This is a genomic window from Sulfitobacter sp. D7 (assembly GCF_003611275.1).
GTDB lineage: Bacteria > Pseudomonadota > Alphaproteobacteria > Rhodobacterales > Rhodobacteraceae > Sulfitobacter > Sulfitobacter profundi.
This window is the reverse complement of record NZ_CP020694.1, coordinates 963,314-1,072,565: the sequence shown is the minus strand read 5'-3', so window position 1 is coordinate 1,072,565 and position 109,252 is coordinate 963,314. Positions and strand designations below refer to the sequence as shown.

Sequence of the window (109,252 nt, the reverse complement as noted above, 5' to 3'; positions counted from 1 at the left end):
AGTACCTGCCCCAATTTGCGCAAACCGTCACAGCCCCGCCATGGTGCGCCGCACGATATCGATCCGCGAACTGTTGGGCGGATGCGTGCCAAGGAAACGGTCGCCGGGATCGGGAATGCGGGTAAAGAATTCCGCCCCCCGCAACGGATTATAGCCCGCCCGCGCGGTGATGATCGTGCCAAGCGCATCGGCCTCAAGCTCGAAGTCCTTAGAGTACCGCCGCGCGCCGACCTCAGCACCCAGTTCCTGCGCCGTGCGCACAGCGGTCGCGTCCCCACCGCTGAGCGTGGCGATCCCGGCAAAGATCACCGCGCCCGCCATGGCGTTTTGCTGCTGGCGGCCAATATGGCCCGCGATGTGATGCGCGGCCTCATGGCCCAGCACGAAGGCCAGTTCGTCTTCGTTGCGGGCATCGGCAATCAACGCCAAGGTAAAGGCGACAATCGGGCGGCCGTTTTTATCTAACGTTTGAAAGGCGTTGGCAGGCTGGCCGGGGCGATCATCGACCACGATATTGAAGTCGCAATTCATCCCCGTGGTGCGGTTGCGGCACTCCCGCTCGGCCACGGGCTCAAGCGTGCGAACCACCTGCACGAAGCTCCGCGCGGCGGCGTTCGCGCTTAGCCGTGGGCCCGACTGCCCAGTGGTCTGCTGCCCGGTGGTCTGCGGCCGGTCGACCTGGATCGGCCCTGTCTGAACCGGTGCCACCTCGCAGGCCGAAAGCAGGGCGATGACGGCAAATGCGCCAAGGGCATTCAACAATTTCACGGCAAGTCCTCGCTCGGTTTTTCCTCGCCCACCTGTCTATCATGACGCCCCGGCGCTGCCACCCCCGTTCACAGAGCTTTGACGTCCCAACGGCGGTCTTGCGCTTGGCCGCACAAAGCCTGTCTTGCGCTCGCGAGCACAAAGCCTAATGTGCCCTCATGTTTACCATCGAGCACGAATTCGACGCCACCGTCATCACCCTGATCGACGAATCCGACGCCCCCCTGCGCGAGGACGTGACCGTCTCTGCCTTTGCAGGACAGATCACGATCGAGCAATGGGACGCGCGCACTGACCGTGTGGTTAAGATCACCCTGTCCCCCGCGCAGCTGAGCGATCTGACGGCGGCATTGAACCTGCCCGAGGGCATCTACCGCAGCAATTCCTAAGGATCGTCACATGGCCACCGGCACAGACATCAAGACCTATTTCAACGGCGCATGGCACGACGGCGATCTGCCCACCATCAAGGCTGCCGATCACGGCGCATGGCTCGGCACCACCGTCTTTGACGGGGCGCGGCTGTTTGACGGGCTGGCCCCCGATCTTGAGGCGCATTGCGCGCGGATCAACCGCTCTGCCCGGGCCCTCATGATCACCCCCACGGTCGAGACCGAGGACATGATCGAGATGTGCCGCGAGGGTCTGAAAAGCTATTCGCGCGATCAGGCGGTCTATATCCGTCCGATGTATTGGGCGCTGGCGGGCGACGAGTTGGGCATCGTGCCGCGCGAAGGCGCCACCGGTTTCGCCATCAGTCTAGAGGCCATCCCCATGGCCCCGCCAGAGGCCGCAACCACCCTCACCCGCACCCGCTTCCGCCGCCCGGTGCTGGAGGATAACGTGGTCAATGCCAAAGCAGGCTGTCTCTATCCCAACAACGCCCGGATGATGGTCGAGGCGCGGTCCAAAGGTTTCGGCAACGCGCTGGTGGCCGATGCCATGGGCAATGTCGCCGAAAGCGCCAGTGCGAACGTGTTCATGGTCAAGGATGGCGAGGTCTTCACCCCCATTCCCAATGGCACGTTCCTTGCCGGGATCACCCGCGCACGGCATATGTCGAACATGCGCGACGCGGGCATGAAGGTGCATGAGACCGTCCTCAGCTTTGACGATTTCCATGCCGCCGATGAGGTCTTCCTGTCGGGCAATATGATGAAGGTCACCCCCGTCCGCGCCTTTGACGACACGCAATATGGCACCGGGGACAACCAGAACCCGGTGACCCGCCGCGTGCGCGAAATGTATTGGGATTGGGCCGCAAGTCAGCGCGGCTGAAGGTCCGGGCGGCAGCGGCGCGCAAAAGCAATTGCCAGCGCCGCCCGCCCGCGCCATGATCACACCGCACCGGGAGGAGGTGCGGAGAGAGGGTTTGATGCGGAAATTCCTAGTGGTGCTGGACGATAGCACCGAATGTTTGAATGCCATGCGCTTTGCCGCTCTGCGCGCGGCGCGCACCGGGGGCGGCGTGGCCGTCCTGTCGGTGATCCCGCCCGAAGAGTTCAACCATTGGATCGGCGTCGGCGACCTGATGCGCGAAGAGGCCCGCGAGCGGATCGAGGTGCATTTCGAGGTCTTCGCCAAATGGATGCGCGACAAACAAGGCGTCGATCCTGAGTTGATCATCCGCGAAGGTGAGCCCACGGATGAGATCATCCAACAGCTTTCAGATGACCCAGACATCGGCGTGCTGGTGCTCGGCGCCAGCGGCGACCGCAAGAAAGGCCCCGGCCCGCTTGTTACGCAATTGTCGCGCTCTGCCGGGGCTCTGCCTGTGCCGATCACCATCGTGCCCGGCGATCTCAGCAAGGAACGGCTCGAAGCGATCACTTGACCGCAGCCTGCGCCTGACCCAGCCCTGCATCCCGCCCCTCCGTGTGGGCCACACACAATTTAGAACGGTTCTAAACCTTGACTTGCCGCCCGCGCGGGCGCATATCAGAACCCACGCCGAAAGCGAGGTACACCCCATGTTCATCCAGACCGAATCCACTCCGAACCCCGCAACGCTCAAGTTCCTGCCGGGTCAGACCGTGCTGGAGATGGGCACCGCCGATTTCCCGACCCCCGATGCCGGGGCGACATCGCCGCTGGCCCAACGGCTCTTTTCCGTTGAGGGTGTGACGGGCGTGTTCTTCGGCACCGATTTCGTCACCGTGACAAAGCAAGACGCGGTGGAATGGGACCATGTGAAACCCGCCCTGCTGGGCGCGATCATGGAACATTTCCAATCCGGTGAGCCGGTCATGGCCTCTGACCACCAGCCCACATCGGGCCACGCCGCCCATGATGGCGAAGACGGTGAAATCGTCGGTCAGATCAAAGAGTTGCTCGACAGCCGCGTGCGCCCTGCCGTGGCCCAAGATGGCGGCGACATCACCTTTCACGGGTTTGAGCGTGGCGTTGTCTATCTGCACATGCAAGGCGCCTGCGCGGGCTGCCCCTCGTCCACTTTGACGCTGAAAATGGGCATCGAAAACCTGCTGCGCCACTACATCCCCGAGGTGACAGAGGTTCGTCCGGTTGCCTGACCATCGCGCAAGCGGGCCGCTCATTCTGGCCTTCGACACATCGGCCGCGCATTGCGCGGCCGCTTTGCTGTCGGGCGACCGGGTATTGGCGGCGCGCGTGGAGCCGATGACCAAGGGCCAAGCCGAACGGCTGTTGGTGCTTTGCGAGGAACTGCTGAGTGACGCGGGGGTGGCCTACGCCGATCTTGACGCGCTTGGCGTTGGCATCGGACCGGGCAATTTCACCGGCATCCGCATCGCCGTTTCCGCCGCGCGTGGGTTGGCGCTTGGCCTTGGCATTCCGGCAGTCGGGGTCGATGCCTTTGACGCATTGCACGAGGGTCACGATGGCCCCTGCGCCTGCGCCGTGGATGCACGGCGCGATCAGGTCTTCCTCCAAGGCTTTGACAACGCAGGCATTTCCACCCCCGCCCTTTACGACGCATCCGGTCTTCCGGCCTTCACCGGCCCCCTCATCGGCGCGGGCGGAGAGCCCCCCGCCATGCCGGTGGCCGAAGCCATCGCCCGCATAACGGCCCGCCGTTTCGCCGACAGTCCAGCCCGCCCCGCGCCGCTTTACCTGCGCCCCGCCGATGCCGCCCCGGCGCGCGACGCGGCCCCGGTGCTGCTGCCGTGACACCAGCCGCGCTTGCGGCCCTCCACGCCGCTGCCTTTACCCAAGACAGACCGTGGCAGGAGGCAGAGTTTGCCAGCCTGCTGGACAGCCCCTTCGTGGAGCTTTTCACCCGCCCCGGTGGCTTTGCCCTGACCCGCACCATCGCGGGCGAATCTGAACTGCTCACCCTCGCCGTCGACCCTGCCCGGCAGCGCCAAGGGCTGGGCCGCGCCCTTCTGCACGACTGGTTGGCGGCCCTGCCGGCCGACTGTGACAGCGCCTTTCTTGAGGTTGCCGCCGACAATCTGCCCGCCCGCGCACTCTATGCGAATGAAGGCTTTGCCCAAATTGCCACCCGCCGTGCCTATTATGCGCGCAGGGGTGTGGCGGCGGTCGATGCCTGCATTCTGCGGCGCATGTTGACCCGTGGTCACTGTGGCGATCCCGCCGCCCTGCCCGCAAAAAGCGGTTGACCCTACCCCCTGCCTGCGCCCTAAATTACACCTGATCATATGATCCACAAACGCCGTGGCGGCAGCACCTGCCCGACCGCCCGGCACCACAAACCGGGAGACGATAAATGACCCTCATGACGAAATTCCTCGGCGCAGCCGCAGGCTTGGCCCTGACATCGGGCGCCGCGCTGGCCGAACCCGCGCTGATCTTTGACCTCGGCGGCAAGTTCGACAAAAGCTTCAACGAAGCGGCCTTCAACGGCGCGACCCGCTGGGCCGAAGAAACCGGTGGCAAATTCGCCGAGATCGAAATGCAGTCCGAAGCGCAGCGTGAGCAGGCTCTGCGCCGCTTCGCCGAATCCGGTGCCAACCCGATCATCACCATGGGTTTCGCCATGGCCGATCCGCTCTCGACAGTGGCCCCTGATTATCCCGACACGAAATTCGCCGTGGTCGACGTGAACTGGCTCGACCTGCCCAACGTGCGTCAGGTCAGCTTTGCCGAGCATGAGGGGTCCTACCTTGTCGGCGTGATGGCCGCGATGGCATCTGAGTCGAATACCGTCGGCTTTGTCGGTGGCATGGACGTGCCGCTGATCCGCCACTTTGGCTGCGGCTATGCCCAAGGCGTCATGGCGACCAACCCCGATGCCAAAGTCATCGCCAACATGACGGGCACAACCCCCGCCGCTTGGAACGACCCGGTGAAGGGGTCTGAGATCACCAAAGCCCAGATCAACCAAGGCGCTGACGTGGTCTACGCCGCAGCAGGCGGCACCGGCGTGGGCGTGCTGCAAACCGCCGCCGACGAAGGCATCCTGTCGATCGGCGTGGACAGCAACCAAAACCACCTGCACCCGGGCAAAGTCCTGACCTCGATGCTGAAACGTGTCGATGTCGCGGTCTATGACGCGATGATGGCGGGCGAAGACCTCGAAGTTGGCGAAGTTGTGACCCTCGGCCTTGCCGAAGAAGGTGTCGGCGTCGCCATGGACGAGCATAACGCCGATCTCGTGACCGAAGAAATGAAGGCCGCCGTAGACGAAGCGCGCCAGAAGATCATCGACGGCGAGATCAAAGTGGTTTCTTACTACGAGAATGACAGCTGCCCGGCGCTGGACTTCTGAACTTAGATTAACCAAAATGACCACAAGGGCCGCGCCGTTCCACCGGCGCGGCCCTTTCCGAACATGACAGCGTGACACGGACAAAGATGGCTCATTTCCAGATCAAGGGCCGCCACGCCCGCAGGACCTTTTGATATGACCGATACCGCCCCCGCTACCGGCACCGCGCCAGCGATCGAACTCAAAGGCATCTCCAAAGCCTTCGGCCCTGTGCAGGCCAACAAAGACATCTCGATCCGCGTGATGCCCGGCACGATCCACGGGATTATCGGCGAAAACGGCGCGGGCAAATCGACGCTGATGTCGATCCTTTATGGTTTCTACAAAGCCGACGCGGGTGAGATTTTCATCAGTGGCAAAAAGACCGAGATTCCCGACAGCCAAGCCGCCATCTCGGCGGGCATCGGCATGGTGTTCCAGCATTTCAAGCTGGTCGAGAACTTCACCGTGCTGGAAAATATCATTCTGGGCGCCGAAGATGGCCGCCTGCTGAAGCCCTCGCTCTCCAAAGCCCGCAAAACACTGATCAGCCTGTCTGAGGACTACGGCCTCAACGTCGATCCCGACGCGCTGGTGCAGGACATCGGCGTCGGCATGCAGCAGCGGGTGGAGATCCTCAAGGCGCTCTACCGGCAGGCCGACATTCTGATCTTGGACGAGCCGACCGGCGTGTTGACCCCTGCCGAGGCCGACCAGCTATTCCGCATCCTCGGGCGCCTGCGATCTGAGGGCAAAACCATCATCCTCATCACCCACAAGCTGCGCGAGATCATGGAGATCACCGACACCGTGTCGGTCATGCGCCGGGGCAAGATGACCGCGACCGTGAAAACCGCCGAGACCTCGCCGCCGGAACTGGCCGAGCTGATGGTCGGGCGTAAGGTATTGCTCCGCGTGAATAAAAAGCCTGCCACACCGGGCGATGTGATCCTTGATGTCAAAGGTCTGCGCGTGGTTGACGACAAGGGCGTCGAGCGTCTGCGCGGCATCGACCTGCAGATCCGCGCGGGCGAAGTGCTGGGCCTTGCGGGTGTTGCGGGCAACGGCCAATCCGAACTTCTCGAAGTGCTGGGCGGCTATGCCGATGGCACCGGCAGCGTCACGCTAAACGGCACGCCGCTGGACCTTTCGGGCAAGAAATCCGACGGCCAATCGCGCCGCGCCCGCGGCGTGGCCCATGTGCCCGAAGACCGCCAGCGCGAGGGTCTGATCATGGATTTTCAGGCGTGGGAAAACAACGTCTTCGGCTACCACCACGACGACCGCTTCAACAGCGGAATGTTGATGGACCACGCGGCCATCCGTGCCGATGCCGAAGACAAGATGGAACGCTTTGACGTGCGCCCGCCCGACCCGACGCTGGCGGCCAAGAACTTCTCGGGCGGGAACCAGCAAAAGATCGTTCTGGCCCGGGAGATCGAGCGCAACCCCGACCTGTTGCTGATCGGCCAGCCCACACGCGGCGTCGACATTGGCGCGATTGAGTTCATCCACGAGCAGATCATCGCCCTGCGCGATCAAGGCAAGGCGATCTTGCTGGTCTCGGTCGAACTCGAAGAAATCCTTGCCCTGTCGGACCGCATTGCAGTGATGTTCGACGGACAGATCATGGGCGAACGCGCCGCCGACCAGACCGACGAGAAAGAACTGGGGCTGCTCATGGCTGGCATCACCGACACCGAAAACGAACACAGCGTGGCCGAGGTCGAAGCCAATCTCGCCCGCGCCGGCGGCGACGCCAGCAAGGAGATCTGAAATGGACGTGATGCCAAAATGGGCCGAGGTGATCCTCGTGCCGCTGATCTCTTTGTTGCTGGCCGCCCTGCTCTCGGCGCTGGTGATCCTTGCCATCGGTGAAGACCCGATTGCCGCCGTGACACTGATGGTCAAAGGCGCGCTCGGCTCGACCTATGGCTGGGGCTACACACTTTATTACGCGACCAACTTCATCTTCACCGGGCTTGCCGTTGCCGTGGCCTTTCACGCGCGGCTGTTCAACATCGGGGGCGAAGGTCAGGCAATGCTGGGCGGTTTGGGCGTCGCCATTGCCGCGCTCTATATCCCTTGGCCGCATTGGACGCTGGCGCTGATCGGCTGCGGTGTGATGGCCGGGCTTTTGGGCGCGATCTGGGCCGCGATCCCCGGCTGGTTGCAAGCCAAACGCGGCAGCCACGTCGTGATCACCACGATCATGTTCAACTTTATCGCCGCCGCCTTGCTGAACTATGTGTTGGTCAACGTCATGCGCCCGCCCGGCAGCATGGACCCGGCCAGCGCGCGCTTTCCCGAGGCCGTGCATCTGCCCACGTTGCATGAATTGCTGGCCCCGCTTGGCATTGCCTTTTCCAAGTCCGCCCCCGCCAACGTCTCACTGCTCGTCGCCACCGCGGCCTGTATCGTGGTCTGGCTGCTGATCTGGCGCACCCGTCTGGGCTATGAAATCCGCGCCTATGGCCATTCTCAACCTGCCGCCAAATACGCGGGCATCTCGCCCGTGCGCATCACCATGGTCACGATGATCATCTCGGGCGCGCTGGCGGGGCTGATGGCGATCAACAACGTCATGGGCGAAAGCGAACGTCTGGTGCTGAACGCCACCGAGGGCGCAGGCTTTATCGGCATCGCCGTGGCGCTGATGGGCCGCAGCCACCCGGTTGGCGTCTTCTTTGCAGCGCTGCTCTTTGGTTTCCTCTATCAAGGTGGTGCCGAACTGGCCCTCTGGACCTCGATCCCGCGCGAATTGATCGTCGTGATCCAAGCGCTGGTGATCCTCTTCACCGGCGCGCTCGACAATATGGTGCGGATGCCGCTGGAGCGTCTTTTCCTGATGTTCCGCCGCCCCGGCCCCCCTGCCAATTCCGCTGACAGCGAGCCCAAACCCGGCCCCCGCAGCGCCCAGTCGGAGAGCGCGGAATGAGCCCCTATACCCCCCTGAGAAAGCGGGTCTGACCTATGGACTATATCACGCTCATCCAATTGCTCGACAGCACCGTTCGGCTGGCCACGCCGCTGCTTTTGGCCTGTCTTGCCGGTCTTTTCTCCGAACGCGCGGGCGTCTTTGACATCGGGCTTGAGGGCAAGATGCTGGCGGCGGCGTTCTTTTCCGCCGCGGTGGCATCGCTCACCGGGTCGGTCTGGCTTGGCCTTGCGGCGGGCATCGCCTCTTCGCTGGCACTCAGCGCTGTCCACGGGCTGGCCTCGATCACCTTCCGTGGCAACCAGCTCATTTCTGGCGTGGCGATCAACTTTCTCGCCGCGGGCATGACGGTGCTGATTGCCCAAGACTGGTTCGCCCAAGGCGGCCGCACACCCTCGCTCTTTGGCGGCGCACGGTTCGAGCCGATCACCCTGCCCTTTGCCGAGGCCGTGGCCGACGTGCCCTTCATCGGCCCCTTCTACGAAGAGCTGATCTCGGGCCATTCGATCCTTGTCTATGCCGCCTTCCTCGCCGTGCCGCTGACATGGTGGATCCTGTTCCGCACCCGCTTTGGCCTGCGCCTCCGGGCGGTGGGTGAAAACCCTGCCGCCGTGGACACCGCTGGCGTCTCGGTCGTCGGTCTGCGCTATGCCGCCGTGGCCATTGCCGGGCTGCTCTGTGGCGTGGCTGGGGCCTACCTCAGCACCGCGCTGCAGGCGGGCTTCGTCAAAGACATGTCGGCGGGCCGTGGCTTTATCGCGCTGGCCGCGCTGATCTTTGCCAAGTGGCGCCCTTGGTACGCGCTCTGGGCCACGCTGCTCTTTGGCCTTTTCGGCGCGCTGGAAACCCGGCCTGACGTGATTCAGTCGGTCATCGGCATCAAGGTGCAGGGCCAGCTTCTGGGCGCACTACCCTATCTGATGACGGTGGTGATCCTCGCAGGCTTCGTCGGCAAGGCGATCCCGCCCCGCGCGGGCGGCGAACCCTATGTGAAAGAACGCTGACATCCCCCTCCGGCCCTTGCACCCGAGGGCCGGATCGGCGCAACCTATCTCAGTGGTCGCCTCATCGCGGCAAGCTATGTTGAAAAGCGCGGCCGTTCGGGGCTAGGAAACGTCATGCAAATCTACCTGCCCATCGCCGAAGTTTCGGTTAACGCCTTTCTCCTTCTGGGATTGGGCGGCATTGTGGGCATCCTGTCGGGCATGTTCGGCGTCGGCGGCGGGTTTCTGATCACGCCGCTTTTGTTCTTTGTGGGCATCCCCCCTGCCGTGGCCGTGGCCACCTCGACCAACCAGATCGTCGCGTCGTCTTTTTCGGCCCTGCTGGCGCATCTCAAACGGCGCACGGTGGATTTCCGAATGGGCTGGGTCCTGCTGGCCGGGGGTCTTGTCGGCTCGGGCATCGGCATGTTCATCTTTAACTACCTGAAATCGCTGGGTCAGGTCGATCTGCTGGTGACCCTTTGCTACGTGATCTTTCTGGGCATCATCGGCGGGCTGATGTTCTTTGAATCGCTCCGCGCGATCCGCCGCACCCGCAAGGGCGGGCGCGTGCAGCGCAAGAAACACTACTGGGTCCACGGCCTGCCAATCAAAATGCGGTTTCGGGTATCGGGGCTTTATATCTCGGTGATCCCCCCGGTGCTTGTCGGCGCGGCGGTTGGGATGCTCTCGGCCATCATGGGCGTCGGTGGCGGCTTCATTATGGTGCCCGCGATGATCTACCTGCTTGGCATGCCCACCAAAGTGGTGATCGGCACCTCGCTGTTGCAGATCATTTTCGTGACCGGTTTCACCACCATGCTGCACGCCACCACCAACCAGACGGTCGACATCGTGCTGGCGGTGCTCTTGCTGGTCGGCGGGGTGCTGGGCGCGCAGGTTGGCACACGGATCGGCGTGCGGATGCAGGCCGAACAGTTGCGCATCTTGCTGGCGGTGCTGGTCCTCGCGGTCTGCGGCAAGCTGGCGCTTGATCTGCTGCTGGAACCGTCCGAGCTTTATTCCCTCAGCCCGGTGGCGGCAGAATGATCCGCGCAGTTCTCGCATTCGCTGGCCTGATGTTCACCGCGCTCACCGCCGCGGCGGAAGAGGAGATCGTGCTGGGCCTCAGCCAAGCCGAAGTCTCCATCACCACCAATTTCGACGGGTCTGAGATCCTCGTCTACGGCGCTGTCAAACGTGAAACCCCGATCCCCGAAGGCGCGCCGCTTGAGGTGGTCGTCACCGTCTCTGGCCCCTCGACCCCGATCATGGTGCGGCGCAAGGAACGGCGCTTTGGCATCTGGGTCAACACCGACGCAGTTGAGGTCGACCGCGCGCCGAGTTTCTATGCCGTGGTCACCTCTGGTCCGCTGTCCGAAGTGCTCAAACGCATCGAAGACCTGCGCCACCGCATTTCCATCCCCCGCGCCATCCGCTCTGTCGGCGCCCCGATGGAGATCGCGGACCCGACCCAGTTCACCGATGCGCTGATCCGCGTGCGCAAGGATGCCAACCTCTACCAAGTCATCGAAGACGGCGTGAAGGTCGATGAACAGACCCTCTTTCGCGCCGCCGTGGCCCTGCCTGCCTCGCTCACCGAGGGCGCCTATGACACGCGGATTTTCCTGACCCGTGGCGGCGATGTGGTGGCGCAATATGAGACGGTGATCGACGTGCGCAAAGTCGGGATGGAACGGTGGCTGTTCAACCTCGCCCATGAGCAGGCGTTTATCTACGGGCTGCTGTCGCTCTTTATCGCCATTTCTGCGGGCTGGGGCGCCTCTGCCGTCTTCGGGTTGCTGCGCCGCTAAGCCGCGCCATCCTCGGTCGCCTCAAGCGTCAGCGCGGCTGCCGGGGCGGCACGCAGATCGTCGACGCGCAGCGGGCCGGATGGTTTGCTTAGGCGGTTGCGCACCACCCAAATCAACCGCTCCTGCGCGCGGGTGATGGCGACATAGGCAAGCCGTTTCCACAGCGGTTGCCCGGCCTCAGAGCGCCCCATCCGCGCGGCCGCATAAAGATCGGGCGCAAAGACCTGCACGTTCTCCCACTGGCTTCCCTGCGCCTTGTGGATCGTCACAGCAGCGCCGTGCAGAAACGTGGCCCCCATACGCGCGGCGAAGGGAATAAAGGGCTCTTCCTCATCCGGTTTTTCGATTTTCACGATCGACGCGGCACTTACCTGCGGGTCTTCGGCACCGATGACGTGCAACCTGCTGAACCCCGGCTTACGCCCCTCGCCCAGATAGACCACCTGCGCGCCCTTGATCAGGCCGCGCGCTTCTAGGTCGAGGCGTTTCTTGCGGTGCTTCAACGGCAGTTCGATCCCGTCGCAGATCAGCGGCTCGCCTGCCAACAGCGCATCTTCGGGGGCGCCATGCACGGCGCGGAAGGCGTTGATCAACCGAATGCGCGTGGCGTTGCGCCAGACCAGCACGGGGCTGCGCGCCATCAGATCAACCTCAACCCGCTGGCCCCAAACCACGCGATCATCCTTGCGTGCCGCGTCTTCGATCATCCGCTCGAAGTCATGAAACTCCAGCTGCGGGTCGGCCAGCGCATGGGCCAGATCAAGGATCGGATTGTCAGCTTGCTGTCGGTGGATACGGTTGAGGTTCAACACCCGCTTTTCGGGCAGTTTTTCAAACACCATCGTGCCGGATTGCCCCACCGGGGCCAACTGCGCCGGATCGCCGAACAGAAGCAGCGTCGGGAAAATCTCTTTCAGGTCCTCGAACTGTTTGTCATCCAGCATCGAGCTTTCGTCGACAAAACCGATATCCAGCGGGTCTTCGCGCCGCTTCCAGCCGGTGATGAAATCACTGCCCCGCAAGCCTGCCGCCGCCAGCGCACCGGGCACGGATTTGTTGTTCGCGAAAAACGCCGCTGCCCGGTCGAGCGCGACTTCGCTTAGTCCTTCGATGTCCGGCTTTTCGCCGTTCCCGGTCAGCCATTCCGCGATGCGCTCGTATTCAGGGTGGTAAACCGGCGTGTAAAGAATACGGTGGATCGTCGTCGCGGGCACGCCGCGCAGACGCAAAACGCTGGCCGCTTTATTGGTCGGCGCAAGGATCGCCAGCGTGCGTTTCTCGCGTTTCTTGCGCGATTCGTAATCGCCGGAGACGATATCGACACCCGCCGCTTCCAAGGCACGATAAAGCTCGGCCAGCAGCAGCGTTTTGCCCGATCCGGCCTTGCCGGTCACCGCCATCACCTGATCCGGCCCGCCCGCAGGCGGCATCAGCAATGAATCGTCCAGATCAATGCCCGCAGAGCGCAGCATCTCGGCCACCTTGTCATGGGCAGCGGCTTGGTCTTCGGAGTAGGTGAGCGCGGTAGATGTCATTGGGCGACCCTAATTGAGCCCCGCGCCGGGGGCCAGATCGCTTTGCCCTGCCCGCCCGCGATTCACGCGAATTATCCACCTCAGACGACGATCAGCCCCCGGCTGAGCGCGCGTGCGACGGCATGGGTCGTGTTCGATGCGCCCAGTTTGAACCGCGCGCTTTCCACATAGGCCCGCAGCGTGTGTTCCGAGATCGACAACCGGTCGGCCACCTGCGCGCGGCTATAGCCCACCGCCAACAGCGTCATCGCATCGACCTCACGGGGGGACAGCGCCTGCACTGCGCAGGGCGCACGGTCCGGGGCCAGTGCCAATGCCTTCTCGTTGAAACAATGCGCCGCCCAGATCAGATCGCGCCGGTGCCGCGCGGTGAAGGCGGCCCAGACCCCATCTGTGCAACTATGGTTCGTGGTAAACAGCGCAAATTGCCCATGCGGCCCCCGGATCGGGACCGAGAAACCCTGATTGCCGACCCCGTGGTCCAAGGCATCCCGGTGGAACTGCCGCGCCGCGCGAGAGGACCAATCGAGGTCTTTCCAGTCCACCGGTTCAAACCGGCGATAGCAGCCCGCGACAACCGGATCGATGCGGAGGTAGTTGTGCGCCTGATAGCGCTCGGACCAGAGCGGCCCGTAGGTGCCGCAGCCATATTGCACGCCCGCCGTGTCGACCCAGTGATAGACCACATGCAAAATGCCGTAGTGATCGCGCAGGTCTTCGCAGGCTTGGCCAAGTTCGGGCTGGCCGTCAGCCTGTGCCAGCCTTTCCCAAATGCGTTCCAGATGCGGCTCTATCCTCATGCGTCCGGCCTATGGCCCTTTCGCGTTGCAAGGACATCTCGGCCAGAGCGATAAGCGCCGCGTCGTCCAACTGTTCCGCCGTGCGCGGCAGTTGGTTCGCCATGGCAAAAGCCCTGAGATCGGCCAATACGTCCAATATCCAATCATCTTGCATGAGGGTCGCCCAGCTTTGGTTAATGGCAGATTAATACAACCATAGCATGTGCACGATTTCGCACCATCCGCGCTTTTCGTCCCCCCAGAAATGGCGGGGTTGGCTGCGGTAAGTCTTTGTTCTGGTTGCGGACAAACGAAAAACCCCCGCGGCCGGGGCCACGGGGGGGATCTTGTCTCAGACTATCGGTATCGCTCAGTCGCGCGCCATCACCGTGTCTTCGAGTGTGCGCAGTCCGGTCGTGGGGGCCTGCACCAGCACCGACATATTGCCCGGCTTATGCTCATTGCGCATCATCTTCATATGCGCCTCGGGCAAATCGGCCCAGCTAAAGACTTCGGACATGCAGGGATCAAGACGGCGTTCCATCATCAACTTATTCGCCGCGCTCGCCTGTTTCAGATGGGCAAAGTGGCTGCCCTGCAAACGCTTCTGGTGCATCCACATATAGCGCACATCGAAGGTCAGGTTAAAGCCGCTCGTCCCGGCACAGATCACCACCATGCCGCCCTTTTTGACCACGAAGGTCGAAACTGGGAAAGTCGCCTCGCCGGGGTGTTCGAACACCATATCGACGTTCACGCCTTTGCCGGTGATGTCCCAGATCGCCTTGCCGAACTTGCGGGCCTCTTTGAACCACTCGTTATATTCCGGCGTGTTCACCGTGGGCAGCTGGCCCCAGCAGTTGAAATCCTTGCGGTTCAACACGCCCTTGGCGCCCAGGTCCATCACGAACTGCCGCTTGCTCTCGTCCGAGATCACGCCGATCGCATTGGCGCCTGCGGTGTTGATGAGCTGGATCGCATAGGAGCCAAGGCCGCCCGACGCACCCCAGACCAGCACGTTCTGGCCGGGCTTCAGGTCATGCGGCTCGTGACCGAAAAGCATCCGGTAGGCGGTGGCCAGCGTCAGCGTGTAACAGGCACTTTCTTCCCATGTCAGGTGCTTGGGGCGCGGCATAAGCTGCTGGCTCTGCACGCGGGTGAACTGAGAGAACGACCCATCGGGCGTCTCATAGCCCCAGATGCGCTGGCTGGACGAATACATCGGGTCGCCGCCGTTGCATTCCTCATCGTCGCCATCGTCTTGGTTGCAGTGGATCACCACCTCGTCGCCGACTTTCCAGCGGGTCACCTTGTCGCCCACCGCCCAGACGATGCCAGAGGCGTCGGAACCTGCGATGTGATAGGGCTCACCATGGCCGTCAAAGGGGCTGATCGGCACGCCGCGCGCGGCCCAGACACCGTTGTAGTTGATGCCCGCCGCCATGACCAAGACCAGCACGTCCTGACTGTCGAGCTGGGGCACATCGACGACTTCCTGCAGCATTGCGCTATCCGGGTCGCCGTGCCGCTCGCGGCGAATGGCCCAAGCATACATCTGTTTCGGGACATGACCCATCGGGGGCATTTCACCCACTTCATACAGGTCTTTTTGCGGGGCGTCATAGTCGGCGTGTTTCGTATCCAGTGCCATGTGGGCCTCCTGCCGGTGATCGGTATCTACAAGGTCTGTGCCGCACTGCAGAATCGCGGCGGCTCCCCTTTGGGATATGACCCACCGCGCAACATTGCAACCCCCACACGTCCACTTTTGTAATTTTATGACCCAGCAGACGCAGCAATTTCTGCCGCAGGTGCAGCATCCTCACTGGGGAAATGCGCAATGGAATTCGCATAGAAGGCCAAAACAGGTTCCTGCCCTGCCGCGATTTGCAGCCCCTGCGCGTCTTCGGAAATGACGCCACGTTTCTTAAGGCGGGCCGTGGCGCGGGCGACGCGGTCCGGCAGAACGTCGGGCTTGGGCACGCGGTTGCGCAGCGGCATCTGTTCAAGCGTGGCGGCCACTTTCGCCAGCAATTCCGCCTCGCTCAATGGCCCTTTCGCCTGCAGCATCACCCGCGCAATCAGCGGTACGGTTAACACAGGCATGGCCTGCGCGATCCGGTCCATCAGCATCTCCGACAGATCCGAGACCGGCACATCCGCCCCCGTGCGGCGCAGAGAAAGCGGATCACCAAAGGTTACCGCCGCCGTGCCAAAGCGCGTGTCCCGCCCGCGCATCCGCCGCCAAATCTTGCGCAGCACAAAGCCCACCACCACCGTGATCCGCGCGCCAAAACGCCGGTCGCCGCGCTCTCCGGCGGCGATCAACACGCGATCTTCTAGGATCCGGTCATAGTTAATCGCCACGGGCACAAAGATGATGTCACGCTCCCCTTCGGGGTCGAACCCCTCCACCACATAAGACAGCAAGCCCACCTTTGGCGGCTGCAAAGCCCCGGTGAGGCTCAGCCCCCCCTCAGGATAGAACGCCTGCGTCACCCCGCCCGTCGTCGCCATCTGCACGTAGCGCGCCAAGACCTTGCGATAGAGCGCCCCGCGCGAACGGCGCCGGATAAAGTAAGCGCCCATGGAACGGATCAGCGTGCTCAGCGGCCAGACCCGCGCCCATTCTCCCACCGCATAGCTCAGCGCCGAAGACCGCGCGGCGAGGTAGGTCACCAGCATGTAATCCATGTTCGACCGGTGGTTCATGATGAAAACCACCGTGGCATCACGCGGCAGCGCGGCGAATGTCGACTCGTTGGTCACGGCCGTCTCGACCCGGTAGACCGTGTTGGTCAACAACCGCGCCAGCCGGATGCCAAAGCTGAAATAGGCAAAGGCGGAAAACCGCGGCACGATCTCGCGCGCATATTCGCGGGCCTTTTGAAAGGCGACGTTCTCGGGCACGCCATTGCTGCGGGCGTAGTTTACGATCTCTTGGCTGACCTCCGGATCATAGATGAGGCGCTGAATCATGTCATGCCGCCGGGCCAGCTTGAAGGGCTCAATGGGCCGGGTCAGCCGCTTGTTCAGCCGCTCCACTGCCCGTTCCAGCCGTCGGCGAAAGAACCAACGCACCGAAGGCAGCAGAAAATGGCTCAGCGCCGTGACGGCTGCGAAAACCACGATGAGGATGAACAGCCAAAGGGGCAATTGCACAGTCTGCGTCATGGCTTAACCCTTACAGCGCGCAGGCGAGAGGACAATAATTATCTGTTTTCTGCCCACTGGCCGGGCGCGCGCGATGCCGCAACGCAGCGAATTGACAGAGGCATATTATTTCCCCTATCAACGTCATGACGCAACTTTATTGCCACCAGATTCAAGAGGCCAAGATGACCCAACCGCAGAAAGACCGTCCCTGGCTCATTCGCACCTATGCGGGCCATTCCACCGCCGCCGCGTCCAACGCGCTCTACCGGTCAAACTTGGAGCGCGGGCAAACCGGGCTTTCGGTGGCTTTCGACCTGCCCACCCAGACCGGCTATGACAGCGACCATGTGCTCAGCCGTGGCGAGGTTGGCAAGGTCGGCGTGCCGGTGAACCACCTCGGTGACATGCGCGCGCTTTTCGATGGCATCCCCCTTGAACAAATGAACACCTCCATGACGATCAACGCGACGGCTCCTTGGCTGCTGTCGCTCTATATCGCCGTGGCCGAAGAACAGGGCGCGGATATTTCCGCCCTGCAAGGCACGGTGCAAAACGATCTGATCAAGGAATACCTCAGCCGCGGCACCTATATCTGCCCGCCCGCGCCCTCACTCAAGATGATCGCGGATGTGGCTGAATACTGCTATACCAACGTGCCGAAATGGAACCCGATGAACGTCTGTTCCTACCACCTGCAAGAAGCAGGTGCGACGCCGGAACAGGAATTGGCCTTTGCACTTGCCACTGCCACCGCCGTGCTCGACGCGCTGAAACCGCGCGTCCCGGCAGAGGATTTTCCGAAATTGGTGGGCCGCATCTCATTCTTCGTGAACGCGGGCATCCGTTTCGTCACCGAGATGTGCAAAATGCGCGCATTTGTAGACCTTTGGGACGAGATTTGCCGCGACCGCTATGGGGTCGAAGACCCCAAATTCCGTCGTTTCCGCTATGGGGTTCAGGTCAATTCACTGGGTCTGACCGAACAACAGCCCGAGAATAACGTCTACCGTATCCTCATTGAAATGCTCGCCGTGACCCTGTCGAAAAAGGCCCGCGCCCGTGCTGTGCAATTGCCCGCGTGGAACGAAGCGCTCGGCCTGCCCCGCCCGTGGGACCAGCAATGGTCGATGCGGATGCAGCAGATCATGGCCCATGAAACCGACCTTCTGGAATTCGACGATCTTTTCGACGGCAATCCGGCGGTCGATGCCAAGGTCGAATTGCTCAAAGAAGGCGCACGCGCTGAATTGGCAAACCTCGACGGTATGGGCGGCGCGATTTCCGCGATCGATTACATGAAGGGCCGCTTGGTCGAAAGCAACGCCGACCGGCTGCGCCGCATCGAAAGCGGCGAAACAGTCGTTGTCGGTGTGAACAAATGGCAACAAGGCGCGCCCTCGCCGCTGATGACCGGCGCGGGCGATATCATGCAATCAGACCCCGGTGCCGAAGCCGACCAACTCTCCCGGCTCGACGCATGGCGCAGCGCGCGCGACGAGGGCGCCGTCAAACAGGCACTGGCCGACCTACGTGCCGCCGCCAGCGCGGGCGACAATATCATGCCCGCCTCCATCGCCGCCGCCAAGGCGGGCGTCACCACCGGCGAATGGGCCGCGCAGATGCGTGCCGTTCACGGGGAATATCGTGGCCCCACAGGGGTTTCCGCAGGCCAGTCCAACAAGACCGAAGGTCTGGACGACCTGCGCGACGCGGTGGATGCGGTTAGTGACAAACTGGGCCGCAGGCTGAAATTCCTCGTCGGCAAACCGGGGCTCGACGGGCACTCGAACGGGGCAGAACAGATCGCCGTCCGCGCCCGCGATTGCGGCATGGACATCAGCTATGAAGGCATCCGCCTGACGCCCGCGGAAATCGTCGAAGCCGCGCAGACGGAAGCCGCCCATGTGGTCGGCTTGTCGATCCTCTCGGGCTCGCATGTGCCATTGGTCGAAGACCTGATGCAGCGCATGACCGAGGCAGGGATGAACCATATCCCGGTCATCGTCGGCGGCATCATTCCCGAGGCTGACGCAACACGTTTGCGCGCTGCCGGAGTGGCGCAGGTCTATACCCCGAAAGATTTCGAATTGAACGTGATCATGGAAGATATCATTGCGCTTGCCGACCCCAAAGCGGTGGCCGCAGAATAGGCTGACACAAAATACAACGTGCAATTAACCAATTGGATCTATAATTCCCCGTACCAGCACAATCTGGAAAGGAAATATCAGATATGGAAAAAGACCTGAAATCCATGAGCCGCAAGGAATTGGAGAAACTTCTGTCGGATGTCAAAAAGGCATTGCAGGCCGCGCAGGCCCGCGAACGCCGGGCGGCACGTAAGGCGGCCGAGAAGGCAGCGGCGGAATATGGCTTTTCCCTGAATGAGTTAGCTGATGAACAACCCGCACCCAAGAAGGCAAAGAAACCGCACAAAGCGGCGGCGGGCCCGAAATCGAAACCTCAGTTTTCCAACCCCGAAGACCCGTCCCAGACTTGGACCGGGAAAGGCCGTCAGCCGAATTGGTTTCGCGCCCAAGTAGAGAATGGTGCCGATCCGGAAACGATGCGGATTTAACCATCTCCCGAATTACGGGAATTTGGCGCCGCGTGAATGGAAATTCACCGGCGCCTTTTTTATTTTTGAGGGAAAGCGAATTGGGTAGCCGTCCCAATTGTCGTGCGCCCGTCCGCTTTACGTCACGCCCCCTCCCCCATCGCGGCCCTTGTGAAGCCCGCCTCGGGCAGGCAAAATGCGCCAAACATCAGGAGACAGAAATGACCGTCCATATTGGCGCGAAACCCGGCGATATCGCCGACACCGTATTGATGCCCGGCGACCCCTACCGCGCAAAATGGGCGGCAGAGACCTTTTTGGAAGGGGCCGAGTTGGTCAACGAAGTGCGCGGCATGCTGGGCTTCACCGGCACATGGCGCGGCAACCGCGTCACCATCCAAGGCTCCGGCATGGGCATGCCCTCGCTGTCGATCTACGCCAATGAGTTGATGACGGAATATGGCGCGCAAACTCTGATCCGCATCGGCTCTTGTGGGGGGATGCAGAGCCATGTCGGCATTCGCGATGTTATCATCGCGATGACCGCCAGCACCATCACCTCGCCCTCCTCCGGTATTTTCCGCGAATTAAACTACGCCCCCTGCGCCGATTGGGGCCTGCTGCGTGCCGCCGTGCAAGCGGCCGAGAAGCTGGAGGCGAAAACCCATGTCGGCGGGATCTATTCTTCGGACGTCTTTTATGCCGAACGCCCCGATCTGGACGAGCAGATGGTGCGCCACGGTATTCTGGGTGTCGAGATGGAAGCGGCGGAGCTTTACACGCTGGCCGCGCGGCACAAGCGCCGGGCACTGGCGGTCTTGACTGTGAGCGACCATTTGCAGACCGGTGAGGCGCTGCCGTCGGAAGACCGGGAGAAAAGCTTTGGTGATATGGTTGAGATTGCGCTGGAAGCGGCCTTTGCCTGACCGTCGCGTCCGCTGAGAGTGCGGACGGTATTTGAAAAAGGATGAAGAGGCGCGGCGGGGGTCGCGCCTTTTGCTTTTGTGGGGCTGGTATCAGGCGTTTTGACCGGCGAGGCGCCCGGAGTAGAGGCAGCCGCCCAGAAAGGTGCCTTCGAGGGCGTTGTAGCCGTGGTAGCCGCCGCCGCCAAAGCCGCAGACCTCCCCGGCGGCGAAGAGGCTGGGCAGGACCGTGCCTTCGGGGGTGAGCACGCGGCCTTGGAGATCGCTGTGCAGCCCGCCAAGGGATTTCCGGGTGAGGATGTTGAGGCGCACGGCGATCAGCGGGCCGTTGGCAGGGTCGAGGATAGCGTGAGGTTTGGCGGTCCGGATCAGCCGGTCGCCGCGGTAGGCGCGGGCCCCGCGGATTGCGGTGATCTGGGCATCTTTTGCAAAGGGGTTGTCCAGTTGACCATCGCGGGCTTCGATCTGGGTGCGGATGTGGTCAAGGCGGACGGGCGCCTCGGGGGTGAGCGCGTTCATCCGGGTGACAAGGGTGTCGAGGTCGTCAGCGACGATGAAGTCTGCGCCCTTGTCCTTGAACGCCTCAACTGCGGCGGTGGCGCCTTCGCCGAGGCGGGCTTTGAGCACCTCGCGCCAGCTGCCGGAGGTGAGGTCGGGGTTCTGTTCAGAGCCCGAGAGGGCGAATTCCTTTTCGATGATCTTTTGTGTGAGGATGAACCAGCTGTGCTCGCCCGCTTGAAGGATGCGGCGCAGGGTTGAGAGCGTGTCGAAACCGGGCAGGCAGGGCGCCTCCATCCGGTTGCCCTTGGCGTCGAACCACATCGACGATGGGCCGGGCAGGATGCGGATGCCGTGGTTGGGCCAGATCGGGTTCCAGTTCTGGACGCCTTCGCAATAGTGCCACATGCGGTCTTCGTTGATCAGCCCTGCCCCGGCTTTTGCGGCGATGGCGTGCATCTTGCCGTCGACGTAGTCGGGCACGCCGCTGACCATCTGGCGCGGGGCGGGGCCGAGGCGGTCGGTTGGCCAGTGTTTTCGCACCAGATCATGGTTCGCGCCGATGCCGCCGGTGGTGAGGATCACCGCTTCGGCGCTGTGTTCGAAATCGGCCTTGATGGAGCGCGAGGTGCTGTGGCCGCGTGGGGCGCTGCTGTCGTCGAGGACATCCCCCGCGACGCCCGTCACGGCGCCGTCGGTGGTGATCAGACGGGTCACCCGGTGGCGGAAGCCGAGGCGTAGTTGGCCTGTGGCGGCATGTTCCTGCATGAGCCGCGCAAAGGGGGCGACGACGCCGGTACCGGTGCCCCATGTGATGTGGAAGCGCGGGACGGAGTTGCCGTGGCCCTCTGCCCCTGCCCCACCGCGTTCGGCCCAGCCGACGACCGGGAACCAGCGCATGCCGAAACCTTGCAGCCAGTCGCGCATGTCGCCCGCGGCCCATTCGAGGAAACCCGCTGCCAGCGCGCGGGGATTGGCGTCTTCGGGCCGGTCAAATTGCGCGGACCCCATCCAATCGCGATAGGCCAGTTCCGCGCTGTCGCGGATGCCCATGCGGCGCTGCTCGGGCGTGTCGACCATGAAGAGCCCGCCAAGCGACCAGAACGCCTGTCCGCCAAGGCTTTGCGGCCCTTCCTGATCCAGCAGCAGAACCCGGCGCCCGCGCAGCACCGCTTCGTGAGCGGCCACCATGCCAGCCAAGCCCGCGCCGACCACGATCACATCTGCGTTGAAAGTCTCACTGCCCATCGCACCTCTCCCCTTTTGAAACGAGTGTGCGGCGAGTTCACGGCAAAGGCAATGTCACAGGCGCGGCGTGTCGAGCCCTTTGAGGCAGCGGTCCGGCGGGCCTTCGCTGCGGTAGGCTTCGGCCCCGCAGGCGACGCAGTGGTATTTGCGCAAAGCGCCCTTGTCGCCCGTCCGGTCTTCGCGCCAGCGGCAATCGCGCGTCGGCGCGTTGCGGCGGGCAAAGATCAGCACGATCACAAAGACGATAACGATGATGAAGGGCAGGATCATAAGATAACCAAAGGCCCGGCGCTTGGCCGGGCCTTGTTGTCTTTAGACGGTCCGTTCGACCATCAGTTTCTTGATATTGGCAATCGCAGCGGCCGGGTTCAGCCCCTTGGGGCAGGTCTTGGCGCAGTTCATGATCGTGTGGCAGCGGTAGAGCTTGAACGGGTCTTCGAGGTCATCCAGACGCTCGCCCGTGGCCTCATCCCGGCTGTCGATGATCCAACGGTAGGCGTGCAGCAGGGCGGCTGGCCCAAGGTAGCGGTCGCCGTTCCACCAGTAGCTGGGGCAGGATGTCGAGCAGCAGGCGCACATGATGCACTCGTACAAACCGTCGAGCTTGGCCCGGTCGTCGATCGACTGTTTCCACTCTTTGCGCGGCTCGGGTGTCTCGGTTTCGAGCCAAGGCTGGATTGAGGCGTGCTGGGCGTAGAAATGCGTGAGATCGGGGATCAGGTCTTTGACCACCGGCATGTGCGGCAGCGGGTAGATTTTGACCACGCCGTTGATCTCCTCCATGCCGTAGGTGCAGGCCAGCGTGTTGATGCCGTCGATGTTCATCGCGCAGGAGCCGCAGATGCCTTCGCGGCAGGAGCGGCGGAAGGTCAGCGTGGGGTCAATCTCGTTCTTGATCTTGATCAGCGCGTCGAGAATCATCGGCCCGCAATCGTCCATGTCGACGAAATAGGTGTCGAGCGCCGGGTTCTTCCCGTCATCGGGGTTCCAGCGATAGACGTGGAACTCGCGCAGGTTGGTGGCGCCCGAAGGCTTGGGCCATGTCTTGCCGCTGGTCATGCGGGAGTTTTTGGGAAGCGTCAGTTGAACCATTGTGCGTCTCCTAAAGCGTCATGCCAGCTGCAGGCGCGGCGGCCAGCAGGCAGGTGCGGGTCTCGGGGCGCGACAGGATCGTGCGCACGGTGCCCGTTGTTGTGTCGTCCACGCCGACCACGGTGGCGCGGGCCAATTCGCGCAGTTCCAGCGCGTCGGCATTGTCGATGATGCAGTCGGTGAAGGGGGTGATCAGCTGTTTTGGCACCTGTGGAAAGCGGGTGGCCAGAACTTCGGTCACCACGCCTTTTGAGGTTTGGCGGGCGGTGTCATCCACCGCCTGCTGAACTTCAACACAGCCCGAAAGAGCGAACAGCGTGGCCGCGATGAGTGCTGTGCGAACCATCAATACACCCGTGCCTTGGGGGCGATCTTCTTCATGTCGATGCCGCCTTCGGATTCGTCGGTCAGCGGATCGAGGTGCACGGCGCGGTAGGTGAGTTTCGCGTCATTGCCATCGAACCACGCCAGCGAGTGTTTGCGCCATTCGTCGTCGTTCCGATCCGGGTAGTCCTCATGCGCGTGCGCGCCACGGCTTTCTTTGCGCGCGGCGGCGGCGGTGATCGTGGCGGTGGCGTTGGGCATCAGGTTGGTCAGCTCCAGCGTCTCCATCAAATCAGAGTTCCACACGAGACTGCGGTCGGTGACATGCAGATCGTTCAGCTTGTCGGCCACTTCGATCATTTTCTCACGGCCCTCTTCCAGCGTCTTGTCGGTGCGGAAAACGGCGGCATCGGCCTGCATGGTTTTCTGCATCTCAAGGCGCAGTTCCGAGGTCGGCGTGCCGCCCTTGGCATTGCGCAGACCGTCGAAACGATCAAATGCCTTTTCCACCGATTTGAGGTTCGGCGCGGGCACCGGGCTGTCGGCGTCGACGATCTTGGCCGCGCGGATCGCGGCGGCGCGGCCAAAGACCACGAGGTCGATGAGCGAGTTCGAACCCAGACGGTTCGCACCGTGGACCGAAGCACAGCCCGCCTCGCCCACGGCCATCAGGCCGGGTGCGATGGCGTCGGGGTTGTCGGCGGTCGGGTTCAGCACTTCGCCCCAGTAGTTGGTGGGGATGCCGCCCATATTGTAGTGCACCGTCGGCAGCACCGGGATGGGCTCTTTCGTCAGGTCCACACCGGCAAAGATACGTGCGGATTCCGAGATGCCCGGCAGGCGCAGGTCCAGCGTTTCTGGTGGCAGGTGGTTCAGGTGCAGGTGGATGTGGTCTTTGTTTTCACCCACACCGCGGCCTTCGCGGATTTCCATCGTCATGCAGCGCGAGACAACGTCGCGGCTGGCGAGGTCTTTGTAGGTCGGCGCGTAGCGTTCCATGAAACGCTCGCCTTCGGAGTTGGTGAGGTACCCACCTTCGCCCCGTGCGCCTTCGGTGATCAGGCAGCCCGCACCATAGATGCCGGTGGGGTGGAACTGAACGAATTCCATATCTTGCAGCGGCAGACCCGCGCGGGCCGCCATGCCGCCACCGTCGCCGGTGCAGGTATGCGCCGAGGTCGCCGAGAAATAGGCACGGCCATAGCCGCCCGTCGCCAGCACGACCATCTTGGCGCTGAACAGGTGCATGGTGCCGTCGTCGAGCTTCCAGCAGAGCACGCCTTGGCAGACGCCGTCATCCGACATGATCAGATCGATGGCGAAATATTCGATGAAGAATTCCGCATTTTGCTTCAGCGACTGGCCGTAAAGCGTGTGCAGGATCGCGTGGCCGGTCCGGTCGGCGGCGGCACAGGTGCGCTGCACGGGGGGGCCTTCGCCAAATTCAGTGGTGTGGCCGCCGAAGGGACGCTGATAGATCTTGCCCTCTTCGGTGCGCGAGAACGGCACGCCGTAATGCTCAAGCTCGTAAACCGCCTTGGGCGCTTCGCGGGCGAGGTATTCCATCGCGTCGGTGTCGCCCAGCCAGTCAGAGCCTTTGACCGTGTCATACATATGCCACTGCCAGTTGTCGGGGCCCATATTGCTCAAGGAAGCCGCGATGCCACCCTGCGCCGCCACGGTGTGCGAACGGGTAGGGAAAACCTTGGAGATACAAGCCGTGCGCAGCCCCTGCTCCGCCATGCCCAAAGTCGCGCGCAGACCAGCACCGCCTGCCCCCACCACGACAACGTCATATTCGTGGGTTTCATATTCATATGCTGCCATTTAATCGGTCTCCCGTTTGGGCGTATTTATTACAGGGCGAGCTTGGCGATGGCGAAAACGCCGACCGCTGCTGCGCCGTAGCTGATGATGGTCATCACGATGAGGGCGACTTTGTTGGCGAGACCGTGGACATAATCCTCGATCAGCACCTGCACGCCATCATTGAAGTGTTTAAAGCCCACGATCAGCGTCAGGGCCGCCACGATGGCCGGGAAAGGCCGCGCGTAATAGGCGAGAATCTCGTCATATGTACCACCAAGCGCGCTGCCGAAGGTAAAGACGAACAGCGGGATCAGCACCAAAAGCGCCAGCGAGGACACCTTCATCGCCCAGAAATGCGCGGTGCCGGTTTTCGCCGAGCCAAGGCCGCGGGCGCGTTTGCGATCTGTCATGTATGCCATGTGTCGCTCCTCAAACGATGATGATGGTCAGGATGGTCAGCACGACCGACCCGATCAGTGCCGCGATGCCTAGCTTTTCAGCGGTCGGCACGTCGAGCATGCGGCCTGTGTCCCAGATCAGGTGTCGGATGCCGGCGAGCGTGTGATACCACAGACCCAAGAGCGACAGGGTGAACACCAGATCACCGAACCAGCTGGTCATGATCCCGTTCACGGTATCAAAATACTCAACCGACGTCGCCGCGGCGAGGAACCACCACACGATCAACAGCGCGGTGATCAACATCGCGTTGCCGGTGATCCGGGTGAGAATCGACGTCATAGAGGTCAATTGTGGGCGGTAGATCGTCAAATGCGGGGAAAGCGGGCGGTTACCCCGGTTCACATCGGCCATGGCGCGGTCCTTTGTCCTGTGCTTTGTCCTGTGCTTTGCATCTTGATAGCGGTTTTTACAGGACTGTCACGGGGAACTGCGGGGAATCTGCGAGGTTTGGCCAGTGTTTCGGTGGAAAAATGGCAGACTGATGTGGTCATGCCCACTTTTGTGATCACAGCAGATTATCGTGTGATCACAAATTCTGCATCTCCCCGGAACGAAAAAGCGCGCCCCGCTAGGGACGCGCTTTCCAATTGATATGCTCTGGCGCTTACGCGAGGCTCTCGTCGATGCCTTTGCAGGCTTCGACCAGACCTTTGACCGCGTTGACGGAGTTGTCGAACATGGTCTGTTCGTCTTTGTTCATCGAAATCTCGACCACGCGCTCAATACCACCGGCACCGATCACTGTAGGCACGCCCACATAGAAGCCATTCAAGCCGTAGGCACCGTCAACATAAGCGGCGCAAGGAAGCACGCGCTTTTGGTCTTTCAGATAGCTTTCAGCCATCTCGATTGCCGATGTCGCAGGCGCGTAGAAGGCCGAACCGGTCTTCAGCAGGCCAACGATCTCGGCGCCACCATCACGGGTGCGCTGCACAATCGCGTCGAGCTTGTCTTGCGTGGTCCAGCCCATTTTTACCAGATCGGGCAGCGGGATGCCTGCAACGGTGGAGTAGCGCACCAGCGGCACCATTGTGTCGCCGTGGCCGCCCAGAACGAAGGCAGTGACGTCTTTCATCGAGACGTTGAACTCAGTCGCGAGGAAGTGACGGAAACGCGCGCTATCAAGCACGCCTGCCATGCCGCAAACCTTGTTGTGCGGCAGACCGGAGAATTCACGCAGCGCCCACACCATCGCGTCGAGCGGGTTGGTGATGCAGATCACGAAAGCGTCGGGGGCGTGTTTGGCAATGCCCTCGCCCACGGATTTCATAACCTTGAGGTTGATGCCCAGCAGGTCATCGCGGCTCATGCCCGGCTTGCGCGCAACACCGGCGGTGACGATGCAGACATCCGCGCCTGCGATGTCGGCATAATCCTGGGTGCCCGACATGGTGGCGTCGAACTTGCCCGAGGGGCCCGACGACGCGATATCGAGAGCCTTGCCCTCGGGTGTGCCCTCGGCAATGTCAAAAAGGACGACATCGCCCAATTCCTTCAACGCTGCGAGATGGGCGAGAGTGCCGCCGATTTGCCCCGCGCCAATAAGCGCGATCTTGGGTCTGGCCATGGTCATGTCTCCGACAGAGGTTTCATTTGCGCCGGAGATACCGAAATGCACGGTCCCGTGCAAGTTGCAGCATTGAACAGCGGCTAACCCCTGCCCTCGCCACGAAAAAGGCCGCCCCGTGGGGCGGCCAATTGCTGAAACTTAAGGCGAAATATTAGTCGCCTTGGTACTCAGGCTGCGATTCCAGACGCTCTTCGGTGCTGTCGATGTAGATACGTACATCATCACCTTCGACGTTTTTCAGAACCTGCAGTTCGTCAAATGTCACGGCCACTGGCTTTTCGCCTAGACCAAGGAAGCCGCCAACGTTGATGACAACACGGTCGATCTGGCCGTTGTCGCCGATCAGCAGCGTGTCGATCTCACCTACGGTTTCGTCATTGGCACCATAGACATAGGAGCCTTCGAGGTCGTCAGCGCTCATCTGTTGGATCATGTCCGCTTCGGCAGCGGCATAGCCTTCACGCTCAACTTCGGGGCGCGGCAGCAGTTCACGCTCAACAGTTTCGTCGCCGGTGATCACGGTGGTGTTGGCATCCGCTTCGTTGACAGCTTCTTCTGTCTCAGCTTCGGCGTTCTCCATCATGGTTTCGGCTTCTTGCTCCATTTCCTCGGATTCGGCCTCTACTTCGTTGGCCATCTCTTCGGTTTCGGCTTCAAGGTTCTCGGCCGCGTTCTCGGTGTCTTGAACCATTTCCTCGGTCTCGGCCTCTACTTCATTGGCCATTTCCTCGGTTTCGGTTTCGCCGTTGGTGACGACGGTGACGTTGTCGTCAGTCTCGGTCATCGCTTCGCCTTCCATCGCTTCGCCGTCCATCATGGGGCGTTCGAATTCAGGCGCTTGCTCCAGCATCTCTTTCGAGGTGTTCACAACGAGGAAACGGTCGCCGTCTTCGTCGTTCAGGATGCGAATCTTGTCCATGGAGATGGAAACGTCACGTTCGCCCAGCCCAAGGAAACCGCCGATGCCGAGGATAACGGCAGTCACTTCGCCGTCTTTCGACAGGATGATGTCGTTGATCTCGCCGATGTCATCCCATTCCTGCTCTGCGCCATTGGCAACGGGGGTGGCCGCATCGACTTCGGCTTCAGAGTTGTAAATGCGCATGCCGATCAGGTCGGATGCAAGGAAGTCTGTTTGTTCAACAGCAACGTTGCCAAAGCCTTCGGAATGCGCTTCCGCAAAGGCTGCGCCGGTCATTGTCAGTACGATGGCCGTGGTGCTCAGAAAACGTTTCATTGTAGTACTCCTTCCAAAATTGAGCGTTAATTGCTCTTCTGGAACCACAACCCGGATGGCCCTATCCAGTTCCACTGCCACGCAAATAAATAGATCGCGCCACCTTGGCCCAGACACAGGAAAGGCGGCCAATGGCCGCCCGCGCGTTGAGTCAATATCGCCCTTTTCAGGCGTCTTCGCCCTTGGCAGGCAATGCTTCGGCCAATGCCTCAAACCCCTGCCCCGAGGCGACCAGACAGGTGATCCCATTGACCCCGGTCACCGTGATCGTCCAGCTGCCCGTTTGATCCGACGCGAAAACCTCCATCACCGCGTTGTCGCCGCCCAGCCCCATCGACTGGCGCGTTTCCCCATAACCATCGGCCAGCCGCAGCATCACATGATCGCGCGGCGCGCAGTTGCGCGGGGTCTGCGCCTCTGTCGTCGTGGCCAGCACGATTGCAGAGGCGGCGGTGAGTGCCGCGAGGTGGATAAATTTAACAAAACCTGACATAGCATCTGCCTTTGCATCAAAAGGCGTGACCCTTGGGGATGACAATGCGCGTCTTTCGCACCGGCCCTTAGGCAGCCTTGGTTGAAATGACTGCATCCGCTTTGCAAAAGGGTGCAGCAGATGCGATGCGCAAGAGACTGCGCCTCAAGCCTGAAGGACTGGTTAATCTGCCGCCCGCAAAAACAGCGCAACGGGTTCGCTGCGTCGCGGCATGTTTTGCCTTGAAGTTTTCGCACAAAAATGCCCCTCTGTGCGCAACAATGTTAGGTGGTCAATGCGCCGCCCTGCCCGAGGAGCCTTACATGACCGCCACAACCCGCCCGCTGCGTTCCGTTCTCTACATCCCCGGCTCCAAGCCCCGCGCGCTCGACAAAGCGCGCGGATTGGCCTGCGACGCGGTGATCTTCGACCTCGAAGATGCCGTCTCCCCCGAGGAAAAGGTCGCCGCCCGCGAGACATTGGCCGAGGCGCTTGCCACAGGCGGCTACGGCGCGCGGATGCGGGTGGTGCGGATCAATGGGCTGGACACCGAATGGGGCGTCAATGACGCCCGTGCCGCCGCCGCGATGAAGCCCGACGCGATTCTCTTGCCCAAGGTCGGATCCCCCGCCGATCTCGAAGCGCTGACCGAGATTGTGGGCGACATCCCGCTCTGGGCGATGATGGAAACCCCCGGTGCCATGCTCAACGCCGCCGCTATCGCCGGGCACCGCCAGTTGCAGGCCATGGTCATGGGCACCAATGATCTGGCGAAAGACCTGCAAACCCGCTTCCGCCCCGACCGCCTGCCGCTGATCACAGGGCTTGGCCTTTGCCTGCTGGCCGCCAAGGCGCATGGCGTGGCAATCATCGATGGGGTGTATAACGCCTTTAAGGACGACGACGGGCTGCAGTCCGAATGCCAACAGGGCCGTGACATGGGCTTTGACGGCAAAACGCTGATCCACCCCGCCCAGCTCGACATCGCCAACGCGGCCTTCACCCCGTCGGAAGACGAAGCCGCCCTCGCCCGCCGTCAGATCGACGCCTATGAAGAGGCACAGGCGGCGGGCCAAGGTGTGGCGGTCGTTGATGGCAAGATCGTGGAAAATCTCCATGTTGCCACCGCCCGCGAAACACTGGCAAAACTGGCGGCAATTGCAGCCATGAGCCCGGAGCCCTCGCCATGACAATCCTTATCCTCGGTCTGATCCTCTGGATCGGTGCCCATCTTTTCAAACGCCTGATGCCCGCCCAACGGGCGCAGATGGGCACCGCGGGCCGAGGCGCGGTGGCCGCCGCACTGGTCGTGGCGCTGGCCCTCATCATCTGGGGCTATCGCGCGGCGGAGTTCATGCCGGTCTGGAACCCGCCGAGTTTCCTGACGCACCTTAACAACCTTCTGATGCTGCTGGCCTTCTGGGTCTTCGGCTCAAGCGCCGCCAAGGGGGCCAAAGCGTGGCCCGCCTATAAAACCCGCCACCCGCAGCTGCTGGCCGTGAAAATCTGGGCCACTGCACACCTACTGGTGAACGGTGATCTCGCCTCGATCCTGCTCTTCGGCACCATGCTGGGCTGGGCGGTGAGCGAAGTAATCCTCATCAACCGGGCCGAGCCGGGCTGGACGCCCCCGCCCCACGCAGGCCGCGCCACCTATATCCGTCTGATCGTGATCTCCACGATCCTCTTTGTTCTCGTCGCCGGCATTCACACTTGGCTCGGCGTTATTCCCTTCCCTCATTGACCCGGAGCCTTCCATGAAAGTTTACCGCTTCCTTTCCGAAGAAGACACGTCCGCCTTTTGCCACAAGGTCACCGACGCGCTGAACAAAGGCTGGGAGCTTTACGGCACCCCGACCCAGACATGGGACCACAAGGCCGGTGTCATGCGCTGCGGCCAAGCGGTGGTGAAAGACGCCCCCGGCACCTATTCGCCCGACACCAAACTGGGCGAGCAGTGATGAGCAAGACCAACCGCGGCCGCTTTTTCGAAGACTACCAACTGGGCGAGGTGCTGCATCACGCGGTGCCCCGCACCGTCGGCGCGGGCGAACGCGCGCTCTATCACGCGCTCTACCCCGCGCGGCACGCGCTTTATTCCGCCGATAGTTTCGCCCAGTCCTGCGGGCTGAAGGCCAGCCCGCTCGACGATATGATCGCCTTTCACATCGTTTTTGGGAAAACCGTGCCTGATGTCTCGCTCAATGCCGTGGCCAATCTGGGCTATGCCCAGGGCCGCTGGCTGCGGCCCGTCTGGCCCGGTGACACGCTGCGCGCGGAAAGCGAGGTCATCGGCCTCAAGCAAAACTCCAACGGCAAGACCGGCGTCGTCTGGGTCCGCACCACCGGATTGAACCAGCATGACGAAAAGGTGCTCGACTATGTCCGCTGGGTCATGGTCCGCAAAGGCGAAATCGACGCCCCCGCGCCCGAGACCATCGTGCCCGATCTGCCCGACGCCCTGACCGTGGGACAATTGCACATCCCGCAGGGCCTCGACTTCTCCAACTACGACTTCGCCCAAGCCGGAGAGCCGCACCGCTGGGGCGACTACGCCGTGGGTGAAAAGATCGACCACTTTGACGGCGTCACGATCGAAGAGGCCGAGCACATGATGGCCACGCGCCTGTGGCAGAACACGGCCAAAGTGCATTTCGACACCTCCGCCCGCCCGGATGGGTCGCGGCTGATCTATGGCGGTCACGTGATCTCAATGGCGCGGGCGCTGTCCTTCAACGGGCTGGCCAATGCGCAGATGGTCGTGGGCCTCAACGGCGGGGCGCATGCCAACCCCTGCCTTGCCGGTGATACCATTCGCGCTTGGTCCGAAGTGCTCGACAAGGCCGAGACCTCAGCCCCCGGTGTTGGCGCTGTGCGTTTGCGGCTGGTCGCGACCAAAGGCGGCGCGCCGTTCGAACTGCGTGACGCGGCGGGCAAATACCGCCCCGAGGTTCTGCTTGACCTCGATTACTGGGCGCTCATGCCCCACTAAAGCGCTGGCCCGCCCCTTTGGCCGGGCCAGCTATCCCCCGCAATACAAGCAAAAATCAGCCGATTCGGAGCCGTTGAGCGCATTTGTGATCACACGTATTTATCGTGTGATCACAAAACGCATTTTTAGCTGGTCAATCCCGGCTTTCTCCGAAAAAACCCTTACAGGAACGAAAGTCATCCCCATACTACGGGGCAACTGGAACAGAAACGGGACCGTTTTCATGAACATCCACGAATATCAGGCAAAAGCCCTCCTGCGCAGCTATGGCGCCCCTGTCTCCGACGGCCGCGTTGTGCTGAAGGCAGAAGATGCCAAGAACGCAGCCGGCGAAATGGACGGACCGCTTTGGGTTGTCAAAGCGCAGATCCACGCAGGCGGTCGCGGCAAAGGCAGCTTCAAAGAAGCCGCCGCTGGCGAAAAAGGCGGTGTGCGCCTTGCCAAATCCGTGGAAGAAGCCGCTGAAGAAGCCAAAAAGATGCTGGGCAAAACGCTGGTCACGCACCAGACCGGCCCCGCAGGCAAGCAGGTCAACCGCATCTACATCGAAGACGGTTCCGACATTGAGCGCGAATTGTACCTCGCCCTGCTGGTTGACCGCCAGACCAGCCGCATCTCCTTTGTCTGCTCCACCGAAGGCGGCATGGACATCGAAGAGGTCGCCGACGCGACACCTGAAAAAATCCTCAGCTTCTCTGTCGATCCGGCCACCGGCTACCAGCCCTACCACGGCCGCCGCGTTGCCTTTTCGCTGGGTCTTGAAGGCACAGCCGTCAAGCAGTGCGTCAAACTGATGGGTCAGCTTTATCAAGCCTTCGTCGACAAAGACATGGAGATGCTTGAGATCAACCCGCTGATCGTCATGCCCGGCAACGACCTGAAAGTGCTCGACGCGAAAGTTGGCTTTGACGGCAACGCCATGTACCGCCAGCCCGACATTGCCAACCTGCGCGACGAGACCGAGGAAGACTCGAAAGAACTCGAAGCCTCCAAGTATGACCTGAACTACATCGCGCTCGACGGTGAAATCGGCTGCATGGTGAACGGTGCGGGCCTTGCGATGGCGACGATGGACATCATCAAACTCTACGGTGCCGAGCCTGCCAACTTCCTCGACGTGGGCGGTGGTGCGACCAAAGAGAAAGTCACCGAAGCTTTCAAGATCATTACCTCCGACGAAAACGTCAAAGGCATCTTGGTCAACATCTTCGGCGGCATCATGCGCTGTGACGTCATCGCCGAGGGCGTTGTCGCTGCGGTGAAAGAAGTCGGTCTGAAAGTGCCGCTGGTTGTTCGCCTTGAGGGCACCAACGTCGAAGAAGGCAAAGCGATCATCAACAACTCCGGTCTTGATGTCATCGCCGCCGACGACCTGAAAGATGGCGCACAGAAGATCGTGAAAGCGGTCAAAGGCTAAGCCCTCCCCCGGCCATCCCCCCACGGCTTTCGCGCCGGTCGGGGGTGGCCGATATCACCGTTCTTGCCGCCCCCGTGCGGCAGGGGCAAATGCGACGACGCCGCGCCGCGCCCACCCAATGATGCCCCGATGAGCAATGAGGTCAGTATGGATCAATCTCCCAAATCCTCCCCCGTCTTGACGGGCATTGCGCTATTGGGGGCCGGCATTCTGATCCGGCAATGGCACCCCGACGCCCTGCGTCTGCCTGAGCCTGCCAACCATCACCGCCGCGACCGCGGTCTGCGGCGCGCCGCGCGCAAGTCGCGCAGCGGGCTGGCGATGATCCTGCCGTCGAACCTCACCGGCTCCATTGGCCGCAGCCTAATAATCATGGGCGCGGGCCTGCTGACCCTGCGACTGCTGGATCTGCTGGCTGATCAAGATGAGCAGCTTTACTGATGCCTGTCCTGTCGTCCGCTCCCCTTATACCCAAAGCGGCCAAGCGCGACCGCGCTGCGCAAAAGGCGGGCCTATGACGCGGGCGCTCTCCTCCTCTCGCACCGGCTGGTGGGTGATCCTCGCCCTTATCGTGGCTTTTGCCGTGCAGATGGTGGTCGTGAACGCCCTCCCGGTTGCCACGCAAACCACCCTGCTGGCCGAAGGCGGTTTTTACGAAAACCTTTCGGTCGTGGGCTACCTGCTCTGCATTGTGGCGCTGGTCTGGACGCTGCGCGGCGCGGTGCTGCGGGTCTGCTATCTGCCGCTGGTGCTGGCGGTCATGGCGGCGCGTGAATTGGACCTCGACAAAAGCCCTTTCACCCGCGGGCTCTTCAAAGCCCGGCAATATACCGGTGAGGGCGTGCCACTGGCCGAACGGCTGATCGCCGCCCTGATCCTTGCGTCGATCGTCACCGCGATTTTCCTCATGCTCTGGCGTCACGCCCGGCCCTATCTCTCGGCCCTCTGGCACGGCCGTGCATGGGCCGGGGCCGTCCTGACGGGGATCGGTTTCACCGTCGCTTACAAACTGCTCGACGGCATCGCCCGCAAACTCGCCCCCTTAGGGATCGAGATTTCCGCCGATGCCGAACGCACCGCTTTCGTCGTCGAGGAGATCGGGGAGCTTGGCATCCCGGTCATGTTCCTCGCCGCCATCCTGCTGTGGCCCGGCCCTTCGCCTGCCACGGCGCATCCCACCAACCGGGCGCACCGCGCCTGACGCCCCCGGGGCCCGCCCCCGGGATTAAATATCACCGACCAAGGAAGAAATCATGGCCGTACTAGTCAACGAAAACACCAAAGTCATCTGTCAGGGTCTGACCGGCTCGCAGGGGACGTTCCACACCGAACAGGCCATTGCTTATGGCACCAAGATGGTTGGCGGCGTCACGCCCGGCAAAGGCGGTCAGACGCACCTCGACCTGCCCGTGTTCAACTCCGTGCACGAAGCCAAACATGTGACCGAGGCCAATGCCTCCGTGATCTACGTCCCGCCCCCCTTCGCGGCGGATTCGATCCTTGAGGCGATCGACGCCGAGATGGAGCTGATCGTCTGCATCACCGAAGGCATTCCGGTGCTTGACATGGCCCGCGTCGCCCGCGCGCTCGAAGGTTCCAAGTCGCGCCTGATCGGCCCCAACTGCCCTGGTGTGATCACGCCTGACGCCTGTAAAATCGGCATCATGCCGGGCCACATCCACCGCCGCGGCTCCGTCGGCGTTGTCTCGCGCTCGGGCACGCTGACTTATGAGGCAGTCAAGCAGACCACCGACATGGGCCTTGGCCAATCCTCTGCCGTGGGCATCGGCGGCGACCCGATCAAAGGGACCGAGCATATCGACGTGCTGGAAATGTTCCTTGCCGACCCCGAGACCCAGTCGATCATCATGATCGGTGAAATCGGCGGCTCCGCCGAAGAGGAAGCGGCACAGTTCCTTGCCGACGAAAAGAAGAAGGGCCGTTGGAAGCCCACCGCTGGTTTCATCGCAGGCCGCACGGCCCCTCCCGGCCGCCGCATGGGCCACGCAGGCGCGATTGTCGCCGGTGGTAAAGGCGACGCGGAGAGCAAGATCGAAGCGATGAAAGAAGCCGGTATCGTTGTGGCAGACAGCCCCGCGACACTGGGCGAAGCGGTCAAAGAAGCGATCGACAAGGGCTGATGCCCGCCGGGCGGGCCTTGGCCCGCCCATTGACCCACTCTGCAAAGCACTACGTTTTGCGGGGTCTTGAAAAGAACCACCCGGCGCCGCCCGCTTGCGAAGGAGGGTAAGATGCACATTCAGACCGCGCTCACTCCCTCCCGCCCCCGCGTGGCGCTGGCCCTTGGGCAAACGCCCGAACCGGCGGCCTTGGCTGACCTTGTGACCCCGCCCTCAATACCTATGGCCCCCCGCCCCGGGCCTGACTATAGACCGACCCTGATTCTGACCCTGTCCCGTCTGCCCCGCCGAACAAAGGTGACCCAATGACCGACCAACCCGCCAACGAACAGTTCCACGCCTCTTCCTTCATGGAAGGCGAAAACGCGGAATATCTTGAGGCGATGTACGCCCGCTATGCCAACGACCCCAACACGGTCGACGAGGCATGGCAGACGTTTTTCGCGGCGATGGGCGATGACGCCGAAACCGCTCAGGCCGAGGCCGCAGGCCCCTCTTGGGCGCGGCCCGATTGGCCCCCCGCCCCCCAAAGCGAGGTGATGGGCGCGCTGACCGGTGTCTGGCCCGAACCGACCGAAGCAAAAGCCGCTGGCGACAAGATCAAGAAAAAGGCCGAGGAAAAGGGCGTTGCCGTCTCGGATGACCAAATCCGCGCCGCCGTGCTCGACAGCATCCGCGCGCTCATGCTGATCCGCGCCTACCGCATCCGTGGGCACCTCGCCGCGCAACTCGACCCCTTGGGCATGCGCGACATGGGCAACCAGCCCGAGCTTGACCCGAAATCCTACGGTTTCACCGATGCCGACATGGACCGCCCGATCTTTATCGACAACGTGCTGGGCCTCGAAGTCGCGACAATGAAGCAGATCGTCGGCATCGTCCGCTCGACCTACTGTGGCACCTTCGCGCTGCAATACATGCATATCTCCGACCCCGAGCAGGCCGGTTGGTTGAAAGAGCGGATCGAGGGCTATGGCAAGGAAATCGCCTTTACCAAGGAAGGCCGCAAGGCGATCCTGAGCAAACTGGTCGAAGCCGAGGGCTTTGAGAAGTTCCTCCATGTCAAATACATGGGCACCAAACGCTTCGGTCTTGATGGCGGCGAAAGCCTTGTTCCCGCGATGGAGCAGATCATCAAACGCGGCGGCCAGTTGGGCGTCAAGGACATCGTCATCGGCATGCCGCACCGGGGCCGCCTCTCGGTGCTGGCCAATGTGATGCAAAAGCCCTACCGGGCGATCTTCAACGAATTCCAAGGCGGCAGCTTTAAGCCTGACGATGTGGATGGTTCGGGCGATGTGAAATACCACCTCGGCGCCTCGTCGGACCGTGAGTTTGATGGCAATTCTGTCCACCTGTCGCTGACCGCGAACCCCAGCCACCTCGAAGCGGTGAACCCCGTGGTCTTGGGCAAGGTCCGCGCCAAGCAGGACCAGCTGAACGACAAGGACCGCACCGCCGTCATGCCGATCCTGCTGCACGGCGATGCGGCCTTTGCTGGCCAAGGCGTCGTGGCGGAATGTTTCGCGCTTTCGGGCCTCAAGGGTCACAAGACTGGCGGCACCATGCATATCGTGGTGAACAACCAAATCGGCTTCACCACCGCGCCGCATTTCTCGCGCTCCTCGCCCTACCCCACTGACAACGCGCTGGTGGTTGAGGCGCCGATCTTCCACGTCAACGGCGACGACCCCGAAGCGGTCGTGCACGCCGCCCGCGTGGCCACCGAGTTCCGTCAGAAGTTCCACAAAGACGTGGTCATCGACATCTTCTGCTACCGCCGCTTTGGTCACAACGAAGGCGACGAGCCGATGTTCACCAACCCGGTGATGTACAAGAGCGTCAAGAAACAGAAAACCACGCTCAGCCTTTATACCCAACGTCTGGTGGCCGACGGTCTGATCCCCGAGGGTGAGATCGAAGACATGAAGACCGCCTTCCAGAACCAGCTCAACGATGAGTTCGAGGCCGGTAAGGACTATCGCCCGAACAAGGCCGACTGGCTGGACGGCAAGTGGTCCGGCATGGACAAAAAGAACAAGTCCTACCAGCGCGGTAAAACCGCCATCGCGCCCGAGACGCTGCAAGACGTCGGCAAGGCGATCACCACCGCGCCGGACAAATTCCCGCTGCACAAGACCATCGGGCGTCTGCTCGAAGCGAAAAAGCAGATGTTCGAAAGCGGTGAGGGCTTTGACTGGGCCACGGCTGAGGCGATGGCCTTCGGTTCCTTGCTGACCGAAGGCTACAAAGTGCGCCTCTCGGGTCAGGACAGCACGCGCGGCACGTTCAGCCAGCGTCACTCCGCTTTCGTGAACCAAGACAACGAAGACCGCTACTATCCGCTGAACCACATCCGCGAAGGTCAGGCCGAGTATGAAGTCATCGACTCCATGCTCAGCGAATACGCGGTGCTGGGCTTTGAATATGGCTACTCGCTGGCCGAGCCGAATGCGCTGACGCTCTGGGAAGCGCAGTTTGGTGACTTCGCCAACGGCGCGCAGATCATGTTTGACCAGTTCATCTCATCAGGTGAAAGCAAATGGCTGCGCATGTCGGGCCTCGTTTGCCTGATGCCGCATGGCTATGAGGGTCAGGGGCCTGAGCACTCCTCTGCCCGTCTGGAGCGTTTCCTGACCATGTGCGGCGGCGACAACTGGATCGTGGCGAACTGCACCACGCCCGCCAACTACTTCCACATCCTGCGCCGCCAGCTGCACCGCAGCTACCGCAAGCCGCTGATGTTGATGACCCCCAAGTCACTCCTGCGCCACAAGCTCGCGGTCAGCAAGGCCGATGAATTCACCACCGGGTCGAGCTTCCACCGGGTGCTCTGGGATGACGCGCAGAAAGGCAACTCCGACACCAAATTGGTCGCGGATGACAAGATCAAGCGCGTGGTGATGTGCTCGGGCAAGGTTTATTACGACCTGCTGGAAGAGCGCGACGCCCGTGGCATCGACGATGTCTACATCCTGCGGTTCGAACAGTTCTACCCCTTCCCCGCGCAATCCGCGGTCAGAGAGTTGGAGCGGTTCAAAGGGGCCGAAATGATCTGGTGTCAGGAAGAGCCCAAGAACCAAGGTGCATGGTCCTTTATCGAGCCCAACATCGAATGGGTTCTGGGCCGCATCGACGCGAAACACGGCCGCGCCTCCTATGTGGGCCGCGCCACCGCCGCCTCGCCCGCCACGGGTCTGGCCAGCCAGCACAAAGCACAACAAGCCGCCCTCGTCGACGAGGCGCTGACCATCAAAGGAAACTAAGACCATGACAAGCGAAGTACGCGTACCCACGCTGGGCGAATCCGTCACCGAAGCCACCGTTGCCACATGGTTCAAAAAGCCCGGCGATACCGTCGCGGTGGATGAAATGCTCTGTGAATTGGAGACCGACAAGGTCACCGTCGAAGTGCCCTCCCCCGTTGCGGGCACTCTGAGCGAGATCGTGGCGCAAGAAGGCGAAACCGTGGGCGTCGATGCCCTGCTGGCCAATGTCAGCGAAGGCGACAGCGGCTCTGCGGCCGCGCCGAAAGCCAAGGAAGCCGCCGAGGATGATGAGGCCGTGTCCCAGTCCGACCGGGGCGGCGATGCGCCCAAGGCGATCGACGCAGGCTCGGCAGATGTGGCTGCCCGCGAAGGCGAAACCATTGAAGTCAAAGTACCCACACTGGGCGAGTCGGTGACCGAAGCGACCGTTAGCACTTGGTTCAAAAAGGTCGGCGACAAGGTCGAAGCCGATGAAATGCTTTGCGAGTTGGAAACCGACAAGGTCAGCGTCGAAGTCCCCGCGCCTGCTGCCGGTGTGCTGGCCGAAATCCTCGCCGAAGAAGGCAGCACCGTCGAAGCCTCTGGCACGCTGGCGGTGATGACCTCGGGCGCAGGCGCTGCGGCCCCCAAAGGCGAAGACGCCAAATCCGGCGCCGGTGCCGCGCCCGAAACCAAGTCCGCTGACGGCAAAGACGTTGAAGACGCGCCCTCGGCCAAGAAAGCCATGGCCGAAGCCGGCATCAGCCGCGATCAGGTCACCGGTTCGGGCCGCGATGGTCGGGTGATGAAAGAAGACGTCGCCAAGGCCGTGGCCGCAGGCTCGGCTCCCAAAGCCGAGGCCAAACCCGCCGCCCCCCGCGCCGCTTCTGCCCCCGATGATGCGTCGCGCGAAGAGCGGGTCAAGATGACCCGTCTTAAGCAGACCATGGCGCGCCGCCTTAAAGAGGCCCAGAACACCGCCGCGATCCTGACCACCTTTAACGAGGTGGACATGACCGAGGTTATGGAATTGCGGAACACCTACAAGGCCGATTTTGAAAAGAAGCACGGCGTCCGCATGGGCTTCATGTCCTTCTTCACCAAAGCCTGCTGCCACGCGCTGAAGGAAATCCCCGAGGTCAACGCCGAGATCGACGGCACCGACATCATCTACAAGAACTACGTCCACATGGGCGTCGCTGCTGGCACGCCCACGGGTCTTGTGGTGCCGGTGATCAAAGACGCCGACGCGATGTCCTTTGCCGAGATCGAAAAGGCCGTAAACGCCATGGGCAAAAAGGCCCGTGACGGCAAGCTGACCATGGGCGACATGACCGGCGGCACCTTCACCATCTCCAACGGTGGCGTCTACGGCTCGCTGATGACCGCGCCGATCCTGAACCCGCCACAGTCCGGTATCCTCGGCATGGCGAAGATTCAGGACCGTCCGATGGCGATCAACGGCGAGGTCGTGATCCGTCCGATGATGTATATCTCGCTCAGCTACGACCACCGGATCATCGACGGCAAGGGCGCGGTGACCTTCCTCGTCCGCGTCAAAGAGATGCTCGAAGATCCCCGCCGTCTGTTGATGGATTTGTGATACCATGGGCGGGGGGAGACCCCCGCCCTATATACCCGCAGACCGGGTGGGGCGTCCCACCAACTGAAAGGGCCAAACCATGAGTGAAACCACCCTCCTCGCCGCCTATGGCCTCTTGGTCATGCTGACGATCCTACTGCAGGTGCTGGGCGCGACCCGGCAGCTCTCAATGGGCTACCTGATGTCCTCGCGGGATGAGACGCGGACCACCACCGGCATGACGGCCCGTCTGGGCCGCGCGGTTGATAATTCCGTCGTGGCCATGGCGCTTTTCGCGCCTGCCGTGTTGCTGGTCGAAATGCTGGGCCGCAACAACAGCGCCACGCTGCTGGCCGCCCAAGTCTTCCTGCTGGCGCGGATTATCTATGTGATCGTCTATGCGCTCGGCGTGCCGACAATCCGCACGCTGGCATGGCTCGCCGGCTATGCGGCGACAGCGGTCCTTTATTTCCACGCGCTCTGAAAGGGCATTCAAATGCAGATGATCTGCCATCTCGAAGTTACTGATTTTACCGCATGGAAAAACGCCTTTGACGCCGATGCGGAATCGCGGCGCAATGCGGGTCTCACGGTCATGCAGGTTTGGAAACACACCGACAGCAACACCAAAGCCACTGTGCTGCTCGACGTGAACGACCGCAAAAAGGCCGACGAATGGCTCTCCCGGTCCAACGCGCTGAGCAGCGATGACCAAGGCACCGTAACCAGCACCACTGCTTATTTCGTGAAGAACGCATGAGTGCTGAGCTGACCGTTCTGACCCTTGCAGCACTCCTGCAAGGCCTGCAATTCGTGCTTTACGCCGTGCCCGCCAACCGTGAGCTTGGCCCCGGTTACACGATGTCGGCCCGCGACCGCGATCCGAGCCGTGCGCTATCGGACCGCACCGCGCGTCTGGGCCGCGCGATGGACAATCATTTCGAAGGGCTGATCCTATTCGGCATCGCCGTGGGCGTGGTGCAGATGTCAGCGCAGAACACCGCCTTTACCGCCGCCTGCGCTTGGGTCTATCTCATCGCCCGCGTGCTCTACGTCCCCGCCTATGCCATGGGCCTGCGCCCGCATCGGTCCATTATCTGGGTCGTGGGCTTTGCCGCGACCATGTTAATGCTGCTGGCGGCCCTTATTTAACCCTTTCCCCCACACCCGCAGGCAGCGGCGCTTGCACCTGAAAACCGCGCCTCCTACCTTGCCTGTAATACCCGACTGCTAAGGAGACCCCCCATGTCGAGCTATGATGTCATCGTGATCGGCTCCGGCCCCGGCGGCTATGTTGCCGCCATCCGTTGCGCGCAACTGGGCCTGAAAACCGCCTGTGTGGAGGGCCGCGAGACCCTCGGCGGCACCTGCCTCAACGTGGGCTGCATCCCTTCCAAGGCGCTGCTACACGCCACGCATATGCTGCATGAGGCCGAGCATAACTTCGAAGAGATGGGTCTGAAGGCCAAAGCGCCGACCGTCGATTGGAAGCAGATGCTGACCTACAAAGACAAGACCATCGAGACCAACACCAAAGGCATCGAATTCCTGTTCAAGAAGAACAAGATCGACTGGCTCAAGGGGTGGGGATCGGTGCCGGAAGCGGGCAAGGTCAAGGTCGGTGATGAGGTCCATGAGGCCAAGAACATCATTATCGCCAGCGGTTCCGAGCCTGCGGGCCTGCCCGGCGTCGAGGTTGACGAGAAAACCGTCGTGACCTCCACCGGCGCGCTGGAACTGGGCAAAATTCCCAAGAAGATGGTCGTGATCGGCGCGGGCGTCATCGGGCTGGAACTGGGCAGCGTCTACGCGCGTCTGGGAACCGAGATCACCGTCGTTGAATTCCTTGATGCGATCACTCCGGGCATGGACCCCGAGGTGCAAAAGACCTTCCAGCGGATGCTAAAAAAGCAGGGCATCAACTTCGTCATGGGCGCCGCCGTGCAAAAGACCGAAGTCGCCAAGGGCAAAGCCAAGGTCAGCTACAAACTCCGCAAGGACGACAGCGAGCATGAGATCGAGGCCGACACCGTACTCGTCGCCACGGGCCGCAAGCCGGTGATCAAAGGGATGGGTCTGGACGATCTCGGCATCAAGATGACCGAGCGTGGTCAGATCGCCGTGAATGAGCATTGGGAGACCTCCGTCAAAGGCGTCTATGCCATCGGCGACGTGATCGAGGGCCCGATGTTGGCCCACAAAGCCGAGGACGAAGGCATGGCCGCCGCCGAGGTGATCGCGGGCAAACATGGCCACGTGAACTACGGCGTGATCCCCGGCGTGATCTACACCCACCCCGAGGTCGCCAGCGTCGGCGAAACCGAGGCGACGCTCAAGGAAGCGGGCCGTGAATACAAAGTCGGAAAGTTCTCCTTCATGGGCAACGCGCGGGCCAAGGCGGTCTTTGCCGGCGACGGTTTTGTCAAGCTTATCGCCGACAAGGAAACCGACCGCATCCTCGGCTGCCACATAATCGGCCCCGGCGCGGGCGATCTGATCCATGAGGTCTGCGTGGCGATGGAGTTCGGCGCCTCGGCACAGGATTTGGCGATGACCTGCCACGCACACCCGACCTACTCCGAAGCCGTGCGCGAAGCCGCACTGGCCTGCGGTGACGGGCCGATCCACATGTAAGACCGAGGGGGCGGACCAAAGGTCCGCCCTTTTTCGTTGCGCAGGGTGCGCGCGGCGAGCGTATCAAGCGTTAACACCCCTGCTCTACAACCTCTCCCGTCGCGACACACACGGAAGACGAGGCCCTTCGCGGGTCATGTCGATACGTAGAGACATGCAGGGTGACGCCTGTCTTTTCCACCTCCCCAAGGCGGCGCCGCCACTTTAACGGCGTCCAGAGACCGAAGATCGAACCCCGTGAAGCCGTCGCTTCAGCGGGCGCTTCGGCGTAGCTTAAAAACATGAAGGGCAGCGCCGACCCGCGGGGTGACACATCTTGGTAGGGTTTCGATTTAAAAGCGACCGCCGGTTGATCCGAACTACCCGGCCTCTACAGGCCGCCACCCAGCTTCATGCAGCAAGGCGTTCGAACGGCTCTCGACCTCTTCTTCCAACCGCGCCATAAAGCTTCGCTTATCCAGCCCCGGCTCAATCGGTTCTAGAAACTCCACGACAGCCAAACCCGGCTTGCGGTAGAGCCCTCGACGCGGCCAGAAATGGCCCGCATTGGTCGCTACCGGCACGCAAACCTGCCCCATCTGGTCATAAAGCACCGCCGTACCAACCTTGTAAGGTGCGCTGAGGCCCGGTGCCACGCGGGTGCCTTGTGAATAGATCACCAACTGCCCCGGCTCGACCCGACCGGCGTTCACGTCGGCCATCATCTTGGTGATCGCCTGCCCGCGTTTGCCACGGTTGACGGCAATCATGCCCATCCGTTTGGCGTATTGGCCAATCACCGGGGTCCAAAGCACCTCGCGTTTCATAATGAATTTTGCACGCGGCAGAGCGTGAAAGATCATCAAGATATCCAAAAACGATTGGTGTTTTGCGGCCACCAAAACTTCACCATCCGGTACCGTGCCACGCACCTCGCAGCGCAGCCCGATCAGCCAGCGGGCCGACCACATGGCCCAAGCGGCATAGGTCTTGCAGGCCCGATAGGCCCCGCGTTTCGAAAACATTGCCCAAGGCGCAAAGGCCAACCCGAGCACCGGCATCGCCACGGTCACCTGCACGATATAGAGGATCGACCGGACCCATTGCAGCAGCTTCATGTCAGTTCCCTCAACGTACGCCGGGCCGCAGCCCCGGTGGCGGCAAAGGCCACCGCCCCGACCAAGATCGGCACCATAAGCGGCACCACCCAGTGCCAGCCGCGAAAGCCCAAGCCGGTCAAAAAGCCGCCCGCCTCGCCGGCATCGGGCAACAGAACGACCGCCACCATGCCAAGCACCGTGCCCGCCGCCGCACCCAACAGCGCGCGCAGGGTAAAGCGCCGAATGAAGGCCCGCGCGATATAGTCATCCGTCGCCCCCACCAGCCGCAGCACCGCGATCACCTGCGCATTGGCGGCCAGTGCGGCCTGCGCGGCCAGCGTCACCATGGCCGCCACCGCAGCCCCGATCAGCAGCGTAGAAATCCAACCCAGCAGCCGCAACCGGCTTGCCGCGGCCACTAACGGCGCGCGCCAGCGGCTGTGGTCATCCAGCACGGCTCCGGGCACTTCGGCAGAGAGACGCAGGCGCAGGCCCACCGGGTCCAGCCCCTCGCCTTCCTCAACCACTTCGATTAAACGCGGCACCGGCAAGCTCTCCATCGCCAGTTCAGGGCCGAACCATGGGGCAAGCAGTTCTTCCTGCTCCGCATCCGTCAGCGCGCGGGCCGAGGCCACGCCCTTGGTCGTCTGCAACACCTTCAACGCGGCCTCAGTCTGGGCCGCGCGTTGGTCCAATGGCGCGACAATGCGGACCGTAGCCGACTGCGCCAACTCCTGCCCCCAAACCTGCGCCAACCGGCCCGAAGCAAGCGACAGCGCCAAGGCAAATACCGCGAGAAAGGCCATCGCCCCGGCGGCAAACAAGGTGAGCTGCGCCGTGAAACCCGAGGGCGGCACCACGCGGTCCGCTTGCCTGTCGCCTTTGAAAATCGCGCGCAGGGCGCCCATGTCGAACCGCTTCACAAATCCGCCCCCGCCAGTTGAATGCGCCGGTTGGCGATCCGCAGCACGCGGGCTTGGACATGCGCCTTGGTAGCGCGGATCAGGCCCAGATCATGGGTGGCGATCAACACGGTCTTGCCCATGCGGTTCAACTCGATCAACAGGCGCAGCAGCCGTTGCGACATCTCCCAATCGATGTTCCCCGTCGGCTCATCCGCCAAGATCACATCGGGCGACATGATCACCGCACGCGCCAGTGCGGCCCGCTGCCGCTCCCCACCCGAAAGCTCGGGCGGCAGGGCGTCGGCCCGGTTGGTAAGGCCGACCCAAGACATCAGCTCTTCCAGATCGGTGCCCCCCGCCTCGGCCTGACGGCCCGAAACGTTCAGCGGCAGGGCGATATTCTCGGTCAACGGCAGGTGGTCGAGGAATTTTACATCCTGATGCACCACACCAACGCGGCGGCGCATCAGCGCAATGTCATCACGCCCCAGCCCGCGCACATCGGCCCCGAACATCCGCAGGTGCCCCGCCGTGGGCAGCAGAGCGCCGTAGCAGAGCTTCATCAAGGTGGTCTTGCCCGCGCCCGAGGGGCCGGTGAGGAAATGGAACGATCCGGGGGCGAGTTTCAGCGTGATGTCGGACAGCAATTCGCCCCCGCCATAGCTGTAGGCCACATTTTCGAGCTCTATCACGCAACCACCTTAAAACACTTCGACCTGTTGTGCCTCAGCACCGGAAAGGATTCAATCACTCAGAACCCCAGCACCCTGTCCAGATATCACTTTTCCTACGTTATTCTAGGACATATGCTGTCCGTTACGATCCGAAAGCACCGAACGAACCCAGGAATGACCATGCGGCTGATCTGCCCCAACTGCGACGCGCAATACGAAGTCCCCGATGAGGTGATGCCGGTGGCAGGGCGTGACGTGCAATGTTCCAACTGCGGGCAGACGTGGTTTCAGCATCATCCCGACAATGCGCCCGAACAGGACGACAGTGAATTCGACGACCCGGATTTCGATGACGACGTGATGCATATGAAGCAACGCGCGTCGGATGACACTGGCGAAGAGCAGTCCGCGGCCAATAGCCTGCCTGATCTGCAGCCCTTCGGGGATGAGGGTTATGAGGATTACGAAGACGAGGGCTTCGAAGACGACGGATTTGAAAAGGGGGCATTAGAAGAGGGCGACTTCGAAAACGACGCCTTCGAAAAGGCTGCCTTCGCGCCGGAGGAGGAAAACGCGCGCCCGGCCCCCGCCGCCGCGCCCGTCAGACGCTCGCTCGACCCTGCCATTGCGGAAATTCTGCGTCAGGAGGCCGCGGCCGAGCAGGAAGCCCGCCGTCGTCGTCCGTCAGAGCCGTTGGAAAGCCAGCCGGACCTCGGGCTTGACGACGCGCCCCGTCCCGCGCCCAAACAAGCCCCCCATCCCGACATCGCCGAAGATGACCACGTGCCAGAGGACGAAGACGCCCGCCGCGCCCATGAAGCCCGGCTGCGCATGGCCAAAATGCGCGGAGAGCCGGTTCCCGAAAGCGAGAATGACGCCTACGGCAGCGCGTCGCGCCGGGATCTGCTGCCCGATATCGAAGAGATCAACTCAACCCTGCGCCACGACCGCACGCAGGGCCAGCAGGCGGGGCCAACGCCCACCGCCGCGCTCGACCGCCCTGAAAAACCGCGCAAATCGGGCGGGTTCATGCGCGGCTTCACCGTGATGATCGCCTTGGCGGCCATCTTGGCGGCAGTCTATGTCTATGCGCCGCAGATTGCGCAATCCGTGCCTCAGGCCGATCCTTACCTATCGTCCTATGTGGCATGGATGGACGACGCACGCATTTGGCTCGATGGGCAGTTACAGGACCTGCTGGTCTGGCTCGACACCGTGGCGACCCAATCGCAGGGCTGACCCCGCTTAAAACCGATCCAAAAGTCTGTTGAGGTAATCGCGTTCAACTTCGGGCCGCTCCGCCTCGCCCGAGCGGCGGCGGATTTCGTCCAGCAGACGCCGCGCGCGGCTCTGATCGTCCGGCCCCTGTGCCAGCGGCGCGTCTGAGCTATTCGCCCCATTGCCCCCCTGCTCGCGCCCCAGCGGATCGCGCGCCTCGGCCCGGCGGTCGCCTTCGGCAGTGCCTTGACCGGGCTGGCCCTCGCCCTGTTCTTGCTCCATCGCATCGCCAAGCGACCGCATCCCTTCGCGCAGCGCCTCCATGGCCTGTGCTTGATTGTCGATTGCCTCGGCCAACTCATCGCGGCGCAGGGCGTCTCCGGCGCGGCCCATCGCCTCTCCGGCGCGGTCCAGTGCATCACGCGCGGCATCCCCTTCGGGCGTGCCTTGCCCCGGCAGACGGCCTTCCTGACGGCGCAGCTCGTCGCGCAGCGCTTGCTGACGCCCGGCCAGCCCCTCTTCGGCGCCCTCTTCGCCGGATTGGCCGCCCTGCCCCCGCTGGCCCTCATGGCTCTGACCGCGGCCCTGACTGCCATTGCGGCCTTCGTTGCCTTCATTCTCGCCCGCCCCGGTGCCGGGGTTGAACTGCTCTTGCAGGTCGCGGAAGGCCTGATCGCTAAGCCCCTGTTGCTCGCGCAGGGTTTCCGAGAGCCCCTCCATCGCCTGCTCACCCGGTGAATTGCCGCCCTCGCCGGGCTGGCCTTGGGTGACGCGCATGTTCTCCATCATTTCCTGCAACTGATGCAGCGCCTCGGCGGCCTCGGCCATGCGGCCTTGCTCCATCAACTCCTGAATGCGGTCCATCATGCGTTGCAGATCGTCTTGCGTCATCTGCATGGACTCGCCTTCAGGCTGCTGGCCTTCGCCCTCCTGTGCCTGTTGCCGCTGGAGTTGCTCTAGGTACTCTTCGGTGGCGCGGCGCAATTCCTCCATCAGCTCGGCAATCTCTGCCGACGACGCACCGTTCTTCATCGCCTCATTCAGCCGATCCTGTGCCCGGCGCATCCGCGCCAGCGCATCGGCCAACACGCCTTCTTCGAGTTCAATCGCCAGCGCCCAGAGGTCTTCGGCCATCTCGGTCTGGACCTCTTCGTCCAACCCATAGCGCGCGCGGATTTCCAGACGGCGGATCAACTGCTTGAGCCGCAGAACCGTCACATCCGAGCGCAGATCCTCCCCCGGCGCATAGGTCACAGCGCGAAGCACCTGCGCGATGCGCGGCGCATTGGCCCGCGACCACAAAAGATCGCGGCGCATCTCGATGACTGCTGCCGCCGCGGGATCGAAAAAGCGCCGCCCCGGCAGGGTCAATTGGCTCACCTCGGTCACGGCTTGCTGTTCGGCAGCGTCGAGCACGGAAAGCTCTAGAGATACCGGCAGATTGGCCCAAGGGTGCTTAGAGAAATTCTCGATCAAGCTTTCTTCAAAATCGCGCCGGTCACCGGTGATCGGCATGGGCAGCGGCACGACGATCTCGGGCCGTGTGTCAGGGTCGATGGTCAACCCATAGCGCCGGTCGACAGAGGCCAGATCAAGGCTGATCCGCGCCTCGCCCGCTTCGACGCCGTAATCATCCCGCGCGGCAAACGGCAGGCTCATCTCGCCCAAGGCAGTCACCTCGGGCGGGCCCAACCGCTCAATCTGCGGGGCGGCGTCGGGCAGCATCGTGATCTGCCATGCCCGCGCGCCCGGACCCTCAATGCTGATCACGCCGCTTTGGCGCAGGGTGAAATCCTGCGCGGGTTCTGACGACGCCGCCCCCTCCCGGCCCGAGACGTTTTCCGCGACCGTCAGCGCGCCCAACTCGCCGTAAAGCCGCAGGGTGATCAAGGTGCCCGCAGGCAGCGACAGTGCCCCGGCCTCAAGGTCATTCAGATAAAGCGTTGGCTTGCCCGTATGGCGCGGCGGTTCGGCCCAACCTTCCCAAACCGGACCAGAGGCCAACGCGCCGCCCGCGCCGCCGGGGGTCAGTTGCGTCACCTCACCCAGCCGCCAGACCGAACCAAAGACCAATGCCACAGTGAACGCCAGCAGCGCCAGATAGCGCAGCGCATAGGGGTCAGCCCGCGACACACGCAGATCACCCTTTACCGGTTTGGCTGCCGCCGCCCGTGCCGCCATCCGTTTCTGATGGGCCTTCCAGACCGCCGCCGACGCCGCATCACCCGCGCCGATTGCCTGATCGTCCAACAGCGCCCGAATGGGCCGCCCCGGCAGGCTGGCATCCAGCCGGGCCAGCGCATCGGCGCGTGAGGGCACCCGAAAACGCCGCAGCGCAAACACCAAGGTGCCCAGAAATGCGATACCGAGAACGGCAAATACGGCCCAAAGCAGATTACCGCCCAGACCGTCCTGCGCCCCCATCATCAGCGCCGCGAGCACCGCCAGCGCCAGCGCAAGCATCGGCCAAAGCGCCTGCACCAGCGCCTCGGCCAGCATCCCCGCCCAAGTCAGCCGCAATGGCCCGCGCAATACGCGCAGCCCGTCTGCCTTGTAAGTGGATGTTTCCATGCGTCACGCTCCGGTGGCCCGGCGGCGGGATGCCGTCAAAGCCATTCAGGGATGGTATCGCGGTTTATCATTTCGTCAAAGCTTGGCCGTGGGCGGATAACCGCGAATTGATCGCCATTGACCAGCACCTCGGGGATCAGGGGCCGCGAATTATATTCGCTGCTCATCACCGCGCCGTAGGCTCCGGCAGAGCGGAAGGCCACCAGATCGCCTGACCCCAGCACCGGCATCATGCGTTGTTTGGCGAACGTATCGCCGGATTCGCAAACCGGGCCGACGATATCCACCGGGCGCGGCTCGGCTCCCGGAGCGGGTTCATTCAGCGGCACGATGTCATGCCATGCGTCATACATGGCGGGCCGGATCAGGTCGTTCATCGCGGCATCAAGGATCAGGAAATCGCGGCCCTCGCCGGATTTGAGGTAGATCACTTCGCTGACCAAGACACCCGCGTTGCCCGCGATCAGGCGGCCCGGTTCAATCTCGACCTCGCAGCCCAGATGCCCCAGCGTGCGCTGCACCATCGCGCCATAATCCGTCGGCAATGGGGGGGCGGAGTTGGATCGCTCGTAAGGGATGCCCAACCCGCCGCCAAGGTCCAGCCGCCGGATGTTATGACCATCGGCGCGCAGCACTTCGGTCAGTTCCGCGACCTTGCCATAGGCCTGCTCAAAGGGGGCGAGATCGGTGAGTTGGCTGCCGATATGCACGTCGATGCCGACAATCTCCAACCCCGGCAGATTGGCCGCCATGGCATAGACCTCGCGGGCGCGGGCGATGGGGATGCCAAACTTGTTTTCGCTTTTGCCGGTGGCGATCTTGGCGTGGGTTTTCGCATCGACATCGGGGTTCACGCGGATGGTGATCGGCGCGACCTTGCCCAATTCACGCGCCACGATATCAAGCAGGATCATCTCCGGCTCGCTCTCGACGTTGAACTGGCGAATGCCGCCCGTCAGAGCCAATTCGATCTCTTCGCGGGTTTTGCCTACGCCGGAAAAGACGATCCTGTCGCCCGGCACGCCTGCCGCCTTGGCCCGGCGGTATTCCCCGCCCGAGACCACATCCATCCCCGCGCCCGCCTGCGCCAGCGTGCGCAACACGGCTTGGTTGGAATTGGCCTTCATCGCGTAGCAGACCAGATGATCCATGCCCGAAAGCGCATCGTCGAACAGGTGAAAATGCCGCAGCAGCGTCGCGGTGGAATAGACGTAGACCGGCGTGCCGACAGCGGCGGCGATCTCGGCCAAGCTCACGTCTTCGGCGTGCAACACACCGTCTTTATAGAGAAAATGATCCATTTGCGCGTCGCCCTATGTCGTCCCGGCCCTATTTGATCGGCGCTGTCCGCAGAAACAGATAGAGCGGCAGGCCACAGCTCACCCCAATACAGAACGTGGCGGGAATGGCAATCAGCGCGCTGAAATTCCGGCGCACGGCGACCTCGGCGATGATCCAGATGGTTAATGTGACGGCGGCGATGGTCAGATCCCAGACCAGCCCGCTGGCGGCGGCATTGGCGTGCCACGCATCGACCATGGCGCTCAGGCTCCAACCCTCGGCGTTGAACCAAGTGATGAAGTAGTACATCGGATGGATCGTGCCCCAGACCGCGAGGGCGAGGTAGAGCATGCGCAGGGGCGACATCAGAAAGTCTTTGCCACGCCGACGGTGGCATAGCCCGACAGGCTGATCCCCGGTTCGGCTGGCGGCGGCGCATCTTGCCGCGCCGATGGCTGCGGCGGGGTGCAGGCGGCCAAGCTAAGTGTCCCGACCACCAGAGCAATCTGCAAAAGCGGCCTCACGACCCGACCCCAAGCGCCAGCGAAAACGGCCCGCGGCGCAGCCCGACAGCAGTGCCGACCGACACGCCCGAAGACGACATGGTGATTGTGCTGCTGGCTGTCGGTTTCACAGGTTCGCCATCCGCGCCACAGGCGGCAAGGCTTAGCAAAGCAAGGGTCGCGAGGGCGCGTTTCACTTCAGAATTTCCTTCCAACGCTCGACTTGGGCACGCACCTGCGCAGGGGCGGTGCCGCCATAGGACATGCGCGAGTTTACCGAGTTTTCGACGCCAAGCACATCGAAAACGTCCTTAGTGATCTCGGCGTGCACCGATTGCATCTGTTCCAGCGTGAGGTCCGGCAGATCGCAGCCCTGCGCCTCGGCCATGGCGACCAGCGTGCCGGTCACATGGTGCGCGTCGCGGAACGGCAGGTTCGGCACTCGCACCAGCCAGTCGGCCAGATCGGTGGCGGTGGAGAATCCCGAGCCCGCAGCGGCGGCGAGGTTCTCGCGCTCCGCAGTCATGTCGCCCACCATCCCGGTCATCGCGGCCAGCGCCAGCATCAGGTTGTCGGCAGCGTCAAAGACCTGCTCTTTGTCTTCCTGCATGTCCTTGGAATAGGCCAGCGGCAGGCCCTTCATCACGATCATCAGCGCGGTGTTCGCCCCAAAGATACGGCCCACTTTGGCGCGGATCAGCTCGGCAGCGTCGGGGTTTTTCTTTTGCGGCATGATGCTTGAGCCGGTCGAGAAACGGTCCGACAACGCCACGAAGCGGAACTGTGCCGACGACCAAATCACCAATTCCTCGGCAAAGCGCGACAGATGCATGGCGCAGATGCTGGCGGCCCCCATGAACTCCAACGCGAAGTCGCGGTCGCTGACGGCATCGAGGCTGTTCGCCGCGGGGCAGTCAAAGCCGAGCGCCTCTGCTGTCATGTCCCGGTCAATCGGGAAGGAGGTGCCAGCCAGTGCGGCGGCCCCCAGCGGGCATTCGTTCATACGGCGACGCGCATCGCGGATGCGCGAGAGATCGCGGCCAAACATTTCGACATAGGCCATCATGTGATGGCCCCATGTCACGGGCTGCGCGGTTTGCAGGTGGGTGAAACCGGGCATGACCCAATCAGCGCCCGCTTCGGCCTGAGACAAAAGCGCGCGGATCAGGGCTTGGAGCCCCTCGTCGGCGGCGTCCAACTGGTCGCGCACCCAAAGTTTGAAATCGGTGGCGACTTGGTCGTTCCGGCTGCGGCCCGTGTGCAAGCGGCCTGCGGGCTCCCCGATCAGATCTTTCAACCGCGCTTCGACGTTCATGTGAATGTCTTCGAGTGCTGCAGAGAACTCGAACCGGCCCTCTTCGATCTCTGACAAGATCGTGAGAAGCCCTTCCCGTATCGCGTCGGCGTCGTTATCAGTCAGAATGCCCGTGGCTGCCAGCATGGCGGCATGGGCACGCGACCCGGCGATGTCTTGTGCGGCCATCCGTTTGTCGAACCCGATCGAGGCGTTGATCGCCTCCATGATCGCGTCCGGTCCGGCGGCGAAACGGCCACCCCACATTTTGTTCGAGGTCGTGTCGGTCATGTTGAATACCCTTGGAGGGACGTATGAAAAATCTGGTGCTTGGCTTCGTTTATACGCTGCTTGTCGCAGGTGCAAACCCCGCCCTTGCCGGAACGGCTGACATCGCAGGGCTGCGCGACGGGGACATGAAGAAACTCGTGATCCATGACGCGCCACAAGCGGCCTCTGACGTGACCTTTGAGCGTGAGGACGATGGCGAGGCGATGTCGCTGGCGGATTACGAAGGTAAGATCGTGCTGGTGAACTTCTGGGCCACATGGTGCGCGCCCTGCCGCAAGGAAATGCCGCAGTTGAACGCGCTGCAAAAGGAATTCGGAGGCGATGACTTTCAGGTGCTGACCATCGCCACAGGCCGCAATTCAGAGGAAGGGATCAAGCGTTTCTTTGAAGAGGCCGGCGTCGACAGCCTGCCCCGCCACCAAGACCCGAAACAAAAGCTCGCCAGCCAAATGGGCGTTTTCGGCCTGCCGATCAGCGTGCTACTGGACCGTGAAGGGCGTGAGATCGCCCGGTTGCAGGGCGATGCGGAATGGGACTCTGAGAGCGCGCGGGCGATTATCGCGGCGCTGATCAAAGAAGACGCCGAGGGCTAAGCCCCAAACGTAAGGTCGGGCGTCAGCGCCCGGCCCTCAGGCCACATGCCGCAGGATCGCCGCCTCTGACGTGCTGAGATTGCGCCGCGCGAACGCGCCGTAACTGTGCGGATCAGCCTCCAACAGCGGATGCGCCGCCAAAAGCCGCGCCCGATCCTGCGCGCCAAGACTGGTGAGCGGGGCTGCGGCGGGATGAAAGCTCTCGGTTTCGACCCCATTGGCCCACATCACCTGATGCTCGGCCAGCAGCACATGGATATAGGTCACTTCGCGCAGGGACATATCGCTGGCCACGCTGCGCCCGTTAATCAGGTCTTTGGCCGCGACCAGCACCTCGTCACAATTGAACAGATCACGGGCCTGCGGGCCTTTCAGCACGATCCGGTGATCCGGCGAGACCAGCAGTGAAGCGTCTGGCTGCGCGATCCCCAAAGCGCCGGAGCGGAACCGCACGGGGCGCAGATGCGGCATGGCGTGCAGACGCGCGCCGCTCATCCGGCGGCTGCCGATCCACTCCAACCGTTGCGGGCCGTTGTCCTTGGTCTGGATCAGAACCCCCTCGCGCAGATCTTCGATCAGGGCGCTGCCCATGGGCGTGCGGATGCGGGTGCCGGGGGTAAAGCAAATCACACCACCGCTTTCGGCCTCTGAAAGCGCATCGCGCTGCGGCTTGAGCGTGCTGTGCATCACCCACAGTTCGCAATCCCGCGGTGGCAATTCATCGACAAACATCAACAGCGGTGTGCGACCTTGGCCTGCGTCAATCAGCGTGACCGTGTAGGTCCGCGCGCCGTTGGTGACCATGAAACTGTTGTCGAGCGATGGGGCGGTATGGTCTCCACGCTGGGGTTTGGAAGACATCACGCCGCCCTCCTTCAGCGCCGCGCCGATCAGGCGCTGCACCTTGCGGGCCGCGCGTTTGCGCAGCTGCTCTGCCCCGTCCGCCATATCCAGCCGCAACACATCGTTCGGCCCATCCACACGGAGAGTATCCCCGCGCCACGACCAAGCCGAGCCCAGTTCGAGCGACTGCACCGGCGCGGCCTCCAGACCGTCGATCTCTGTTTGCGACCAGCTGATGACAAACGTGCCTCGAAAGCCCGTTTTCATTGCTGCTCTGCCTGCCTCACGTATTTTTATTAACGCCAGCCTAGCAAAGCCGCTGCCCTCGCGGAAGATGGCATGAATGTGGCAGTGCAACCTGTTGCAATTTGATCTTCCCACCGCAGCACAGGCCGGAACGCTTGTAACTCGTCAGCGTCTTGGTAACGTCATCCCGGTCAAACAGCCGGAGGCACCGCATGTCGGAAGAAGTACCCCCAACCCCGTCACGCCGGATCGTCTCTTCGCGCCACTTGGCCGAGGGCGATGGTTGGGAAGCCTCTGAACTCGAATACGGGATGATCATCGCCTACAATGCTTTCACCCGCTGGATGTCGCGCTGCATGGCGGCGGCGGGCAATGGAGATCTGACGCCGCTGGAAATCCTCGTACTGCACAACGCCAATCACCGGGGCCGGGAAAAGCGGCTGACGGATATCTGTTTTCTGCTGAATATCGAAGACACGCATACGGTGAACTATGCGCTGCGCAAATTGGTAAAGGCCGAACTGCTGAGTGCCGAAAAGCGCGGGAAGGAGGTGTTTTATCGCACCTCCGCCGCGGGGTCCGATCTTTGCGAAGCCTATCGCGCGATCCGGCAGGCCTGCTTTCTCGATGGATTGCCGCGCACCGATATCTCGGGCGAGGAATTGCGCCAGATAGCAGCGCAGCTTCGGGCGATGTCGGGGCAATATGACCAAGCGAGCCGAGCGGCGGCGTCGCTGTAGAGTGGAACGCGGGAAGGACCTCCCCGCGCCCCAGAACTCTCGGCTTAGATCAACGCGGCAAGCGCACGCGCGGTGTCGTTCATGCGGTTCGAGAAACCCCATTCATTGTCGTACCAGCTGACCACGCGGATCATGCCGCCATCGGTCACCCGCGTCTGCTCGGGGGCAAGGGTCGAGGAATGCGGATCGTGGTTGAAATCAGCCGAAACCAATGGCGCGGGTTCATAGGCCAGCACGCCCTTCAGCGCACCGTTGGCCGCCTCTTGCATCGCCGCGTTCACCGCCTCTGCCGTGGCGGTTTTCTTGGGCATGATGCACAGATCAACGAGCGAGACATTGGCCGTTGGCACCCGCACGGCAGAGCCTTCGAGCACGCCTTTAAGATGCGGGATTACCTCGGAAATCGCGGCAGCGGCACCGGTGGACGTTGGCACCATCGACAAGGCAGCGGCGCGGCCCCGATACGGATCGCGGTGCGGGCTGTCGTGGGTCGGCTGGTCGCCGGTATAGGCGTGGATCGTGGTCATATAGCCGGTCTCGATCCCAAAGGTGTCGTCGAGCACCTTGGCCACCGGAGCGAGGCAGTTGGTGGTGCAAGAGGCGTTGGAGACGATCACGTCTTCGGCGGTCAGTTCTTGATGGTTCACCCCGTAGACCACGGTGCGGTCAACGCCCTTGCCGGGGGCCGAGATCAGCACCCGCTTGCTGCCGTTTTCCAAATGCTTCACCGCCGCATCGCGCGTGGTGAAGAAACCGGTGCATTCATAGGCGACATCGACATCGCCCCAAGGCAGTTTCGCCGGGTCACGTTCCGCCGTCATGCGGATGGTCTGGCCTGCGACATGCAGGCTGCCGTCTTTCAATTCCGCGTCCGCGGTCAGGCGACCATGGACGGAGTCGTATTTCAGCAGGTGCAACAGGTTTTCGGCATCGGTCAGATCGTTGATGGCAACGACTTCGATCCCGTCAAAGCCGTTCTCGATCAGCGCGCGCAGCACGCAACGTCCGATGCGGCCAAAGCCGTTGATCGCGATTTTTGTGGTCATGGTGGGTCCTCCGGTGGCCCGGTTTCGGGCGGATTGGCGCGGTTAGCGCTAACATAGCATTGGATGCAGCGGAGTTCAATCGGCCTTAGATGCGAAATCGGCCCCCGATGAGAGGGGCCGATCAAAAGTCAGCTAGAGAGCGGTTTTACGAATGTGCGCTGTGGCGGCGGCGTACGCTGTCCGGCCGCCCGGGCAGGCTGAGCCGCGCATCATTGCGCGACTGGCGTGAGATCACCCGCCCCTTGGCCACCACGCACAGACGGTCGGGCCGCAGGCGCAGCGCCTCAATCGGGTTGCCCGCGTCCAGCACCACCATGGAGGCCGTCGCGCCGACCTTGAGGCCGTAATCCTGCAAGCCCAGAATCCGCGCGTTCACATTCGTCACCATGTCGAAACAGCGGTGCATTTCCTCGGGCGAGGTCATTTGCGCCACATGCAGCCCCATGAAGGCCACGTCGAGCATGTCGCCCGTGCCCATGGAATACCAGGGGTCCATGACGCAATCCTGCCCCCATCCGACGTCGATGCCCATGGCCTGCATCTCCTTCACGCGGGTCAGGCCACGGCGTTTGGGATAGGTATCGTGGCGGCCCTGCAGGGTGATGTTGATCAGCGGATTGGGAATCGCGGCGACCTCAGCCTCGGCCATCAGCGGCAACAGTTTCGAGACATAGTAGTTGTCCATCGAATGCATTGAAGTGAGGTGCGAGCCAGCCACCCTGCCCTGTAGGCCGAGGCGTTGGGTCTCATAGGCCAGCGTCTCAATGTGACGCGAATGGGGGTCGTCGGTCTCGTCGCAATGCAGATCGACCATCAGGCCGCGCTCGGCGGCGAGTTCGCAGAGTGCTGTGACGGAACGGGCACCATCGGCCATGGTACGCTCGAAATGCGGGATGCCGCCGACAACGTCGACGCCCATGTCGAGCGCGCGGATGGTGTTTTCATGCGCCGTCGGGTCGCGGTAGAGCCCGTCTTGGGGGAAGGCGACGAGTTGCAGGTCGATGTAGTCTTTGACGGTTTCGCGCACGTCGAGCAGGGCTTCGACGCCCAGCAGACGATCATCGCAGGTGTCGACATGGCTGCGGATGGCCAGCAGGCCGAGCGAGGCCGCCCAGTCGCAATATTCCAGCGCGCGGGCTTTGACCTCGTCTTGGGTCATGACCTCTTTGAGTTCGCCCCAGAGGCCGATGCCTTCGAGCAGCGTGCCGGAGGCGTTGATCCGAGGGGTGCCGTAGCTGAGCGTGGCATCCATGTGGAAATGCGGGTCGACGAAGGGCGGGCTGACGAGGTCGCCGCTGGCGTCGATGGTCTCGCGCGCTTCAGCGGTAAAGAGGTCTTCGATGGCGGTGATTTTGTCGGCCTTGATGCCGATGTCGGTGCTGCGGCCGTCGGGCAGTGTGCCGCCTTTGATGATGAGGTCGAACATGGGGTTACTCGTGTGATTGATTTGGCCCGGCGAAGGGCGTGATGGGAAGTGCCAACTCAGCGCTCCCCCTTGTTGAACGGCACCATCAGCGCCGCTGGCACCTGTGCCCGGCGGGACATCACGACCAGCGCGAGGATTGACAGGATATAAGGCGCCATCAGGAAGATTTGATAGGGAATGTCGGCCCCGAGCGGCGTTTGTTGCACGCGGATTTGCAACGCATCAAAGGCCGCGAACAGCACCGCGCCTAAGAGCGTCTTGCCCGGTTTCCATGAGCCGAAGACCACCAGCGCGATGCAGATCCACCCGCGTCCGTTGACCATCTCAAAGAAGAAGGAGTTGAACGCGCTCATCGTCAGAAACGCCCCGCCCACGGCCATGAACCCGCTGCCGACCATCACTGCGCCGATGCGGATGGCAGAAACGCTGAGGCCCTGCGCCTCGACCGCGGCCGGGTTTTCGCCCGCTGCGCGCAGGGCAAGGCCCATGGGCGTGCGGTAAAGGACCAGCGTCACGACGACGACCAGCACAAAGGCGAGATAGGTCAGCGGGGTCTGGTTAAAAAGCGCAGGGCCGATCACGGGGATATCGGAGAGGATCGGGATTTCAAGCGGTTGGAAGGCTTCAATCTTCGGCGGCGAGGTGACCTCGGGCAGCACCAGACGGTAGCAATAGTAGGTCAGCGATGTGGCCAGCAGCGTGATGCCAAGGCCGACGACATGCTGGCTGAGGCCAAAGGGCACCGTCAGCACCCCATGCACCAAGCCAAAGGCCATGCCCGATAGCATTGCCACCGCCACGCCGAACCACAGGCCGCCGCCGAGATAGACGGTGAGCCAGCCGGCGAAAGCGCCGACGACCATGATGCCTTCGATGCCGAGGTTCAGCACCCCTGCTCGCTCACAGATCAACTCGCCCAGAGCGGCAAAGATCAGCGGCGAGGCGATGCGGATGGCGGCGGTCCAAAAGCTCGCCTGAAGGAGAATGTCGAGAATATCCATCAGTCGCGCCTCACCCGGAATTTGGTCAGCATGATCGCCAGCACCATCGCCAGAAGCGCCAGCGCCAGCATGATGTCAGCCAGATACGTCGGCACCCCGGCTGCGCGGCTCATGCTGTCAGCGCCAACGAAGATGCCCGCGACGAAGAGTGCGGCGACCACCACGCCAAGCGGGTTCAGCAGCGCCAGCATGGCGACAATGATGCCGGTGTAGCCAAAGCCCGGCGAAATATCCAACGTGAGGCTGCCCTTCAGCCCTGCCACTTCGGAAAACCCTGCGAGGGCCGCGAGGCCACCCGACAGCAGTGCGGTTTTGATCAGCACGCGGTTCACCGGGATGCCCGCGAAACGTGCCGCTGCGGGGTTGAGGCCCACGGCGCGCATCTCGTAGCCGAGCGTGGTGCGGCGCTGGATGACCCAGACAATAAGGGCAGAGATCAGTGCGAGGCCAAAGCCCCAGTGCAGGCGCAGCCCGTCGACCATGCGTGGCAGCCGCGCCTCGCCAATGAGCCGCGCGGATTTGGGCCAGCCGAGGCCCATCGGGTCTTTCAGCGATCCTTCGAGCAGCATAGAGACCCAAAGCAGAACGACGAAATTGAGCAAAAGCGTGGTGACGACTTCATCGACGCCGAAGCGGGTTTTCAGAAAGGTCGGGACCAGCAGCACCAGCGCACCGCCGAGCATGGCAGCCACGGCGATGGTGGGCAGCAGGGCAAAGGCGGGCCATGCCAGCGCGCCGGTGCCCAAGACCACGGTGACCACCGCGCCCATGTAAAGTTGCGCCTCGGCCCCGATGTTCCACAGTTTCGCACGGAAGGCGACGGCGACGGCAAGGCCGGTGAAAATGAGCGGCGTGGCGCGGTTGAGCGTCTCCAGCGTGGCGAATTTTGAGCCGAAGGCGCCTTTGACGATCAGGCCCAGCACAGAGAAAGGCTGCGCGCCTGCGATCATGGCCAGCAGAGAGGCCACGACCACGGTGATGAAGAGCGCCAGCGCGGGCAGGCCCAGCGAGCGGGTCCATGTGGGGTTGGCAATGGGTTCAAGCCGCATGGGATGTCTCCTCGAAACCGTCCCCGGCCATCCAGACGCCAAGCTCGGCGGGCGTGAGTTCGCCACGAGAGAAACCGGGCGACAATCGGCCTTCCGAGATCACGTGGATCACGTCCGAGAGCGCCGTGACCTCGTCGAGGTCTTCGGAGATCAGCAGCACCGCCGCCCCCCGGTCGCGGGCGGCCAAGAGTTGTTCGTGCACATAAGTGAGCGCTCCGATGTCGAGGCCGCGCACCGGCTGGTTGGCCAGCACCACCGAAGGTGCGGTCTCCAACACGCGGCCCAAGATCAGCTTTTGCATATTGCCGCCCGACAGCAGCCGGATGCGGGTTTCCGGACCGGGGCAGCGCACGTCGTATCCTTGGATGATCTTGGCGGCAAAATCACGCGCGGCGCGCCAGTTCATCCAGCCGTGGCGGGAGAAACCGGGGCGGGAGTAGAGTTCAAGCACCGCGTTCTCGGTGAGATCGAAGTCGGCGATAGTGCCGGTCTTGTGGCGGTCCTCGGGGATGCGGGCGATGCCCGCGCTGATGGCGGCATGGGGCGACCAGCCGCGCGGGGCGTCGCCATTCACGTGAAACGTGCCCGACGCGGGGCGGATCAGCCCGCCGATCAGGTCGGCAAGCGCGGTTTGGCCGTTGCCGGAGACCCCGGCAAGGCCGGTGATCTGGCCCGCACGCAACTCAAGATCGACGTTCTTTAGCCCGGGTGCAGAGCCGATGTCGGGGGAGGAGACGGCTGCCAGCGTCACCAGCGCGGCACCCGGATCGGCACGGCGGACGACGGGGGCGGCGACTTCTGAGCCGACCATCATCTGCGCCATGGCGGCGCGGTCGGTCTCGGAGGTCTTGGCTTCGGCCACCAGCTTGCCATGGCGCAGCACCACGACGCGGGACGAGATCGCCATGACCTCATGCAGTTTATGCGAGATGAAGATCACCGAAAGGCCAAGCGCCACGGCTTTGCGCATGGTGGCAAAAAGATCGTCGGTCTCTTGCGGGGTGAGAACGGCGGTGGGCTCGTCCAAAATCAGGATACGCGCCTCGCGGTAAAGGGCTTTGAGGATCTCAACCCGCTGCCGCTCACCCACGCTCAGGCTGCCGACCTGTGCATCAGGGTCCACCCTCAGCCCGTAGTCCTCCATCAGCGTGACAATCCGCTGCCGCGCCTGCGCACGGCCAAAACCGGGGCGCCAGATCGAGCGGGTGCCGAGCACGATATTTTCCAGCACGGTCATATTGTCGGCCAGCGTGAAATGCTGGTGCACCATGCCCACGCCTGCGGCCAGCGCGGCGCGTGGATTGCCCGCGGGCAGGCGCTGGCCGAAGACCTCCACAAAGCCTTCGTCGGGCGTGTAATGGCCGAACAGGATATTCATCAGCGTGGTCTTGCCCGCGCCGTTTTCGCCCAGCAGGGCAATGACTTCGCCCTGCCGCAGATCAAAGCTGATCGCGTCATTGGCGGTAAGCTTGCCAAATCGTTTGGTAATATTATCGAGGCGCAGGACAACCTGCGCCTCGGGTCTTGGATCGGTCATTAAGAGGACTTCGGTTCTTCGTCGTTGATGTCGACGGTGAAGGAGCCATTCTTGATCGCCTGCTCGCGTTCCTTGACCAGATCAAGCGCCTCTTGCGGGATCTTGCCCTCGAAGGTGCCAAGCGGAGCCAGTGAAGACCCGCCCTCGGACATGAAGGAATAGCGGCCATAGTCGTCGGCCATGAACTCGCCTGCTTTGACGGCGGCGATGGCGGCATCAAGGGTTGGCTCAAAATGCCACAGGGCCGAGGCGACGACGGTTTCGGGGTACTCGGCTTGCGTGTCGATCACATTGCCGATGGCCAGAATGCCCTTTTCCTGCGCCGCGTCCGACACGCCAAAACGCTCGGCATAGAGCACGTCGGCCCCCTGCTCCACCATGGCGAAGGCGGTCTCCTTGGCTTTGGGCGGATCGAACCAAGAGCCGATAAAGCTCACTTGGAACTTGATATCCGGGTTCATTTCCGCGGCACCCGCCATGAAGGCATGCATCAGGCGGTTGACCTCAGGGATGGGGAAGCCGCCGACCATGCCGATGTTGCCGCTCTCAGTCATGGCACCGGCGATGATGCCCGACAGATACGCCGCATCTTGGATGTAGTTGTCGAAGACCGCGAAATTGGGCAGCGCATCATCTTGCTTGAAGCTGGAGCCCATGAGGAAAGCCACATCTGGGTAATCGGCGGCAACCTCGCGCGCCTCGGCTTCGGCACCAAAGACTTCGCCGACGATCAACTGGTTCCCGGCCTCGGCATATTCGCGCAGCACGCGGGCGTAGTCGGTGTTGGAGACGTTTTCAGTGAAGGTATATTCGATGTCGCCGCGCGCCTGTGCGGCTTCGGCAGCTTTGTGAATGCGGCTGACCCATTGCTGTTCGACAGGCACGGTATAGACGCCAGCCACTTTAAGCGGCTCGGCAGCCAGCGCGCCCTGTGGCAAAAGGCTGGCCCCGGCCAGCATGGCCGCCGTGCCCAATAGGAAGCGGCGTGTGAGATTGCGTTGTGTCATATTATATCCCCCGTTGGTTAGGTATTTTACCGTTTGATAAAATAATTTACCTGTCAAGCTTCTCCTGACCCTAGGTCAGCCCAAGCTTTTCCGAATACGCGCGGTGTGCTGATTAATGTGGCAGTCAGCAAGCGAAGCGGTAAATAGGGTCGACCCCAAGGATCGGATTCTACGATGAGCCATGTATTGCACCGTAACCTGCGAGCCACGCAACCTGTGATCGTGCGCGGAGAGGGAAATTTCCTTATTGATGACAAGGGGAAACGCTATCTGGATGCCTGCGGCGGCGCTGCGGTGTCGAGCCTTGGACATGACAACGCCGCCGTGCGCGCCGCTGTCGCCGCGCAGATGGACCAGCTCGCCTTTGCGCATACCGGCCTCTTCACCAACACCCCGGCAGAGGCTTTGGCCGACCATTTGATCGCCCGGGCGCCTGAGTGCACTGGCGAAGGGCGGGTGATGTATCTGGGCAGCGGGTCCGAGGCGATGGAAGCGGCGCTGAAGCTCGCGCGGCAGTATCATCTGGAGCGGGGCGACAAAGCGCGGGCGAAAATCATCGCACGCAAGCCCAGCTATCATGGCAACACACTTGGCGCGCTGGCGGTGGGCGGCCATGCCGGACGCCGCGCGCCCTTTGCGCCGATGCTGATGGATGTCGAACATATCGACGCGGCCTATGCCTACCGCCTGCAACGCGACGGCGAGAGCGAGGCGGATTTCGCGCAACGCTTGGCGGATCAGTTGGAGACGCGGATCGTTGAACTGGGGCCGGGGACAGTCGCCGCCTTTGTGGCTGAGCCGGTGGTGGGCGCATCGCTCGGCTCACAACCCGCGCCTGCGGGGTATTTCAAGCGGGTGCGTGAGATTTGTGACCGCCACGGCGTGCTGCTCATCGCCGACGAAGTGATGTGCGGCATGGGGCGCACCGGCAGCCTTTTCGCACTTGAGCAGGAAGGTATCTGTGCCGACATCACCACCATGGCCAAGGGGCTAGGCGCGGGCTACCAGCCCATCGCGGCGGTGATGGCCCGCGAAAGCGTGATCGACGCGATCATGGCGGGCAGCGGCAATCTGTGGAACGGGCATACCTATATGTCGCACGCGGTGGCGACGGCGGGGGCGCTGGCTGTGCTGCAAGAGGTCGAGAGCCGCGATTTGCTGAGCGCGGTGCGCGCGCGGGGGCAGCAGTTGGAAACGGCGCTGCGCGAGCGGTTCGGCCAGCATGCCCATGTCGGTGACATTCGCGGGCGCGGGTTGTTCTGGTCCATCGAATTGGTGGCCGAGCGCGACAGCAAGACGCCCTTTGAGGTGAGCCGCAACCTTGCGGGCAAGATTCAGCGGGCGGCGATGGAGGCCGGGATGATCTGCTATCCCGCGCAGGGCTGTGCCGATGGCACGGCGGGGGATCACGTTCTGCTGGCTCCGGCCTTTACCTCTCCGCCCGAAGAAATCGAGATGACGGTAGAGATGCTGGGCAAGGCCGTCGACGGGGTGATTGCAGAGGGCTGAGCCCTCCGCCCGCTCATCGGCCTTTGATCTGGATCGAGAAGTTGCGCTGCGCCCCGGCGGGCGGGCGCGGAAAGGGTGCGGCCTGCCGTATGATGCCAAGCGCCGCTTGGTCCAGCGCCGCCGACCCGGAACTGCGCGCCACCCGGACGCCAGCCAACTGCCCGCCCCCGCCAATGGAAAAGGCGATCACGGCGGTCCCGCGTGAGCGAACACGCGGTTTGCCGACGCGGGCGATGCGGCTCATCACTTGGCCGGGATAGTTGCTGGCCGCCGCGTTGCCCGCAGGTGCTGCGGCCCGCTGACGGGTGCCGGACTGCGCGGCGTTGCCCGCCCGGCTGGCAGTCTGCGCGCCCTTGGTGTTGTCGCGCTTCGCATTGCCGCGCGCGGTTTGCTTGGGCTTGGTTTTCTGGAGTTTCGGCTGCGGCTTGGGCTTGGCCTTCTTGGCGGCCTCGGCGGCGCGTTCGGGGTCGCGGCGCTGCGGGCGCTGCGACAGGCGTGGCGCATCGTCCTCGGCCTCGGCGGTGAGGGTTTCGACCGGGGGCACCGGGGCCGCGGCTGTGATGGTCGGCGTGGCGCTGGTGGTCTCGGGCGGGGTTTCGACCGGGGTCAGGGCAGGCAAGACGGGTGTCTGCGCCGCAGTGGCGGGAGGTGGGGCCACGTGCATGGGCTCTGCCTTCACCGCTTGCATTGGCTCGGCGGCAGGCGTGGGCGTAACCGTTGGCGCGGGGGTCGGCGGCGGCGCCTCGGCGGTCTCCAAGGGTTCGGGCTCGGGGGTCGGCGTGATCTCTTCCACCGGTTCTGCCTCTAGAGTGCCGACGGCCATATCCTCAAACCGGGTGCCAAGCTGGGCCGCGGCGGGCGCTCCGCCGCCCGCGATCTTGGCGCTGTCGTCAATTTGCGCGAGTTGCGACACGCCCACCACAAGGCTGGCGGCGATACCGACGGAGAATGTTTTGACAAGACCGGACCGGGGGATCATTGCAGCGCCCTTTCGGTGACAAGCATGACGCGCTCTGCCCCCGCCCCGCGCAGCTCGCGGGTCAGCTCCACAAGGCGGCGGGCGGGCAGCGCGCGGTCAGGCAGCAGCCGCACGGTGTCGCGCTCTTCTTCGGGCAGCGCGTCGATGAATTCAGCCACGCTGGCGCGGTCTTGGCCTGCGAATGTCATGCGGCCATCGGCATGGACCACCAGCGCATTGGGCGGCGCGCGGCCCTCAAGCTCACGGGTTTCCACGAGGTTCAGATCGGAATCCAGCGGCTGCGACAGGGTGCCCGCGACCATGAAGAAGACCAGCATCAGAAAGACGATGTTGATCAGCGCGATGGTCGGTTCGCGTTGCGGTTTGGCCTTGGCGATAGGACGCATGGTCAGCCCTCCAGAACCGAGACGCTGAGCCCCGGCAGGGCGCGCAGCGCGATGAGCAGATCGGCCAGCGCCTGCGCCTCGACCTCGGCCCCGAGCGAGACCAGAAGCGGCGTGCCCTTCTCGGCCTCGGCCAAGGGGCTGGCGGTCAGCGCGTCAAGCGCCAGCGCATCGCCATTGAGGCGCAGCCCCTCGGTGGTTAGTTGCAAAAAGAACGGTTTCGCCCCCGTCGCGGCCCCTGCCCCGGATGTCGCTGCGGCCAATTCGATCTCGGCAAATTTGGAGAAGGTCGAGGTCAGCATGAAAAACAACAACAGCAGAAAGATCACATCGATCAGAGAGGTCATGGAGAGGCGGTTGCGCCGCCGGCGTGGCCTAGCCATGGGCTGGCCGGGGCGCGGCGGCGGCAAATTGGGTCGCGGCAGGTGTGGCGGCGGGGGCCGCGTTCTGGCCGGGGTGCAGCACGGTGAGGATCGCCTTGTCGGCGATGACGCGCTCGGTCTCCATCCGCTGCTCCAGCCAGCTGAGCACCAGCGCGGTCGGCATGGCAACGACGAGGCCCACCGCAGTGGTCAGAAGCGCCACCCAGATGCCCCCCGCGAGGATCGAAGGATCCACCTGCGACCCTGCATCCTGCAAGGCGCGGAAGGCTTCGATCATGCCCAGAACCGTGCCGAAGAGGCCCAAGAGCGGGGCAAGCTGCGCCACGGAATCGAGCAGACGAAAGCCGCGCTCCAGCTTGGCAAAGCGCAACTCGGCCTCGGCCTGCAAGCGCGAAGCGCCCGCGTCGGGCGTAGACATGGCCAGTTCGATCACCGGGGCGAGGTAGCTTTTCGACCGGCCCAGCGCAGAGCGTGCAGCGGCGGCATCGCCGCGCTCCCAAGCATTGACCGCTTCGGACAGCGCCCGGTGACGGCCCACGGCGGCGGCGCGGAACTGCCATGTTTTATAAAGTGCCACGGCGAGGGTCAGCACTGCCACGGCCATGAGGATTACCACCACCGGGCCACCGGTTTCGGCAATGCCCCGCAGAGGGGTCAGCAGTTCATCCAGTTGAACCATCAGCCCAGCACCTCGATCTCGGTCCGGGTTGCTGGGGCCAGCGCGTTTTCGCAGGTGCCCGCCGCGATCCCCGCGCCTTCGCAGCTTTGCGCACCGTTAAACAGGATACGGCCAAGGTTTTCGCAGGTGGTCTGCGGCACCACGAATTGGCGCACGCGCGGGCGGCCTACGGGCAATTGACCAAAGTCGAAAAGGGTCAGCCGGTTCACGGTGCCTTCGCGGTCGAACAGCACGGTCTCATAAACTGCCTTGTCCAAGGGGGCAGAGAGGTCGTTCGTGATGAGGAAGGTTAGCTTGCAATTGGCTTCCGTGGTGTCGGCGGCGTTCAATTCGACCTTGAGCGAGGGGGCCGCAGTCGCCGCTGCGGCGGCAGGCGTCTCGGCGGCGGCGCCTTGGGCAATGGTCAGGGACAGGGCCGCGAGGAACGCGGAACGAAAATGCGGCATGGGGTGGCTCCCGATGGGTTTATCTTTGATCACGGCGCGCTGCTGGGGCGCCTGCCACGGCTGGGCAGAATCGTCGCAGCACCTCTCGCGCCAAGCGGAATTTCTGCCTGCTGCCTAACAAAACCGGGCGGCGGTGACAATCCTGACTTTAATACTCGGATAAGGCGGCCGCCGCCCTGCCCACTTGGTGAGCAGGGAACAGTTGCGTCGATCTGGTGTTAGGCTGCTGAAACCATTGCCTGCGGGAAAACGACACCCGCGCAGAGAAGGAGGCCAGAATGACCGACGACAGCCAAAAGATCGCGACCATCGACCCTGCCCATAACGTGGCCCTGTTCACACCGGACGCCAAAGCACTGGAACAGGCGGCCTCGGCCGGGATGAAAACAGTGGTAAACTTCCGCGCCTCGGATGAAAAAGGCGGCCTCTCCCCCGATGAAGAGCGGCTGGTGGCCGAGAAGCTGGGGCTGAACTACCTGCACCATCCGGTCACGCCCGATACGCTTGGCCCCGAGACGGTGGACGAATTCCGCAAGTCACTGGACGACCTGCCGCAGCCGGTGTTCCTGCACTGCGCCTCGGGCAAACGGGCCGGGGCGATGACGCTGATGGCCCTTGCGGCAGACAAGGGATGGGACGGTGACACGGCCCTGCAAGAAGGCAAATCACGCGGCATTGACCTGACCGAAGAGAAGATCGGCCAGTTCGTCAAATCCTACGCGGATAGCAAAGCGTGAAAGAGGCGTCCGGTTTTACCGGGCGCATTATTTTTGCGCGCAGTAGAGGCCGTGCAGCGTTTCCAGAACGGCCACGGCCTCCTGCCCTTTGACCCGGTAAAAGATCGTCTGCCCCGCGCGGCGACTGTCCACAAGCCCCGCTTCTTTCAGCTTTTTAAGCTGCTGTGACATGGTGGATTGCGACAACCCGCAGGCCTGCGCCAAATCCCCAACCGAACGCTCTCCGCTCAGCAGCCGGCACAAGATCTGCAGCCGCGCTTCCGATGCGAGCATCGTCATCAGGGCAGCCGCTCCGGCAATATCACCGTCCAAGAAATCGTCCGAGTTTTTCATATTAGCATCATTGAATATTAGGAATGGGTAATATATACTGAATGACAGTCTGAGACAAGCCAGCCGCCAAGGCGGGCGCGTAAGGAGTTGAGAGATGGAAACCGAATTCACACCTTGGCTGTCGCTGGGCGGCGGCGCGCTGATCGGAGCCTCGGCAGTACTGCTGATGGCGACGAACGGGCGCATCGCGGGCATCAGCGGGCTGACCTCACGGCTATTTGCGCGCAGCAGTGACGGCGAAGCGCGGGGCGTTTCGTTCTTTTTCGTGCTGGGGCTTTTGTTGGCAGCACCGCTTTGGTTGATTGTCTCGGGCGCCTGGCCGCAGCAGTGGGTGCCTTCGAACCCGCTTTTGATGGCTCTGGCCGGGCTGCTGGTCGGCTTTGGCGCGACCTATGGCAATGGGTGTACCTCGGGCCACGGGGTCTGCGGGATCAGCCGTGGCTCGGCTCGGTCGATCGTGGCGACGGTGACCTTCATGGCAACGGCCTTTGTGACGGTCTTCGTCATGCGGCATGTGTTGGGGGCGTGATATGAAACAGCTTTTCGCCCTGCTCTCCGGCCTCGTCTTTGGTATCGGTCTTATCGTCTCTGGCATGGCGGACCCTGCCAAGGTGCTCAACTTTCTTGACGTCTTTGGCACATGGGATCCCAGCCTCGCCTTTGTCATGGGCGGTGCGATCGCAGTGACAGCACCGGGCTTTGCATGGCTGTTCCGCAGCCGTCAGACCCCCTATTTCGACACCACATTCCGCGTTCCCACCCGCAATGATCTTGAGCCGAAACTGCTGACCGGCGCTGCGATCTTTGGCATTGGCTGGGGCTTGGGCGGCTTTTGCCCCGGCCCGGCGTTGACCGCCCTGCCCTTGGCGGCCAGTGGCACGTTGATCTTTGTGCCCTTCATGCTGGGCGGCATGTGGATCGCCCGCCACACCCCTGATTTGATGACCAGAACCAAGAAAGGACCTGCCTGATGAGCGACCCTCTGAATACACCCGTCGTGCGCCATTCCCCTTCAACCGGTGCGGGCAGCCCCGATGTCTGGGGCATCTATGAGCCCGACACAGGCTCGATCCAATACATCTGCGCCGATCCGGCGACCAAGAAGGCCGCGCTGATTGACGTAGTCTGGAACTTTGACCCGAAGAACTACAAGTTCACGACCGAGAGCATGGATCAGGTTTTGGACCTTGTGAAAGAGCATGGCCTGAGCGTGGAATGGGTGCTTGATACGCATCCCCATGCGGACCACGTCATGGCTTCTGCCCATCTGAAGGAACGGACCGGAGCGCCCAATGCCATCGGTGCGCTGGTGCCTGAGATCGCCAAGATTTGGGCGGACCTCTACAACCTGCCGAACGCCTTTGACCCCGACCGCGATTTTGATCATCTGTTTGAAGAAGGCGAGACGTTTAAGATCGGTGAATTGGACGCCAAGGTGATGCTGTCGCCCGGTCACACACTGGGGTCGATCACCTACGTCTGCGGCGATGCAGCTTTCGTGCATGACACATTGATGCAGCCCGATGCGGGCACCTCGCGGTCGGATTTTCCGGGTGGCAGAACGGCAGAGCTTTGGGACTCGATCCAAGACATCCTCGCCCTGCCCGGCGACACGCGGCTTTACATCGGCCATGACTACGGCACCGATGACCGCAAGGAACCGACGTGGGAAGCCACGGTGGATGAGCACAAGGCCAAGAACATCCACGTCAAGGACGGCACCAAGCGCGAGGACTATATCGAGCGCCGCCAGAAGCGAGACGCGACGCTTTCGCTACCCAATCGGATCCTTGCGGCCTTGCAGATCAACCTGCGCGGCGGGCGCCTGCCCGACGCCGAAGATGACGGCAACCACTACCTGAAACTGCCGGTGAACCGTTTCGACTAAACCAGACCGGGCGGCCCTTCGGGGCGCCCCCCCCTCCCTCTTGACGGATAGCCCAACATGACCCTGCGGCCCCTTGCGCAATATCTGCCGATCCTCGACTGGGGGCGCCGCTATGACCGTGGCCAATTCACCGGAGATTTGGTGGCGGCGGTGATCGTCACCATCATGTTGATCCCGCAATCGCTGGCCTATGCGCTGCTGGCAGGGATGCCGCCCGAGGCTGGCATCTACGCCTCCATCGCGCCGATCGTGCTTTATGCCATCTTCGGCACCAGCCGAGCGCTGGCAGTGGGGCCAGTGGCCGTGGTGTCACTGATGACAGCAGCGGCGGTGGGCAATATCGCCGAAGCGGGCACGGCGGGCTATGTCACGGCGGCGCTGACATTGGCGTTTCTGTCGGGCGCGATGCTGCTGGCGCTTGGGCTGTTCCGGCTGGGGTTTTTGGCGAATTTCCTGTCTCACCCTGTGATCGCGGGGTTCATCACCGCCTCGGGCATTCTGATCGCCGCCAGCCAGTTGCGCCATATTCTGGGGGTCGAAGGCGAAGGCCATACGCTGGTCGAAATCCTCGCTAGCCTTTGGGCGCATCTGGGGGAGGTGAACCCCATCACCCTTCTGCTGGGCGTTACCGCGACGGCTTTCCTGTTCTGGGTGCGGGGCGGGTTGAAACCCTTGCTTTTGCGTATCGGGCTGGGGTCACGCATGGCCGATATCGGGGCAAAAACGGGCCCGGTTCTGGCGATCGTCGGCACCACACTGGCGGTTTGGGCCTTTGATCTGGGCAGCCGTGGTGTCGCCATTGTGGGCGACGTTCCACAAAGCCTGCCGCCGCTCACCCTACCCTCCTTCTCGCCTGACCTACTGTCACAGTTGTTCATTCCCGCGCTGCTGATTTCTATCATCGGCTTTGTGGAGAGCATCAGCGTGGCGCAGACATTGGCCGCCAAGAAACGCCAGCGCATCGATCCGGATCAAGAACTCATCGGTCTGGGCAGTGCGAACCTCGGGGCCGCCTTCACCGGGGGTTTCCCGGTCACCGGGGGGTTCTCACGCTCTGTGGTGAACTTCGACGCGGGGGCCGAGACGCCCGCCGCGGGAGCCTTCACCGCCGTCGGGCTGGCGCTCGCGGCGCTGTTTCTGACACCGCTGATCTATTTCCTGCCCAAAGCCACGCTGGCCGCCACGATCATCGTCGCGGTGCTGAGCCTCGTTGATTTCTCAATCCTCAAACGCGCGTGGGCCTTCAGCCATGCCGATTTCGCCGCTGTGAGCGTGACGATCCTGCTGACGCTGGTCTTCGGCGTGGAAGCGGGCGTAAGCGCAGGGGTCATCACCTCGATCCTCGTGCATCTTTACAAGACCTCGCGCCCGCATATGGCCGTGGTGGGCCGGGTGCCGGGGACTGAGCATTTCCGCAATGTGCTGCGCCATGAGGTTGAGACCCAGCCCCATGTGCTGTCGCTGCGGGTGGACGAAAGCCTATATTTTCCCAATGCGCGGTACCTTGAAGACCAATTGGCACGCCATGCCGCCGAAAAGCCCGAACTGACCGATGTGGTCCTGATGTTCCCGGCGGTGAATGAGATCGACCTGTCGGCGCTTGAATCGCTTGAGGCGATCAACACACGGCTGCGGGATGCCGATATCCGGCTGCATCTGAGCGAGGTGAAGGGCCCGGTGATGGACCGGCTGAAGCGCAGTCATTTTCTGGATGACCTCACCGGCGAGGTCTTTCTAAGCCAGCACGAAGCCGTTTGCGCCTTGGCAGAGCGGCGGTAGAGACTGTCGAAAATTTGGCGGAGCCTAGGGAACCGCCCTGCCCGTCGCGCGTTTGCCTGCCATGAACAAGATATTTGCGCGCGCCGCCGCCCTTTCCGCCTGCCTTTTCGCCACCGCCGCCCCTGCCGAACAAGTGGGGAATGTCGATGTGGACTGGTTGGGCAATGACATCATCGTCGAAGCCGTGGCCGACCCCAAGGTCAAGGGCGTGACCTGTCATCTGGCCTATTTCGAGCGCGGTTTGATCGACCGGTTGCAAAAGGGCAATTGGTTCGAAGACCCGTCGAACTCTTCCATCTCTTGCCGCCAGACCGGCCCGATTGAAGTTGGCGATATCGAGATGGATGATGAAGGCGAGAATGTCTTTAGCGAACGCCGCTCGATCATCTTTAAAACCCTGCGGGTGAAGCGTATTTTCGACAAAGAGAACAATACGCTGATTTACATCAGCCACAGCCAGCAGGTGCAGGACGGATCGGCCAAGATGTCGATGTCGACGGTGCCCTTGTTCCAGCCCGGACAATAAGCCCAAGGGGCCAAGTTTTCCTCGGCGAAGGCTTGCCATCTTGGCGATCCCGCCTTGTCGGGCGAACTGCCTGCGATATGCTGCGCAAAACGCAACAATGCAGCGACAGGCAGGTTTTATGAGACATTCACGCAGAACATTCGCATTCGGCCTCGCCGCTCTGGGACTGACCTCGGCCTGCTCAACTGGGGGCGGCGCGCTTGGCCCTGCAGCGGCGGCGGGGGTGCCGGACGATCTGCGCCCGGTGCCCAATGCAGGATATGACGCTTGGGTCGCGGCGTTTAAGGGCCGTGCCTCGGCACAAGGGATTTCCGCCAACACCTTGGCTCAAGGGTTTCGCGGCGCGGGCTACCTGCCCGGCGTCGTGAAACGGGACCGTAACCAGACGGAATTCAGCCGCAGCTTGGAAGACTACCTCGCCATCGCGGCCTCGGACGAGCGTGTATCAAAGGGGCGCGCGGCTTTTGCACGGCACCGCAGCACGCTGAGCGCGATTGAGAACCGCTACGGCGTGGCGGCAGAGATCGTCGCGGCAGTTTGGGGGCTAGAGAGCTATTTCGGTGAGCGGCGCGGGAATGTGCCCGTCGTTTCGGCCACTTCCACATTGGCCTATGACGGGCGGCGCGGGGCGTTCTTTGAAAAGCAGCTGATCGCGGCGTTAAAAATCCTGCAAAACGGCGACATCAGCGCGGACCGCCTCACCGGGTCTTGGGCCGGGGCCATGGGGCATACGCAGTTTATTCCCACCTCCTATCAAGCTTTCGCGGTGGATTTCACCGGCGACGGGCGACGCGACATCTGGTCGGAAGACCCCAGCGATGCACTAGCCTCGACCGCCGCGTATCTGTCGCGCAACGGCTGGACGCGCGGCGTGAAATGGGGCGGCGAAGTGGGCAGCATCCCCGCCAGCGCCGGGTCCGTGATCCAGCCACAGGCAGGCGGGCCGCAGTTTGTGGTAACCAGCAACTTCCGGGCACTGAAACGCTACAACAACTCCGACAGCTACGCGATTGGCGTGGGCCATCTGGCGGACCGCATCGCCGGGGGCGGACCGCTGCGCGGCAGCTTCCCCCCCGATGCAAACGGGCTGACCAAGGACGACCGTATGGCGCTGCAACAGCGGCTGACCGCGCGGGGGTTTGATACCGATGGCACCGATGGGGTGATCGGGCCAAACAGCCGCAAGGCGATCAGCGCTTATCAAGCCAGCGTGGGCCTGCCTGCGACGGGCGAGCCTTCGGTCGATCTGCTGCGCCGCCTGCAATAGGCGGTATCAGCCGGGGCTGATCCCGGCCCGGTCGAGCATCCCTGCCACCTCAGCAAATGAGGACTGCGGCGGGGTGTGCTCGGCCTTGCGCTGGCTAAGGAACGTCTCGCACGGCCCAGCGAATGCAATCGCGCGGTCCAGTTCGGGATTGCTGCCGCTGCGGTAGGCACCGATGCGGATCAATTCTTCCATATCGGCATGGGCCGCGAGCGCCTTATGGGCGGCGGTGAGCAACGTATACTCCACATCACTGTGGCAATCCGGCAACGTCCGCGAGACCGATGCGAGCAGGTCAATCGCCGGATAGCGCCCCTTTTCGGCAATCTTGCGGTCCAGCACGATATGCCCATCCGTGATCCCGCGCACGGCGTCGGCGATGGGGTCATTCATATCGTCGCCATCCACCAGAACAGTGAAAATCGCCGTGATGTCGCCCTTGCCCACCGGCCCCGGCCCGGCGCGCTCCAACATCTGCGGAAGCTCCGAGAAAACCGTCGGCGGATAGCCCTTGGCGGTGGGCGGCTCGCGCGAGGCGAGACCGATTTCGCGCTGCGCCATGGCAAAACGGGTGACGCTGTCCATCAGCAGCAACACATGCTGACCCTGATCGCGGAAATGTTCGGCCACGGCCATGGCGGTCCAAGCGGCTTGGCGACGGGTGAGCGGCGGCTCATCTCCGGTGGCGACCACCAGCACCGCCTTCTCCATCCCCTCGGGGCCAAGGTCGGTCGAGATGAAATCTTGCACCTCGCGGCCCCGTTCGCCGACCAGCGCCATGACCACCACATCACAGTCCGTATAGCGTGCCAGCATGGCCATCAGCGTCGATTTACCCACACCAGAGCCCGCAAAAATTCCCAAGCGCTGGCCTTGGCAAAGCGGGGTAAAGACATCGAGCGCGCGCACATGGGTCGCCAGTTTCGGGCCGATGCGTTTGCGGTCGAACGCACCCGGCGGGGCGGCGCGCAGCGGGCGCGGTTGGTTGCCTTCGGGCAGATGCCCCTTCCCGTCGAGCGGTGCGGCAGAGGCACTGATCACCCGCCCCTTCCACCTTTCATCCGGGCGGATCACATCGCGGCCAACGGCGACCTCGACCCGGTCACCCGCCGCGACCCCGCGCCACGACCCAAAAGGGAGCAACTCGGTGCCATGGGTGCCCAGCCCCACGACCTCTGCATGGACCGGCCCGTCAGAGCCATGCACGATGCAGCGCTCGCCGATGCCCAGCACCCGCTCCAGCCCCACGGCGGTCAGCGTAATGCCGGTGATCGCGCGCACTTCGCCGGTGATCTCGGCCTCGCCCGCCTCGCGGGCAAAGCTGGTCAGCTCGGAAAAGAGTGTCTGCATGGATAAATTTCCTCTAGGAGAGCAAGCTAATATTTACTATACAAGGATTAAACAGGCTATAGGCAAAAAAATGAACTTGTCTAATCTTTCTATTCTTGGACTCGCTTCGGACCGGATGCAGTGGCTTTCGGCCCGGCAAAAGGTCGTGTCTGAAAACGTGGCCAATGCGGCGACGCCGAACTTCAAGGCGCGCGATGTGTCGTCCTTCGCCTCAATGCTCAGCGGAGAGCTGTCGCGCGACAATGGGCTGGTGACCACCCATGACAAACACTTCACCGGCGTCGCCCAAGGTACGCCCGGCGTGCGTGAGGTAACGGACCGCAGCGCTGCTGGCGCGACGCTGGATGGCAATACCGTGAACCTTGAAGACCAGGCCGTGAAGGCCGCCGAGATCGGCGATCATTACCGGTTGGCCGCACAGCTTTATCGCAAGAGCTATGACATGCTCACCATGGCCGTCACCGGAAACAGGTAAGGAAAACGCATGGATCCGCTTCAGTCTATCGCCAAAATCGCCGCCAGCGGGATGACCGCGCAGACCGCGCGTTTGCGGGTGATCTCGGAAAACGTGGCCAACGCCGATTCCACGGGCACCACGCCCGGCGCCGACCCGTTCCGCCGCAAGACCATCAGCTTTTCCGAGTTGATTGACCGCAATGGCGGCGGGTCATTGGTTGAGGTTGACCGCATTGGGCGCGACCAGTCGCCGTTTCGCCGCGATTATGACCCGTCGCATCCAGCAGCGGATGACACCGGCTATGTCAATCGGCCCAATGTCGATCCGATCATTGAGATGGCCAACATGCGCGAGGCATCGCGCAACTACGAGGCCAACATGAACATGTTCGAGTCCGGTCGCCGGATGCGCGGCCAGATGCTCGACCTGTTGAAGTGAGGTAACCTGAGATGAGCGATCCCGCCTCCCTGATCTCGACCGCCGCGGTTCGCGGTGCCTATCGCACCTCGCAATCGCTAACGGCGCAAAAAGGCGAAGCTATCGCCGAAGAGGCAGGCGCCAGCGCCAATAGCTTCACCAATATGGTGCAGCAAGCCTCGGAAAACGCGCTGGAAACAGTGCGCGAGGGCGAGGCCGTGGCCCAAGCCGGGCTGCGCGGTGAGGCGGATACCCAGCAGGTGGTCGAAGCGATGCTGGCGATGGAAAGCACAGTCAAAGTCGCCGTGTCGGTGCGCGACCGCTTTGTCGAAGCCTATCAGGAAATCTTGCGGATGCCGATCTAGGCCATGACCGAAACCCAGACCTATGACATCATCTCTGCTACCGTCTGGGCCGTGCTTTTGGCCTCGGGTCCGGTGTTGGGGGTGGCGCTGGCGATCGGTCTGGTGATCGCGTTTTTCCAAGCGCTCACGCAAATTCAGGAAATGACGCTGACCTTCGTGCCCAAGATCGTGATGATCTTTGTCACCCTGCTGGCCGCAACGCCGTTCATGTATGCCACGCTGAAGAACCTGTCGGACACCATCTTTGACCTTGTGCAGAACGGTGGGCTGTGAGGGGCTGGCGGCATATCGCAGCGGCGCTTTTGGCGGCCGCGCTCGCCACCCCTGCCCTCGCCCAAGGCTGGGGGTCGTTCTATGAGCCGACGCGCAAGGACAAAGTGACCGCGACCGCACAGACGCTGGCGGCCAAGGGCGGGCCGGAAGGCGTCTGCATCCGCGAAATTCTGGCGGCACAAACGCGGCATGGCATTCCAGATAACCTGCTGCTGGCCATTGGACTGCAAGAGGCGGGCACCCGGCGCAACGGGCATTTCACGGTCTGGCCCTATGCGGTCAACGCGGCGGGCGAAGGGCGGCTGTTCGACAGCCGCAACGCCGCGCTTGATTGGATCGCAGAGCGGCAGGCGAGTGGCATCCGCTCCATTGACGTGGGCTGTATGCAGATCAACATGCGCTGGCACCCGGATGCTTTCGACAACCTCGCCCAAGGGTTCGATCCGCGGGTGAATGTCGATTACGCGGCGCGGTTCCTCAAGCGGTTGCACCGGCGTACGGGCAGTTGGATGCAGGCCGCGGGGTCGTACCATTCTTTCGAGCCTGAGTACCGCGACACCTACCTTGACCGTCTGCAAAAGAACATTTCCGCCGCCAATGCGCGGCTGCCGGAGTTTCAGGCGCTGGCCAGTGCCAGCCCCGTTCCCGCGCGTCCGCGCAAGACGCCCCGCAGCACCTCGGGCAGTTATGACAGGTTAGCGGCCAAGGCCACATGGGGCGCGCAGATCGGCGGGGCGGCGAATGCGCGCCGTTCGCTCTATTCGGCACATGAGATGCAGCCGGTTCTGCCGCAGTTCACCACCGTCCGCGCGGAGGATGCGGGATGAGTACGAAACCCAACACCATCCTGCCGCAACTGAGCATGTTCAGCGCCAACAAAGACGTCAGCTTTGCCGTTGGCATGGCGCTAGTGCTGGCGGTTCTGTTCTTGCCGCTGCCGCCGATCTTGCTCGATTTCGGGCTGGCGCTGTCACTGTCGCTCAGCGTGTTGATCTTCATGGTGGCGCTCTGGATCCCTTCACCGTTGCAGTTCAACTCTTTCCCGACGCTGCTGCTGGTCACGACCATGTTGCGCCTGTCGCTCAACGTGGCCTCAACCCGGCTGATCCTCAGCGAAGGCCATGCAGGTCTGCATGCGGCGGGCGATGTGATCCAAGGGTTCTCCAAGTTCATCGTGGCGGGTAATTTCGTCATCGGTGTGGTGATCTTTGCCATTCTCGTGATCATTAACTTCGTCGTGATTACAAAGGGTTCGACCCGTATCGCCGAGGTTGCCGCGCGGTTCTCGCTGGATGCGATGCCGGGCAAGCAGATGGCGATCGACGCCGATATGGGGGCGGGGCTGATCGACGAAGATGAGGCCCGTCGCCGCCGTAAGGAACTGGAAGACGAAAGCGCGTTCTTCGGGGCGATGGACGGTGCGTCAAAATTCGTGCGCGGCGATGCGGTGGCAGGGCTGATTATCACGCTGATCAACGTCATTGGCGGCATTCTGATCGGTGTCGTGCAGCGCGGCATGGGTGTAGGCGATGCCTTTAACGTCTTTACCTCGCTGACCATCGGGGACGGGCTGGTGAGCCAAATCCCGGCATTGGTCGTCTCGCTCGCCGCCGGTCTGATCGTGACCAAGGGCGGCACCCGGGGCGCGGCGAACGAAGCTGTCTTTGACCAGCTTTCGAACTTCCCCAAGGCGCTTTACATGGCGGCCTTGCTGCTGTTCGGCATCGGCCTTTTGCCCGGCTTTCCGCTGCTGGTCTTCGCCCTTCTGGCCGCTGCCATGGTGGGCTTGGGCGTGGTGATCCAGCGCGGCGCGGCAGAGGCGGCAGAAGCCAAGGCAAAGGCCGATGCAGAAGCGCAGAAACAGCAGGACATGCCAGAGGTCGACAGCAACCCGATGCACCTCGACGAGGAGCTATGCTTGAATTTGGGTGACGCGCATCATCAGGCGGCGCGGTTTTCGGTGTCGTTGGTCACTTCGACACCGTCGTTGAATTTGATTCCTTCGATAACCTTTGGCAACTGATTTCTGCCCTTGAGGCGCAGCCATTTTTTCGATGCTGCCTGAATGAGGGTGAAAACCATCAGTTTTGCGGTCTTTTGTGACAGCGCCCCTTTGGTCCTCACCGTTCGGTGCCGAACAGTGGCGAACACGCTTTCAATCGGGTTCGAGGTGCGCAGATGGCCCCAATGCTCGGCTGGGAAGTCGAAGAATGCAAGCATCGCCTCTTCGTCCTTTGTCAGGCAGGCAACACCTTTTGGGTATTTGACGCCATACTTTTCGGAGAAAACTGCCAACGCAGCATCGGCTTCTGCGCGCGTTCCGGCGTGCTGGATGTCGTCCAGATCTGACTTGACCGCCGGGGCCATCTGCTTGGGAAAACAGTTCTGGACGTTCTTTACCTTATGCACCCAACACCGTTGGTGCTTTGTGCCTGGAAACGTTTTGTCCAGTGCGTTCCAGAACCCCATGGCTCCATCCCCAACCGCAATTTCCGGTGCGACGGACAGCCCGCGGCCTTTGATGTCGGTCAGCAACTCATGCCAGCTCTGCGCGCTCTCCCGCAGGCCGACCTGAAAGCCGATCAGCTCTTTCTTGCCCTCCGGTGTCGCGCCGATGATCACCAGCATGCATTCGGCATTTTCCTCCATCCGCGCCTGAAGATAAACGCCGTCCGCCCAAATGTAGACGTAGTGGCGGGCAGACAGATCCCGCCGTGCCCAGGCATCATATTGAACCTGCCATCCGGCAGTCAGACGCGAGATGACGCTTGGCGAGAGGTTGGGCGCATCCGGCCCCATGATGGCCGACAGCGCGTCCTGGAAATCGCCCGTCGATATGCCCTTCAGATAAAGAACAGGCAGCAGCGCGTCCAAGCTGATCGAGCGGCGCGCCCATTTCGGCAGAATGTTCGAGGTAAAGCGGATCTTTTCTGCCCCATCAGAGGACGCCATCCGGTCGCGCACCTTGGGCCGCTGGACATCCAGAGCACCGATCCCCGTCTGAATCTTCCGTTCAGGGCCAAATCCATGCCGCACAATCCGCTGACGCCCGTCTTCCAACTGCTCATCGGCAAAACTGGCGACAAAGGCATCAGCCTCGGCCTTCAGCGCTTCCGCCAGCATCCGACGAGCACCTTGCCGAGCAAGCTCTGTCAGCGGATCGACGATCGTTTCCGATTGGCGAAATGGCAGGATCGTTGTATCTTCCTTCATGGCGTATCGCTCCTTGTGAGGTTCTGGCCGGCTTTGACACCCGCCACGATACGCCGCACTTCAAATCACGCCATCACCCAAATTCCCGCATAGCTCCTCGACGAGTTGCGGCTGGTTCTGGGCGAAGGGCTGGTGGCGCTGGCCAACCGCCCCGACGCGGTGCTGCCGAGCAAGATCAAATCCCTGCGCAAGCATTTCGCCGAAGAGTTCGGCTTTCCCATGCCCTCGGTCCGGATCAAGGATGACGTGAGCCTGCCGATCAACAGCTATTCCATCCAAATCCACGGCGTTGATGTGGCCAAGGGCGACATTCGCGCCAATCAGATGATGGTGATCAACCCCGAGGGCGCGCCGCTGCAACTGCCGGGTGAGGTCACGCGCGAACCCACCTTTGGGCTGGACGCGCTTTGGGTCGACAGCAAGGTTGCCGATCAGGCCGAGGCGCAGGGCTATACGGTGGTGGACCCCGAAAGCGTGATCACCACGCATCTGACCGAAGTGGTCAAGGAAAACATGTCTGAACTGCTCACCTACGGTTCGGCGAAAGAGGCGATTGAGGGGCTGGACCGGAATTATCAAAAGCTGGTCAACGACCTGCCCGTCCCCTCCCCCGCCATTCTGGTGCAGCAGGTGTTGCAGGAACTGCTGCTCGAGCGTGTCTCGATCCGCAACCTGCCGCTGATCGTGGAGGCGATGGCCGAAGCCACGCGCCAGACCTCCAAACCCGCGCTGGTGCTTGAGAACGTGCGCCGCCGCCTGTCGAGCCAGATTTGCCAAGGCCTGTCCGATGGTCAGGGCTTCGTGCCTGTCATCACCCTGTCGCCCTCGTGGGAGGCCGAGTTCATCGAGGCGGTCAAGATCGTCGGCGAGGATCGCACATTCGTCATGTCCCCCAAACGGGTACAGGAATTCGTGCTGCAAGCCCGCCAGCAGATCCAGCGCTTCGCCTCCGAGGACAGCTGGCCCGCGCTGATGGTCAACCCCGAGGCGCGGTCCTATGTGCGCTCCATGTTGGAGCGGGTCAGCCCGATGACGCCGGTGATTTCCAACGCCGAAATTCATCGCAAGGTATCCCTGCGGACCGTCGCCACCATCGGGGGCTAGGGATGGACCTGTCCGCCCTTTTGACCGACGCGCTGATGGGATATTTCGTCGTCTTCGCCCGCATCGGCAGCGCGCTTTTGTTCATGCCGGGCTTTGCTGAAACCTCGGTGCCCACGCGGCACCGGCTGTTCTTTGGTCTGATCCTGAGTGCCGCGCTTTATCCGGTCACCGGCCTTGGCCCGGTGGCCGAGGATCGCCCCGGCGCGTTGCTGTTGATCTTCGGGTCCGAGATCACCGTGGGGCTGTGGATCGGGCTGGTGGCGCGCACGCTGCTCTCGGCGCTGCAATTCGCGGGCTATCAGATGGCGTTGATGTCGGGGCTGGCCAATGCCTTGGCACCAAACATTGGCGCATTCGAGGGGGCGACCTCCATGGCGGCGATGCTGCTGATCGGGGCCACGGCGCTGATTTTCATCACTGACCTGCACCACCTGATTATTGAATCCTTGCTGATGTCCTATCAGGTTTTCATCCCCGGCACCTTCATGTTGGCCGATCTGACCGATCAGTTTGCCCGCGCGACGCAGGTCAGCCTGTATCTTGGGCTGTCGATCGCCGCGCCTTTCTATGTGGCGGGTCTGGTGCTGAACGTCGGGATGGGTCTGGCCAACCGCATGATGGCGAGCCTTCAGGTCTTCTTTATTGCCCAGCCCTTGCTGATTGCCGCGGGGCTGGCCTTGATGGTGCTGGCGGTTCCGACCATGATGCGCGGGTTTCTTGAGCCTTTCGCGAATTGGCTCACCACCTACGGATTCTAGGCCATGTCAGACGAGGACAAGAGCAGTAAGACCGAAGAGCCGACGGAGAAAAAGCTCCGCGACGCGCGCAAGAAGGGCGACGTGCCTCAATCGCGTGAGACCGGCACGGCGATGCTGGTCTTTGCCCTGCTGATGATCCTGATCTTCGTGCTGCCAAGTTCGATTGGCCGGATCGTCGAAGCGCTGCAAGGCCCGCTGCTGGACGCTGGTGTCACCGCCATTGGCACCGGCGGCACCGGGGTCGTTGAGGCCGGGAATGTGTTAAAGTCACTGGGGTTTACGCTGGGGCTGGCGATGATGCCGGTCGCGGGGATCATGGTGTTGGCGGCCCTCTTTGGGGTGCTGATCCAAGGGGAGACCGTGGTCTCCGCCGAACGGATCAAGCCGAAAATTTCCAAACTGAATCCGCTATCGGGTTTTAAGCGGCTGTTCTCGGCCGAGGCCTTTGTCGAGTTTGCCAAGAACACCGCCAAGGTGCTGGTGATCGGCTTCATCACCGTCTGGGCCGTGCGCGATATTGCGCAATCGCTGGGTCAGACACAGGCCTTCATTCCCGAGACATTGCTGGATGCGGCCTTGCAAAAGGTGCGCTGGATCTTTCTGGTCACCACCGTGCTGCTGGTGCCCATCGCCATTGCCGACATCATCTGGAAGCGTGCGCAGTGGAAAAAGAAACAGATGATGAGCCTCAAGGAAATCCGCGACGAGCATAAAGACAGCGAGGGCGATCCGCAGATCAAGGGCCGCCGTGCCGAATTGCGCCGCGCCCGCGCCCGCCAGCGCATCGCGCAGGCCATCCCCAATGCCAGCGTGATCCTGACCAACCCGACCCATTACGCCGTGGCGCTGAAATATAAACAGGGCGTCGATGATGTGCCGGTCTGCGTGGCCAAGGGGGCCGATGTGATGGCCCACCGCATCCGCGAACTGGCCAAAGAGCACGACATTCCGATGATCGAAAACCGCCCGCTGGCCCGTGCGCTTCACGCGGCGGTAGAGGTGGATGACCGTATCCCGATGGAGCATTGGCAGGCGGTGGCCGAGATCATCGGCTTTGTCATGGACCTGCGCCGCAACGTGCGCCGCAAGCCGCCCGCGGGGTCGTCGATCCGCGAGGATTAAGCCCTGCCCGCTTAACGTAGGCGCAGCCCTTCGAGGTTGCGGTCGGCGGGGAGTTTGGAGCGTTCCAGCAGGATTTTGGTGATCAAACGTGCGCGGACAAGGCTGAACGAGCCCATGATCTGCGCGGCATCGCGTTCGGGCATGGCACCGATCACCTGCACGGCGGTTTCCACGTCGATTTCATCCATGATGCCCGCCGCCACCTGCGGCTTCATGTTGCGATAAAGCTCGACCAGTTTGGTCATGTCTTGGTTGTTGGCCTCTTCGATCACCTTCAATTGCGCGCCGATCTCATCGCGCAGGCTGGCAAGTCGGGTCTGCTCGGCCTTGAGGCTTTCTTCGGCCAGCGCCAGCTTGGCTTCCCGGTCGGCGATCGTGTCTCGTTGATCTTTGAGCAGGGCACGCTCTTCGGCGATGGCCTCGGCGATCAGATGGCTTGGCTCGCACATGCCGCTCTGACCCGGGGCGCTGGCGTCATAGCTGGGCGGCGCGGGGGCTGCGGCAAGCTCGACCGGTACCGGGGGTGTGTCACCCGGCGTCTCGGCGATGGCCATCATTGGCATGAACTCAACCGTGAGCTTGAGCACCCCGGCGACGCCAAGGCCAAAAAGCGCGATCTTTGGTAGGGAGATACGGCTCATTCCTTACGCTCCTTGGTGATGTCGAAAAAGGTGCGGACCAGCTCGGATTTGCCCTGCACCGCCGCCTGCCCCCGCACTTGGGAACGCCCTTTGAGACGCGCGGCACGCATCTGTGCGGGGCTTTGGCCTGCGGCGGCAGGCTCAGTCGCGGCTTGGCGCGGCTGCGGGGTGTCGCGCTGCACGGGTGGCTCGGGGCGCTGCACCTTGGTGCTGAGATCGCGGAGGTCTTCGACCGATTTGGCGGATTGATCAACCGCGCTGGAAAAGGCCCCAACCATCGGCTCCATTTCCTTCAAGGTGGTCATGAGCGCGCGAACCCGACGATCAAGGATAAAGGCATAGACCAGCGTGCCGACCAGCAGCACGATGATGAGGATATCAATCAAGGCCGGCATCATCGTCGCTGTCCTCCTGACTTTCCTTGGGCAGCAAGGACTGGATCACCCGCAGCGCCAAGGCGCCATTGCTGCGCTGGCCAAAGGCGGCTTGGAACATCGGCCGCGCGTTCACCATGCCGACGACGGGGGTATCAACCGTCATGCCCAGATCAATCACCTGACCGGGCTTCCATTCCAGCACCTCATGCAGCGGGATCGTCACCTCTTGGAGCACGCCGGTGATGGTGACCGTGGTGCTGGAAATCTGGCTGTTCATATCCTTGCGCGCGTTGCTGTCAGTGGGCGAGCGCCCGCCAAGGAACGGCTGCGCCAACTGCGCGCTGACCTCATCCAGCGTGCCATAGGGCAGCACCAAGGCCATATGGCCGCTGCGGTCTTCGAATTGCAGATGCATCCGGACCAGCACCGTCGCGGTGCGCGGGGCCGCCAGCATGACCGACCGGGGATTGGACTCCAACGATTGGATGTCGAATTGCACGGGGCTGACATCCTGCAGGCAATGCGCCAGCCCTTTAAGCGACAGTTCCGCCAGCCTGCGGCCCAGTTTCTGCTCAATCGCGGTCAACCCGCGGGGCTTCCACTGTTGGCTCGTGGCGCGGCGGCCACCCAGCATGATTTCTAGGACCGAAAACAGCAGGTCCGGCTCGACCACACAGGCGATCTGGCTGCCCCAGCCTTCGGCATTGGCGATGGCGATGAGCGAGGGCGCCTGAATGCTCTCCATCGCGTCCTCATAGGGCATGTATTCCAGCGAGCTAAGCTCGATCTCTGGCGCTACGGTGCAATAGGATTTGAGGTCGGGCACCAAAGCCAGCAACAGACGGTCGATGATGATCTCAAGCGTGGGCAGGCGCTGAAAGCTTTCGCGCGCCTGACGGATCATCGTCTCTTCGAGGCTTAGCGCATCGGAGGAATCCGCTATCGTCATTGCACCACCATATCGGCAATCAGTATTTCATGCGGCGCGTCAGTGTGGCCGACCGCCCGCGCCCGGCGCAGCAGTTCGGTCTTCAGCATCGCCAGCCCATAGCTGCCAGTCAGGTCGCTGACATGCAACTGCCGCAGGAAGTCTTGGAAGCTGTCGCGCAGGTAAATCTCACGCGCGATCAGGCGGTCCGCGCCCTCGGCGGTTTCGTCATAGACCATCAGCATGTTCAGCTTGAGAAATCGGCTGGTCTGCCCGCCCTGCGGCCCGGTATCGGTGACGTTCACGATGATCTCGGGGAAAGGCATGACCGGCATCTTGATCTCGGTCTTCGGCTTTTCGCCATGCGCGTCTTCGCTGCCTTCCTCACCATGGGCATTGTCAGCGGTCTCAACCGTATCCTCGACGGCTTCATCCCCGCCGAGCCCCACCATTTTCAAAAGCCCCGAAGGACCGATGGCAAGCGTCACCCCACCGACGCCAGCAAGAAGGCAGAGCAAGACGACAGCAAGGATAGCAAGAGGCTTTTTCATTCTTCAACTCTTAATCGGATCCTGCGCGGAGCGCCATATGCAAGAACAAATACATCCCCAAACAAGCTTTATTGCAACAGAAACCTGTTTATTTTTCGGTTCTCACAAGTATAAATCGATATATGCTTGCATAGTGGCGACCGAGCAGGGAATGCTCGGACTATCCAATCGAGTGAGGGCCCGTGAATCAGATCGTTGAAAACCTTAAGGATTTAGGTCCAAAGCGGCTGGCTCTTCTGGGCGGCATCGGTCTGGCGATCACCGCGGCCATCTTTATCGGCGCGCGGACCATCCTCGCCCCTACCTATGTTCCGGTTTACAGCCAGCTTAGCCCCGGCACCGCATCGCAGATGATGCAGACGTTGGAACAGGCGGGGCTCACGGTCGATCTGTCGCGCAATGGCGATACCATTTCGGTGGCCGAGACCGATATCGCCCGTGCCCGCATGGCGCTGGCTGATGCGGGGCTGCCGGGCGAAGGCGTGCCGGGTTGGGAGATTTTCGACAATATGTCCGGCATGGGGATGAACTCCTTCATGCAAAAGGTGAACCGGCTGCGCGCACTGGAAGGCGAGCTGGCCCGGTCGATCCAAACCATTAGCGGCATCAAAGCCGCGCGGGTGCATCTGGTACTGCCCGAACGCGCCGCGTTTTCGCGCAGCCGGGCCGAGGCCAGCGGCTCGGTCATCGTGCGCTCGCAAGCCAACGCCAGTATGACCCGCAGCCAAGCACAGGCGATCCAAGCATTGGTAGCCTCTGCCGTGGCGGATTTGGAAGCGCAGAATGTGACCGTGCTGTCGGCCTCGGGTGAGACGATCTTGGCCAAGGACGAAGGCGGCAGCTCTGACTTCTCCCTTCAAGGTCAGCGCAGCATGATCGAAGAACAACTGGCGCAAAAGGTTGAATCCATTCTCAACGCCCGCGTCGGGCCGGGCAATGCCCGCGTGCGGGTCAGCGTCGATCTGACGACCGAACGCGAAGTCCGCGTCTCGCGTAGCTTTGATCCTGCCCAGCAGGTGGCGCGGTCGATCGAAACCCGCGTGCGCAACTCCAATGAAACCGACCCGGCGGCGGCGACGGTGGATGTGGCCAATAACATCCCCGATGAGTTGCGCGACGATGCGGGCGGCGGCGCGGGGCAGTCCACCCGCTCTGAGAACGACGAGATCATCAACTACGAAATCGGCTCGATCCAGAGCGAGCTTGTGCGCGAGCCGGGCGATATCGAGCGTATCTCGGTCGCCGTGCTGGTGAACGGCAGCTATGGCACCCTGCCCGACGGGTCCGAGGGCTATATCGAGCGCAGCCCCGAAGAAATGCAACGTCTGAGCCAACTGGTCAGCACGGCCATCGGCTTTGATCAGGCACGCGGCGATCAGGTGCAGGTCGACAGCCTTCAGTTCCTTGATTTCGATTCCGAGTTCAGCAGCCCCGCAGGCCGTGGCTTGGGCGCGGTACTGGCCGATAACGCCATGACCATCCTGCGGTCGCTCTTTGCCTTGGCGCTGGTGGCGATCATCATGGTGCTGGGCGCGCGCCCGCTGCGCATGGTGCTGGATGCCACCCTGCCCCAGCCCGCGCTGGCCGGTGCTGGCGCAGACGCGGGCCTGCTAGACGGTCCTGAGCAGGATAACGCGCCAAAAGCGCTGACCGGCGGCACCCAGAACGAAACCCCGCCAAACCGCCTGCCCACCCCAGCGGGCGTCCAAACCGGTGCGGTGCTTGGCCCAATGGACGAGATGCCCCGCGACATGGTGCAACTTGCTTCGGTCGAGGGCGCGGTTCAACACAGCCAATTGCGCGCCGTAGCCGAACTGGCCGAAGACAACACCGAAGACGCCCTGCGGGTTCTGGGCCAATGGCTGTCGGAAGGGGATGATCTGTGATCACGACCCTCAAGCTGCAGAACTTCGACGAGGACGGCAAAAGCAAGCCGCAGGATCCGGCGCTGCCCACGCCCGAAGAAATCGAAGCGAAGATCAAAAAGGCCCATAAGCAAGGCCATATCGAAGGCTATCTGGCCGGGGCCGACGCGGGCCGGGCCGAGATGCACCAGACCATGCAGGCCGAACATGCCGTGATGGCTGAAAAGCTGGCACAGGAACTGGCGCGGCTGTCGCAGGCGATGCAGGCCCATCAAGAGGCGCTGATGGCGCAGATCGTGGGCTTTACCTTGCAAACCTGCGAGATCGTCCTGCCCGAGGTGATCGAACGCCTGTCGACCGCGCGGGTGAAAAAGACCGTGACCCAATCGCTGAAAATGGCCATCGGGTCGAGCCAGATCAAAGTGCGCCTGTCGCCCGCCACGCTTGACCAGATCGGCCCAGACCTGCGCCAACGCGCTGTTTACTACAAATGCGACGGCGTGCTGGACCTGCGCGCCGATGCCGACCTGCCCGATGGGGATGCCCGGATGGAATGGGATCACGGCAGCCTTGATTACGGGTTCAAAAAGATTTGCGACCGCCTGCTCGCCGAATTGCGCGACACCCATGCGCGGGCGCTGACAGCACAAAAGGAGAAGGACGGAAATGGACAAGCCTGACCTGCAATCGCCCAAAGATGACAACAACGCCGCGAAAGGCACCCCGCCCGACGCCACACCCGGCGCGCAAGAACAGCCGCGCGCTGACGCCTTCGGCAATACCGCCAGCACAGGCAGCGATGACGCGGGCGTCTTCCCGCAACTCGACACCGAAGACTCGCGCAACGCCCTTGCCCCCCGCCCCGAGGCCGGTGGCGCTGGCATCAACGCCATGCTGAACGTCGGCCTTGATGTGCAGATCGTGCTGGGCCAAGCCCGCATGCCGATCTCGCGCCTGCTGGAACTCACCCGAGGCTCTATCGTAGAGTTGAACCGAAAAATCGGCGCACCGGTCGACCTCATGGTCTCTGACCGTCTGGTGGCACGCGGCGATCTTGTGAAGGTCGGCGAAGACCGGCTTGGCGTGTCCCTGACCCAGATCGTCAAGGACTATGTCCCTGACTGACCTCCCCTCTCTGCGCGCCTATGCGTCGGGCCGCATGGGCCTTGCCCTGCTGGTGCTTCTCGCCAGTGGCGGCATGGCCATGGCCCAAGACGGAGGGTTTCTCTCCACGCTGTCGGATGTGATTGGCGACACCGCGCCCGGCAGTGACGAAAACGCCAATCTGTCGGGCCGGATCGTTCAGTTCATCGCGCTGGTCACCGTGCTGAGCATCGCGCCGGGGCTCTTGGTGGTGATGACCAGCTTCACGCGCTTTGTCATCGTCCTGTCGATGCTGCGCTCGGCCCTTGGCCTGAACCAGACCCCGCCCAATATCGTGCTGACCTCGCTGGCGCTGTTCATGACCTTCTTCGTCATGCAGCCAGTGTTCGAGGACGCCTATGAGGCCGGGGTCGAGCCGCTGTTGGAAAACGCCATCGGCGAAGAACAGGCGCTGGAGCGGATCGCCACGCCCTTCAAAAACTTCATGTACGTCAACACCCGGCCCGAGGATTACGCCCTGTTCCTGCGCATCGCCCCAACGGATGAAGAGGCCGAAGAGACCCCCCTGCCCGCCTCGGCAGAGGAGGCCACCTTTCGCCATCTCGTTCCGGCCTTCATGATCTCGGAACTGCGCCGCGCCTTTACCATCGGCTTTCTGATCTACCTGCCCTTCGTCGCCATTGACCTCATCATCGCCTCGGTCTTGATGAGTGCGGGCATGATGATGCTGCCCCCGGTGTTGATCTCCCTGCCGTTCAAGGTGATCTTCTTTGTGCTGATCGACGGTTGGTACATGCTGGCAGGATCGCTGATCGAAAGCTATGTGCCGCTTGCCGGTGGCTGACCTGCACTGAAAGGATTTAACCATGTCGACCAATGCCCTTTCCAAAACCCGCAGAAAGCCCATCACGGTGGAGGATCTGAACGGTCCCACCAAGGCGGCCATCACCTTTCTCTGCCTCGGAGAGCAGACCGGTTCGGAACTCATGCAAAAGCTCGGCACCGCCGAGATTGAACGCATCACCAGCGCCATGAGCCGCCTTGGCCCGATCCCCGCAGAGGTGGTGGAACATGTGCTTAAAGAGTTCACTCAAAAGGTGGTCAGCGGCACAGGATCGGTCGTAGGGTCGCTGTCGACGGCAGAGTCCATGCTGCGCAAGTTCATGCCCGAAGAACAGGTGACCAGCATCATGGCCGGGCTCAAGGACAGCGAGCGCGAGAACGCCATGTGGCGCGGCTTTGGCGCGCTGGATGAGACGGTGATCGCCAACTATCTCAAGGGCGAGCACGACCAGACTGCGGCGGCGATCCTCAACAACGTCGACACCAGCGTGGCCGCCAAAGTGCTGCCGCTGCTGGGCCCTGAGCGGATGCAAGACATCGCCGAGCGCATGATCGCGATGGAGGCGGTGCCGCTGCACATGATGCAGCAGATCGAAGAGACGTTGAAACAAGACATTCTGTCGAACGCGATGCACACCAATTCGGTCGAAACGCATCAGCGCATGGCGGATCTGTTTAACCAGTTGGATGTGCAGGCATTCGAAGAGCTTTCCGGTGCGTTGGACGCGCGTATTCCCGACGCTTTCCAAGCCATCAAACAGCGTATGTTCGTCTTTGACGATCTGTTCAAACTGCCGATGCAGGACTTGGCGCAGGTCATGCGCGGGCTGGATGGGGCCACCCTGCCCATGGCGATGCGCGGCGCCAAGAAAGAGCAGCGCGATCACCTGATGGAATGCCTGCCACAACGCTCGCGTCAGATGCTGATGGACGAGATGGCCGCCACCGGTCCGGTCCGGGGCCGCGACGTGCGCGCCGCACAGGCCGCCATGGTGGAATATGCCAAGACCCTCGCCGACGAGGGCGTGATCGAACTGCCCTCGGCAGCCGATGACGACGAATTCATCGAATAAAGAGGATCAGCGGTAGGCGCTCGACGCGCTGTAGCCACCGGTGATCGTGGGGATGTCGATGGTGATGGCCGTGAAGGTGCCGCCCTGACCGATAGAGACGGCCCCCTGCATCAGCGAAAGCACGGTGTTCGACGACGACGAGACACCCTCTACCGCATCGTAAATCGCCGAGAACCGCGAGACGAGCTTGTCGACCTCGGCGGGGTCTTTCAGCTTTTCGATGTCGAACTTCTGTTCAAAAAGCGCGATCTGGCGGTCGAGATCGACCCCAATCGCCTCATCCGGTACGCCAAGCGCACGGCGCATAAAGCTGCCGAGGTCTTCGTCTTTCAACACGTCGAGCCAAGTGTTGATTTCAGAGGCTTTGGATTTGAACTCCAAGGCAATCCGGGCGCCTTCGTTGTCTTCCCCGGCAGAGTTTAGAACGACCCGTTCTTTGAACCGGTCGATCATCTCATCCTGCCAGCCCGTGCGATTGAAGTTAAAGCTCCGCCCACCATCGGGGGCAAAGCCCAACGTATCGTACATATCTTTGATCTTCGGGTTGCTCAGCCGGTTCACCAGGGCCGAAGACTCATCGGAATTGCTCTCTAGCGTTTTGCGGATCATTGCCTTACCGAAGATCTGATCCTCAAGATCAAATGCCCGCATGACAAAAGTATAAACTTCGGTATCGGCAACAAATTCCTTTGCAGATTTGATGTCGCCGATACGCTCTTTAAAGGCTTCGATCTGCCGGGCGTTCAAGGCATTGTTGGCGGCAAGGTCGAGCTGTTTGTCGCGCGTTGCGTCAAACAGCTTAATCGCCACCTGCGTGCCGATGCCGCCCAGCGAAATCATGCGTGCGCGGCCTCATGGTTAGGCGCCCGAGGCGCCGGGCGAAGCTGCATCAGCTCAGTCTCGTATTTGAGCACCGCGCGCAACTCGCTCATCGCTTTGTAGAAGTCGGCCATTGAGACGAAGTTCGCCGCTTCCATGATCCGGCTGCGCATCTCAGCGCCAAAGCAACAGGCGAGATCGGCCAAGCCTTGCTGGATCATTGGCAAGATTTGATCGCGGGTATCGGGACGGATCAGCGCCGTTTGCACCAAGAAATAGACCTTGGACACGGGCGTGGATTCCGCATCCGGCTTCAACAGATCGGACTCGCGCACAATGTCGGCGCGGTTTTCGACGGTCAGCGCCTGACGGCGGTCGCCGTTGCGGATGACGCAGCCGTTCACGACCACACGTTCACGGGGGCGAAGGGTGAGTTTCAGCATCTTACACCTCCTGCATCTGCGGCGCGGCCTGCCCGGCCAAACCTGCGGCAATGTTGCCATTGATCTCAACAAGACCCGCCAGACGCCCCTCGCCTGCCATCAGCGCGGTGCTGTGACGGTCCACCCAAAGTGCGATGGAAATCAGCGACGCTTTCAACCCGTCGGGCATCTTGTTTTCCGGTTCGGATAGGTCAAAGCGCAGGGCCGACCAAAACCGTTGGTTTTCGTAAATTGCGTCGCGCAGACCGGAGGCGAGGATGTTCAACCGCTCACTCTTGCTCTCGGTCGCATCAAAGCCTTGGCCCTTGTCGGCAAGGTCATGTGTGACGCGGCTCAGGATGCGGCGCTCGATCTGCCGCGGGGTTTCGCTTTCGCGAATTGTTCGTTTGTATGCTGCCAGCCCCATAGGAATTCTTCCTTGTTTTTATAGTTTGCTGCCTGCCAACCGCAAATTCTGAGGCGGTTGGACCGGGGCCAAAGCGCTAGGCTCTGGCCCCGAAAACCCTAATCCTTAACGGAACAGGCTCAGGATGTTCTGCGGCGCCTGGTTGGCGATCGACAGGGACTGCGATGCCAGCTGCTGCTGAACCTGAAGCGCCTGAAGACGGGCGGCTTCTTCTTCCATGTTGGCGTCAACCATCGCGCCAACGCCAGTGTCGAGGTTGTCGGAGAGCTTGGTCAGGAATTCCTGCTGACGCTCGATCGACTTTTCGGCCTGACCCAGAGTTGTGGAGGCACTTACGGAAGCTGTTTTGGCTTCATCGGCCTCCGTCAGCACTTGCGCAAGGAAAGCTTCACCTGTGGTGGCGTTGCCCGCGTTCGTCGCAAAGCCTGTCGCGATCAGGGCGAATTGCTCGCGCTGACCGTTCAGGTCGACCGGGGAGACGCTGATCTTAGTCGTGGTCAGGTTGCCAGCAGAATCACGGCTGATACCGCTTACGACTTCACGCGCCGCTTTTGCGCCGCTGGTGCCATCCGTGATTATACCAGTTGCGGGATCAATCGTTGACGCGGTGGCCGCGGTCCCGTCCGTTGCTGTGCCCTCTGCGTTGACCAAGTCGTCGCCGTTAAAGGTCGACTGCGAAATGATCGCGTCCATGTCGGCCACGAGACGGGTCAGGTCGGCTTCGATTTCGGTCAGACCCCCCTTGTTCTCTTGGGCGAATGCAACCTTGTCACGGAATTCCGATGCAAGCTCGGAGAACTGCTCTGCGCCAAGACGCGCGGTCGCAACCGAGTTCTTGGTCAGTGTCAGGCTCTCATTCACGGCTTTGGTCATGCCGCTGTCGCCCTTCATGGTTTCGGAAATCGCGAAGTAAGCTGCGTTGTCCTTACCGGAAGAAACTTTGAGACCGGTCGAGATACGGTCTTGGGTTGTCCCAAGGTTCGAGTTGACGTTCCGCAGAGTTGCGAGAGCATTCATTGCGGAGGTGTTTGTGTTGATCGAAGACATGTTCTTATTCCAGACTATTCTAGTTCGTTATGTCGTCGTTCTGACAACTGCGGGGCGAACCCGCTTGATTACGTTTTTACGCGAAAAACTGGCAACATTGAGGCAATTCAGAAACTTTTGTCCACGGTTGTCATCAGTGTTGCGCGGTTGTCACGCTTCGCACCGCTTCGGCCGTAAATGCCTGCAATGCTGTGCTTTTCCCGGATTCCGGAAACTTCTTTGATCATCTCTGCCGTGGCTTGGCGGGCCAATTGCAGGTGGTGATGATCGCGCGCAATCAGATCTTTTAGATCGCGCAATTTATCTTTGCTGACCGCTTCGGGGTCGTGGCTGAGTTGCTCTTCCAACACGGCGGTGAGTCGGGCTTTTTCGCTGGCGAATTCGACCAGTTGATTGAACGCCCCGCCCTCGACCGCGGCGATTTCGCGGCGCAGCAGATTGCCCAATGCATCCACGGCGGCGAGTGCTTTGCGCGGATCGCTCATCGGTCTGCCCCCGTTTGATAGCGCTGCATGGCGGTTTCAATGCTGCGGGCGATGCCGGTGCTGTTCTGCTCGGCGATGCTTTCGCCAATCGCGTTGGACAAAAAGCTGCGCCATGTCTCTTCGGCATGGCCGCCGCCAAAGCTGCCGATGTCCACAGTCGAGAGCATTTCATCGACCATCTGTCCAAGGAACATCGCCTCGAACTCCTGCGCTTTTTCGGCGGTGACGGCATCGGCCTGTGTCACTGCAGGCTTCGCTGCCGGGGTCGGCGCGGGGATTGGGAGAGATGCGAATTCCATGACCTGCCCCTAGATGATCTCAAGGTCGGCATGCAGAGCGCCCGCCGCCTTGATGGCTTGAAGGATTGAAATCGTCTCGGTCGCGCCGACGCCAATGGCGTTCAGCCCGTCGACCAGCCGTTGCAGGCTGACCGACCCGTCGATGACGGCAAATTTCGCGTCTTTCTCTTCGACGCCGACCGAAGAATTCGGCACCACCACGGTGGTCCCGCCAATCGACAGCGATTCAGGTTGGCTGACGTTGAAATCATCGCGGACGGTGACGGTCAGGCCACCTTGACTGACCGCGACGCGGTCGATGCGGACATTCGCGCCGATGACAATGGTGCCGGAGCGTGCGTCGATCACCACTTTGGCGACTTGATCGGGCTGCACTTGCAGTGGCTCGATCAGGGCCATCGTCTCCATCAACGATCCTTTGCCGTAGGCGGATACGGTGATGGTGCGCGAATCGATGGCGGTGGCGACCGGTCCCATGGCTTGGTTAATCGCGGCTTCCACCCGTTGCGCGGTCACGAAATCTGCGTTGCGCAGCGCGAGCTTGATGCTGGTCATCTCACTGAAATCAAAGTCGACCTCACGTTCGACGATGGCGCCGTTGTCAATCCGCGCGCCGGTGGGCACGCCTTCGACGATGGAGGCATTGAGGCCTTGGGCCGCGAAACCCGCAACGGCGATCGGGCCTTGGGCCACGGCGTAAATCTCACCATCGGCGGCGGTCAGCGGCGTGACGATCAAAGTGCCGCCGCGCAGCGAAGACGCATCGCCCAGGGAGGACACAACCACATCAATGGTGCTGCCCATCCGCGCGAAAGGCGGCAGGGACGCGGTGACCATGACCGCGGCAGTATTCGCCGTGCGCATCTGGTCCTCGGTCAGGTTGCCGATGCCGAGCCGCTCCAACATGCCCTCAATCGCGCGTTCGGTGAAGGGCGCGTTGCGCAGGCTGTCGCCCGTGCCGTTGAGGCCCACAACCAGCCCGTAGCCGACCAATTGGTTCGACCGCACGCCTTCGACGGTGACGATATCCTTGATCCGCACCTGTGCAGCCGCCGGCGCGGCAAGCACGAAGGTGAGGCCGATCAGCAGGAGTTTAAACAGGGCGTTCATGGGCGGCGGTTCCGGTTAAAGGTAGTTCAAAAAGGACAGGCGCGAGAGGCGCGCGGTGACGGCAAAGCTGGAGTCGAGCTGGTTTTGCAATTGGGTCAGACGGGTGGCTGCGTCATATTGATCGACGCCTTCGAGGTTCATCACTTCGGCGTCGAGAAACAGCGCCCGGCTTTCCTGAGCCGAGATCGTATCGGCCAGTTGCGCCCGTTTCAGGCCGGTCTGGGTTTCCAGATCGGTCAGCCCTTCGAGCCCGGCGCCGATGGCGCTGCGGGCCTCAGTTAGCCACGCATCACGGGCGGCCTCATCAGGGATATCGCTGGGGTTTACCGCGCTCAGCATGGCCAGACCGCGCATCAGATCGCGGATCGCCGGGTCGTTGGCCTGCGCGCCTTGGGTCAGCGTCTGAGTCTCAGAGGTGCGCGAGGTCAGCGGCGGATTGCCTGTCGGTGCGCCGTTGTAAAAGGTGTTTTCGAAATTATGGTTTGGGAACACTGAACTATCGCCAAACCCCGCCTTAAGATCGTCGATGGCGCGCCGCACATCGGCCATATCCGTCAGGGGGCCGCCAATCATATGATCCACTGCGATGGCCGGGGATTCCCCCGTGCGCGGGTTGATCTCGTCCCATGCCTGCAGCGGGTTCGTGTCAGTGCGGGTGCCGGACATCAGGAAGCCGGAACTGTCGCTGACCGCGGCTCGTTCCAACACCCGGTCAAGCGCCGTGCGCGCCGCCTGAGACAGGTAGCTCGTCGAAAGCCCGCCCGCGCTGTCAGCGGTGAAAGCCTGTTCAAGCACCTCTTGCCCGACATCGCGCATGGCGCCAAGCGAGGTTTCCACGGCGAGAAAGCGACGATCTAAAAGCGCATTGGAGGTCAGGAAACCATCGTTGCGGGTGATCTGCATCCGGATGGCGATGGCATCGGCAGAGCGATGGCCCAGATCGTCATAGGGGTTGGCCTTCAGCCCCGTTGTCACCTCTTTCGACACATCCGAGATCTCGGCGGCGAGGCGGCTGGTCTGCTCGCGCTGGCGCAGGCTTTGCAGGGCGGTGGAGACGGTGCGGGAAATCTCGGTCATTCTATCCTCACACGCTGGCCAAAAGGGTATCGAGCATGTCGCTCAGGCTGCTGAGCACCTGCGAATTGGCGCCGTAGGCCTGTTCAATTTCCAAGAGCTTTTGCAATTCGGTGTCGACGTTGACGCCTTCGATGCTGCTGCGGTTGTCCTCAAAGGTGATAAGCCGCACGCGGGCCGTCTCGGCCTGCGCGTCGGCGCTGACCCGCAGGACGTTCTGCTGGCTGACCAGATCAGCGGCGAAATCCCCCAGACGCGCATTGGTGCTAAGGCCGGTCGCCGCGTCGAAGGTCATCCCCGTTTCAAGGACATCGACGAAGGCGTTCAATTGCGTGGTGTCGCCCGGCTCTCCGGGGAGAGTGGCCCCGACGCCATCGCGCAGACGCCACAGCGCGCCGCCCTTGTCGGGCTGAACGCTGTTGTTGATCGAAAGCCGCCCGGCCAACCCATCCAATTGCGCCGGGTCAAACGCGCCACCCGCGTCGGTGAACAGCCCCGGCTGCCCGGCCCCGACTGAGGCATCGGCGGCCTCGAAACTCTGCACCAGCCCGCGGGCGAGCTCATCCAGCTGCAGTTTCATCTGCGGCAAATCATTGGCGATCAACCCGCTCAGCCCCGCAAGGCGGCCGCTGTCGGACCCGCGCGCGGTGGCGCTGTTTGGTGTGATATCGACATCCCCGGCCATCAGCCGCCCGGTATCGCGGTTGGCGCTTAGCTTGACGGCTGTCTCTCCATGAACCAATTCCGTGCCGCCGGTGGTGTGCAGCGTCAGCGTTCCGTCCGCTTCCCATCGGCCTTGGAAATCCATCTGCGTGCTCAACGCATCAAGGCGACGGTTCATCTCATCCATCAGCCCGCTGGTGCCGGTGGGATCGGTCCCGGCAAGCGCCAGACGTTCGTTCAGTTCGGCAATATCCGACAGCGCCGCGTTCACCTCACCCACGCTCGACACAAGGCTATCGCCAGCCTGTCCGCGGCTGGCTTCAAGCTCGATGGCGGCTTTGTTGATGCTGTGCACCAAGGTCTCGGTCCGCGACAGCAGGTCGTTCTGCGCCGCAGGATCGGAGGGGTTATTGGCCAGAAGGTCGAGACCGGCCTGAAACTCCGCCAGACGGGCGGCGGGGGAAACCTCATCGCCCGGCTCGCCCAAGGTAATCAGATAGCTGCTGAGAATTTCACTCGTGGCAGAGGCGTGGCCCAGTTCCGCCGAAGCATTCCGCGACATGCCTGCAAGGCGTTCATCCACCTGCCGCGCGATGCGCAGCTCCACCGTTCCGCTTTGACCGTTGGTGGAGACCTGCGCCGCTTCACGGCGGACATAACCTTCGGTTTGCGCATTGGCGATATTGCCCGCAACAAGGCTGGCGCGACCCTCTGTCGTGCTCAGCCCGCTGCGGGCAATGCTAAAGGCGGATGAGATGCTCATTCATGCACCGGGTTAACGTTTGATACTTAGCGTTTCACTCAGCATTTCGTCGCTGGTGGTGATGATCTTGGCGCTGGAGGAATAGGCCCGCTGCGTTTGGATCAGGTCGGTAAGCTCTTGGGCGATGTCCACGTTGGAGCCTTCCAGCGCGCCGCTGTTGATGCTGCCCAGACCGTTCAGCATCGGATTGCCGATGCTCACTGCGCCGGAATCGCGGGTGGCAACATAGGCGTTGCCATCGACCGAGCGCATCTGGTCGGGGTTGGCAACATTGGCAAGCGGCACTTGGAACAGCGCACGGCGCTGACCGTTGTCAAAGACCCCATAAAGGATGCCGCTGTCGCTCATCTCGGCCCGCTCAAGGCTGCCGGTCTCGGTGCCGTCGTCCGAAAAGGCCGGGGGCGTGTAGTCGCCGGAAAACTGGGTCATCCCCTCAAGGGTGCCGGGCGCGCCAAAATCGATCTCAAGCGGTTGTGGAGTGCCGCCGTTGTTGATCGACAGGGTCACAACGCCGGTCGCGGGGTCAATCGGCAGGGTGCCGGGCGTGTAGCTCTCGGGGCTGCCCGCGTTGACGCCGCTGTCGGTGAAGTTCACCCTCGCATCGCCATAGCTGTTGCCTGCCTCATCGCTGATACTGACGGTCCATTCATTGGCCGTGGTACCCGGAGCCCAAGACAGGGTCAGCGCGTCGCTGCCGCCCAGCTGATTGACGTAGCGCAGGGTGGATTCGAAGGCCGTGCCGGTGCTGCCGGCCCCGGTTTCCTGCGCAGGCACATTGCCAGACACGCCGACGCGCGCACTGGGCGTACCTTGAACCTGATAGCTGGCCACATTCACGGTGCTGAGGTCATTGTAGCTGGTGCTGCTGACACTGCCGGTGGCCCCGGCTGCATCGGTGGGAAAGCCCGACAGAAAATAACCCGCAGAGTTGCGCAGGTTGCCGTTCTGATCCGGGGTAAAGGAACCCGCACGGGTCATGTAGTAGTTGGATTCGACAGGATCATTGGGGTTGCGCGACACGACGAAAAAGCCATCACCCTGCACCGCCAGATCCGTTGAGCGACCGGTGCCCATGATGTTGCCATTGGCCGAGATATCGGCCCGCACGTCCGTGAGCACCCCCGCCTGCGTTGCCCCGGTATTCTGCGTCACGAATTCCGAAAAGGTCCGCCGATAGCCAACCGTATTGGCGTTGGCGATATTGCTAGAGATATTCTGGACGCGGGAGGAGTTGGCCTGCAACCCGCTGACCCCGATCTGGAGGGCGCTTGTAATGCTCATGACTTGATCCTGCTCGTTCTTGTTATTCTTGACCTATACATGAGAAAGCCGATTCTTCATGACTAAAGCAAGAATAAATTTTGCATTTGATATTTATGTCACTGACTTTCCTTGACATCCGTCACTTTGGTCACGGCATCAAGGATACGGTCCGCGCTTTCCATGCTCAGCCGCATCACGTCTGATCCCAGCGGCCCCTCCCCTCGGGGCTGTGCGCCGAGCCCGGTGGCGAGGTCTGCCCAGCCGGGCAATTCGGCAAGCGCGGGAAAGGCCGCGGCGGCCCGGGCGACGGTCTCGCTGTCGCCCGCTTGATAGGCGGCAAGGGTCAGGCGCGTAGCATCGGCAAAGGCGAACTGCGGGGGATGGGCCTCCCACATTTCAAGAAAGGCCTGCCGGGCCGCGCCCCATTTGCCGGTCTCGTATAGAGCCACCGCACGGCTGCGGCGCAGGTCCATGTCTTGGGCGCGCAGGCGCAGGGCGGCCAACTCATCCGTGCGGCCCGCCTGCGCCAAGGCTTCGACCAAAAGGGCTTCGGCCTCGGCCCCCTGATCGTCGGCATAGCCGCTTAGTAAATCTACGGCCGCATCCGCCTGCCCGCCTGCCAAAAGCGCGCGGGCCTCGCCGCGGCGCAGATCGGCCAAAAGGGCTGCATCGGGGGCATTCGTCCCGACCCCCTCCAGAGCCTCCACCATTTCACGCAACGCGCGATACTCGCGCGCAGCAAGGGCGGTCATCCCGGTGTCCAGCAGGCGCTGCGGCACGGCGGCGGCATGTTCCACAAAACCCGGATCAAAGCGCCAGCGGGCGCTGATGCGGGCGTGCCCCTCAAGGAACGGCCCCAGATCGAGCTCACCTGCAGCGCCTGCGGCGTAGAATGCGCCGTAGATGTCCCGCGCCTGCGCGCGTAGCGCGTCGGCCTCATCATTAGGGGCGCTGCGCAGCAAATTGTGCAAGGCCCAAAGGGCGGTATCGGTATCGCCCTGCTCTGTCGCGACCTCGGCCAGCAGCACCGCGCCCTCGCGGCCAAGGTCATCCCCGCTCCACATCCAGCGGGCGGCTTTGAGCAGGGACAGCGCATCCTCCCCCGGCAAGGTCTCGGTCTCTCGCCCCATCCGCACCAGCGCGAGCCGCGCCCGTTGCGCATAGAGATCGCGGCCCTGCGCGGCTTGGACATACCCCTCAAAGGCCATCAAAAGATCGCCCGACACTTCTGACGCGCGGGCCAGCAGGTAGCGATAGGCGGGGCCATCGCGCAACTCTGCATGTTTGGGAAACTGCGCGGCCAGTGCCTGCGCCACATCCCAATTCTCGGCCTCCAAAGCCGCCTCAAGCAGGTCCGGCAGGACCGCGGCTTGGATCGCGGGTGACAGGGCGCCGAGACTCTCCAACGTGCGCGGCATCAAACGCGCCGCCTCCTCCGCCGCCCCCAGCCGGGCAAAGGCCGCTGCCCGCAGGGCCTGCCCCTCGCTCCACCCGACGGACCAAGACACCGCCTGCCCCAAATCTCCGCCCGCGCCCGCGTCCTCTTCCAACAAAGCAAGGGCGAGGTTCAATGTTCGATGCCGCCGCGCTGCGTCACCTTTGAGGGCCTCGGCGTCGAGTGCCGCCAGAAAGCCTGCCGCCTCAGGGCGCATCATCCATGCAAGGTGCAGTTCCGAAAGGTCCAGCAGCGCCGCGGCCCGCTGAGGGGCATCCGGATCGGTCGCGGCGAAAAGCTGCGCCATCAGCGTCTCACGGGCGGCAAGGAAATCCTCTCGCCCATGTTCCACCAAGGATAGAGGCGCAAAGATAGCGCCTACCTCCCCCGCCACAGGCGCGGCCAAGATCAAAGAGAGACCAAGGACAATGTTGTGCAGATGCTTCATTCTATGAATAGATGCACTTTATTCTTGTAAAGATCCATTCTTTATTTCACACTGACCTTCAATAAAGTCACGCCATCCTTGCCCAAACTGAGGCCCGCCATGACGGAAACCAGCCATATCAGCATGTCGCTGGCGACTTCCCTTCAGCGCCAACTCGACATCACCGCCAACAACATCGCCAACGCCAGCACCGCAGGCTACAAGGGCGAACATGTGGTGTTCGAAGCGCTGCTGCAGGACAACACCGCGCTTGGCGACGATCAGGCGGCATTCGTCAGCGACACGGGCTCCTACATCGACACCCGCCCCGGCGCGCTGTCGCAGACTGGCAACCCGCTGGATGTGGCGCTGCATGGTGAGGGGTGGTTCAGCTATCAAACCGCCGACGGGCAGCAGGCCTTTGGCCGCGATGGCAGCTTTGTCCTCGATCCGGAGGGCAATCTGACCCTGTTGTCGGGGGCAAAAGTGCTCGACGCGGGCGGTGCGCCGATCCAACTGCCACCCGCAGGCCTGGGCGACATCAACATTTCCGAAGATGGCACGATTTCGGGCAGTGAGACCGGCCCGCTGGGCCGTATCGGCGTTTTTAATATCCCAGAAATCCAAAGCTACAAGCGCCTTGGCGGCGGCATGCTGGTTGCGCCAGAGGGCGCCGCCAATCCTGCCGTGGCCGAAGCCGTGCAGGTGCGCCAAGGCACGCTGGAGCTTAGCAACGTCAACCCGGTGCGCGAGATGACCCGCCTGATCGACGTGCAACGCGCCTATGAGCGCACCAATACCATGATGGGCAATGCGGACGACCTGCGCCGCGACTCGCTCAAACGGATCGCGCAGGCGGTCTGACCCCGACATCCGTGAAACGGAAGGAACGAGACAATGAAGGCACTTAGCATCGCCGCAACCGGCATGATGGCGCAGCAGACCAATGTCGATGTGATCTCGAACAACATCGCCAACGCGAACACCACCGGGTTCAAAGCCAGCCGCGCCGCCTTTCAGGATCTGATCTATCAATCGATGCAGCGCGAGGGCGCCGTCACTTCCGAGGCCGGATCGACCCGCCCCGTGGGCATCGATATCGGCATGGGCGTGCAGACCGCAGGCACCGTGCGGCTGAATACTCAAGGCGGCATGGTTGCCACCGAGAACCAGCTTAACGTCGCCATCGACGGGCGTGGGTATTTCTCGGTCACGCTGCCCGATGGCGGCACCGCTTATACCCGCGACGGGTCGTTCCAGCTTTCCCCCGAGGGGGAGATCGTCACGATGCAGGGCTACCGCGTCGAGCCGGGCATGGTCGTGCCCGAAAACACCACAGCGGTCGAAATCAACGAACAGGGCGTCGTGATGGCCTATGTCGAAAACGATCCCGTGCCGGTGGAGCTGGGCCAGTTCAGCCTGACCACCTTTGTCAACGAGCCGGGGATGCGCCCGGTGGGCAACAACTTCCTGCTGGCAACCGAAGCCTCGGGCGAAGCGCAGGTGGTGAACCCCGGTGATCCGGGCGCGGGGATGATCCGTCAGGGCTATCTTGAGGCGTCCAACGTGAATGTCATTCAGCAGATTACCGATCTGATCTCGGCGCAGCGCGCCTATGAGATGAACTCCAAGTCAATCGAGACCGCAGACCAGATGCTCTCGGCTGCGAACCAAATCCGCTAATGAAACGGCTCGCCGCCCTCTTCCTTGGCCTGATGGTGCTGACGGGCCCTGCCCTGTCGGCCCCCATCGGTGTGTTGGTCGAGGAACGCGCGCGCACGGATTACGCCGACAGCCTGCCGCAAGACGGCGAGTTCGAGATCACAATCAAGGACGCCCCAGCTGACGCCGTGTTGACGCTGGCAGAGTTCTGGATGGACCCGCGCAGCGGCAAATTTCTGGCGAATGCGGTGCTTGAGACAGGCGAGGTGCAGCGCATCGGCGGCTATGCCCTTGTGACCATGCCGGTCCCTGTCCCCGTCACGCGCCTGCTGCCCGATGATATCATCATGGAAGACGACCTGACCGTCATGCGCCTACCCGTGGGACGCATCGGCACCTATGTGATGACGGATATGGAAGAGGTCATCGGCAAACAGGTCCGCCGCGTCCTGACGCCGGGCCGCCCGATCCAGATCCAGTCCATCATCCAGCCCTTGGTCATCAACCGGGGTGAGCGGGTGGATATCTATTTCAGCGACGGGCTTCTCGCCCTCTCCTCTCCGGGGCGCGCACTTGATGATGCGCATGAGGGGCAGGAAATCCGTATCGTGAACCTTGTCAGCAACAAAACGGTCACCGGCATCGCCACCGGCGAAGGGACCGTGGAGATCATTCGATGACCACCGCTTTCGCGCGCCCCTCTGTCTTGATGTTGGGCGCGGCCCTTGCCCTGACCGCCTGTGATACCGCAGATCACTTCGACCGCGATCCGCAGCCCTCGCCGATCGTGGTGGATGGGCAAACCATCCCTGAAGTGGCCCGCGTTCAAGTGCCGATGCCCGCCGTCGCGATGGAGCCGCCACGCCGCGGCAGCGCCAAAGCCTCGCTCTTCTCGGCCCGCAGCGAAGCGTTGTTTGCGGACCAGCGCGCCGATGATATCGGTGATATCGTCACGGTCGTGATCTCAATCGACGACCGCGCGCAATTGCGCAACTCCACCGACCGCGAACGCGAGGGCGCAAGCTCCATCGGTTTCCCGACATTCTTTGGCTATGGCGCGAAAATTGCCGCAATTCTGCCCGGAATCAGCGCAGCCGACCTCCCGAGCGGCGATGTCGTCGAGATCGGCTCGGCCTCCGAGGCAAGCGGCTCTGGCGCCATTTCGCGCAACGAACAGATCGAGCTTAAAGTGGCCGCCTTGGTCATCGACAAATTGCCCAACGGCACGCTTGTGGTCGCGGGACGCCAAGAAATCATGGTGAATCAAGAGCTGCGTGAGCTGCGCATGGCCGGGATCGTGCGCCCTGCCGACATCCGTGACGACAACACCATCTCTTACGACAAGATCGCCGAAGCCCGCATCGCCTATGGCGGTCGCGGCACGCTTTCGCGCGCCCAAGAGCGCAGTTACGGCGAAGATGCGATGGATGTGATCCTGCCCTATTAATTCCTGACTTGGTCACAAAGTGAGACCATTGCCGTCGCAATCGACCGTTAAACCTGACGAAAGCTCAGGAAAGGTCGAACATGAAAAAGGCAGCAATCGCATTCGTAGCACTCCCCTTGCTTTGCATGGGTGCAGGCTATGGCGCCGGTCTGGCCCTTGCCCCTGCCCCAGCCGAAGCGGCGGGAACAGAGATTGATGAAAACGCCCCCCATGGCGCGGATGAGGCTGCAAAAGACGCAGCCCATACCCCCGAGAAAGACGCCCATGGTGAGGCATCCGCCAAGGATGAGGCCCAAGCGCCGATGGACAGCTATGAACTGGCCAAGGACCGCACCGTGGTGCGGCTTGGTCAGATGACGATCCCGGTGGAGAAGACCAACAGCGTCTCTTATATCGTGGCGGATTTCGCGCTGAAGATGGGAACGCTGGAATTGGCCGAACGCTACCGCCGGGTCGAAGATGCGACGCGGATGCGCGATTCCCTTTTGCAGGCGATGAACCTCGCCGCCGAAAGCGCTGTGCTGCGCGGGGTGGCGATTGACAGCGAAGCTCTCTCGCGGCTGCTGCGCGATCTGATCAGCAAAGAACATAAGGGCGTCGACGATGTGATGTTCGTATCGCTCTACAAACAGGATGTGGCGCGGCTCTGACCCGCGCCGCGCCGAAGGTTTACAGAACCGATCGCACCACGTTCGACAGCACGGATTCCCCGTTATCTAACTCCAACTCCGGCCCCAAGGCGGTGAAGTTCACCCGCGTCACCTCGGACCGGGTCAACGGGGTCACCCCCACGTCATTGCCAGCGGCATCCGTCGCCGTGATCTCAACCCGGAAAGTATCGGGCGGCACCGGCAGGCCCACTGAATCGAGGCGGTTCCAATCCACGTCGATCACCTCCCCCTCTGCGGTAGAGGGGCCGGGCATCTCGCGGATCAGGCTGCCGTCTTGGGAATAGATGCGGACGGTCACATCCTCCGCCCCGGCATTGAGCTGATAGCTCAGCGGGAATTCATCTTCGGTCATGCGCACTTGGGTCGAGGGGACAAGCACGTCGCGCCCGATCAATTGCAGGTCCGACATCGCGCCGACGGTGGAAAGCATCGTGCTGATCTGCTCAAGGCTCGCGTTGGTAGCGATGCTCTGCTCGACTTGGGTCAATTGCGCCAGTTGCGAAACGAACTGCGTCGAATCCACCGGGTTCAGCGGGTCTTGGTTTGAGATCTGCGCCGTCAGTAGGGTCAGAAAGCTGTTGTAGCTCTCTTGAAGCTCAGCCGAAGAGGTCGCCGCCGCCGAGGTGTTGGCGGTGCTCAGGGTGCTTGCTGTGGTCGCGTCAATCATGGTCTCGCCTTTCAGGTGAGGATATCCAACTGCCCGGCGCTCAAGTTTGAGCTGGGGGTTTGGGCCAAGGGCTGGGCGTCACTGCCCGGCGCGTCATCGGCCTGCGCTGCTCTTTGGGTGAACTCTGGCCCCTGCTGCTGCCCGCCGTTGCGGCCCCGGTCGTCGAAGGTCTGGAAATCAAGGTCGGCGTTATCGGCGCTGATGCCGCGCGACTGCAGCGCATCCAGCAGTTGTTCGCGGTCTTGCCGCAACATGTTCAGCACCGAGGCGCTTTCGGTGGTCATGGCGATCTGCATGCGGCCCGTCTCGCTGCGCACGACTTCGATCTCGATCTCGCCCATGCCGTAGGGCGAGAGCGAGAAGCGCAGCTTGTTGTCGGCGGTGTCGAGGCCGCGGACCTGCTGGCTGACATGCTGGCGCAGTTGCTCATCAGGCGCGGCGGCGGGGTTCGGCGCGGGCGCGGGTGTCGGCTGTGGCGGGCTGAGGCGAAGCCCCTCACTCTGCGGGGCCTGCGGCGCGGTCAAAGCGGCGACTTCGCGCAGCGCGGCCTCGGCTGCCGGGGCATTCGTGCCGGGCTGGGGCGCCTTGGCGGCATCGACAGAGGCGCTGAACCGGTCGGCGGCGGCGGTGATGCGGGGATCTGCGGCTTCCGCGCTCAAGTCCACCTGCGCGGCGGAAATTGTACTGGCCTCGGCAGCCGCAACGGGGGCGGCGGACGCAGCAGCCGCAACGGGCGCGGTGGGCGCGGCGCCCATTTCTGTAGTCGAAGCAGGCGTCAACCGCAGGACCTGCGTGTCGCCCGAGGTTACCGGCTTGGCGGCCACTTGACCGACGATACCATCAATTTGCAAAGCCGGCGCTGCCCCTTCGGCCATCCGTAAGGCCTGCCCCTTAACGATGGCGATCCGCCCGACGACCGGCACCACCGCCGACGCGATGCTCAGCTGGCTGGTCGGCGTCGGGATGCGCATGGCACGGCCAAGTTTTTCTTCCAGCGCGGCCTCAAGGCTGGGGTCGTCAAACTGGGCCACCGCTTCCAACGCGCCGACGCTGTCGGGCGGCGCCGCGCCCAAGGCTTCGGCAAATGCGGCGAGTGCGGCCTTTGGGGTGACCGGGTTGTTGGTCTCCTCCAGCCCCGCGATGGCGTGATCCATCAGGGCCATCAGCCCCTCTGCCGTCTCAAGGTCGATCCCCTCGGGCAGCGCATCCTCGGCGGTGTCTGTTTCCGGCAAGGGGGTTTGCATGCCCTGAACTTGCGGCTCTGGCGCGGCCTCTTGGCCCGCCATGCCCTGCATCAGCGCAGCAAAGCCTTCGGCCGCCCCTTTTTGGGACGGCTGCCCGAGACCTGCGGCTGTCTGCACCGCAGGTGCTACCTGAAGCTGAGCAATCATTTCGCGTCCTCCAACTTGGGCCTTCGCAAGGGAATCCGAAGGCCCTTTTGGGATCAGGAGATCCGCACGTTTCCGCGCTGATCTTCGAAGGCGCGGCGCGCGCTGCGGCCTTCAACAAGGGCTTTCAACCGCAGAGTCCACTGATTGAGGGTCACGGGTGTCTCCGTGCCGGTCAGGGCCCGCAGCGAAATCTGCGCGCTCTCGGCGGGCTGTGCTGCAAAGACCGAGTGACTGTCGACCGGACGGCCCCAGTACTGCCCCAGAACCGCGCTCAGCCCCATGCGGAAGGCCGCAGGCTCAAGCCCCAGCTTGAGCAGCTCATCCGCCTCTGCCGCGTGATGATATGCCTGACCCAATGCATGCAGAACGCTGTCTTCGTCCATCATCGGGAACAGTCCGCGCCCGATGATCCCGATCAAGACTTCGCCCACCAGCGCACCGGCGGCTTGGGAGATATTTGTGAAATTGTCGCTTTTGCGAATGACGACGAGCGAGCCATAAGGCACATCGGCGTCGAGTTCTTCGGCAAGGATATCTCCAAGGCAAATGCCCGGGATCGGTTCGATGCAATCAGGCATTGCCACCGGGTGACCGGCCCAATCCTGCATCTCAAAGACCGAAGCTTGAACCGGAATAAGCGCCCGGATCAGCATGTTGAAATGACGGCCATCGGCCGATGAATCCATGTGGCAGGCACCCTTCCAGATGCCACCTATAAGTGAGTTTACCTGCATTTCCGCCTCGTTCAGGACGTTCTGTCCATGGTTTATCCGGGCGTTTTTTAAAAGTTTTTTAGGTGCCCGGTGCTCGTTTATTGCTTTAGGTCTAGATCGCAAGACCTTGACCGTCAACAATTTTTCAAGACCGGATATTATTTTTGGGAATCAGCGGCAGGGATGTCGCACTTTTGCCGAGGCTTGAATTACGCACAACCGGGCCGATAGAGCCTTGAAAACAAGGGCTACTCGGCCTGGTACACCAAGCGAATCGAGATGCGGCGATTTTCCGAAGCCAAGGGATCGATTGTGTTGATCGGTTGTGTGTCGGCCACACCGGAAACCCGCATGAAGCGCGCGCCAGCGATGCCTGCGGCCATCAACGTGCGACGCGTGGCGTTGGCACGATCCGCCGACAATTCCCAGTTTGTGTAGCCGTTGTTCGCGCCAAAGGCGGCGGCATCGGTATGGCCCACGATCTCAACCGGCTGGTTCTGATCGGCGATCACATCACCGATGGCCAGCAGCAATTCACGGGTCTTGGGCGTCACATCAGCACTGCCCCGTGCAAAGAGCGACCGTTCGTCCTGATCCAGCACCTGAACCGTCAGCGCCCCGTTCGATTTCTCCAACCGAACATTGCGCGCCAGATCATTCAGCGCGCTGTCCGAGGTGATCCGCTCAGCGATGTCTTCGGCCATGCGGTCAATCTCGGACTGGCGGCGCTCGGATTCCTCAATCGCGGCCAATGTGGCGGGATCGGCGGCTGCTGCGGGCTCGGGGGCTTCGGCATATTCCACGACCACTGCCGCCGGTTTGTCGCGCAGCCGGCTGTCGAAAACCATCATCGGGTTGTCCCGGCCAAAGGTCGGCTTTTGCACATTGCCGGTGTTATCGACCGCGCCAGTCATCACCCCTGCCGCCATCAGCGGACGCAGGTCCGCCGCCGCATCCGATGAGGAGCCCCCATCCGACACCGTCGGCGTAAAGTAATTGGCCAGACCGCGCAGTTTTTCCTCATCCGAGGCGGCGAGGATCCACAGCAGCAGAAAAAACGCCATCATCGCGGTCATGAAGTCCGCATAGGCCACCTTCCAACCGCCGCCGTGGTGGGCATGGCCGCCCTCCGCGTCGTAGCGCTTGATGATGATCATCGCGTTCTTTTTGTCAGCCATCACACGGCCTCCCGACTACGCAAGATCGGGCCCGGGGCCAGATCAGGAAAGCTCTGCGTTGTTGTCCGACTTGTCGCGGCTGTATTTGCCCAGCCCTGCGCGTTTCGCGTATTCGGCCTTGCGCTTGGAGTAGCTCGGCGCGACCAGCGGCGCGTCGGCGGGCAGGCTGAACATCACGCGGTATTCCGCTTCGGTCAGCCCATGTTCGGCCCCGAGGTGACGCTTGAGCATTTTGAACCCCTTGCCGCAGCACAGGCAAAAGATCGTGTCATCGGTCATCGGTTGCTCACCCGGCGCGGCAGTCATGCCTTGGGCCTTGGGCGCGATGGGCGCAACGGCGGCGGGGATATTGGCCAATGCGGTGGCAGGGGCGTCAGCCGGGGTGGCGCGCAGACGTTCGACCAAGGTCAAGATATCATCTATCGTCACGTCGCTGCGGCTGGCGAAACCCGAAACGATGGTCGCAATCGCGGTATCGCTTAGATTCTGCTTGGGGGGTACATTAGGCATGAAGCAACTTCCTTGTTAAGTTAATCTTGCCTTCTGCAAGGTTCGCGAAGCATTCAAGAAGCGCTTCGCAAGGGACGCAGCAAAGATAAATAATTCTTTGCCGTTTATTCTTATCACGATTCGAATTGTATTTGGAACCCGCGCAAGCATTGGCAAGCACTTTTCCGCCATATTGTGCAGAATGCATCACGGCTCCATCTGCGCGACGGTTTTGAAAATCGCGCTTTTCGGGGCCGGATCAGGAACCACGTCATTCCCCGTCGTCTGCGCGATGATCGTGCTGAACAGACCGGTCACCCCCAGCCCTGCCACCGCGATCAGCGGGATATGCAGCGACTTCCACAGGCTCTTGCGTGGTGCGGGCGGTTGCGGCGTCAACGTCGCGGGGTCGAGCAACTCAGGCTCGGGTGCCGGGGGCACGTCAATCGGTGCGCCGAATTCGACAAAGATACCCCGGGGCATGACTGCGACCTTCACTTCGCGCCGCTCACAACTGTCGCTGAATCCGGCGGGGAAAAGCTCGGCCGGGATGTCGATCACCATGTTATCCTTGGGCCGCCACTCCGCCGCGAGCGTGTCGCGGGGGATATAGACTGATGCAAAATCGTCACGAAACGCAATGTCACGCACCAAGGTCGGCACCATGGGCAGCGGCTTTTCCGGGCTGGCCGCGATTCGCATCCGCCCGCCGGCGAGCCACATTTCAAGGCGCACGTAGAAACACTCACCCGGCTGCACCTCGGCGGAGGGCATATAACCTTCGGGCGGGCCCGTGCGCAGCTTGCGGCGCTTGCGGGTGCCGATAGGAAAGATCTTGTTGGTGCTGACCCGCTGGAACTGCTCCAACTCGGGGCGCTGGCGCATCAACTCGTCGAAATCCAAGCCCTCTTCGCGGGCGAAGTTGTAGTTGATCAGGTAATCCGCCGCTGTTTCTTCCAGTGTTTTGCTTTCCTGAATTGCCTTCAACAGCGCGTTTTCCTCAGAAAACAACAACCTACGGCAGGGATGCCCCTCAACCTCTGGGCTGACGGCAAAGCTGCCCACGGGACGATCAAGGATATCCGCAACCCGGTCGAAAACCGCGTGCTCTTCGTCATTGTGAAAGACCACGAACTCACAAAGCCCACCCGCATCCATGCAAAGCAGCAGCCGCATCTCCTCGGGCCAGCCCTGCACGAGCACCGAAAGCTCAGAGGGGTCGACGAAATAGGCGAAGGCGTCGGGCTCTTGCAGAGCGTCGACATCATTCCTCAACTCTTCTT

General features: G+C 62.4%; 120 protein-coding genes and 1 pseudogene (2 of these 121 cut by a window edge). 59 read left to right on the top strand and 62 right to left on the bottom strand.

The genetic code is table 11. The features are described 5' to 3' along the window. Nucleotides 1-23, bottom strand: partial view of a YigZ family protein gene (locus B5M07_RS05135; protein WP_120350499.1) — the start only. It extends 334 nt beyond the left edge of the window; 23 of the gene's 357 nt are visible here — the first part of the coding sequence; it begins with the start codon at nt 21-23; its stop codon lies beyond the left edge, outside the window. A 4-nt stretch (nt 24-27) separates the two neighbouring features. After that, nucleotides 28-762, bottom strand: a complete 735-nt coding sequence (locus B5M07_RS05130) for a M48 family metallopeptidase (RefSeq protein ID WP_409202624.1) — start codon at nt 760-762, stop codon at nt 28-30. A gap of 164 nt (nt 763-926) precedes the next feature. Between B5M07_RS05130 and B5M07_RS05125 the strand changes: the two genes are divergently transcribed. The 12 genes from B5M07_RS05125 (at nt 927) to B5M07_RS05070 (ending at nt 11,190) form a co-directional block, all read left to right on the top strand. Beyond that, complete coding sequence (locus B5M07_RS05125; RefSeq protein WP_067625976.1) at nt 927-1,157, top strand: hypothetical protein; 231 nt, start codon at nt 927-929, stop codon at nt 1,155-1,157. 10 nt (nt 1,158-1,167) lie between these two features. Next, nucleotides 1,168-2,046 (top strand): branched-chain amino acid aminotransferase, encoded by an 879-nt coding sequence (locus B5M07_RS05120; protein WP_067942742.1) that lies wholly within the window; start codon nt 1,168-1,170, stop codon nt 2,044-2,046. 97 nt (nt 2,047-2,143) lie between these two features. Next, nucleotides 2,144-2,602, top strand: coding sequence for a universal stress protein (locus tag B5M07_RS05115; RefSeq protein WP_040700546.1), 459 nt, complete (start codon nt 2,144-2,146; stop codon nt 2,600-2,602). Between the two features lie 136 nt (nt 2,603-2,738). Further along, complete coding sequence (locus B5M07_RS05110) at nt 2,739-3,299, top strand: NifU family protein (RefSeq protein WP_067942740.1); 561 nt, start codon at nt 2,739-2,741, stop codon at nt 3,297-3,299. After that, the gene (gene tsaB / locus B5M07_RS05105; RefSeq protein WP_120350497.1) at nt 3,292-3,915 is read left to right on the top strand and encodes a tRNA (adenosine(37)-N6)-threonylcarbamoyltransferase complex dimerization subunit type 1 TsaB; all 624 of its coding nucleotides are present in this window, start codon (nt 3,292-3,294) and stop codon (nt 3,913-3,915) included. The genes B5M07_RS05110 and tsaB overlap by 8 nt, the downstream gene beginning before the upstream one ends. Next, nucleotides 3,912-4,367 carry a GNAT family N-acetyltransferase gene (locus B5M07_RS05100; protein ID WP_120350496.1) on the top strand — a complete coding sequence of 152 codons (456 nt, stop codon included), beginning with the start codon at nt 3,912-3,914 and terminating at the stop codon, nt 4,365-4,367. The genes tsaB and B5M07_RS05100 overlap by 4 nt, the downstream gene beginning before the upstream one ends. A gap of 107 nt (nt 4,368-4,474) precedes the next feature. Continuing rightward, the gene (locus B5M07_RS05095; protein WP_120350495.1) at nt 4,475-5,476 is read left to right on the top strand and encodes a BMP family lipoprotein; all 1,002 of its coding nucleotides are present in this window, start codon (nt 4,475-4,477) and stop codon (nt 5,474-5,476) included. A gap of 135 nt (nt 5,477-5,611) precedes the next feature. After that, nucleotides 5,612-7,231 carry an ABC transporter ATP-binding protein gene (locus B5M07_RS05090; RefSeq protein ID WP_120350494.1) on the top strand — a complete coding sequence of 540 codons (1,620 nt, stop codon included), beginning with the start codon at nt 5,612-5,614 and terminating at the stop codon, nt 7,229-7,231. A gap of 1 nt (nt 7,232) precedes the next feature. Beyond that, nucleotides 7,233-8,393, top strand: coding sequence for an ABC transporter permease (locus B5M07_RS05085; RefSeq protein WP_067916375.1), 1,161 nt, complete (start codon nt 7,233-7,235; stop codon nt 8,391-8,393). A gap of 35 nt (nt 8,394-8,428) precedes the next feature. Continuing rightward, entirely contained in the window at nt 8,429-9,397 is a 969-nt protein-coding gene (locus tag B5M07_RS05080; RefSeq protein ID WP_120350493.1) for an ABC transporter permease, read from the top strand. Nucleotides 9,398-9,511: 114 nt separating this feature from the next. Next, entirely contained in the window at nt 9,512-10,426 is a 915-nt protein-coding gene (locus B5M07_RS05075) for a sulfite exporter TauE/SafE family protein (protein WP_120350492.1), read from the top strand. Then, entirely contained in the window at nt 10,423-11,190 is a 768-nt protein-coding gene (locus B5M07_RS05070; RefSeq protein ID WP_067628105.1) for a TIGR02186 family protein, read from the top strand. The genes B5M07_RS05075 and B5M07_RS05070 overlap by 4 nt, the downstream gene beginning before the upstream one ends. Here B5M07_RS05070 and B5M07_RS05065 read toward each other — a convergent pair. The 5 genes from B5M07_RS05065 to B5M07_RS05045 all read right to left on the bottom strand — a co-directional run bounded on the left by B5M07_RS05065 (nt 11,187) and on the right by B5M07_RS05045 (nt 16,678). Then, a complete protein-coding gene (locus B5M07_RS05065) occupies nt 11,187-12,725 on the bottom strand; it encodes an ATP-dependent DNA helicase (protein WP_120350491.1) in 1,539 nt (512 codons plus the stop codon). The genes B5M07_RS05070 and B5M07_RS05065 overlap by 4 nt on opposite strands. Before the next feature lie 80 nt (nt 12,726-12,805). Continuing rightward, nucleotides 12,806-13,525: a helix-turn-helix transcriptional regulator gene (locus B5M07_RS05060; protein WP_120350490.1), complete on the bottom strand. Its 720-nt coding sequence runs from the start codon at nt 13,523-13,525 to the stop codon at nt 12,806-12,808. Continuing rightward, nucleotides 13,473-13,679, bottom strand: a complete 207-nt coding sequence (locus B5M07_RS05055; RefSeq protein ID WP_120350489.1) for a hypothetical protein — start codon at nt 13,677-13,679, stop codon at nt 13,473-13,475. Before B5M07_RS05055 ends, B5M07_RS05060 begins: the two co-directional genes overlap by 53 nt. A gap of 195 nt (nt 13,680-13,874) precedes the next feature. Further along, nucleotides 13,875-15,155, bottom strand: coding sequence for a crotonyl-CoA carboxylase/reductase (gene ccrA, locus B5M07_RS05050; protein ID WP_067630432.1), 1,281 nt, complete (start codon nt 15,153-15,155; stop codon nt 13,875-13,877). A gap of 125 nt (nt 15,156-15,280) precedes the next feature. Continuing rightward, nucleotides 15,281-16,678 (bottom strand): 1-acyl-sn-glycerol-3-phosphate acyltransferase, encoded by a 1,398-nt coding sequence (locus B5M07_RS05045; RefSeq protein WP_120350488.1) that lies wholly within the window; start codon nt 16,676-16,678, stop codon nt 15,281-15,283. A gap of 164 nt (nt 16,679-16,842) precedes the next feature. Here B5M07_RS05045 and B5M07_RS05040 point away from each other — a divergent pair, with 164 nt between their 5' ends. The 3 genes from B5M07_RS05040 to deoD all read left to right on the top strand — a co-directional run bounded on the left by B5M07_RS05040 (nt 16,843) and on the right by deoD (nt 20,143). Then, entirely contained in the window at nt 16,843-18,810 is a 1,968-nt protein-coding gene (locus B5M07_RS05040) for a protein meaA (RefSeq protein WP_120352154.1), read from the top strand. 83 nt (nt 18,811-18,893) lie between these two features. Further along, a complete protein-coding gene (locus tag B5M07_RS05035; RefSeq protein ID WP_120350487.1) occupies nt 18,894-19,238 on the top strand; it encodes an H-NS histone family protein in 345 nt (114 codons plus the stop codon). 200 nt (nt 19,239-19,438) lie between these two features. Further along, nucleotides 19,439-20,143: a purine-nucleoside phosphorylase gene (gene deoD / locus B5M07_RS05030; protein ID WP_120350486.1), complete on the top strand. Its 705-nt coding sequence runs from the start codon at nt 19,439-19,441 to the stop codon at nt 20,141-20,143. A 90-nt stretch (nt 20,144-20,233) separates the two neighbouring features. On the opposite strand, the gene B5M07_RS05025 is transcribed toward deoD, so the two are convergent. The 10 genes from B5M07_RS05025 to B5M07_RS04980 form a co-directional block, all read right to left on the bottom strand. Then, complete coding sequence (locus tag B5M07_RS05025; RefSeq protein WP_120350485.1) at nt 20,234-21,886, bottom strand: FAD-binding dehydrogenase; 1,653 nt, start codon at nt 21,884-21,886, stop codon at nt 20,234-20,236. Between the two features lie 54 nt (nt 21,887-21,940). Further along, nucleotides 21,941-22,156: a hypothetical protein gene (locus B5M07_RS05020; RefSeq protein ID WP_067630449.1), complete on the bottom strand. Its 216-nt coding sequence runs from the start codon at nt 22,154-22,156 to the stop codon at nt 21,941-21,943. Nucleotides 22,157-22,198: 42 nt separating this feature from the next. Then, nucleotides 22,199-22,978, bottom strand: a complete 780-nt coding sequence (locus B5M07_RS05015; RefSeq protein WP_120350484.1) for a succinate dehydrogenase iron-sulfur subunit — start codon at nt 22,976-22,978, stop codon at nt 22,199-22,201. A gap of 10 nt (nt 22,979-22,988) precedes the next feature. After that, entirely contained in the window at nt 22,989-23,324 is a 336-nt protein-coding gene (locus B5M07_RS05010; protein WP_205570905.1) for a hypothetical protein, read from the bottom strand. Beyond that, entirely contained in the window at nt 23,324-25,129 is a 1,806-nt protein-coding gene (sdhA, locus tag B5M07_RS05005) for a succinate dehydrogenase flavoprotein subunit (protein WP_120350483.1), read from the bottom strand. Before sdhA ends, B5M07_RS05010 begins: the two co-directional genes overlap by 1 nt. A 29-nt stretch (nt 25,130-25,158) precedes the next feature. Then, nucleotides 25,159-25,530, bottom strand: coding sequence for a succinate dehydrogenase, hydrophobic membrane anchor protein (sdhD, locus tag B5M07_RS05000; RefSeq protein WP_067630457.1), 372 nt, complete (start codon nt 25,528-25,530; stop codon nt 25,159-25,161). Nucleotides 25,531-25,540: 10 nt separating this feature from the next. After that, nucleotides 25,541-25,924, bottom strand: a complete 384-nt coding sequence (gene sdhC, locus B5M07_RS04995; protein WP_120350482.1) for a succinate dehydrogenase, cytochrome b556 subunit — start codon at nt 25,922-25,924, stop codon at nt 25,541-25,543. Between the two features lie 253 nt (nt 25,925-26,177). Next, nucleotides 26,178-27,140, bottom strand: coding sequence for a malate dehydrogenase (mdh, locus tag B5M07_RS04990; protein ID WP_120352152.1), 963 nt, complete (start codon nt 27,138-27,140; stop codon nt 26,178-26,180). A gap of 154 nt (nt 27,141-27,294) precedes the next feature. After that, the gene (locus B5M07_RS04985; RefSeq protein WP_120350481.1) at nt 27,295-28,380 is read right to left on the bottom strand and encodes a PRC-barrel domain-containing protein; all 1,086 of its coding nucleotides are present in this window, start codon (nt 28,378-28,380) and stop codon (nt 27,295-27,297) included. A gap of 166 nt (nt 28,381-28,546) precedes the next feature. Continuing rightward, a complete protein-coding gene (locus tag B5M07_RS04980) occupies nt 28,547-28,873 on the bottom strand; it encodes a hypothetical protein (RefSeq protein WP_067940269.1) in 327 nt (108 codons plus the stop codon). Nucleotides 28,874-29,175: 302 nt separating this feature from the next. Between B5M07_RS04980 and B5M07_RS04975 the strand changes: the two genes are divergently transcribed. The 14 genes from B5M07_RS04975 (at nt 29,176) to lpdA (ending at nt 42,866) form a co-directional block, all read left to right on the top strand. Beyond that, complete coding sequence (locus B5M07_RS04975; protein WP_120350480.1) at nt 29,176-30,042, top strand: HpcH/HpaI aldolase/citrate lyase family protein; 867 nt, start codon at nt 29,176-29,178, stop codon at nt 30,040-30,042. After that, nucleotides 30,039-30,596, top strand: a complete 558-nt coding sequence (locus B5M07_RS04970; RefSeq protein WP_120350479.1) for an NnrU family protein — start codon at nt 30,039-30,041, stop codon at nt 30,594-30,596. The genes B5M07_RS04975 and B5M07_RS04970 overlap by 4 nt, the downstream gene beginning before the upstream one ends. Nucleotides 30,597-30,609: 13 nt before the next feature. After that, on the top strand, nt 30,610-30,813 hold the full coding sequence (locus B5M07_RS04965; protein ID WP_067630476.1) for a DUF1737 domain-containing protein: 204 nt from the start codon (nt 30,610-30,612) through the stop codon (nt 30,811-30,813). Further along, a complete protein-coding gene (locus B5M07_RS04960) occupies nt 30,813-31,844 on the top strand; it encodes a MaoC family dehydratase (protein ID WP_120350478.1) in 1,032 nt (343 codons plus the stop codon). Before B5M07_RS04965 ends, B5M07_RS04960 begins: the two co-directional genes overlap by 1 nt. Nucleotides 31,845-32,067: 223 nt before the next feature. Then, nucleotides 32,068-33,261 carry an ADP-forming succinate--CoA ligase subunit beta gene (sucC, locus tag B5M07_RS04955; protein WP_120350477.1) on the top strand — a complete coding sequence of 398 codons (1,194 nt, stop codon included), beginning with the start codon at nt 32,068-32,070 and terminating at the stop codon, nt 33,259-33,261. A gap of 147 nt (nt 33,262-33,408) precedes the next feature. Continuing rightward, a complete protein-coding gene (locus tag B5M07_RS04950; protein ID WP_120352151.1) occupies nt 33,409-33,702 on the top strand; it encodes a hypothetical protein in 294 nt (97 codons plus the stop codon). A 73-nt stretch (nt 33,703-33,775) separates the two neighbouring features. Beyond that, nucleotides 33,776-34,462 carry a hypothetical protein gene (locus B5M07_RS04945; RefSeq protein WP_120350476.1) on the top strand — a complete coding sequence of 229 codons (687 nt, stop codon included), beginning with the start codon at nt 33,776-33,778 and terminating at the stop codon, nt 34,460-34,462. A 52-nt stretch (nt 34,463-34,514) separates the two neighbouring features. Further along, the gene (gene sucD / locus B5M07_RS04940) at nt 34,515-35,402 is read left to right on the top strand and encodes a succinate--CoA ligase subunit alpha (RefSeq protein WP_067630488.1); all 888 of its coding nucleotides are present in this window, start codon (nt 34,515-34,517) and stop codon (nt 35,400-35,402) included. Nucleotides 35,403-35,707: 305 nt separating this feature from the next. After that, nucleotides 35,708-38,668 (top strand): 2-oxoglutarate dehydrogenase E1 component, encoded by a 2,961-nt coding sequence (locus tag B5M07_RS04930; protein WP_120350475.1) that lies wholly within the window; start codon nt 35,708-35,710, stop codon nt 38,666-38,668. Nucleotides 38,669-38,672: 4 nt separating this feature from the next. Then, complete coding sequence (gene odhB / locus B5M07_RS04925; protein ID WP_120350474.1) at nt 38,673-40,253, top strand: 2-oxoglutarate dehydrogenase complex dihydrolipoyllysine-residue succinyltransferase; 1,581 nt, start codon at nt 38,673-38,675, stop codon at nt 40,251-40,253. 79 nt (nt 40,254-40,332) lie between these two features. After that, entirely contained in the window at nt 40,333-40,716 is a 384-nt protein-coding gene (locus tag B5M07_RS04920) for an MAPEG family protein (protein WP_120350473.1), read from the top strand. A gap of 12 nt (nt 40,717-40,728) precedes the next feature. Further along, nucleotides 40,729-40,992 carry a hypothetical protein gene (locus B5M07_RS04915; protein WP_120350472.1) on the top strand — a complete coding sequence of 88 codons (264 nt, stop codon included), beginning with the start codon at nt 40,729-40,731 and terminating at the stop codon, nt 40,990-40,992. Continuing rightward, complete coding sequence (locus B5M07_RS04910) at nt 40,989-41,384, top strand: MAPEG family protein (protein ID WP_120350471.1); 396 nt, start codon at nt 40,989-40,991, stop codon at nt 41,382-41,384. Before B5M07_RS04915 ends, B5M07_RS04910 begins: the two co-directional genes overlap by 4 nt. A gap of 93 nt (nt 41,385-41,477) precedes the next feature. After that, complete coding sequence (gene lpdA, locus B5M07_RS04905) at nt 41,478-42,866, top strand: dihydrolipoyl dehydrogenase (protein ID WP_120350470.1); 1,389 nt, start codon at nt 41,478-41,480, stop codon at nt 42,864-42,866. Nucleotides 42,867-43,225: 359 nt separating this feature from the next. Here lpdA and B5M07_RS04900 read toward each other — a convergent pair whose 3' ends face one another. The 3 genes from B5M07_RS04900 to B5M07_RS04890 are packed head-to-tail and all read right to left on the bottom strand — an operon-like array spanning nt 43,226 to nt 45,542. Beyond that, entirely contained in the window at nt 43,226-43,963 is a 738-nt protein-coding gene (locus B5M07_RS04900; protein ID WP_120350469.1) for a lysophospholipid acyltransferase family protein, read from the bottom strand. Further along, nucleotides 43,960-44,853 carry a cell division protein FtsX gene (locus B5M07_RS04895; RefSeq protein ID WP_067942216.1) on the bottom strand — a complete coding sequence of 298 codons (894 nt, stop codon included), beginning with the start codon at nt 44,851-44,853 and terminating at the stop codon, nt 43,960-43,962. The genes B5M07_RS04900 and B5M07_RS04895 overlap by 4 nt, the downstream gene beginning before the upstream one ends. 11 nt (nt 44,854-44,864) lie before the next feature. After that, a complete protein-coding gene (locus B5M07_RS04890; RefSeq protein ID WP_120350468.1) occupies nt 44,865-45,542 on the bottom strand; it encodes a cell division ATP-binding protein FtsE in 678 nt (225 codons plus the stop codon). Between the two features lie 156 nt (nt 45,543-45,698). On the opposite strand from B5M07_RS04890, the gene B5M07_RS04885 reads away from it, so the two are divergent. Further along, on the top strand, nt 45,699-46,763 hold the full coding sequence (locus tag B5M07_RS04885; protein ID WP_254693960.1) for a zinc-ribbon domain-containing protein: 1,065 nt from the start codon (nt 45,699-45,701) through the stop codon (nt 46,761-46,763). Nucleotides 46,764-46,769: 6 nt separating this feature from the next. Here B5M07_RS04885 and B5M07_RS04880 read toward each other — a convergent pair whose 3' ends face one another. The 6 genes from B5M07_RS04880 to argH are packed head-to-tail and all read right to left on the bottom strand — an operon-like array spanning nt 46,770 to nt 52,682. Continuing rightward, entirely contained in the window at nt 46,770-49,313 is a 2,544-nt protein-coding gene (locus B5M07_RS04880) for a DUF4175 domain-containing protein (RefSeq protein WP_120350466.1), read from the bottom strand. Between the two features lie 35 nt (nt 49,314-49,348). Further along, nucleotides 49,349-50,614, bottom strand: a complete 1,266-nt coding sequence (gene lysA / locus B5M07_RS04875) for a diaminopimelate decarboxylase (protein ID WP_120350465.1) — start codon at nt 50,612-50,614, stop codon at nt 49,349-49,351. Between the two features lie 28 nt (nt 50,615-50,642). Then, nucleotides 50,643-50,960 carry a DUF2834 domain-containing protein gene (locus B5M07_RS04870; protein WP_120350464.1) on the bottom strand — a complete coding sequence of 106 codons (318 nt, stop codon included), beginning with the start codon at nt 50,958-50,960 and terminating at the stop codon, nt 50,643-50,645. Further along, nucleotides 50,960-51,118 (bottom strand): hypothetical protein, encoded by a 159-nt coding sequence (locus B5M07_RS19395; RefSeq protein WP_161487440.1) that lies wholly within the window; start codon nt 51,116-51,118, stop codon nt 50,960-50,962. Before B5M07_RS19395 ends, B5M07_RS04870 begins: the two co-directional genes overlap by 1 nt. After that, complete coding sequence (locus tag B5M07_RS04865; protein ID WP_067628460.1) at nt 51,115-51,294, bottom strand: hypothetical protein; 180 nt, start codon at nt 51,292-51,294, stop codon at nt 51,115-51,117. Before B5M07_RS04865 ends, B5M07_RS19395 begins: the two co-directional genes overlap by 4 nt. Further along, entirely contained in the window at nt 51,291-52,682 is a 1,392-nt protein-coding gene (gene argH / locus B5M07_RS04860) for an argininosuccinate lyase (protein WP_120350463.1), read from the bottom strand. The genes B5M07_RS04865 and argH overlap by 4 nt, the downstream gene beginning before the upstream one ends. Before the next feature lie 23 nt (nt 52,683-52,705). Between argH and B5M07_RS04855 the strand changes: the two genes are divergently transcribed. Then, nucleotides 52,706-53,275 carry a TlpA family protein disulfide reductase gene (locus tag B5M07_RS04855; protein ID WP_120350462.1) on the top strand — a complete coding sequence of 190 codons (570 nt, stop codon included), beginning with the start codon at nt 52,706-52,708 and terminating at the stop codon, nt 53,273-53,275. Between the two features lie 36 nt (nt 53,276-53,311). Here the strand turns inward: B5M07_RS04855 and B5M07_RS04850 are convergent, their stop codons facing one another. Continuing rightward, a complete protein-coding gene (locus B5M07_RS04850) occupies nt 53,312-54,385 on the bottom strand; it encodes a Hint domain-containing protein (protein ID WP_120350461.1) in 1,074 nt (357 codons plus the stop codon). Nucleotides 54,386-54,576: 191 nt separating this feature from the next. Here B5M07_RS04850 and B5M07_RS04845 point away from each other — a divergent pair, with 191 nt between their 5' ends. Continuing rightward, complete coding sequence (locus tag B5M07_RS04845; protein WP_120350460.1) at nt 54,577-55,104, top strand: winged helix DNA-binding protein; 528 nt, start codon at nt 54,577-54,579, stop codon at nt 55,102-55,104. Nucleotides 55,105-55,148: 44 nt separating this feature from the next. On the opposite strand, the gene gap is transcribed toward B5M07_RS04845, so the two are convergent. The 6 genes from gap to B5M07_RS04815 all read right to left on the bottom strand — a co-directional run bounded on the left by gap (nt 55,149) and on the right by B5M07_RS04815 (nt 62,170). Further along, nucleotides 55,149-56,150 (bottom strand): type I glyceraldehyde-3-phosphate dehydrogenase, encoded by a 1,002-nt coding sequence (gap, locus tag B5M07_RS04840; RefSeq protein WP_120350459.1) that lies wholly within the window; start codon nt 56,148-56,150, stop codon nt 55,149-55,151. A 145-nt stretch (nt 56,151-56,295) separates the two neighbouring features. After that, nucleotides 56,296-57,576 (bottom strand): amidohydrolase family protein, encoded by a 1,281-nt coding sequence (locus tag B5M07_RS04835; RefSeq protein WP_120350458.1) that lies wholly within the window; start codon nt 57,574-57,576, stop codon nt 56,296-56,298. Between the two features lie 56 nt (nt 57,577-57,632). Beyond that, nucleotides 57,633-58,577 (bottom strand): ABC transporter permease, encoded by a 945-nt coding sequence (locus B5M07_RS04830; RefSeq protein ID WP_120350457.1) that lies wholly within the window; start codon nt 58,575-58,577, stop codon nt 57,633-57,635. After that, complete coding sequence (locus B5M07_RS04825) at nt 58,577-59,626, bottom strand: ABC transporter permease (RefSeq protein WP_120350456.1); 1,050 nt, start codon at nt 59,624-59,626, stop codon at nt 58,577-58,579. The genes B5M07_RS04830 and B5M07_RS04825 overlap by 1 nt, the downstream gene beginning before the upstream one ends. After that, entirely contained in the window at nt 59,616-61,163 is a 1,548-nt protein-coding gene (locus tag B5M07_RS04820) for an ABC transporter ATP-binding protein (protein ID WP_120350455.1), read from the bottom strand. Before B5M07_RS04820 ends, B5M07_RS04825 begins: the two co-directional genes overlap by 11 nt. Beyond that, nucleotides 61,163-62,170, bottom strand: a complete 1,008-nt coding sequence (locus B5M07_RS04815; RefSeq protein WP_120350454.1) for a BMP family protein — start codon at nt 62,168-62,170, stop codon at nt 61,163-61,165. Before B5M07_RS04815 ends, B5M07_RS04820 begins: the two co-directional genes overlap by 1 nt. A gap of 174 nt (nt 62,171-62,344) precedes the next feature. Here B5M07_RS04815 and B5M07_RS04810 point away from each other — a divergent pair, with 174 nt between their 5' ends. Then, complete coding sequence (locus tag B5M07_RS04810) at nt 62,345-63,679, top strand: aspartate aminotransferase family protein (RefSeq protein ID WP_120350453.1); 1,335 nt, start codon at nt 62,345-62,347, stop codon at nt 63,677-63,679. 13 nt (nt 63,680-63,692) lie between these two features. On the opposite strand, the gene B5M07_RS04805 is transcribed toward B5M07_RS04810, so the two are convergent. From B5M07_RS04805 to B5M07_RS04785, 5 genes are read right to left on the bottom strand one after another with little or no spacing between them, the layout of a single operon-like run. Further along, complete coding sequence (locus B5M07_RS04805; RefSeq protein WP_120350452.1) at nt 63,693-64,658, bottom strand: energy transducer TonB family protein; 966 nt, start codon at nt 64,656-64,658, stop codon at nt 63,693-63,695. Further along, nucleotides 64,655-65,044, bottom strand: coding sequence for an ExbD/TolR family protein (locus B5M07_RS04800; protein ID WP_120350451.1), 390 nt, complete (start codon nt 65,042-65,044; stop codon nt 64,655-64,657). The genes B5M07_RS04805 and B5M07_RS04800 overlap by 4 nt, the downstream gene beginning before the upstream one ends. A gap of 2 nt (nt 65,045-65,046) precedes the next feature. After that, nucleotides 65,047-65,424 (bottom strand): biopolymer transporter ExbD, encoded by a 378-nt coding sequence (locus B5M07_RS04795; RefSeq protein WP_120350450.1) that lies wholly within the window; start codon nt 65,422-65,424, stop codon nt 65,047-65,049. Then, nucleotides 65,417-66,103 carry a MotA/TolQ/ExbB proton channel family protein gene (locus B5M07_RS04790; protein ID WP_120350449.1) on the bottom strand — a complete coding sequence of 229 codons (687 nt, stop codon included), beginning with the start codon at nt 66,101-66,103 and terminating at the stop codon, nt 65,417-65,419. The genes B5M07_RS04795 and B5M07_RS04790 overlap by 8 nt, the downstream gene beginning before the upstream one ends. After that, complete coding sequence (locus B5M07_RS04785) at nt 66,103-66,549, bottom strand: hypothetical protein (protein ID WP_120350448.1); 447 nt, start codon at nt 66,547-66,549, stop codon at nt 66,103-66,105. The genes B5M07_RS04790 and B5M07_RS04785 overlap by 1 nt, the downstream gene beginning before the upstream one ends. Nucleotides 66,550-66,827: 278 nt before the next feature. Between B5M07_RS04785 and B5M07_RS04780 the strand changes: the two genes are divergently transcribed. Then, nucleotides 66,828-67,286, top strand: a complete 459-nt coding sequence (locus tag B5M07_RS04780) for a beta-lactamase hydrolase domain-containing protein (protein WP_120350447.1) — start codon at nt 66,828-66,830, stop codon at nt 67,284-67,286. A 27-nt stretch (nt 67,287-67,313) separates the two neighbouring features. Here the strand turns inward: B5M07_RS04780 and B5M07_RS04775 are convergent, their stop codons facing one another. Further along, complete coding sequence (locus B5M07_RS04775) at nt 67,314-67,619, bottom strand: ArsR/SmtB family transcription factor (protein WP_120350446.1); 306 nt, start codon at nt 67,617-67,619, stop codon at nt 67,314-67,316. 94 nt (nt 67,620-67,713) lie between these two features. On the opposite strand from B5M07_RS04775, the gene B5M07_RS04770 reads away from it, so the two are divergent. From B5M07_RS04770 to B5M07_RS04745, 6 genes are all read left to right on the top strand, one after another. Then, nucleotides 67,714-68,148 carry a YeeE/YedE family protein gene (locus tag B5M07_RS04770; protein ID WP_120350445.1) on the top strand — a complete coding sequence of 145 codons (435 nt, stop codon included), beginning with the start codon at nt 67,714-67,716 and terminating at the stop codon, nt 68,146-68,148. Nucleotide 68,149: 1 nt separating this feature from the next. Further along, a complete protein-coding gene (locus B5M07_RS04765) occupies nt 68,150-68,590 on the top strand; it encodes a YeeE/YedE family protein (RefSeq protein ID WP_120350444.1) in 441 nt (146 codons plus the stop codon). Beyond that, on the top strand, nt 68,590-69,507 hold the full coding sequence (locus B5M07_RS04760) for an MBL fold metallo-hydrolase (RefSeq protein WP_120350443.1): 918 nt from the start codon (nt 68,590-68,592) through the stop codon (nt 69,505-69,507). The genes B5M07_RS04765 and B5M07_RS04760 overlap by 1 nt, the downstream gene beginning before the upstream one ends. 57 nt (nt 69,508-69,564) lie before the next feature. Next, nucleotides 69,565-71,286: a SulP family inorganic anion transporter gene (locus tag B5M07_RS04755; RefSeq protein ID WP_120350442.1), complete on the top strand. Its 1,722-nt coding sequence runs from the start codon at nt 69,565-69,567 to the stop codon at nt 71,284-71,286. Between the two features lie 61 nt (nt 71,287-71,347). After that, nucleotides 71,348-71,812, top strand: coding sequence for a CreA family protein (locus B5M07_RS04750; protein ID WP_067938983.1), 465 nt, complete (start codon nt 71,348-71,350; stop codon nt 71,810-71,812). 118 nt (nt 71,813-71,930) lie between these two features. Beyond that, nucleotides 71,931-73,079, top strand: coding sequence for a lytic murein transglycosylase (locus B5M07_RS04745; protein WP_120350441.1), 1,149 nt, complete (start codon nt 71,931-71,933; stop codon nt 73,077-73,079). A gap of 6 nt (nt 73,080-73,085) precedes the next feature. Here B5M07_RS04745 and B5M07_RS04740 read toward each other — a convergent pair whose 3' ends face one another. Then, nucleotides 73,086-74,426, bottom strand: coding sequence for a FliI/YscN family ATPase (locus B5M07_RS04740; RefSeq protein WP_120350440.1), 1,341 nt, complete (start codon nt 74,424-74,426; stop codon nt 73,086-73,088). 70 nt (nt 74,427-74,496) lie between these two features. On the opposite strand from B5M07_RS04740, the gene flgB reads away from it, so the two are divergent. From flgB to B5M07_RS04710, 6 genes and pseudogenes are all read left to right on the top strand, one after another. Next, complete coding sequence (gene flgB, locus B5M07_RS04735; RefSeq protein ID WP_120350439.1) at nt 74,497-74,901, top strand: flagellar basal body rod protein FlgB; 405 nt, start codon at nt 74,497-74,499, stop codon at nt 74,899-74,901. Between the two features lie 9 nt (nt 74,902-74,910). After that, nucleotides 74,911-75,321, top strand: coding sequence for a flagellar basal body rod protein FlgC (flgC, locus tag B5M07_RS04730; protein ID WP_067630405.1), 411 nt, complete (start codon nt 74,911-74,913; stop codon nt 75,319-75,321). An 11-nt stretch (nt 75,322-75,332) separates the two neighbouring features. Next, nucleotides 75,333-75,665: a flagellar hook-basal body complex protein FliE gene (locus tag B5M07_RS04725; RefSeq protein ID WP_120350438.1), complete on the top strand. Its 333-nt coding sequence runs from the start codon at nt 75,333-75,335 to the stop codon at nt 75,663-75,665. A gap of 3 nt (nt 75,666-75,668) precedes the next feature. Further along, a complete protein-coding gene (fliQ, locus tag B5M07_RS04720; RefSeq protein ID WP_067261035.1) occupies nt 75,669-75,938 on the top strand; it encodes a flagellar biosynthesis protein FliQ in 270 nt (89 codons plus the stop codon). Then, nucleotides 75,935-76,765, top strand: coding sequence for a lytic transglycosylase domain-containing protein (locus B5M07_RS04715; protein ID WP_120350437.1), 831 nt, complete (start codon nt 75,935-75,937; stop codon nt 76,763-76,765). The genes fliQ and B5M07_RS04715 overlap by 4 nt, the downstream gene beginning before the upstream one ends. After that, nucleotides 76,762-77,859 (top strand): annotated as a pseudogene (locus tag B5M07_RS04710) (FHIPEP family type III secretion protein); the annotation flags it as partial. The gene B5M07_RS04715 and the pseudogene B5M07_RS04710, both read left to right, overlap by 4 nt. 20 nt (nt 77,860-77,879) lie before the next feature. Here B5M07_RS04710 and B5M07_RS04705 read toward each other — a convergent pair. Then, a complete protein-coding gene (locus B5M07_RS04705) occupies nt 77,880-79,151 on the bottom strand; it encodes an IS256 family transposase (RefSeq protein WP_120350436.1) in 1,272 nt (423 codons plus the stop codon). 105 nt (nt 79,152-79,256) lie between these two features. On the opposite strand from B5M07_RS04705, the gene B5M07_RS04700 reads away from it, so the two are divergent. From B5M07_RS04700 to flhB, 3 genes are read left to right on the top strand one after another with little or no spacing between them, the layout of a single operon-like run. Next, on the top strand, nt 79,257-80,255 hold the full coding sequence (locus tag B5M07_RS04700) for an FHIPEP family type III secretion protein (protein ID WP_254693959.1): 999 nt from the start codon (nt 79,257-79,259) through the stop codon (nt 80,253-80,255). A 2-nt stretch (nt 80,256-80,257) separates the two neighbouring features. Next, nucleotides 80,258-81,013, top strand: coding sequence for a flagellar biosynthetic protein FliR (locus tag B5M07_RS04695; protein ID WP_120350435.1), 756 nt, complete (start codon nt 80,258-80,260; stop codon nt 81,011-81,013). A 3-nt stretch (nt 81,014-81,016) separates the two neighbouring features. Continuing rightward, the gene (flhB, locus tag B5M07_RS04690) at nt 81,017-82,135 is read left to right on the top strand and encodes a flagellar biosynthesis protein FlhB (protein ID WP_120350434.1); all 1,119 of its coding nucleotides are present in this window, start codon (nt 81,017-81,019) and stop codon (nt 82,133-82,135) included. A gap of 11 nt (nt 82,136-82,146) precedes the next feature. On the opposite strand, the gene B5M07_RS04685 is transcribed toward flhB, so the two are convergent. Genes B5M07_RS04685 through B5M07_RS04670 form a run of 4 tightly spaced genes read right to left on the bottom strand, consistent with a single transcriptional unit; the run spans nt 82,147 to nt 84,632 of the window. Next, nucleotides 82,147-82,776, bottom strand: coding sequence for a MotE family protein (locus tag B5M07_RS04685; RefSeq protein WP_120350433.1), 630 nt, complete (start codon nt 82,774-82,776; stop codon nt 82,147-82,149). Then, nucleotides 82,773-83,174 carry a flagellar motor switch protein gene (locus B5M07_RS04680; RefSeq protein WP_120350432.1) on the bottom strand — a complete coding sequence of 134 codons (402 nt, stop codon included), beginning with the start codon at nt 83,172-83,174 and terminating at the stop codon, nt 82,773-82,775. The genes B5M07_RS04685 and B5M07_RS04680 overlap by 4 nt, the downstream gene beginning before the upstream one ends. Then, complete coding sequence (locus tag B5M07_RS04675; RefSeq protein ID WP_120350431.1) at nt 83,155-84,102, bottom strand: flagellar motor switch protein FliM; 948 nt, start codon at nt 84,100-84,102, stop codon at nt 83,155-83,157. Before B5M07_RS04675 ends, B5M07_RS04680 begins: the two co-directional genes overlap by 20 nt. Beyond that, nucleotides 84,099-84,632 carry a flagellar basal body-associated FliL family protein gene (locus tag B5M07_RS04670; protein WP_120350430.1) on the bottom strand — a complete coding sequence of 178 codons (534 nt, stop codon included), beginning with the start codon at nt 84,630-84,632 and terminating at the stop codon, nt 84,099-84,101. The genes B5M07_RS04675 and B5M07_RS04670 overlap by 4 nt, the downstream gene beginning before the upstream one ends. A gap of 182 nt (nt 84,633-84,814) precedes the next feature. Between B5M07_RS04670 and fliF the strand changes: the two genes are divergently transcribed. Genes fliF through B5M07_RS04645 form a run of 5 tightly spaced genes read left to right on the top strand, consistent with a single transcriptional unit; the run spans nt 84,815 to nt 89,517 of the window. After that, nucleotides 84,815-86,518, top strand: a complete 1,704-nt coding sequence (gene fliF / locus B5M07_RS04665) for a flagellar basal-body MS-ring/collar protein FliF (RefSeq protein ID WP_120350429.1) — start codon at nt 84,815-84,817, stop codon at nt 86,516-86,518. Continuing rightward, nucleotides 86,515-87,177, top strand: a complete 663-nt coding sequence (locus B5M07_RS04660) for a FliH/SctL family protein (RefSeq protein WP_120350428.1) — start codon at nt 86,515-86,517, stop codon at nt 87,175-87,177. The genes fliF and B5M07_RS04660 overlap by 4 nt, the downstream gene beginning before the upstream one ends. Next, on the top strand, nt 87,164-87,622 hold the full coding sequence (locus tag B5M07_RS04655) for a FliM/FliN family flagellar motor switch protein (RefSeq protein WP_120350427.1): 459 nt from the start codon (nt 87,164-87,166) through the stop codon (nt 87,620-87,622). Before B5M07_RS04660 ends, B5M07_RS04655 begins: the two co-directional genes overlap by 14 nt. After that, complete coding sequence (gene fliP, locus B5M07_RS04650; RefSeq protein ID WP_120350426.1) at nt 87,609-88,445, top strand: flagellar type III secretion system pore protein FliP; 837 nt, start codon at nt 87,609-87,611, stop codon at nt 88,443-88,445. Before B5M07_RS04655 ends, fliP begins: the two co-directional genes overlap by 14 nt. Nucleotides 88,446-88,467: 22 nt before the next feature. Continuing rightward, a complete protein-coding gene (locus B5M07_RS04645; protein WP_067629210.1) occupies nt 88,468-89,517 on the top strand; it encodes a flagellar motor switch protein FliG in 1,050 nt (349 codons plus the stop codon). Between the two features lie 6 nt (nt 89,518-89,523). Here the strand turns inward: B5M07_RS04645 and B5M07_RS04640 are convergent, their stop codons facing one another. The 11 genes from B5M07_RS04640 to B5M07_RS04590 all read right to left on the bottom strand — a co-directional run bounded on the left by B5M07_RS04640 (nt 89,524) and on the right by B5M07_RS04590 (nt 99,772). Next, the gene (locus tag B5M07_RS04640) at nt 89,524-90,357 is read right to left on the bottom strand and encodes a DUF1217 domain-containing protein (protein ID WP_120350425.1); all 834 of its coding nucleotides are present in this window, start codon (nt 90,355-90,357) and stop codon (nt 89,524-89,526) included. Beyond that, a complete protein-coding gene (locus tag B5M07_RS04635; protein WP_120350424.1) occupies nt 90,354-90,779 on the bottom strand; it encodes a flagellar biosynthesis repressor FlbT in 426 nt (141 codons plus the stop codon). The genes B5M07_RS04640 and B5M07_RS04635 overlap by 4 nt, the downstream gene beginning before the upstream one ends. A gap of 1 nt (nt 90,780) precedes the next feature. Then, complete coding sequence (flaF, locus tag B5M07_RS04630) at nt 90,781-91,185, bottom strand: flagellar biosynthesis regulator FlaF (protein WP_120350423.1); 405 nt, start codon at nt 91,183-91,185, stop codon at nt 90,781-90,783. Nucleotides 91,186-91,290: 105 nt separating this feature from the next. Beyond that, entirely contained in the window at nt 91,291-92,232 is a 942-nt protein-coding gene (locus B5M07_RS04625; RefSeq protein WP_120350422.1) for a flagellin N-terminal helical domain-containing protein, read from the bottom strand. A 107-nt stretch (nt 92,233-92,339) separates the two neighbouring features. After that, nucleotides 92,340-92,687: a hypothetical protein gene (locus B5M07_RS04620; RefSeq protein WP_162931812.1), complete on the bottom strand. Its 348-nt coding sequence runs from the start codon at nt 92,685-92,687 to the stop codon at nt 92,340-92,342. A 26-nt stretch (nt 92,688-92,713) separates the two neighbouring features. Next, on the bottom strand, nt 92,714-93,016 hold the full coding sequence (locus tag B5M07_RS04615; RefSeq protein WP_120350420.1) for a rod-binding protein: 303 nt from the start codon (nt 93,014-93,016) through the stop codon (nt 92,714-92,716). 9 nt (nt 93,017-93,025) lie between these two features. After that, nucleotides 93,026-94,126 carry a flagellar basal body P-ring protein FlgI gene (locus B5M07_RS04610; RefSeq protein ID WP_120350419.1) on the bottom strand — a complete coding sequence of 367 codons (1,101 nt, stop codon included), beginning with the start codon at nt 94,124-94,126 and terminating at the stop codon, nt 93,026-93,028. A gap of 15 nt (nt 94,127-94,141) precedes the next feature. Continuing rightward, nucleotides 94,142-95,203, bottom strand: coding sequence for a flagellin (locus tag B5M07_RS04605; protein ID WP_120350418.1), 1,062 nt, complete (start codon nt 95,201-95,203; stop codon nt 94,142-94,144). 7 nt (nt 95,204-95,210) lie between these two features. Further along, a complete protein-coding gene (gene flgK / locus B5M07_RS04600) occupies nt 95,211-96,626 on the bottom strand; it encodes a flagellar hook-associated protein FlgK (protein ID WP_120350417.1) in 1,416 nt (471 codons plus the stop codon). Between the two features lie 12 nt (nt 96,627-96,638). Continuing rightward, on the bottom strand, nt 96,639-97,907 hold the full coding sequence (locus tag B5M07_RS04595) for a flagellar hook protein FlgE (protein ID WP_120350416.1): 1,269 nt from the start codon (nt 97,905-97,907) through the stop codon (nt 96,639-96,641). A 98-nt stretch (nt 97,908-98,005) separates the two neighbouring features. Continuing rightward, on the bottom strand, nt 98,006-99,772 hold the full coding sequence (locus B5M07_RS04590; RefSeq protein WP_120350415.1) for a hypothetical protein: 1,767 nt from the start codon (nt 99,770-99,772) through the stop codon (nt 98,006-98,008). Between the two features lie 99 nt (nt 99,773-99,871). Here B5M07_RS04590 and flgF point away from each other — a divergent pair, with 99 nt between their 5' ends. From flgF to B5M07_RS04565, 5 genes are all read left to right on the top strand, one after another. Further along, on the top strand, nt 99,872-100,615 hold the full coding sequence (flgF, locus tag B5M07_RS04585; protein WP_067629234.1) for a flagellar basal-body rod protein FlgF: 744 nt from the start codon (nt 99,872-99,874) through the stop codon (nt 100,613-100,615). 33 nt (nt 100,616-100,648) lie between these two features. Next, nucleotides 100,649-101,434 carry a flagellar basal-body rod protein FlgG gene (gene flgG, locus B5M07_RS04580; RefSeq protein ID WP_067938908.1) on the top strand — a complete coding sequence of 262 codons (786 nt, stop codon included), beginning with the start codon at nt 100,649-100,651 and terminating at the stop codon, nt 101,432-101,434. Then, on the top strand, nt 101,434-102,093 hold the full coding sequence (gene flgA / locus B5M07_RS04575) for a flagellar basal body P-ring formation chaperone FlgA (RefSeq protein ID WP_120350414.1): 660 nt from the start codon (nt 101,434-101,436) through the stop codon (nt 102,091-102,093). The genes flgG and flgA overlap by 1 nt, the downstream gene beginning before the upstream one ends. Further along, nucleotides 102,090-102,860, top strand: a complete 771-nt coding sequence (locus B5M07_RS04570) for a flagellar basal body L-ring protein FlgH (RefSeq protein ID WP_120350413.1) — start codon at nt 102,090-102,092, stop codon at nt 102,858-102,860. Before flgA ends, B5M07_RS04570 begins: the two co-directional genes overlap by 4 nt. A gap of 80 nt (nt 102,861-102,940) precedes the next feature. Further along, on the top strand, nt 102,941-103,510 hold the full coding sequence (locus B5M07_RS04565; protein WP_067629242.1) for a hypothetical protein: 570 nt from the start codon (nt 102,941-102,943) through the stop codon (nt 103,508-103,510). A 19-nt stretch (nt 103,511-103,529) separates the two neighbouring features. On the opposite strand, the gene B5M07_RS04560 is transcribed toward B5M07_RS04565, so the two are convergent. From B5M07_RS04560 to B5M07_RS04535, 6 genes are all read right to left on the bottom strand, one after another. Further along, nucleotides 103,530-104,198, bottom strand: coding sequence for a flagellar hook assembly protein FlgD (locus B5M07_RS04560; RefSeq protein ID WP_067629244.1), 669 nt, complete (start codon nt 104,196-104,198; stop codon nt 103,530-103,532). An 11-nt stretch (nt 104,199-104,209) separates the two neighbouring features. Further along, on the bottom strand, nt 104,210-105,589 hold the full coding sequence (locus B5M07_RS04555; protein ID WP_120350412.1) for a flagellar hook-length control protein FliK: 1,380 nt from the start codon (nt 105,587-105,589) through the stop codon (nt 104,210-104,212). 53 nt (nt 105,590-105,642) lie between these two features. Continuing rightward, the gene (locus tag B5M07_RS04550; protein WP_067938894.1) at nt 105,643-106,275 is read right to left on the bottom strand and encodes a hypothetical protein; all 633 of its coding nucleotides are present in this window, start codon (nt 106,273-106,275) and stop codon (nt 105,643-105,645) included. A 275-nt stretch (nt 106,276-106,550) separates the two neighbouring features. After that, nucleotides 106,551-107,480: a flagellar motor protein MotB gene (locus tag B5M07_RS04545; protein WP_067938892.1), complete on the bottom strand. Its 930-nt coding sequence runs from the start codon at nt 107,478-107,480 to the stop codon at nt 106,551-106,553. A gap of 42 nt (nt 107,481-107,522) precedes the next feature. Further along, complete coding sequence (locus B5M07_RS04540) at nt 107,523-107,990, bottom strand: MucR family transcriptional regulator (RefSeq protein ID WP_120350411.1); 468 nt, start codon at nt 107,988-107,990, stop codon at nt 107,523-107,525. Between the two features lie 186 nt (nt 107,991-108,176). Continuing rightward, nucleotides 108,177-109,252: the 3' portion of a hypothetical protein gene (locus B5M07_RS04535; RefSeq protein WP_120350410.1), read on the bottom strand. It continues 25 nt past the right edge of the window; the window shows 1,076 of its 1,101 coding nt (coding positions 26-1,101); its start codon lies beyond the right edge, outside the window; its stop codon occupies nt 108,177-108,179.

Excerpts from the sequence above, each read along its gene's own strand:
- B5M07_RS04755 (WP_120350442.1), top strand. The coding sequence starts at position 69,565 with ATGACCCTGCGGCCCCTTGCGCAATATCTGCCGATCCTCGACTGGGGG.
- B5M07_RS04895 (WP_067942216.1), bottom strand. The coding sequence starts at position 44,853 with ATGGGCGCCCTGCGCGCGATTTTCAAAGGCGACAGGCAAGCGGACCGC.
- B5M07_RS04780 (WP_120350447.1), top strand. The coding sequence starts at position 66,828 with ATGACCGACGACAGCCAAAAGATCGCGACCATCGACCCTGCCCATAAC.
- B5M07_RS04590 (WP_120350415.1), bottom strand. The coding sequence starts at position 99,772 with ATGAAGCATCTGCACAACATTGTCCTTGGTCTCTCTTTGATCTTGGCC.
- B5M07_RS04705 (WP_120350436.1), bottom strand. The coding sequence starts at position 79,151 with ATGAAGGAAGATACAACGATCCTGCCATTTCGCCAATCGGAAACGATC.
- flgG (WP_067938908.1), top strand. The coding sequence starts at position 100,649 with ATGAAGGCACTTAGCATCGCCGCAACCGGCATGATGGCGCAGCAGACC.
- B5M07_RS04945 (WP_120350476.1), top strand. The coding sequence starts at position 33,776 with ATGACGCGGGCGCTCTCCTCCTCTCGCACCGGCTGGTGGGTGATCCTC.
- B5M07_RS04970 (WP_120350479.1), top strand. The coding sequence starts at position 30,039 with ATGACAATCCTTATCCTCGGTCTGATCCTCTGGATCGGTGCCCATCTT.
- B5M07_RS04675 (WP_120350431.1), bottom strand. The coding sequence starts at position 84,102 with ATGACGATAGCGGATTCCTCCGATGCGCTAAGCCTCGAAGAGACGATG.
- B5M07_RS04790 (WP_120350449.1), bottom strand. The coding sequence starts at position 66,103 with ATGGTTCAACTGGATGAACTGCTGACCCCTCTGCGGGGCATTGCCGAA.
- flgK (WP_120350417.1), bottom strand. The coding sequence starts at position 96,626 with ATGAGCATCTCATCCGCCTTTAGCATTGCCCGCAGCGGGCTGAGCACG.
- B5M07_RS04640 (WP_120350425.1), bottom strand. The coding sequence starts at position 90,357 with ATGATTTCGCTGGGCGGCATCGGCACGCAGGTGGCGATTAAGCTGTTT.
- B5M07_RS05010 (WP_205570905.1), bottom strand. The coding sequence starts at position 23,324 with ATGGTTCGCACAGCACTCATCGCGGCCACGCTGTTCGCTCTTTCGGGC.
- B5M07_RS05125 (WP_067625976.1), top strand. The coding sequence starts at position 927 with ATGTTTACCATCGAGCACGAATTCGACGCCACCGTCATCACCCTGATC.
- B5M07_RS04855 (WP_120350462.1), top strand. The coding sequence starts at position 52,706 with ATGAAAAATCTGGTGCTTGGCTTCGTTTATACGCTGCTTGTCGCAGGT.
- B5M07_RS04960 (WP_120350478.1), top strand. The coding sequence starts at position 30,813 with ATGAGCAAGACCAACCGCGGCCGCTTTTTCGAAGACTACCAACTGGGC.
- argH (WP_120350463.1), bottom strand. The coding sequence starts at position 52,682 with ATGACCGACACGACCTCGAACAAAATGTGGGGTGGCCGTTTCGCCGCC.
- B5M07_RS05040 (WP_120352154.1), top strand. The coding sequence starts at position 16,843 with ATGACCCAACCGCAGAAAGACCGTCCCTGGCTCATTCGCACCTATGCG.
- B5M07_RS04760 (WP_120350443.1), top strand. The coding sequence starts at position 68,590 with ATGAGCGACCCTCTGAATACACCCGTCGTGCGCCATTCCCCTTCAACC.
- B5M07_RS04805 (WP_120350452.1), bottom strand. The coding sequence starts at position 64,658 with ATGATCCCCCGGTCCGGTCTTGTCAAAACATTCTCCGTCGGTATCGCC.
- B5M07_RS04930 (WP_120350475.1), top strand. The coding sequence starts at position 35,708 with ATGACCGACCAACCCGCCAACGAACAGTTCCACGCCTCTTCCTTCATG.
- B5M07_RS05015 (WP_120350484.1), bottom strand. The coding sequence starts at position 22,978 with ATGGTTCAACTGACGCTTCCCAAAAACTCCCGCATGACCAGCGGCAAG.
- lpdA (WP_120350470.1), top strand. The coding sequence starts at position 41,478 with ATGTCGAGCTATGATGTCATCGTGATCGGCTCCGGCCCCGGCGGCTAT.
- B5M07_RS05055 (WP_120350489.1), bottom strand. The coding sequence starts at position 13,679 with ATGCAAGATGATTGGATATTGGACGTATTGGCCGATCTCAGGGCTTTT.
- B5M07_RS04540 (WP_120350411.1), bottom strand. The coding sequence starts at position 107,990 with ATGCCTAATGTACCCCCCAAGCAGAATCTAAGCGATACCGCGATTGCG.
- B5M07_RS04695 (WP_120350435.1), top strand. The coding sequence starts at position 80,258 with ATGGACCTGTCCGCCCTTTTGACCGACGCGCTGATGGGATATTTCGTC.
- B5M07_RS04545 (WP_067938892.1), bottom strand. The coding sequence starts at position 107,480 with ATGGCTGACAAAAAGAACGCGATGATCATCATCAAGCGCTACGACGCG.
- B5M07_RS05060 (WP_120350490.1), bottom strand. The coding sequence starts at position 13,525 with ATGAGGATAGAGCCGCATCTGGAACGCATTTGGGAAAGGCTGGCACAG.
- B5M07_RS04850 (WP_120350461.1), bottom strand. The coding sequence starts at position 54,385 with ATGAAAACGGGCTTTCGAGGCACGTTTGTCATCAGCTGGTCGCAAACA.
- sdhC (WP_120350482.1), bottom strand. The coding sequence starts at position 25,924 with ATGGCCGATGTGAACCGGGGTAACCGCCCGCTTTCCCCGCATTTGACG.
- B5M07_RS04680 (WP_120350432.1), bottom strand. The coding sequence starts at position 83,174 with ATGATGCCGGCCTTGATTGATATCCTCATCATCGTGCTGCTGGTCGGC.
- B5M07_RS04885 (WP_254693960.1), top strand. The coding sequence starts at position 45,699 with ATGACCATGCGGCTGATCTGCCCCAACTGCGACGCGCAATACGAAGTC.
- B5M07_RS04605 (WP_120350418.1), bottom strand. The coding sequence starts at position 95,203 with ATGACCGAGATTTCCCGCACCGTCTCCACCGCCCTGCAAAGCCTGCGC.
- B5M07_RS05085 (WP_067916375.1), top strand. The coding sequence starts at position 7,233 with ATGGACGTGATGCCAAAATGGGCCGAGGTGATCCTCGTGCCGCTGATC.
- B5M07_RS05120 (WP_067942742.1), top strand. The coding sequence starts at position 1,168 with ATGGCCACCGGCACAGACATCAAGACCTATTTCAACGGCGCATGGCAC.
- B5M07_RS04975 (WP_120350480.1), top strand. The coding sequence starts at position 29,176 with ATGACCGCCACAACCCGCCCGCTGCGTTCCGTTCTCTACATCCCCGGC.
- flgF (WP_067629234.1), top strand. The coding sequence starts at position 99,872 with ATGACGGAAACCAGCCATATCAGCATGTCGCTGGCGACTTCCCTTCAG.
- B5M07_RS04645 (WP_067629210.1), top strand. The coding sequence starts at position 88,468 with ATGTCGACCAATGCCCTTTCCAAAACCCGCAGAAAGCCCATCACGGTG.
- flgB (WP_120350439.1), top strand. The coding sequence starts at position 74,497 with ATGAACTTGTCTAATCTTTCTATTCTTGGACTCGCTTCGGACCGGATG.
- B5M07_RS04565 (WP_067629242.1), top strand. The coding sequence starts at position 102,941 with ATGAAAAAGGCAGCAATCGCATTCGTAGCACTCCCCTTGCTTTGCATG.
- B5M07_RS05035 (WP_120350487.1), top strand. The coding sequence starts at position 18,894 with ATGGAAAAAGACCTGAAATCCATGAGCCGCAAGGAATTGGAGAAACTT.
- sdhD (WP_067630457.1), bottom strand. The coding sequence starts at position 25,530 with ATGGCATACATGACAGATCGCAAACGCGCCCGCGGCCTTGGCTCGGCG.
- sdhA (WP_120350483.1), bottom strand. The coding sequence starts at position 25,129 with ATGGCAGCATATGAATATGAAACCCACGAATATGACGTTGTCGTGGTG.
- deoD (WP_120350486.1), top strand. The coding sequence starts at position 19,439 with ATGACCGTCCATATTGGCGCGAAACCCGGCGATATCGCCGACACCGTA.
- B5M07_RS04615 (WP_120350420.1), bottom strand. The coding sequence starts at position 93,016 with ATGGAATTCGCATCTCTCCCAATCCCCGCGCCGACCCCGGCAGCGAAG.
- B5M07_RS04900 (WP_120350469.1), bottom strand. The coding sequence starts at position 43,963 with ATGAAGCTGCTGCAATGGGTCCGGTCGATCCTCTATATCGTGCAGGTG.
- B5M07_RS04870 (WP_120350464.1), bottom strand. The coding sequence starts at position 50,960 with ATGTCGCCCCTGCGCATGCTCTACCTCGCCCTCGCGGTCTGGGGCACG.
- flgC (WP_067630405.1), top strand. The coding sequence starts at position 74,911 with ATGGATCCGCTTCAGTCTATCGCCAAAATCGCCGCCAGCGGGATGACC.
- B5M07_RS04670 (WP_120350430.1), bottom strand. The coding sequence starts at position 84,632 with ATGAAAAAGCCTCTTGCTATCCTTGCTGTCGTCTTGCTCTGCCTTCTT.
- B5M07_RS04750 (WP_067938983.1), top strand. The coding sequence starts at position 71,348 with ATGAACAAGATATTTGCGCGCGCCGCCGCCCTTTCCGCCTGCCTTTTC.
- B5M07_RS04740 (WP_120350440.1), bottom strand. The coding sequence starts at position 74,426 with ATGCAGACACTCTTTTCCGAGCTGACCAGCTTTGCCCGCGAGGCGGGC.
- flaF (WP_120350423.1), bottom strand. The coding sequence starts at position 91,185 with ATGGGGCTGGCAGCATACAAACGAACAATTCGCGAAAGCGAAACCCCG.
- B5M07_RS04810 (WP_120350453.1), top strand. The coding sequence starts at position 62,345 with ATGAGCCATGTATTGCACCGTAACCTGCGAGCCACGCAACCTGTGATC.
- B5M07_RS04725 (WP_120350438.1), top strand. The coding sequence starts at position 75,333 with ATGAGCGATCCCGCCTCCCTGATCTCGACCGCCGCGGTTCGCGGTGCC.
- B5M07_RS04595 (WP_120350416.1), bottom strand. The coding sequence starts at position 97,907 with ATGAGCATTACAAGCGCCCTCCAGATCGGGGTCAGCGGGTTGCAGGCC.
- B5M07_RS04570 (WP_120350413.1), top strand. The coding sequence starts at position 102,090 with ATGACCACCGCTTTCGCGCGCCCCTCTGTCTTGATGTTGGGCGCGGCC.
- B5M07_RS04985 (WP_120350481.1), bottom strand. The coding sequence starts at position 28,380 with ATGAAACGTTTTCTGAGCACCACGGCCATCGTACTGACAATGACCGGC.
- B5M07_RS04610 (WP_120350419.1), bottom strand. The coding sequence starts at position 94,126 with ATGAACGCCCTGTTTAAACTCCTGCTGATCGGCCTCACCTTCGTGCTT.
- B5M07_RS04625 (WP_120350422.1), bottom strand. The coding sequence starts at position 92,232 with ATGTCTTCGATCAACACAAACACCTCCGCAATGAATGCTCTCGCAACT.
- B5M07_RS05115 (WP_040700546.1), top strand. The coding sequence starts at position 2,144 with ATGCGGAAATTCCTAGTGGTGCTGGACGATAGCACCGAATGTTTGAAT.
- B5M07_RS05045 (WP_120350488.1), bottom strand. The coding sequence starts at position 16,678 with ATGACGCAGACTGTGCAATTGCCCCTTTGGCTGTTCATCCTCATCGTG.
- B5M07_RS05070 (WP_067628105.1), top strand. The coding sequence starts at position 10,423 with ATGATCCGCGCAGTTCTCGCATTCGCTGGCCTGATGTTCACCGCGCTC.
- lysA (WP_120350465.1), bottom strand. The coding sequence starts at position 50,614 with ATGGATCATTTTCTCTATAAAGACGGTGTGTTGCACGCCGAAGACGTG.
- gap (WP_120350459.1), bottom strand. The coding sequence starts at position 56,150 with ATGACCACAAAAATCGCGATCAACGGCTTTGGCCGCATCGGACGTTGC.
- B5M07_RS04825 (WP_120350456.1), bottom strand. The coding sequence starts at position 59,626 with ATGCGGCTTGAACCCATTGCCAACCCCACATGGACCCGCTCGCTGGGC.
- B5M07_RS05075 (WP_120350492.1), top strand. The coding sequence starts at position 9,512 with ATGCAAATCTACCTGCCCATCGCCGAAGTTTCGGTTAACGCCTTTCTC.
- sucC (WP_120350477.1), top strand. The coding sequence starts at position 32,068 with ATGAACATCCACGAATATCAGGCAAAAGCCCTCCTGCGCAGCTATGGC.
- B5M07_RS05090 (WP_120350494.1), top strand. The coding sequence starts at position 5,612 with ATGACCGATACCGCCCCCGCTACCGGCACCGCGCCAGCGATCGAACTC.
- B5M07_RS04800 (WP_120350451.1), bottom strand. The coding sequence starts at position 65,044 with ATGCGTCCTATCGCCAAGGCCAAACCGCAACGCGAACCGACCATCGCG.
- B5M07_RS05080 (WP_120350493.1), top strand. The coding sequence starts at position 8,429 with ATGGACTATATCACGCTCATCCAATTGCTCGACAGCACCGTTCGGCTG.
- B5M07_RS04835 (WP_120350458.1), bottom strand. The coding sequence starts at position 57,576 with ATGTTCGACCTCATCATCAAAGGCGGCACACTGCCCGACGGCCGCAGC.
- B5M07_RS04910 (WP_120350471.1), top strand. The coding sequence starts at position 40,989 with ATGAGTGCTGAGCTGACCGTTCTGACCCTTGCAGCACTCCTGCAAGGC.
- B5M07_RS04685 (WP_120350433.1), bottom strand. The coding sequence starts at position 82,776 with ATGAGCCGTATCTCCCTACCAAAGATCGCGCTTTTTGGCCTTGGCGTC.
- B5M07_RS04815 (WP_120350454.1), bottom strand. The coding sequence starts at position 62,170 with ATGACACAACGCAATCTCACACGCCGCTTCCTATTGGGCACGGCGGCC.
- fliQ (WP_067261035.1), top strand. The coding sequence starts at position 75,669 with ATGACCGAAACCCAGACCTATGACATCATCTCTGCTACCGTCTGGGCC.
- B5M07_RS04880 (WP_120350466.1), bottom strand. The coding sequence starts at position 49,313 with ATGGAAACATCCACTTACAAGGCAGACGGGCTGCGCGTATTGCGCGGG.
- B5M07_RS05065 (WP_120350491.1), bottom strand. The coding sequence starts at position 12,725 with ATGACATCTACCGCGCTCACCTACTCCGAAGACCAAGCCGCTGCCCAT.
- B5M07_RS04795 (WP_120350450.1), bottom strand. The coding sequence starts at position 65,424 with ATGGCTAGGCCACGCCGGCGGCGCAACCGCCTCTCCATGACCTCTCTG.
- B5M07_RS04820 (WP_120350455.1), bottom strand. The coding sequence starts at position 61,163 with ATGACCGATCCAAGACCCGAGGCGCAGGTTGTCCTGCGCCTCGATAAT.
- B5M07_RS04560 (WP_067629244.1), bottom strand. The coding sequence starts at position 104,198 with ATGATTGACGCGACCACAGCAAGCACCCTGAGCACCGCCAACACCTCG.
- B5M07_RS05020 (WP_067630449.1), bottom strand. The coding sequence starts at position 22,156 with ATGATCCTGCCCTTCATCATCGTTATCGTCTTTGTGATCGTGCTGATC.
- B5M07_RS04655 (WP_120350427.1), top strand. The coding sequence starts at position 87,164 with ATGGACAAGCCTGACCTGCAATCGCCCAAAGATGACAACAACGCCGCG.
- B5M07_RS04765 (WP_120350444.1), top strand. The coding sequence starts at position 68,150 with ATGAAACAGCTTTTCGCCCTGCTCTCCGGCCTCGTCTTTGGTATCGGT.
- B5M07_RS04745 (WP_120350441.1), top strand. The coding sequence starts at position 71,931 with ATGAGACATTCACGCAGAACATTCGCATTCGGCCTCGCCGCTCTGGGA.
- B5M07_RS04550 (WP_067938894.1), bottom strand. The coding sequence starts at position 106,275 with ATGGATTCATCGGCCGATGGCCGTCATTTCAACATGCTGATCCGGGCG.
- B5M07_RS04915 (WP_120350472.1), top strand. The coding sequence starts at position 40,729 with ATGCAGATGATCTGCCATCTCGAAGTTACTGATTTTACCGCATGGAAA.
- B5M07_RS04920 (WP_120350473.1), top strand. The coding sequence starts at position 40,333 with ATGAGTGAAACCACCCTCCTCGCCGCCTATGGCCTCTTGGTCATGCTG.
- B5M07_RS04950 (WP_120352151.1), top strand. The coding sequence starts at position 33,409 with ATGGATCAATCTCCCAAATCCTCCCCCGTCTTGACGGGCATTGCGCTA.
- B5M07_RS04555 (WP_120350412.1), bottom strand. The coding sequence starts at position 105,589 with ATGATTGCTCAGCTTCAGGTAGCACCTGCGGTGCAGACAGCCGCAGGT.
- ccrA (WP_067630432.1), bottom strand. The coding sequence starts at position 15,155 with ATGGCACTGGATACGAAACACGCCGACTATGACGCCCCGCAAAAAGAC.
- B5M07_RS04635 (WP_120350424.1), bottom strand. The coding sequence starts at position 90,779 with ATGCTGAAACTCACCCTTCGCCCCCGTGAACGTGTGGTCGTGAACGGC.
- flhB (WP_120350434.1), top strand. The coding sequence starts at position 81,017 with ATGTCAGACGAGGACAAGAGCAGTAAGACCGAAGAGCCGACGGAGAAA.
- B5M07_RS04770 (WP_120350445.1), top strand. The coding sequence starts at position 67,714 with ATGGAAACCGAATTCACACCTTGGCTGTCGCTGGGCGGCGGCGCGCTG.
- fliP (WP_120350426.1), top strand. The coding sequence starts at position 87,609 with ATGTCCCTGACTGACCTCCCCTCTCTGCGCGCCTATGCGTCGGGCCGC.
- B5M07_RS04785 (WP_120350448.1), bottom strand. The coding sequence starts at position 66,549 with ATGCCGCATTTTCGTTCCGCGTTCCTCGCGGCCCTGTCCCTGACCATT.
- B5M07_RS04980 (WP_067940269.1), bottom strand. The coding sequence starts at position 28,873 with ATGTCAGGTTTTGTTAAATTTATCCACCTCGCGGCACTCACCGCCGCC.
- mdh (WP_120352152.1), bottom strand. The coding sequence starts at position 27,140 with ATGGCCAGACCCAAGATCGCGCTTATTGGCGCGGGGCAAATCGGCGGC.
- B5M07_RS04830 (WP_120350457.1), bottom strand. The coding sequence starts at position 58,577 with ATGGATATTCTCGACATTCTCCTTCAGGCGAGCTTTTGGACCGCCGCC.
- B5M07_RS04965 (WP_067630476.1), top strand. The coding sequence starts at position 30,610 with ATGAAAGTTTACCGCTTCCTTTCCGAAGAAGACACGTCCGCCTTTTGC.
- B5M07_RS04775 (WP_120350446.1), bottom strand. The coding sequence starts at position 67,619 with ATGAAAAACTCGGACGATTTCTTGGACGGTGATATTGCCGGAGCGGCT.
- odhB (WP_120350474.1), top strand. The coding sequence starts at position 38,673 with ATGACAAGCGAAGTACGCGTACCCACGCTGGGCGAATCCGTCACCGAA.
- B5M07_RS04845 (WP_120350460.1), top strand. The coding sequence starts at position 54,577 with ATGTCGGAAGAAGTACCCCCAACCCCGTCACGCCGGATCGTCTCTTCG.
- B5M07_RS05095 (WP_120350495.1), top strand. The coding sequence starts at position 4,475 with ATGACCCTCATGACGAAATTCCTCGGCGCAGCCGCAGGCTTGGCCCTG.
- B5M07_RS05025 (WP_120350485.1), bottom strand. The coding sequence starts at position 21,886 with ATGGGCAGTGAGACTTTCAACGCAGATGTGATCGTGGTCGGCGCGGGC.
- sucD (WP_067630488.1), top strand. The coding sequence starts at position 34,515 with ATGGCCGTACTAGTCAACGAAAACACCAAAGTCATCTGTCAGGGTCTG.
- B5M07_RS05110 (WP_067942740.1), top strand. The coding sequence starts at position 2,739 with ATGTTCATCCAGACCGAATCCACTCCGAACCCCGCAACGCTCAAGTTC.
- flgA (WP_120350414.1), top strand. The coding sequence starts at position 101,434 with ATGAAACGGCTCGCCGCCCTCTTCCTTGGCCTGATGGTGCTGACGGGC.